A 115,343-nucleotide genomic window follows, 5' to 3' on the forward strand; every position below is an offset into this window, starting at 1 on the left:
CTGTGGTTTGAACATGCGCTCCTGGAGCCGGAAGTACTCCCACACCGGTCCGGTGATCGTGAAGCCCGTGCCGTCCGCCCGGCCCAGCACGTTGACGACGTCGGCGATGACGGCGCCGACGATCTGTACGTCGTAGGCCGTCATGTCGGGCGGTCTGCGCAGCCCGTACGCCGAGCAGAAGTCGGTGACGCCGAGCCGCAGCGCGAGCACGCGTTCGCGGTACTTGTCGACGGTGCGGGCTATTCCCCGCAGAGTTTCCCGGCGTGTCTCCAGGTGCAGCAGCTCGGGCGATTCGAGAACGGGCATCGCGAACAGTCGCCGCCCGCATGCCTTTTCGGCCTGGAATACGGCCTCCATGAAGGGCGTGCCACGCTCTTCCGTGAACTTCGGAAGTACAAATCCAGACAACAACCGGACGGCGCTGCCGAGCCGGCGCACCAGGTCGACGACCTGCCCCGGTTCCCGGACCCGGATGAAGAGCAGGGGCAGCTCGGCACCTCGCGCCTCGAGGTCGGCGAACTGCCTGACCAGGTTCTCCTCGGCACCGACGACCTCGGAGTCGTCGATCGAGTCCTCCAGGCAGAGCACCATCGACACGACCCCGCGCGCGACCTGCTTGATGATGTCGTCGGCGAGCCTCGGTCTGGTGGCGGGGCTGTACAGAGTCGCCCCGAGAGCGGCCGAAAGCACCTGGGCGGGCGAATCCGCCCCGAAGACACAGGGCTCCCGGAAGAACAGCCTCTCTCGGACCGCGGGCGCAACATGCCCGAAATGACGCATTTATTTCCCCCGTAGTGCCTGACCGACCAAAGAACACATGGCCGGTAATAGTACGTACGGACGAGTGTCAAGAGTTCCCCGTGGGCATGAACTCCGGGTAACTCGTCCATTTACCGACCACGCGGCGTACGGCGAACGGCCTGGTTCCGGGCCGCCCCGGAGACACCCGGTGCGACCCCCGCGTTGTCCGCGCGGGCAGCCAGAAGGCAGGATGACGGGCATGACGCACGCGATGGTGAAAGGCTCGAACGTCCCTCTGGACGCCATGGCCGTACGGGCCGTGCTGCGCTGGACACCGGGCACCGGGGTTCCGGACGTGGACGCCTCGGCCCTGCTGCTGGGAGCCGACGGACGCGTGCGCTCGGACGAGGACTTCGTCTTCTACAACCAGCCCCGCCACCCCTCCGGCCTGGTTCGACGGCTGCCGAAGCGCAGTGTGCCCGAGGGGCTCACGGACAGTATCGAGACCGATCTCACCGCGCTCGACCGCTCGGTGGACCAGGTGATCATCGCCGCGTCCTCCGACGGCGCCACCTTCGCCCAGGTGCGCGATCTGCGCATCCTGCTGTACGACACGGCGGGCACCGGCGAGGAGCCGCTCGCCGTCTTCGACGTGCGGCCTGAGACCGGCGAGGAGACGGCGATCATCTGCGGGGAGCTCTACCGGCGCGGCGATGGCTGGAAGTTCCGGGCCGTGGGGCAGGGCTATCCGACCGGACTGGTCGGCCTGGCGACCGCTTTCGGCATCTCGGTCGACGAGACGGAACCCGCCCCGGCCCCCTCCGTGTCCTCGGTGCCCGCGGTCACGTCCCCGGCGCCCTCCCCCATAGCAGCGGCCCCGCCCGCTCCCGCGTTCCCGCCGCCCGTGCCCGCGTTCCCGCCCGCCCCGGCGCCCGGCCCCGACGCTCAGGTCACGGTCCAGCACCAGCAGCCCGGATACGGCTACCCACAGCCCCCGATGGCCCACCCGGCGCCGCAGCCGGTCGTTCCTCCACCCTCCTACGGGTACCCGCAGGAGGGTGCGGCCCAGGCCGCCTACGGCTATCCGCAGCCCGCCCCGGCCGCGGCGCCCGCTCCCGACCCGCACTTCGTGCTGCCTCCGCAGGGACCGCAGTTCGTAAGGCAGTGACACGGCGCCGGAGCGCCGCGCGCCCGGCACCGGAACACCCGGCACCGGGACGTCCCGTCACGGACCGGTCGCGCCGCCCCGGTACGGACCGGCCACGGTCCGGCGTCCGCGCTCGGGGCCGGGACTTGTAGCCGCGCACGGCTCTCGGGCCCGGGGCCACGGGCGTGTGCCGCCCTCAGGTCCGCGACTTGTAGCCGCGCCCCCACTGCATGCCCCAGCCGTACATGCGGTCCAGCTCCGACTGGAAGCCGTACACGAACTTCACCTCGCGCCGCACGACGAACTCGTCCTTGGAGTTGTCGACCGTGAACACCGCGCAGGAGCGCGCCTCCGGGGCGTGCTCGTCGAGTTCGATCTCGATCTGCGGCCCGTTGCCGGGGTAGAGCGTCACCTTGGCGTGCGTGCGGTCGAAGGCCGGCGTCTGGTCGTAGATGTAGACGAAGAACAGCAGCCGCTTGAAGTGCTCGCGCTGGTCGAGATTGATGTAGACGGTCTCGCCGGACGGCGCCCCGAAGCGGTCGTCCCCGCTGAGCCGTATGTACGGCGGTGCGTTCAGGTCGCCCAGGAGGTTGCCCAGCGGCTGGACCACTCCCCTGGTGCCGTCCTTCAGCTCGTACATGCAGCCCAGGTCCAGGTCCACGTTGACCATCCCCTGGGTGTGCGCCTGGACGACATCGGGCTGGAACATCTTCAGGGGGCGCAGCAGCCTGCCGCTCTGCCGTGATCTGCCTTCTATGTCGGACGTGCGCATCCGCCAGGAGAGGTTGACCCGCAGATTGCCGTTCAGCGCGCCGTTCTTGGTCAGCGAGACCGTGGCGTTCCGCTTGGAAAGCACGATCGAGCTGGTCAGCGCGTTTCCCGACTCGAACTGCGGCTGCCGCCCCGGCCATAGATTGTCCAGGAACCCCATCCCCAACCCCCACGTCTCTCGGTTCTCTCGATCGGAAGTGACCCGGCCCGTGCCCCGGCCCGATGGCGATGGCCGTCCCATGCCGCGCACGGTCCCCGCATCACCGCGGGGCGGGCCGCCGGGCCGGTTCCGGATGTCTCCGGAGAACCGTCGCCACGCGGACCGCCCCGCTGAGAGCGTTCCTCATTCCCCACCGGGTCACACCCCGGACTTCCCCGCCGGATCACGCCCGGCCGGGAATTCCCCGCCGGATCGCACCCGGACTCCCCGGCAGATCGCACCGGAGCGGGGCTCCCCGCCCCGGTCGCACCGGAGCGGGGGCTTCCCTCGAGGTCACACGCCGGACGGGACTTCCGTCCTGGATCCCGCCTCGTCGTCCCCGCCCGCGGCCGCCAGCGCCTTGTTGCGCCGGACCGAGGACCAGAAGGACCAGCCGATCAGCAGGACACCGACCAGACCGGTGATGAGCTCGTGGATCTGGTACTGGATGGTGACGAGGAGGATGACGGCCAGCGCGCCGATGGCGTAGTGGGCGCCGTGCTCCAGGTAGACGTAGTCGTCGAGGGTGCCCTGACGGACGAGGTAGACCGTGAGCGAACGGACGTACATGGCGCCGATGCCGAGGCCCAGGGCCATCAGCACGATCTCGTTGGTGATGGCGAAGGCGCCGATGACACCGTCGAACGAGAAGGACGCGTCGAGCACCTCCAGGTAGAGGAACATGAAGAACGCGGCCTTGCCGGAGAGCGCGATCGCGGAGACCTTCTTCCCGCTCTTCCGCGCCTCCTCCTCGGCCTCGTGCTCCCGCTCCTCCTCTTCCTCCAGCCGGTTCTCGAAGAAGCCCGAGAGACCGCCGACGATGAGGTACGTGATCAGACCAGCGACCCCGGCGAGCAGAACGGTCTCCGCCTTGTCGGCGTGACCGCCGCCGTGCTGGTGCGCGTTGGTCGCGAAGGTCATGGCCGAGATCAACAGCACGATCAGCGCGATGCAGACCGACAGCATGTCGACCTTGCCCAGCTTCGCGAGCGGGCGCTCGATCCAGCGCAGCCACTGGATGTCACGCTCCTCGAAGATGAAGTCGAGGAAGATCATCAGCAGGAACATGCCACCGAACGCGGCGATCGCCGGGTGGGCGTCCGTGACCAGTTCCTGATAGCGCTCGGGCTGGTTGAACGAAAGGTCGACCGCCTCGATGGGACCCATCTTGGCGGTGACGGCCACGATCACGACGGGGAACACCAGTCGCATACCGAAGACGGCGATGAGCACACCGATCGTGAGGAAGATCTTTTGCCAGAAGGCATTCATCTTCTTCAGGATTCCCGCGTTGACCACCGCGTTGTCGAAGGACAGCGAGATCTCCAGGATGGACAGGATCGCCACCACGCCGAAGGCTTCCCACCCCCCGTAAAACACCGCTGCGACCAGGCCGAGCGCGGTAACCGCGAACGACCAGCCGAAGGTTTTCAGAAGCACTGGCTACCCCATCGTGTGTGAAACGGGTCTCCCCCGGCTTGAACGGGGCTCCCCCGCGCCGTGCGCGGCTTTACGAAACGTTGACCCCAAAGTCTAGAGCGATCCCGCGCAACCCGGACGCGTACCCCTGACCCACGGCGCGGAACTTCCATTCGCCGTTGTACCGGTACAGCTCGCCGAAGATCATCGCGGTTTCCGTCGACGCGTCCTCGGTGAGGTCGTAACGCGCGAGTTCCTGACCGTCCGCCTGGTTGACCACGCGGATGTACGCATTGCCGACCTGTCCGAAGGTCTGTCCCCGGCTGTCCGCCTCATGAATGGAGACCGGGAAAATGATCTTGTCGCAGTGCGCCGGGACCTGGGTGAGATTCACGATGACCGACTCGTCGTCGCCATCGCCCTCACCCGTGAGATTGTCGCCGGTGTGCTCCACGGAGCCGTCGGGGCTCTTGAGGTTGTTGTAGAACACGAACCATTCGTCGCCGAGCACCCGGCCCGACTGGCACAGCAGGGCGCTGGCGTCGAGGTCGAAGTCGGCGCCGGTGGTGGAACGCGCGTCCCAGCCGAGCCCGACCAGCACCTGGGTGAGGTTGGGTGCGGCCTTGGAGAGGGAGACGTTGCCTCCCTTGGCGAGCGTGACGCCCATGGTGTGGTCCTCCCCGAGTCGATGAGTCGATGAAACCGTCTGTTGAACCTGAATCGACTGCCGAGCCCGTCCGGCGCCGCACCGCGTGCGGCGCCGGACGGGCTGCGTGCCTGGGCGAACCGGGCCGCTTCCGGCGGACCGACCCGGTCTCGTACCTGTTCGACCGTCGGCGCCTCGAACGTCCGAGCCCTCACCTCGGACGCCGAGAACCCCGGGGCCGGACGTCGGCACCCCCGGTGTCCGGGGCCTCGGGCGACGAGACCCCGGATGCCGGGATCTCAGACGTTGACGCCGAAGTCCTGCGCGATGCCGCGCAGCCCCGAGGCGTACCCCTGGCCGATGGCGCGGAACTTCCACTCCGCCCCGTGGCGGTACAGCTCACCGAAGACCATGGCGGTCTCCGTGGACGCGTCCTCGCTCAGGTCGTAGCGCGCCAGCTCGCTGTTGTCGGCCTGGTTGACCACGCGGATGTACGCGTTGCGCACCTGGCCGAAGCTCTGCTGGCGGGTCTCGGCCTCGTAGATCGAGACCGGGAAGACGATCTTGTCGACGTCGGCCGGAACGGCGGACAGGTTGACCTTGATGACCTCGTCGTCGCCTTCGCCCTCACCGGTGAGGTTGTCACCGGTGTGCTCCACGGAGCCGTCGGGGCTCTTGAGGTTGTTGAAGAAGACGAAGTTGCTGTCGTTGCTGACCTTGCCCTGGGCATTCGTCAGCAGGGCGCTGGCGTCGAGGTCGAAGTCACCACCGGTGGTGGTGCGGGCATCCCAGCCCAGACCGACGATCACGGCGGTCAGGTTGGGCGCGGCCTTGGTCAGCGAGACGTTGCCGCCCTTGCTGAGGCTGACTCCCACGAGTCCTCCCATTGGTTTCCTGGGCGGCCGGCGGGCGCCGGCGCCTCCACGTTGCTTGGCATCCGATCAACGAGTGGATCCTAGTGACCGGTTCCCGGCCGGAGCAGCCATTTGGCCGGGTTGAAGCGGATCCACCGGTCGCCGGTCGGGCGGACCGGAGCGCTCCGGTGGATCGCGGTGGTGCGGTGCATCGGGGTGCTGCGGTGCACCGGGACGCCCCGGTGGCTCGGAGCACCCGTCGGATCAGAGCGCGTCGAGCGCCTTGATGTAGTCGTTGAGGTCACGCGCGTCGGGCAGGGCGTTGACCACGGTCCAGCGCACCACGCCCTCCTTGTCGATGACGAAGGTGCCGCGCACCGCGCAGCCCTTCTCCTCGTCGAAGACGCCGTACGCCCGCGAGGTCTCGCCGTGCGGCCAGAAGTCCGAGACCAGCGGGTATTCGAGGCCCTCCTGCTCGGCGAAGACCCGCAGGGTGTGGATGGAGTCGTTGGAGACGGCGAGCAGCTGCGTGTCGTCGTTCACGAACTTCGGCAGCTCGTCGCGGAGCGCGCAGAGCTCACCCGTGCAGACGCCGGTGAAGGCGAACGGGTAGAAGAGCAACACGACGTTCTTCTCGCCGCGGAAGTCGGAGAGCTTCACGGTCCGGCCGTGGTTGTCCTTCAGCTCGAAATCCGGGGCCTGGGTGCCGACCTCGATCGCCATGAGACGTGTCCCTTTCGCTACGTTCACCGGGCTGGGCTGTCCGGGTGGCCCCAGCCTACGCAGGCCTCGCGCCGCCGCGTACGCCGCCCGCACGGGCCTCCCGCGGTCCCGCACGGACCTCGGGACCGCGCGAGCGGCGGCGGCCACGCCGGTCGGGACCGGGCGACCGCCGTGCCGGCCGGAGCCCCGGGCGGGTGCCGCACGGCCGGAGACCGCGCAGGCGGCCCGGCAGCCGTAGGGCACGCCCGTGCACGGCCGGATACGCAGTCGTACGACGTGGCCGTACGACGAAGGTCCCCCCTGCGGCCGCTGCCGGTGGGGGGGACCTTCGTGGTTCGGGCGCGTCGAGCGCCGTTCAGCGCTTGCCGCGGGCCGCCTTCGGCGTGACCAGACGGCTGCCCGTCCAGTCCTTGCCCACGCTGATGCTCTTGGTCTGGGAGAGACCGGCGGTCTGCGCGGCCTCGTTGATGTCGCTCGGTTCGATGTAGCCGTCACGGCCGGTCTTCGGCGTCATCAGCCAGACCGTGCCGCCGTCCTCGATCAGACCAATGGCATCCACCAGCGCGTCCGTAAGGTCGCCGTCCTCGTCGCGGAACCACAGCAGAACGGCGTCGGCGACGTCGTCGTAGTCCTCGTCGACCAGATCCTGACCGATCGCGGCCTCAATGCCCTCACGGAGCTCCTGCTCGACGTCGTCGTCGTAGCCGATCTCCTGGACCACCTGTCCGGGCTCGAACCCCAGGCGTGCTGCCGGGTTGGTCCGCTCCTCCGCGTGGTCCGCGGTCGCGCTCACGGGTTGCCTCCTGATCATGTTTCGGAAAATGCTTCGGCCACGCGCGTGCGCGAGGCATTGGCCGTAGTCCACACGGGAGTGGCGGATCGCGCAAGTACCCAGCGTGCGAGACCGCCTAAACGAGGACGTTCCCTGCCACGTCCCCGCGGTGTCGGCGGCCTCCCTGCGGGGCCCGGCGCCACCGTCCACACCCTTTACGTCCTTCCACAGCTTATGCCGTTTCGGTCCGCCATTCGGATTCGAACATCCTTTGGGAACGCTTAGGCGGCTTGGGCGTATGGTTTCCGTTTGCGGCGACCCGTCCCCCCGCCATGGACGCGATGTCTCGTGAACACAGGGGTTACCCCTCGGTAGAGATGACGTTTGCGCCCTTGCGGTACACGATGGTGATGGCGTACTGGCACCACATCCCGGGGGCACGTTCTCCCGTGACCGGCCCCGTAGAGCAGCACCGAACAGCGAAGGAACAGCGTGGCTTCCGGATCCGATCGCAACCCGATCATCATTGGCGGCCTGCCGAGCCAGGTCCCGGACTTCGATCCCGAAGAGACCCAGGAGTGGCTCGACTCGCTCGACGCCGCCGTCGACGAGCGAGGCCGTGAGCGGGCCCGTTATCTGATGCTCCGGCTCATCGAGCGCGCGCGAGAGAAGCGTGTCGCCGTGCCGGAGATGCGCAGTACGGACTACGTGAACACGATCGCCACGAAGGACGAGCCGTTCTTCCCCGGCGACGAGGAGATCGAGCGCAAGATCCTCAACGCGACCCGCTGGAACGCGGCCGTGATGGTGTCGCGCGCCCAGCGCCCGGGCATCGGGGTCGGCGGCCACATCGCCACCTTCGCCTCCTCCGCCTCGCTCTACGACGTGGGCTTCAACCACTTCTTCCGGGGCAAGGACGACGGCCTGGGCGGCGACCAGATCTTCTTCCAGGGCCACGCGTCCCCGGGCATCTACGCCCGCGCCTTCCTGCTCGACCGACTGAACGAGGCGCAGCTCGACGCGTTCCGCCAGGAGAAGTCGAAGGCGCCCAACGGTCTGTCCAGCTACCCGCACCCGCGGCTGATGCCGGACTTCTGGGAGTTCCCGACCGTCTCGATGGGCCTCGGCCCCCTCGCCGCGATCTACCAGGCGCGGATGAACCGGTACATGGAGGCGCGCGGCATCGCCGACACCTCCCAGTCGCACGTGTGGGCGTACCTGGGCGACGGCGAGATGGACGAGCCGGAGTCGCTGGGCCAGCTCTCCCTCGCCGCCCGCGAGGGCCTGGACAACCTGACCTTCGTGGTCAACTGCAACCTGCAGCGGCTCGACGGCCCGGTGCGCGGCAACGGCAAGATCATCCAGGAGCTGGAGTCGCAGTTCCGCGGCGCCGGATGGAACGTCATCAAGCTGGTCTGGGACCGCTCCTGGGACCCGCTGCTCGCGCAGGACCGCACCGGCATCCTGGTCAACAAGCTGAACACCACGCCGGACGGGCAGTTCCAGACGTACGCCACCGAGTCCGGCGCGTACATCCGCGAGCACTTCTTCGGGGACGACCCGCGGCTGCGCGAGATGGTCAAGGACATGTCCGACGACCAGATCCTGCACCTGGGGCGCGGCGGTCACGACCACCGCAAGGTGTACGCGGCGTACGCGGCGGCCAAGGCCCACAAGGGCCAGCCGACGGTGATCCTGGCGCAGACGGTCAAGGGCTGGACGCTGGGGCCGAACTTCGAGGGCCGCAACGCCACCCACCAGATGAAGAAGCTCACGGTCGAGGACCTCAAGCGGTTCCGCGACCGGCTGCACCTCCCGATCAGCGACAAGCAGCTGGACGAGGGCTACCCGCCCTACTACCACCCGGGTCGCGACTCGGAGGAGATCCAGTACATGCACGACCGCCGCAGCAGTCTGGGCGGTTACGTCCCGACGCGTGTGGTGCGTGCGAAGCCGCTGGTCCTGCCCGAGGACAAGACGTACGCGACCGCGAAGAAGGGTTCGGGTCAGCAGTCGATCGCCTCGACCATGGCGTTCGTCCGCATCCTGAAGGACCTCATGCGGGACAAGGAGATCGGCAATCGTTTCGTGCTGATCGCGCCCGACGAGTACCGCACCTTCGGCATGGACGCCTTCTTCCCGAGCGCGAAGATCTACAACCCGCTGGGTCAGCAGTACGAGTCGGTGGACCGCGATCTGCTGCTCGCGTACAAGGAGTCGCCGCAGGGCCAGATGCTGCACGACGGCATCTCGGAGGCCGGCTGCACGGCGTCGCTGATCGCCGCCGGGTCGGCGTACGCCACGCACGGCGAGCCGCTGATCCCGGTGTACGTCTTCTACTCGATGTTCGGCTTCCAGCGCACCGGCGACCAGTTCTGGCAGATGGCCGACCAGCTCGCGCGCGGCTTCGTGCTGGGTGCGACCGCCGGTCGTACGACGCTGACCGGTGAGGGTCTCCAGCACGCCGACGGCCACTCCCAGCTGCTGGCCTCGACCAACCCGGCGTGCGTGGCGTACGACCCGGCGTTCGGCTACGAGATCGCGCACATCGTCAAGGACGGTCTGCGCCGGATGTACGGCGGGACCCCCGAGGAGAACGAGGACGTCTTCTACTACCTCACCGTCTACAACGAGCCGATCCAGCATCCGGCCGAGCCGGAGAACGTCGACGCGGAGGGCATCCTCAAGGGTGTCTACCGCTTCAAGGCCGCCGAGCGGGGCGAGATCCCGGCCCAGATCCTGGCGTCCGGCGTGGCCGTGCCGTGGGCGGTCGAGGCGCAGCGGATCCTCGCCGAGGAGTGGAACGTCCGGGCGGACGTCTGGTCGGCGACCTCCTGGAACGAGCTGCGCCGCGAGGCCGTGGAGACGGAGCGGTACAACCTGCTGCACCCGGAGGAGGAGCAGCGCGTCCCGTACGTGACGCGTAAGCTCTCCGGCTCCGAGGGACCGTTCGTGGCGGTCTCGGACTGGATGCGTTCGGTGCCGGACCAGATCGCGCGCTGGGTGCCCGGTGCGTACCAGTCGCTGGGCGCGGACGGCTTCGGCTTCGCGGACACGCGTGGTGCGGCCCGCCGGTTCTTCCACATCGACGCGCAGTCGATCGTGCTCGCGGTGCTGACCGAGCTGGCGAAGCAGGGCCGGATCGACCGGTCACTGCTGAAGCAGGCGATCGACCGGTACGACCTGCTGGACGTGACCGCGGCCGACCCGGGCGCGGCCGGCGGCGACGCGTAGGCGCGACGGAGGTCGGGCCGAGAACGACCGGGGGGCGGCGGGGACCGGACGGGTCCGCGCCGCCCCTAGTGCTGCATCGTGCCGCTGCCGCCCTTCGGGGCGCCCGGCCTCGTTGCTGCCGACGGGCAGGGCTCCAGCCGCTCGGCGCGTCCCGTGCCGCCCGGCCGCCCTCGGCATGTCCGGTGCCGCACCCGCCGCGCCGCCCCTCGGCGTGCCAGGTCGTGTCGGGTCGTGTCCGGTCAGTTCTCCCAGACCTTGAACGCCCGGACCTGGTACGGAGACCGAGGCACCCAGGTGCCGCCGCCCGGGTAGGTCTCGAACTCCCCGGTCTCGGCGCATTCCGCCGACTGGTACGTGGTGACCGGGCGGCCCGTGCGGTTGGCGAGCGCCTGGATCCTGGCACCCGCCCGCAGCGGGACGCAGCTCTCGATGTCGACGGTGGACAGCTCGTGGATCTGCCGGGCTCCGGTGAAGTCCGGTTTCTCCCAGAGGCAGAGCTGGCCGCTGTCGCAGGTCCCGAGCCGGACGGGCGCGGAGCGGGCGACGGGCCGTGAGTCCGGCGCGTGCGCGGCGGCGGCCTGCGGGATCAGGACGGCAGCGGCGAGAGCGGTGGCAAGAGCGGTCGTACGCATCGTGTGTGTCGTACGCATGAAAATCGACCCCCGTGGTCGTGCGAATCGGTTGTACGCACCCTGACCTGCGAGGCGCGCCCGGGAAAGGGGCCCCGGGGCACACCACCCGGATAGGCGACAGCCCCGCCGGAACGGTCCGACGGGGCTGTTGTACGCGGTGTGTTGACGGTGCCGGGTGGTGGGCCCGCCGACGCGTCGGGGGACGGTACGGGCGGTCAGATGTGGCCCACGCCCGCGCCCGCCTCGGCGTTCTGACCTCGCTTGGCGAGCGTGGCGACCAGCGCGGCGGCCACGGCGACGACGCCGGCGACCGTGAATGCCGTGCTCATGCCCGACACGAACGTGTCATGGGCGACGTCGGTGATCTTCTGCGCGATCTCCGGCGGCATGTTTCCGGACACCGGCGGGATGCCGACCTCGACGGCCGCGGACGCCTGGTCCAGCTGCTGCGGGCTGAGCGGCGGAAGCTGTGCGGCCTTCCAGTTGTCACCCAGGTTGGAGTCGACCTGGGAGGCCATGACCGCGCCCAGCACCGCCGTACCGAGGCTGCCGCCGACCTGCATGGCGGACTGCTGGAGACCACCGGCGACGCCGGACAGCTCCATCGGGGCGTTGCCCACGATGACCTCGGTGGCGCCCACCATCACCGGGGCGAGGCCGAGACCGAGCAGACCGAACCAGATCGACATGGTCAGGGTGCCGGTGCCGACCTCCAGGCGGGACATCCCGAACATGGCGACCGCCGTGCACACCATGCCGCCGACCAGCGGAACCCGCGGGCCGAACTTGGTGATCATCGCGCCCGCGACCGGAGAGGCGACGATCATCATGCCGGTCAGCGGCAGCAGGTGCAGACCGCTGTCGACGGGGCTCAGACCGTGCACGTTCTGGAGGTAGAACGTGACGAAGAACAGCCCGCCCATGAAGGCGAAGGCCATCAGCACCATCAGGACCGTGCCCGCGGACAGCGGAAGCGACCGGAACATCGCCAGCGGGATCAGCGGCTCCCTGACGTTCTTCTGGGAGATGGTGAAGACCACGAACAGAGCCACGGCACCGCCCAGGAAGCCGAGGGTCTTGTAGTCGCCCCAGCCCCACTCGGCGCCCTTGATGAGCGCCCAGATCAGGCAGAACATCGCCTGCGAGAGCAGCACGATGCCGCCGATGTCGAACGAGCGCGGGGCGTTCTCGGCGCGGTGGTCCTTGAGGATCACCAGGCCCAGCAGGAGCGCTATCACCCCGACCGGCACGTTGATGAAGAAGACGGACTGCCAGTTGACGTGCTCGACGAGCACGCCGCCGAGGATCGGACCGCCCGCGGTCGAGGCGCCGATCACCATGCCCCAGATGCCGATCGCCATGTTCAGCTTCTCGGCCGGGAAGGTGGCGCGCAGCAGACCGAGCGCGGCGGGCATCAGCAGGGCACCGAAGAGGCCCTGGAGCACCCGGAACACGATCACCAGGGCGACGCTGTCGGAGAGTCCGATAGCTCCCGATGCCGCGGCGAAGCCCACGACGCCGATCAGGAAGGTCTGGCGGTGACCGAACCGGTCACCGAGCTTGCCCGCGGTGATCAGGGACACCGCGAGGGCCAGCATGTAGCCGTTGGTGATCCACTGGACGTCGGCGAGCGAGGCTTTCAGGTCGTGCTGGATGGCCGGGTTGGCGATCGCGACGATCGTGCCGTCGAGCGCGACCATCATCACGCCGATGGCCACGGAGAAGAGCGTCAGCCAGGGGTGGCCGCGCAGCCCCTTGGCAGGTGCGGGTGCGGCGGTGTTCCGCGGCTCCCGCGACGCTTTTTCGACGGTGGTCTGACTAGTCATGCCGGGGACATTAGTGTCAGCTTCTGACAGTTGACAAACCATTTCACTAGTCGGTAACTGTCACGTAGCTCACAGGTAGGCTGAGCTGGCCAAAAGCAGGAGAAAGAGGACCACTTCAGTGACCGAGGGGCAGCGGGCGGCGCGCCCTGCCGAGCCGCGCGAGAGTCCGGCGCACGGGCCGCGCGAGCACCCGGCCGGGCGAAGCGGGACACCGGCCGGGCGGGAGCGGACTCAGGCCGGGCGGGAGCGGACTCAAGAAGGACAGGAGCGGACTCCGGAAGGACGGGGCGAGCGCCCGGCGGGGCTGCGCGAACGGAAGAAGCGCCGCACCCGGGACGCCCTGCTGCACGCCGCACTCGACCTCTTCACCACGCAGGGGTACGAGCAGACGACCGTCGACGAGATCGTCGATGCCGTGGAGGTCTCCCAGCGCACCTTCTTCCGGTACTTCGCCAGCAAGGAGGAGGTCGCCTTCGCCATCCAGGAGATGGTGGAGTCCCACTTCCTCTCGGAGCTGCGCCGGCGGCCCGCTTCGGAGGCACCGTTCGAGGCCATACGGCGCGCGGTCCTCTGCGCCTGGAACAGCCTCGGCGACACGATCGAGGCCATCATCACGGTCGAACTCCACATGCGCACGTACCGGATGATCGAGTCGACACCGTCGCTGCTCGCGGCCCACCTGCGGCGCAGCATCGATCTGGAGAACCAGATAGCGCTGCTGATCGCCGAGCGCGAGGGCCTCGACGTGGAGAAGGACCCTCGGCCCAGGGTGGCCGTCGCGGCGTTCTGCGGGGTCATACGAGTGACCGGCCAGCTCTGGGGCCGGGGACGGGACGCCAGCGTGGACTCGCTGCGCGTGCTGACGGAGCGGTACCTGGACCAGCTCGGTCCGGCGTTGGCGGGGAACTGGCGATCGGGTACGGGCGCGGGCACGCGCACGGGGGCAGAGGCGGGAACCGATACCGGCCCCACGTCCGGCTGACGGCACGTCCGTACGGGGTCCGGGCCCCGGCCCCGCTCCCGTCGACACCATGAGCCCCCGCCCGCTGTCCTGAGCCCTGATGTCCCGAGCCCTGACGGGCCGACGTCCTGACGGGCCGACGTCCTGGCGCGCCGACGTCCTGGCGCGCCGATGTGCCGTACGTCTCGGCGCACCGCATGACCGACTTCACAACGGCCCCGCCCCGGCGGTCACGTGCGACGCTCCGGATCCGCTTCCCGGGCCCCTCGCGCACCTGAGCGTGTGCGCCGCACCAACACAGCGTGAGGCGGGCGCACTTGAATTCCCGACAGTCGGGTGATGTGTGTCACCCTCTACGCGGGTGCCGTGGCGCTTCTCCTAATGTGGGCCGGAGTGACTTCCTTCGACTCCTCTCCCACCCTCGCCGCCTGGCGTGCGCTGCTCGCCGTCGCGGTGGTGTTCGTGATGCTGGCGACCACGGGCTGGACCGCCGTGCGCCACCAGAGCCCCGACGAGCCCCGCGCGGCCGCGCTCGCCGCCTGGGCTCGGGGCCGCCTCGCGGGACACCGCCTGCCGGACGCCGACGCACCGCCGCACCGCGTGGCCCGGTTCTTCGCCGCGCTCACGGCCGAGCAGCGCACCGCTCTCGCCGACAGGTACCCGCTGGTCGTGGGCAATCTGAACGGCGTCCCGGTCACCCTGCGCTACCACGCCAACCGGCGGGCCCTGACCGAGGCGCGAGCGGTCGAGGGCAAGCGCGTGCACGACGTCCGGCTCTCCCCCGACGGCCGGGCCGAGGCGCTCCGCCGGACGGACCGCTTCCGGTCGATGCTCGCGGGTGGCCGGCACATCCTCGCCTTCGACCCGTCCGGGAAGGGGCGTGCGGCGGAGGTCTTCGGCGACCTCGACCGGGCCGAGCGGATCTCCGTGGTCGTCCCCGGGGTCGACACCAACCTGCTGACGCTGGAACGGTCCGCGCCCAAGGTGAACGCCGCCCCGGTCGGCATGGCGAAGTCGCTGTACGCGGCGGAGCGCGCCGCCCGCCCCGGCACCCGTACCGCCGTCATCGCCTGGGCCGATTACACCGCGCCCGCGGGCATCGGCGTGGACGCGGCCCTGGGCAACCTCGCCGAACGCGGTGCGGTGCGTCTGAAGGCGCTGGTGGACGCGCTGCCCGGCGGGTCCCCCGTCTCGCTGTTCTGCCACAGCTACGGCTCGGTGCTGTGCGGTGTCGCGGCGCACGAACTGCCCGCCAGGGTCAAGGACATCGCCGTCGCCGGCAGCCCCGGCATGCGGGTGGAACGCGCCGCCCAGCTGCGTACCGGGGCCAGGGTGTGGGCGATGCGGGACCACGACGACTGGATCGAGGACGTGCCGAACCTGGAGTTCGGCGGGCTCGGCCACGGAGCCGACCCGGTCGAACCCTCGTTCGGCGCACGGGTCGTCGCAGCGGGCGACGCGGTCGGGCACAGCGGCTATTTCGAGCCGGGCACCAAGAGCCTGGACAACTTCGCGGCCATCGGCGTGGGCGCCTACGGCTCGGTGAGCTGCGCGGCTTCCGACCGCGCCTGCCGGGCCGGCGTCGCCCACGGCCGGGCGGCCTGACCGGGATCCCACGGGCGCATCGCACCGTATCCAGCCACATATCGGGGCTTGCTCCAGGGGGGACGTGGGGGCAAGTGCCGCATACGATGAGGCACATGGGTGATGTGCTGGCCGGAATTCATGCCACCTGGGAGTTCGACGACGACTCCGTGCTCATCCGCTTCGAACGGGGGATCCGCACACCGAAGCTCTTCCAGAGCCTGCGCGAGCGGCGTGTACCGCACGCGGCACTGTCTTCGGTGACGCTGGCCCCCGGCAAGCGGGGCACGGTGGTCCTGCGCGCGACGCCGCGACCGGGCGCCGACCCGCTGCTGGAGGCCGCCGCCGGGCAGCTGAAGGACAGCCACGACCCGTACCGGCTGGTGCTCCCCGCCGAGCGCGAGACGCTGGCCGAGTACTACGCGGACGCGCTGCGCGCCCTGCTCGGCCCGGACGCCTCGGAGCCCGCCGACCGGTTCATGGTCGCGGCCCCCGAGGCACCGATGCAGTTCAAGGCGTACGACGGCCGGGCCGGTTTCGACGGCGAGCGGGTCTCCTTCCGCTGGTTCTGGACGGGTGCCTCCACGGCGAAGTGGAAGGCCGGAGACCAGACGTTCCCGGTGACGGAGCTGAGCGGCGTCGAGTGGCGTTCGCCGGATGCCATCGACGGGTACCTGCGGTTGCTGCCGCGGGGGTCGAAGGGCGCGGTCGCGGTGCCCGGCCCCGCCCTGGGCACCCCCATGGACGCGGTCGCGGCCTCGGGCGCGGGTGCGGGTGCGGACGCCGAGCCGGTGGCCGGTCCGTGTACGGCGTCCGGCGGCGCCCTGCCGACGGCCGCCACCCGTCCCGCCCGCGCCGATCAGGACCCGGCCGCGGTGGTGTTCGGCCTCGGCTACGGCCCGGTGCACGAGTCGCTGCCGTTCGCCGCGGCGGTACTGGAGTCGGTACGCCGGACGCAGCCCGCGCACCCGGCCCCGGACCCCGTCCTGGTCGGCGTGGGCCGACGCGACCCGGCGGACATCGCGGAGCGGATCCGCCATCTCGGGGAGCTGCATCAGGCGGGTCTGGTGACGGACGACGAGTTCAGCGCGAAGAAGGCCCAACTGCTCGCGGAGCTCTAGTGCCGTGACCAGCAAGGTTCGCCCGGAAGGAGCGCCGTCCGGCACTTTCCCGAGCTCTCAGCTTCGTTCGATCGGGAGAGACCCCGTTGCTCGCGGCGACCCGCGCTTCGTGCGTCCCGCTCTCGGTGCATCCCGTTCTCCGTGCACCCCGCCCGTCATACCCTCGTACGAGATGGGGTGGCGGCGGATCGAAACCCCGGTATGACGCCATCGGGCGGGTCCGCTGCCTACGCTGATGCGGCCATGACCACTCCCCCGTCGCACGTCGAATCCGAAGCGCGACACGGCCTGTCCGAGGCCCCGCGCGTCCCCTCCGAAGCACCGCCCACCGTCGACGGCCTGGTGAGTACCGTGCGCCGCAATCTGCGGCGGCTCGCCCATGACCTCACCCACCCGTCCCACCTCCCGGCGCCCCTCCTGGCGAAGGCACCCAGGCGTTGGCAGCGGCTGCTGCCCCACGCGGTCGTCGTTCTCCTCTTCGCGACCTTCTTCTCGACCACGATCAGCGTGCTGAGCAACCAGTACGGGGTGGACGCCGGGATCTGGGGGTTCCTGGCCGTCGCCCAGGCGGCGCCGCTCCTGATGCTGGCGCACCGGCCGTTGCAGGCATGGTGGATCATCCTTCCCGCCGACATCCTGGGGGCGCTGATCCTGCTCCGGGAGCCGCCCGCCTCGTTCGACGTCTGGCCGTGGCCTCCACCCACCCTGCTCGGCCATCTCTTCCTGCTGCTGGCGGTGGCCCTGCGCGAACCCCTGCGCACCGTGGCCTCGGTCTGGTCGGTGACGTCGGTGGCGGGCCTGGTGCTGCATCTGATCGCCCCGGCGCGCGACAACGGCAGCACGGTGCTGCTGTCGATCCTCGGCGCGGTGTTCGCGGTGCTCGGCGCGGTGATTCGGGAACGGGGCGTCGCGCGGCAGCGGCTGGTCGAGCAGGAGAGCATCAGCGAGGCGGAACGGGCACGGCGGACCCTGCTGGAGGAACGCGCCCGGATCGCCCGCGAACTGCACGACGTGGTCGCGCACCACATGTCCGTGATCACGGTCCAGGCCGATTCCGCGCCCTACCGCATCCAGGGGCTGTCCGAGGAGGCGCGCGAGGAGTTCGGCGCGATCGCGGCGAGCGCACGGGAGTCGCTGACGGAGATGCGACGGCTGCTGGCGGTGCTGCGCAGTGACGGCACGGACGGCGAGCGGGCGCCGCAGCCGGGGCTCGACCGGGTGCAGCAGCTGGTCGAGGCGACGGTACGGGCAGGGCTTCCGGCCGAACTCTCATTGGCCGCCGACCTGCCGGAGCTGCCGCAGGCGGTGGATCTGTCGGCGTACCGGATCGTGCAGGAGGCCCTGGCCAATGTCGTGCGGCACGCGCCCGGCGCGCGGACCCGGGTGTCGGTCACGTCCGACGGCGGGCACCTGACCGTACTGGTGGTCAACGGCCCTGCGGGGCAGGCGGGTTCACCGCTGGAGACCAACGGCACCGGGCACGGGCTGGTCGGCATGCGCGAACGCGTACGGTTGACCGGCGGCTCGCTGGACACCGGTCCGCTGCCCGACGGCGGTTACCGGGTAGCCGCCCGCCTGCCCCTGAAGCACTCGGTGAGCTGACGCCCACCACGCCCCTGACGCCGCCCTCGGAGGAACCTTGACCATCCGCGTGATCATCGTCGACGACCAGGCCATGGTGCGAGCGGGGTTCGCGGCGCTGCTCGCGGCGCAGAGCGACATCGAGGTGGTCGGCGAGGCGCCGGACGGGCGCCGGGCCGTCCTCGTCAGCCGTGAGGTGCGTCCGGACGTGGTCCTGATGGACGTCCGGATGCCCGAGATGGACGGCCTGGCGGCGGCCCGCGAGCTGCTGAACCCGCCCGCGGGGGCGGAGCACCTGCCGAAGGTGCTGATGCTCACCACGTTCGACGTGGACGACTACGTGTACGAGGCGCTGCGCGCCGGGGCGTCCGGTTTCCTGTTGAAGGACGCGCCGCCCTCGGACCTGATCGCGGCGGTGCGGGTGGTGGCGTCCGGCGAGGCGCTGCTCGCGCCGTCCGTGACGCGGCGCCTGATCGCGGACTTCGCCCGGCAGGGCCCCTCCGGCGCGACCCGGAGCGGACAGGCACTGCGGCTGAAGGGGCTGACCCCGCGCGAGACGGAGGTGCTGGAGCTGATCGCGCGGGGGCTGTCCAACCAGGAGATCGCGGCACGGCTGGTGCTGGCCGAGCAGACGGTCAAGACCCACATCGGGCGCGTCCTGGCCAAGCTCGACCTGCGGGACCGCGCACAGGCGGTGATCTTCGCGTACGAGGCGGGGCTGGTGGTACCGGGCGAGGCATGAGAGCCCGGGTCCGGCGCGCCCGGCCCCCGGGCTCCGGGGCGCCCGGACCGGCTCCACGGCTGCCCGGACCGGCCCCGGGGTTCCCGGTCGCTACGGGTGCGTCCCGGAATCCCTGGGTGCCGTAGCTGTCGTCGTGCGCCCGCCAGGGATTGTCGTGCGCCGGCCAGGGATTACGGGACAGCCCTCAGCCCCAGGTGAGCGGGTCGAGGTGGAGGTAGAAGCGCAGGCGGTCGGGGTCGAGGGTGATTCCGTACCGCTCGGCGAACGCCGCGTCCGCGGCCCGCGCGTCCTCCTCGTCGGCCCAGGTCTCCCGCGCGTTGGCGAGCAGCAGCGACAGGTCGGCGTAGCGGTCGGCCAGGCCGAGGCGGCCCAGGTCGATGAAGCCCGACACGTCCAGGGTCCGAGGATCGAGAACGATGTTGGGCAGGCACAGGTCCCCGTGGCAGACGACCGTGTCGGCGGCCTCCTGCTCGCGCCGCCGGTCGGTCTGCGGGACGAGGCGGTCCAGCAACTCCACTGCGGGCGTGTGCTGTTGCTCGACGGGCAGGAACTCCGGGTGCACCGCGCCACGGGCCACCACGTCGCGTGCCCGGGCGATCATCGCGTCCAGGTCCCGGCGGAACGGGCACCGCCGTGCGGGCATCGCGTGCAGCGCGCGGACCGCGTCCGCGATGCGGTCCCAGGCGGCCCGCAGCTCGGCGGCGGACAGCTGGTCGGCGGGTACGCCGGGAACGGCGCTGGTCACCAGGCAGGCGCCCGCGTCGCCGGAGTGCCAGTCCAGCACCCGTGGCCCCGGAATTCCCTGGTCGCCCAGCCAGGCGATCCGGTCGCGCTCCGCCCCCAGGTCGGCCGCTTCGGCGGCGGCCACGCACTTGGCGTACCGGCCGCCGTCCGCGCTGCGGAAGACACCCGCTCCCGATTCTCCGGTGCCGACGGGAAGCCAGTCTTCCTCGCCGCCGCCCGGCCTCTTCGGCAACAGGCTTCGCGGGCCGGGGGCTTCGCTCATGTCGGCCACCCTATGCGGCGCCCCGGCCCGCCGGGCGCGGACCCGCCCCCGGATCCCTCCGCCCTCGCCCCAGGGCTGTCCCGTTGGTCGGATCCCTCAGCCCTTGCCCCCTGTCGCCGCGTAACTGGCCATGAGATTGCGGTAGTTCGGAATGTGCTCGGCGAGCAGCTTGCCCAGGCCCTCGGTGTCGCGCCGCCAGTCGCGCTGGAGCTCGCAGACGACGCTGAACCAGTTCGTCAGCTGGGCTCCCGCGTTCGCCATGCGGATCAGGGAAGCGTCGCGCACCTGCTCGGTGAAGGTCCCGGAGGCATCGGTCACCACGAAGACCTCGTAACCGGCTTCGAGCGCGGAGAGGACGGGGAAGGCCACGCAGACGTCCGTGACGACGCCGGAGACGATCAGCTGGCGGCGCCCGGTCTGCTCGACCGCCCGGACGAAGTCCTCGTTGTCCCAGGCGTTGATGTTTCCCGGCCGGGGGATGAACGCGGCGTCGGGCAGGATCTCGTGCAGCTCCGCGACCAGCGGGCCGTTGGGGCCGTCCTCGAAGCTCGTGGTCAGCACCGACGGCAGGTCGAAGTACTTGGCGCAGTCCGCGAGCGCGAGGACGTTGTTCTTGAACTGGTCCGGCCCGAAGTCCTGGACGAGGGAGATCAGGCCGGTCTGGTGGTCGATGAAGAGGGCGGCGGCATCGTCGATGGAGAGCCGCTTGTAGGTGGAGCCGTTCTGGGCCGACATGGGGGCATTCAACTCCTGGGGAGGTGGCCGTGCCGCACGACGGCACCGCGCGGCACGGCCACTCACGGTTCGAGGAGCCCGGTCCGGATCGGATCTGTCCCGGGCGCCTGGCGGTCTCGCTCGACGACCAGTAGAGGTCGCCGGTCGGCCCCCTGCAACCGGAGGACCAGCGCTCTCCGCCCCCGCCTGCGCCCACCGGGGCAGGCACCCGCGATCCGCCGTCCCACCTGGGTAAACGCCCCCGGAGCCACCCCGGACGACCGCCCCGAAGCCTCGCCGGACCGGCTACCGCTCGCGGGCCGTGGCCGTGTTGCTCATGTCCGGGTAGCGGTCGCCCGCCACCTGTCCGGCGATCGGTTCGAGCAACGCCAGTTCCTGGTCCGTCAGCGTGATCCGGGTGGCGGCCACGTTCTCCAGCAGACGGCTGCTCCTGCGGGTGCCGGGGATCGGGACGACGGTCAGGCCGTGCACCTGGGCACGCTGCTGCACCCAGGCGAGGGCGATCTGCGCGGGCGTGGCCCCGTGCACCTGGGCGATCTCGCGCACGGGCGCCAGCAGCGCGGCGTTCGCCTTCGCGTTGTTGCCGGTGAAGCGCGGCTGGTACCGGCGGAAGTCGCCGTCCGGCAGGTCCTTGGCCGCGTCCGTGAACGCCCCGGTGAGGAACCCGCGGCCGAGCGGCGAGTACGGCACGAGGGCCACCCCCAGCTCGACGGCGGCGGGCACGGCGCTGCGCTCCGCGTCCCGGCTGAACAGCGACCACTCCGACTGGAGTGCGGCGATCGGGTGCACCGCGTGCGCCTCGCGCAGCTCGGGCCCGGTCACCTCGCTCAGACCGAGGTGCTTGACCTTGCCCTGCCGGACCAGTTCCGCCATCGCTCCGACGGACTCGGCCAGTGGAACGAGGGGATCGCGGCGGTGCATGTAGTAGAGGTCGATGACGTCGGTGCCGAGCCTGCGCAGGCTGTTCTCGACGGCCTGCCGGATGTACACGGGGTCGTTGCGCACGCCCCGGTAGTTCGGGTCGTCGTCCCTCCGCTCGATGGCGAACTTCGTGGCGAGGGTGATCTCGTCCCGGTGCGCCGCGACGAACGGGGCCAGGAACTCCTCGTTGGCGCCGCTCCCGTAGATGTCGGCGGTGTCGAACAGCGTGACGCCCGCCCCCAGCGCCGTCTCCAGCGTCTCACGCGCTGCGACCAGGTCGGTGTCCCCGTAGAACTCACTCATCCCCATGCAGCCGAGTCCCTGCACGCCGACCCGCGGGCCGCCGTTGCCGAGCTCCACCGTGGCGATCTTGTCGTCAGTCATCAGGCACAGGGCCTTTCCGGCGCCCGTCGGGCACCCGCGTAGAAATCGATCTTGTGGTCGAGGACCGCGAGCGTGTCCTGGAGCTCCGCGATCCGCGCCTCCACGTCGCGGCGGGTCGCTTCCAGCAGCTCCTGCCGTTCCTCGAAGGTGTGCTCGCCCTCGCGCAGCAGCTCCGCGTACCGGACCATGTCGGCGACCGGCATCCCGGTCAGTCGCAGCTTGCCGACGAACGCCAGCCAGTCCAGGTCCCGGTTGGTGAACCGGCGCTGCCCGGTGTGCGACCGGTCGACGTGCGTCATCAGCCCGATCCGCTCGTACCAGCGCAGGGTGTGGGCGGTGAGCCCGGTGAAGGCGGCGACCTCGCCGATGGTGTAGCGGTCCTGCCCGTCGGGGCGCGGGTAGGCCTTGGGAGCCGACGCGCAGGCGTCCGTCCTCGTGGAAGTGGTCTCCATCACCGTCATGCCCTCCACGCTAAAACCCTGGAGTGCACTCGAAGCAAGCGCGGACGGGGACGGGTTGCGGCGGCGGTGCGGGCCTGCTCCGGGCCGCCGCGGCCTCCTCCCCGCGTCCCTCGCCGGCACCGGGGACCCACGGTCCCGCGGAGGGTCCGAACGCCTGCCCATTACGCTCGTAGGCATGCAGAGCCTGGCGATGATCGACAACTGGCCCGTCCCCACCGCGGCGGCTGCCGTCGTACGAGCGGACGGCACCGTCGTCGGTGCGCACGGCCCGACCGCGCGCCGCTTCCCGCTCGCCTCGGTCACCAAGCCGATCGCGGCGTACGCGGCGCTCGTGGCGTACGAGGAGGGCGCGGTCGAGCTGGACGAACCGGCCGGGCCCGAGGGGTCGACCGTACGGCACCTGCTCGCGCACACCAGCGGGCTCGCGTTCGACGAGCACCGGACCATGGCCGCGCCCGGCACCCGCCGGCTCTACTCCAACGCGGGCTTCGAGGTGCTGGGCGACCACATAGCCAAGGCCGCCGACATCCCGTTCCCGGACTACGTGCGCGAGGCGGTGCTGGAGCCGCTGGGGATGACGTCGACGACGGTGGGCGGCTCACCCGCGAAGGACGGCGTCTCGACCGTCGACGATCTCGTACGGTTCGCGGCGGAGCTCCAGGCGCCCCGGCTGCTCGACCCGCGCACGGTGCTGGACGCGCAGACCGTGCAGCACCCCGGCCTGAAGGGCGTACTGCCGGGTTACGGGCACCAAAACCCCAACGACTGGGGGCTCGGCTTCGAGATCCGGGCCCACAAGTCGCCGCACTGGACGGGTGGTTCGTCCTCGCCCGCGACCTTCGGGCACTTCGGTCAGTCCGGCACCTTCCTGTGGGTCGACCCGGTCGCGGGCGTGGCGTGCGTCGCCCTCACCGACCGGGCCTTCGGCCCGTGGGCGGTGGACGTGTGGCCGGCGTTCACGGACGCGGTGCTCGCGGAGCTGCGTGCCGGTCGCTGAGGGTCGGGCGGTCTCCGGTGGCGGCGGTCAGCCGGGCCTGCCCCCGCTCGACCCGCCGGGGACCGCGCGCCTCCTGCTCGGCCGGGTTGACGACGACCGTCCCCGCAGCAGGTGGCTGAAACGGCTCATCGGCAAGTCGGATCGCGGAGCACCGGAATAGTCGTGAACAGCTCCCGCTCGTCGATCAGATGACCGACTATCGGTCCATGCGCACACACGATCGACAGGGTGACGCCGCCCGTCCCGCCCGCACGACCACTGCCCCGGTACCGGCGACCGGTCCCGCAGTCGCCACCGCACCGGTCACGGCCGCCCCGTTCGCCGCGTACGGTGACGTACACGGTGTTGCCCACCCGGACTTACCCGGCCCGCCGACCGCCCTCCCGCTCCACGTGCTGCAACGTTCCCTCGGAAACGCCGCCGTGGCGCAGATGCTGGAGGTGCGGCGCCGTGCCCGGGAGGGAGCGGCCGGGGAACAGGAGCCCGCCGCGGTGCAGCGCTCATCGGTGCCGGACGTGCTGCGCTCGCCCGGGAAGCCGCTGGCCGGGGCGGTCCGCGCGGACATGGAGGCGCGGCTGGGCGCCGACTTCTCGGACGTACGGCTGCACACCGGCGCCGCCGCACAACGCTCCGCGGCGGAGGTCGGCGCCCGCGCGTACACCTCCGGCAGCCATGTCGTCCTCGGTGCCGGAGGCGCCGACCGGCACACCCTGGCCCATGAGCTGACCCATGTGATCCAGCAGCGCCAGGGGCCGGTCCTGGGCACCGACAACGGCTCCGGGCTCAGCGTCTCCGACCCGTCGGACCGCTTCGAGCGCGCCGCGGAGGCCAATGCCCGACGGGTCCTGTCCGGCCCCGCCCCCGCCGTGGAGACGGCCCCCGAGGAGACGGCTCACGTACAGACGGCGCCCGTGCAGACGGCGCCCGTGCAGCGGGTACCTGCCCGGCCGCACGCCCACGGGCAGGTCGCCGTGCAGCGCGCCGAGGGCGGCGAAGCCCTCTTCGACCACGCGCAGTACTACGCGAAGGCCGGATGGCAGGACTCGGCCGAGGAGTTCGAGAAGCGGCTCGGCGCGTACGCCTTCCGTGACGGTCGGGCGCTCGCCGCCGCCCGGGCGACCGTGGCACGGCTCAAGAAGCTGCTCATCGCCTACGCCCGCACGGCGCACAAGTCCACGGCCCTGGCCAACAAGTCGTTCTTCCTCAGCGACAAGACCAGTGGCGGCCAGGTGGGCGAGAGCATGACCACCGACCAGATCAACGCCTTCTTCTCCCATGACGGCAACGTCCGTGAGCTGATGACGGCCCTGTACAACGCCGCGTACTACAACACGACGGCCCCGGACGGGGGCGCGAGCAAGCTGTCGCTCAAGGAGATCCTGAACGGCATCATCGGGCCCACTCCGCAACTGGCGTCCACGCTCGGCATGAACGAGGAGGAGCTGAAGAAGCACTCGGCGTTCCTCAACAGCCCGACCCGGGCCCTGATGGAGGCGGCGGCGAACGTCAAGGGCAAGGGCTACAACTACGCCAAGGACCCGTACGCGTTGGGCAACATCCTGGCGCAGTCGGAGTCGGAGACCTTCGCCGGCGACACCCTGGAAATGATCAACAGCCAGGCTCCCCGGCAGAAGCGCGACGACGCCGACCGGGACGCCCACCGCAAGACCCCCCGCGACTACGAGGACCGGGGCGCACCGCTCAGCACCCGCGAGCTGGAGTTCGCGGGCAAGCCGGGACCGGACGACAAACTCCCCTGGATCGAGGGCACCGCCTACTACGAGATCAACCAGGCGTCGAGTTGGGCCAAGTCGAGCGCCGCGCGCGGCATCCCGGTCGTCGCGGGCATGTCGGGCACCACGACCCGGATGATCAAGACCTTCCAGTGGATGGATGTGCCCGGGGTGGACGCCTTCGACTACCGGATGGCCGTGATGGGCTGGATGCTGCCGTCCTGGGACCACTCGCTCTACGAGATCCTGCGCGGTTCCTGGGCGGCCGGGGTCAAGGGCCCCAAGGAGTCGGTGCTGCGGGCCGAGAAGGGCGCCGCGCTGATGTACCAGAACATCGCGCCGTTCACGGAGGAGGAGCTGCGCCAGCACGTGTGCGTCGGCGGACACTTCCCGCACGAGCTGATGTACGTCACCGAGGCCGGCAAGCCCCGGGAGGTGGACCCGGCGGCCGGCGGCTTCATGGAACCGGGCGTGAACGCGGCCCGGGACGCCCAGCAGAAGTACCGGACCTTCGACGAGGCCGACACCCACCCCGATCCGCGCATCGACCAGTGGAAGCTGGACAACGGCGTCACCTCCGTCAAGGACGTCACCAAGACGTTCAAGCCCGCCCACGCCACGGCCCTGATGACGTACACCGGCGGGGCGCACGCGATGATCAACGCGGCGGTGCGCAGCCGGCTGCTGCCCGAGGGGTACGCGCCCTACGGCACCGCCGGGCTGCTCGCGTCCGGCGCCGAGTCGTTCTCCCTCGCGCAGATCAAGAGCAAGCTGCGGTGGGCCGTCACGGATCCGGACGAGAACGTGCCGACGGTCACCGAGGACCCGGTGATCGCGCCGCAGCTCGCGGCGGCGCAGGGCACGGACGCGGCTGCCAAGAAGGCGGCGATGGCCGTCATCGACGCGCGGATCGATGTCATCGCGCCGCCGCTCTTCGAGGAGTTGAAGGCGCACGCCGACATGACGATGGAGGCCCTGAACCGGCTGCCGCCCGTCACCGGCACGGTCTACCGGGGCGACTGGAACATCGGCGGCGACGGAGCGGTCACCCAGCTCGGCAAGTACGCGGCGGTCAACTACCGTCCGGGAACCATCTTCACGACCTCCTTCGACAGCACCAGCAGGGAGGCGGACGTGGGGATGGACTTCATGCGCGACCAGCGGGTGGACGGTGCGGCGCGCCACCGGATCTTCCTCGAACTGACCCTCACCGGCAAGTACGGCCGCGACATCGACCCGTTCCATCAGTACCAGGGATCCGAGGCCGAGGTCCTGCTCATGCCGGGCGCGCGCTTCAAGGTCACCAGCAGCGAGTGGAAGCACGACCCCGGCCACCAGAGGGACCGGGGCGGCAGCGACTGGTACGAGCACGTCAAGGCGACGGAGGTGTGAGCACCGAAGCGGTCGCCTTCGCCGCACGCACGGAAAGGCACTCGAACCAGACCGTCTTCCCCGCGCCGTCGCGGCGCGATTCCGCGCCCCAGCGGTCGGTGACGGCGTCGACGAGGACCATCCCCCGCCCGTCCTCGGCAAGCGCCTCACCGACCGTCACGCACGGCAGTTCGGCGCAGCCGTCCGCGACCTCGACGCGCACGCCCCCGGCCGGGAGCAGGAAGAAGAACGTCTGGCAGCGGCGGCCGGGCACATGCCGTACGACGTTGGCGATCAGCTCGGTGAGCGCCAACTCCGCCGCGTCGGCCACATCGAGGAACCCCCAGTTGGTGAGGTACAGACGCAGGATGTGGCGCAGATGCCGGGCCGAGTGCTCGCTCATCGCGAACTCGGCACGGTAGGTCGGCTCCAGCGGGTCCCCGGTTCGGGGGTCAGTTGCGTGATTCACATCACCAGAGTGCAGTGGCGTGACTACGGTCGGCCACGTACCGAAACGAACGCCGCGAGGCGTTGAACGCCGGAGGTGCCGCTCGCCGTGGCGAACATCCAGAAACTCGACCCCTGCGCTTCCCCGTTGGACTACTACGGCTCGGAGTTGCGCCGCCTGAGAGAGGCCAACAACCTCAAGCAGGGACAGCTCGGCGACATCATCTTCTGTACGGGGTCGCTGATCGGCCAGATCGAGACGACGAAGAAGGTCCCCACCCGCGACTTCTCGGAGCGGGTGGACGCGGCCCTCGGCACGGACGGGGTGTTCTCCCGGCTGATCGGGCTGGTCCTGCGCAGCCAACTGCCCACCTGGTTCCAGCCGTACGCCGAGATGGAGTCGTGTGCCGCGTACATCTCCACCTACCAGGCGCAGTTGGTGTACGGGCTGTTGCAGACGGGCGACTACGCGCGGGCCGTCCTGGCCACCGGCATGCCGAACGACCTCGACAACCAGGTGGCGGCCCGACTGGAGCGCCAACGCATCCTGGAGCGTGAACGGCCGCCGCTCACCTGGGCCGTGCTCGACGAGGCCGTACTGCACCGGCCGATAGGAGGTCGTGAGGTGATGCGGAGGCAACTCCATCGGTTGTTGGAATTCAGCAGCCACCGCTGGATGCGGATTCAGGTGCTTCCCTTCGCGGCCGGTGAACACGCAAGCCTCGCTGGTTCGTTCACCACGATGCGGTTCGACGACAATCCCGACATCGTCTACACGGAGGACGTCATCTCCGGTCATATGACCGCCAGCCCGGACACCATCAGGGAGGCCGCGCTCCGTTACGCTCACTTGCAGGCCGCAGCCCTCTCCGTCGAGGATTCGGCGGCCCTGATCACCCGTGTGATGGAGGAGCGTTATGCAGACCCGGCCTGATCTGAAGAACGCGCGGTGGCGCAAGTCCAGCTACAGCGGAAACACCGGTGGCGAATGCGTCGAGTGCACCGTCGTGGGCGGCGCGTCCTGGCGCAAGTCCAGCTACAGCGGCACGAGCGGTGGTGACTGCGTGGAGGTGGCCGACGGCCTCCCCTGCGCCGTGCCCGTCCGCGACAGCAAGAACCCCGACGGCCCCGTCCTCACCATCGGGGCTGCTGCCTGGCAGCGCTTCGTCGACGGACTCCGCTGACCGCGTCGCAAGCGCTGGACGGAAGGGGGCTCGGGTGATCAATGGTCACCCGAGCCCCTTTTCTCGCAAGGGCAGTGAGTGCGTGAGCCTTTCCATCTTGATCACGTGGCGAGTTCGAGGGCGACGACGGCACGGACGACGACGGTGATCCGGGTGGTGCTGCAGGGCGCGGCCGGACAGATCGACACCGGACGGGAGGGCAAGCACGCGAAAGCTCCTGACTGACTGGTGATCTTGGTCGTGAACCGTCTACCAGGAGCTTTCTTGATGCCCGCTGCGGGGGCTCCAGTCCAACCACCCGTCAGCGTGGAAACAGATCAATGTTCGCCCGGCCGCGGCCATTACCAGGGGGCGCACCATGACATCTGTGGTCGTAAATGTCTCCGGCGAACATGAAAACGCCCCGGAAGGCGCGGCAATTATGGCACTTGGTTGCCCGCGTCCCGAGAGGCTGAAAACAGCTGGATACCTGAACCGTTCCCCGGACTCCTGTGGAGTCTGGCTCTACGATGGCGCCAAAGTCACGTTGAGGCAGGGAGATTGACGGTGAGTGAGGATCCTGGAACGGTCGCAGTGACAGCGGGCGTCAATGCTCTTGTCGCACTTGTCAGCGGCCTGCCTTGGTCGGAGATGGGCGGCCGCATCAGAGGAGTGCTCAGCCGTCGTGGACGTGACGTTCAACCTGCTCTCGCGCAGGCTCTGGACGAGGACCGGGACGGGGACGACCGGGCGCACCGGCTGGTCGGCGAACTGAGGCAGTTGCAGGCTGACGATCTGACCGCCGTGGTGGACGAGTTGGAATCCCTGAGGCATCAAACGACGATCAACGTCAGCGGTGGCAACAACGCCATCAACAGCGGTTCCGGTGACCAAAATGTCACGTTCGGCTGATCGCGAGAAGGGGGAGGACGCCCCGTCCCGGCATCGGACGCAGATTGAGGCGAAGAGCGGGAGTAACGCCTTCAATACTGGCTCAGGGGACCAGTATGTAAAATTCGGCGGCGTGTGGGCGCAGGCGGTGGCGCTGATAGCGGGGGTGGCCGGAGCCTCAGTCGCGATTGCCATGGCGCCTGAGGCGTCCGACACCCAGTACGCTCTGTACTGCGCGCTAGTGATCTTCTGCGCGACGACTTCCGTGGTATGTCTCTGGTTTTCCTGTGACGGGATCAGAAAGAAACTCACTACGTTTACCGCACTGGTGGCGATTGCTGTTGCAGGAACCGCGCTCGCAACAGGTTCGTACAAGCTGTTGGCCGACCACGGTGACGTAGCGTTGCACATCCCCATTCGGAGTGACGGCCCGATGGAGAACAAGGAAGAGGTCCTCGTGGCCTTCAAGGCTCCCTCTCCCCGGTCACACCTCAGGGTGAAGATGTTCATCGAGGATGAAATTCGCGGATTGACCTGCCACGCTCACTCGGCGGTCTCCCTTATGCCGGTGGTGAACGGTGAGGAGCTAAAAGGCGAAATGGTCACGTTGGTGGACGGGCAGACAGGTGAAATCCCTCTCCCCGGCAAGCCCAAAAGCGTCGAGCTGCGAGCTGTGGTCGATACGTCGGACGGTGGGGCGGGATGCCAGGTGAACCTACGTTTCGAATCTGCTGTGCTGCACGACGATGAATGGTGGTTGCTGTGACGAGCAAGCTGTCGCGGGTGACTCTGGCGTGCTGCGGGTCACTTCTCCTCGCAACATCGACCGGCTGCGGCTCGGACGAGTGGCCGCAGGGAAAGAAGGTCCGTGTCTCGGTGAAGGCGGATCAGCCTGGGACCGGCTATCAGGAAGGGAAGTATGGGGCGCGCACAGGCTTCGACATCGACATCGCGGGCGTAGCGGCCAAAGCGCTGGGCAAGGAACCCGACTTCAGTAATGTGGCGTCCGACAAGCGGGATGTGGTTATCGGTGAGGGTGACGCCGATCTGGTCGTTGCTACGTTCTCGATCAACGACGACCGCTTGTCGGGAAAGGATGGGCCCGCTGTTGATTTTGTGGGCCCCTATGCCAAGACCTCCTCGTCCATCCTTGTGCGCGAGGAGGACTACTCCAATGTCCAGAAAACGGCCGATTTGGAGGGGAGAAGGGTCTGTACGTGGCCTGGGACGACCTCGGGTGTCGTGGCATCCGAAAATCTTCCCAGACACGAATCGGTCGAGGGAACTGATGCCGGGGACTGTGTGAGCAAACTGGATCAAGGGGACGTGGATGCCGTATTTACGGACGCCTTGCTGCTCCACGGATTCACGAAGATGTATCCAAATCTGCACGTTGTAGATTTGGATTCTGGGAATTTCCAGTACTACGGAATTGCCATGCCTAAAGGGCACCGGGACGTATGTGAAAAAATCAAGACAGAGCTCGAGAAATATGTGGGATCGCACGATTGGGCTCAGGCATTCAGGGAATCACTGCCTGGCGACCCGGTGACTTATCAACCTGCTCCTGGGGACATCGATAAATATTCGTGCAGGGACAAGGTCGGGCGTTCATAGTGAGGCTTCTCCATCATCGGTCCGAACCGGCCAGATACAGGGCGGGGACGGCCTGGACGAGGGCGGTGACTCGGGTGGTGGAGCACCGTAGCTTGCGGAGGAGTCGCCAGGGCTGGGGGGGTGGCCATGGCCTGCCCGACGAGTGCGCGGATCTTCGCGTGGGACCGGTTCACCGCTTTTTGACCGGTGGAAGGGGGCTCCCACCGTCCCCAGCACGGGATGCGAACCGTGCCGCCGGCGCCCCGGTAGCCCTTGTCGGCCCGGCACTTGACATCGGCCTCGCCTCATACAGCCCCCGTTTTCTCGCGCATACACACGGGGGCCGGGCCGCTCAGGCCGGCAGCTCCCAGATCAGCACCTCGGCCGGTCCTTCCTCGGCCGGGCCCGTCGCCGTCAGTTCCAGACCCGTCTCGCCCGTGATCCGCGCCGCGTCGCCGGGGCGCAGCGTCTCGCCGCCGATCCGGACCGTGCCGTTCACCACGTGGACGTACACCCGTGGCGCGTCCGGGACCGGCGTGCGCTCGCCAGGGGCGGGTCGGCGCACGTGCAGCACGGCGCCCGCGGCCGGGAGGGCGTACGGGGTGTCGGCGGCGAGCTCCGGGACGGAGGTGTACGCGGGGTCGCCGCCCGGTTCCAGCGGGGTCAGCCACATCTGGATGAACGTCAGCGGTCCGGGGCCGTCGTTGCGTTCGACGTGGCGGACGCCCGCCGCGGCGCTCAGGTGCTGGAGGCCGCCGGGCCGTACCACCGTGGCGCGGCCGGTCGAGTCGCGGTGGGTCAGTTCGCCCTCGACGACCCAGGTGACGATCTCCGTATGGCTGTGCGGGTGTTCGTCGAAGCCCGCACCGGGGGCCAGCCGTTCCTCGTTGCAGGCCACGACCGGGCCGAAGCGCAGGTTGTCGGGGTCGTAGAAGGTGCCGAAGGAGAAGGCGTGCCGTGTGTCGATGCCGACCGCCTCGTCCCCGCCCCGGAACCGGTCCTCGGAACGCTGTACGGAGATCACCCGCCCACGGTAGCCCGCCGCTAGGGGATCGCGGACCGCGTCCGCCGCGCGGACCTGCGGCCCCCGCGGTCCCGCCGGTTCGACCCGCCGCCGCCCCGGCCCTCCGAGCACGTGGCCGGATAAGGCAGTCTTGTGTGCGTGTCCCGACCCGATCCTGAGCAGCCCGCTGCGCACGACGCCCACCTGCACGCCGCGACCCTGAAGCGGCTGGAGCAGTCCTCCGGCCGCCTGGCCGCCAACGCGATCGCCCGCATGGACGAGACGCTGCCGTGGTACCGGGCGATGCCCCCGGAGAACCGGTCCTGGATCGGCCTGGTGGCCCAGGCCGGGATCGCGGCGTTCACCGAGTGGTTCCGGCATCCGGAGACCCCGCAGGCGATCTCCACCGATGTGTTCGGCACCGCGCCGCGCGAGCTGACCCGGGCGATCACCCTGCGGCAGACCGTCGAGATGGTGCGCACCACGATCGAGGTCATGGAGGCCGCGATCGAGGAGGTCGCCGCGCCCGGTGACGAGTCGGCGCTGCGCGAGGCGCTGCTCGTGTACGCGCGGGAGATCGCCTTCGCCACCGCCCAGGTGTACGCGCAGGCCGCGGAGGCCCGGGGCGCCTGGGACGCGCGGCTGGAATCGCTCGTCGTGAACGCGGTGCTGTCCGGCGAGGCCGACGAGGGCGCCGTATCGCGTGCCGCGGCACTCGGCTGGAACTCGCCGGAGCACGTCTGCGTGGTCCTCGGCACGGCCCCGGACGGTGACAGCGAGCTGACCGTGGAGGCGATCCGGCGGGCCGCCCGGCACGCCAAGCTCCAGGTCCTGACCGGGGTGCTGGGCAACCGCCTGGTGGTCATCGCGGGCGGCAGCGACAACCCGTTGCAGGTCGCGAAGGCGCTGATCGGGCCGTACGCGGCGGGACCGGTCGTCGCCGGTCCGGTGGTCCCCGACCTGCTGGCGGCCACCCGGTCCGCGCAGGCGGCGGCGGCCGGTCTGAAGGCGTGCCGGGCCTGGCAGGACGCGCCGCGCCCGGTGCTCGCCGACGATCTGCTGCCGGAGCGCGCGATGGCGGGCGACCCCGCCGCGCGGGACCAACTGGTGGAGGAGATCTACAGACCGCTGGAGGAAGCGGGGTCCGCCCTGCTGGAGACGCTGAGTGTGTATCTGGAGCAGGCGAGCAGTCTGGAGGGCGCGGCACGCATGCTGTTCGTCCACCCCAACACCGTGCGCTACCGGCTCCGACGTGTGACTGACGTCACCGGATGGTCGCCGTCGGATGTCCGCTCGGCGTTCACTCTGCGAATCGCCCTGATCCTGGGGCGCCTGGCCGCTGGGGATACGCAGACCTAGACTTTTGTCGAACGTCAACAATTCCCCCTACGGTTCTTCGTCCCTGTCCTCACGGGCGCGGCGAACCGTTCACAAGAGAGAGTGTGAGGGTGCTCGTACTCGTCGCTCCCGGCCAAGGCGCTCAGACGCCCGGCTTCCTGACTCCCTGGCTCGATCTCCCCGGCGCCGCCGACCGCATCGCGGCCTGGTCCGAGGCCATCGGGCTCGACCTCGTCCACTACGGCACGAAGGCCGACGCGGAGGAGATCCGCGACACCGCGGTGGCGCAGCCGCTGCTGGTCGCCGCCGGTCTGCTCTCCGCCGCCGCGCTCGACGCCTCGCCCGACATCGTCGCTGGTCACAGCGTGGGTGAGATCACCGCCGCAGCCCTCGCCGGGGTCATCGGCGACGAGGCCGCGCTCCGTCTCGTACGGGCCCGCGGACTCGCCATGGCCGACGCCGCCGCGATCACCGAGACCGGTATGGCGGCGCTGCTCGGCGGCGAGCCGGAGGTCACGGTCCCGCACCTGGAGAAGCTCGGGCTGACCGCGGCGAACGTCAACGGGGGCGGCCAGATCGTCGCCGCCGGCACCGCGGAGCAGCTGGCCGCGCTGGCCGAGGACAAGCCGGAGGGGGTGCGCCGGGTGGTGCCGCTCAAGGTCGCCGGTGCCTTCCACACGCGCCACATGGCTCCCGCCGTGGAGCGGCTGCGCGAGGCGTCGCTGGAGCTGAAGATCAGCGATCCGACCGTGACGTACGTGTCGAACGCCGACGGCAGGTCCGTGGCGACCGGCGACGAGGTCGTCTCCCGACTGGTCGGCCAGGTCGCGAACCCGGTCCGCTGGGACCTGTGCATGGAGACCTTCAGGGAGATGGGCGTCACGGCGCTCATCGAGGCGTGCCCCGGCGGCACACTCACGGGTCTCGCCAAGCGCGCCCTGCCCGGTGTGCAGACGCTCGCGCTGAAGACCCCCGACGACCTCGAAGCGGCTCGCGCGCTCCTCATCGAGCACGCGGGCGCCTAAGGAGCCCGAGAGCATGTCGAAGATCAAGCCCGCCCAGGGCGCTCCGTACGCGCGGATCATGGGCGTCGGCGGCTACCGTCCGACCCGTGTCGTGCCCAACGAGGTGATCCTCGAGAAGATCGACTCGTCCGACGAGTGGATCCGCTCGCGTTCCGGCATCGTCACCCGCCACTGGGCGAACGACGAGGAGACCGTCTCCGCGATGTCCGTGGAGGCGGCCGGGAAGGCCCTCGCGGACGCCGGGATCAGCCCGGACCAGGTCGGTGCCGTGGTCGTCTCCACCGTCTCGCACTTCGCGCAGACGCCCGCGATCGCGACCGAGATCGCCGACAGGCTGGGCACCGACAAGGCTGCCGCGTTCGACATCTCGGCGGGCTGCGCCGGCTTCGGCTACGGCCTGACGCTCGCCAAGGGCATGGTCGTCGAGGGCTCGGCGGAGTACGTCGTCGTCATCGGCGTGGAGCGGCTGAGCGACCTGACCGACCTGGAGGACCGGGCGACGGCCTTCCTGTTCGGTGACGGCGCGGGCGCCGTCGTCGTCGGCCCGTCCGAGGAGCCCGCGATCGGCCCGACCGTGTGGGGCTCCGAGGGCGACAAGGCCGGTACGATCAAGCAGACCGTGCCGTGGGACAAGTTCCACGGCGGTGACGTCTCCCAGCTGCCGCTCGACTCCCAGGGCAACGTCAAGTTCCCGGCCATCACGCAGGAGGGCCAGGCGGTCTTCCGCTGGGCCGTCTTCGAGATGGCGAAGGTCGCCCAGCAGGCGCTGGACGCGGCCGGGATCAGCCCGGGAGACCTGGACGTCTTCATTCCGCACCAGGCCAACATGCGGATCATCGACTCGATGGTGAAGACCCTCAAACTGCCGGAGCACGTCACGGTCGCCCGTGACGTGGAGACCACCGGCAACACGTCCGCCGCCTCGATTCCGCTCGCGATGGAGCGGCTTCTGGCGACCGGTCAGGCCAAGAGCGGCGACACCGCGCTCATCATCGGCTTCGGGGCGGGTCTCGTGTACGCCGCGACGGTCGTTACCCTCCCCTAGACACACCAGGCCATTCGGCCCGGACGTCCGAACCCTGCAGAAACATGTGAAGGAGCGCCAACATGGCCGCCACCCAGGAAGAGATCGTCAAGGGTCTCGCCGAGATCGTCAACGAGATCGCCGGTATCCCGGTCGAGGACGTCCAGCTGGACAAGTCCTTCACCGATGACCTGGACGTCGACTCGCTGTCCATGGTCGAGGTCGTCGTCGCCGCCGAGGAGCGCTTCGACGTGAAGATCCCCGACGAGGACGTCAAGAACCTCAAGACGGTCGGTGACGCTGCCGACTACATCCTCAAGCACCAGGGCTGACAGCCCGGCACCTGTGTCGCCACCCGGCGGTGGCGCCGCTGATTCACGACCCTCTACACGTGGAGAAGATTTTCCAGTGAGCTCGACCAATCGCACCGTGGTCGTCACCGGTATCGGCGCAACCACTCCGCTGGGTGGCGACTCGGCGTCGACCTGGGAAGGTCTGATGGCCGGTCGTTCCGGCGTCAAGCCTCTTGAGGGCGAACGTTTCGCTGAACTGCCCGTCCGGATCGCGGCCGTCGCGGCCGTCGACCCGGGCGACGTCCTGCCCCGCCCGCTCGCCCGCAAGCTGGACCGCTCGGCGCAGTTCGCGCTGATCGCGGCCCGCGAGGCATGGGCGGACGCCGGCTTCACCGGCAAGGCCGGTGAGGACGGCTCGCTCCGGCCCGAACGGCTGGGCGCGGTCATCGCCTCCGGCATCGGCGGCGTGACCACCCTGCTCGACCAGTACGACGTGCTGAAGGACAAGGGCGTACGCCGCGTCTCCCCGCACACCGTGCCCATGCTCATGCCGAACGGCCCGGCGGCCAACGTCGGCCTGGAGATCAACGCCCAGGCCGGTGTGCACACGCCGGTCTCCGCCTGCGCCTCCGGCGCCGAGGCGGTCGGGTACGCCATCGAGATGATCCGTACCGGCCGTGCCGACGTGGTCGTCGCCGGTGGCACCGAGGCGGCGATCCACCCGCTGCCGATCGCCGCGTTCGCCAACATGATGGCGATGTCCAAGAACAACGACGAGCCGCAGAAGGCGTCGCGTCCGTACGACACCGGCCGTGACGGCTTCGTGCTCGGCGAGGGTGCCGGCGTCGTCGTCCTGGAGTCCGCGGAGCACGCCGCGGCGCGCGGCGCCAAGGTCTACTGCGAGGTGCTGGGCCAGGGCCTGTCCGCGGACGCCCACCACATCGCGCAGCCCGAGCCGAGCGGTCGCGGCATCGCCGCCGCGCTGCAGAACCTGCTGGACCAGTCGGACCTCAAGCCGTCCGAGGTCGTGCACCTCAACGCGCACGCCACGTCGACGCCGCAGGGCGACATCGCGGAGCTGAAGGCGCTGCGCAAGATCCTCGGCGACGACCTCGACCATGTCGCGATCTCCGCGACGAAGTCGATGACCGGTCACCTCCTCGGTGGCGCGGGCGGTGTCGAGACCGTGGCCACGGTCCTGGCGCTGCACCACCGCACGGCTCCCCCGACGATCAACGTGGACCACCTCGACGAGGAGGTGGAGGCGGACATCGTGCGCGACGAGCCGCGACCGCTGCCCGAGGGGTCCATCGCCGCGATCAACAACTCGTTCGGGTTCGGCGGCCACAACGTCGTCCTGGCGTTCCGCAGCGTCTGACCCGCGACGATGTCCGGCCCCGGCCGGGACATACGACGAAGCCCGCCTCCCTCTGTGGAAGGCGGGCTCTCGCGTTGTACGGGTGACCCGAGTTGTAAGGGTGCCGAGGGAACGCACCGTCACGGACTTCCGGAGGGGCCCCTCCACGGGTGTGCGGAGGGGCCGTCCTGTCAGGGGCGTCCGGAGCGGCCGTCCCGCCACGGGCGTCCGGAGGAACCGCCTCCGGATCGCCCGGCCGTCACACCACCTGGTGCAGCCACCGCACCGGTGCGCCCTCGCCCGCGTGCCGGAAGGGTTCCAGCTCGTCGTCCCACGGCTTGCCGAGCAGCTTGGCGATCTCCTCCCGCAGATCGCTCTCGCCCTGCATGGACCGCGCCAGCGCCGCGCGCAGCCGGTCCTCGGGCACCAGGATGTCGCCGTGCATGCCGGTGACGGCGTGGAAGATGCCCAGTTCGGGCGTGGAGCTGTAGCGCTCGCCCTCGGTCTTGGGGCTCGGCTCCGCCGTCACCTCGAAGCGCAGCATGTCCCAGCCGCGCAACGCGGAGGCCAGCTTCGACGCGGTGCCCGGCCGGGCCTGCCAGGAGAACTCGGACCGCCAGGTGCCGGGCGCGGCCGGTTGCCGGACCCAGTCCAGCTGCACGCGTACACCGAGGACACCGGCCACCGCCCATTCGACATGGGGACAGAGCGCGCGCGGTGCGGAGTGAACGTACAGGACTCCACGTGTCGTCACCGGGACCTCCAGTGTGGGACGAAGTTCGCCTTCCCCAGCGGCCTCGCGCCCGTACCGTCGCTTCTCGGCCGGATCCCGAGGTTGTCATCAGTAAACAGCATCGGGGTGAATCTCCTGAAAAGGGACAGTATGTGACGTGATGTGATTTACGGAAAGCCACCCGAGTGGAGCCGGGCGTGGGAACGCGCCGCTGGTTCGACGAGGAAAAGCTACCGCGACACGACGCCCGGGGTGTGACGTACGGTCGGTCCGGGCACATCATTCGCCCGGCCTTCGTCCCGCGGGGCACCCGGGCCCGCCACCCGGTGCCACCAGGGAATGCCGGGGGCACGACCGAGGGGACCACAGCATGCAGGACCGTTCCGCCCGTCGCCGCCCGCGGATCGCGACCGCCGTCCTGGCGGCGGTCGCGGTGCTGGGCTCCGCCGTGCTGTCGGGCTGCGACTCCGACGGGGACGGCACGGCGGAGGGGGCGGCGGCCGGGAAGCGGAAGCCGCCGGCGGCCGGTCCGGTCTGGGACCGCAGCCCGAAGTCGCTGGCCGCCGTCGGGGATTCCATCACGCGCGGCTTCGACGCCTGTTCGGTGCTGACGGACTGTCCGGAGGTCTCCTGGGCCACCGGCACGGACAACATGGTGCGCAGTCTCGCGGTGCGGCTGCTCGGTGAGCCGGAGGCCGCCGCGCGCAGTTGGAACCACGCCCGGACGGGGGCCAGGATCGCGGAGCTGCCGGAGCAGATGGCGCTGGCCGCGAAGGAGAAGCCGGAGCTGGTGACGGTGATGATCGGCGCCAACGACGCCTGCCGGGACTCGGTCCGGTACATGACGCCGGTGGCCGATTTTCGTTCTTCTTTCGAGACGGCGATGCGCCAGTTGCGCGCCGGGGCGCCCAAGGCGCAGGTGTATGTGTCGAGCGTGCCGGATCTCATGCGGCTCTGGTCGACGGGGCGGGACAAGGATCTGGTCAAGCGGATCTGGAGCCTGGGGGTCTGCCGGTCGATGCTGAGCGACCCGGACGACATGGGCGCGGAGGCCGTGGCCAGGCGGGCCTCGGTGCAGAAGCGCGTCGTGGCGTACAACGAGGTGCTGCGGGACGTCTGCGCGAAGGACACGCGGTGCCGCCACGACGGCGGGGCGGTCTTCGCGTACCCGTTCACCGGGGCGCAGCTGAGCCAGTGGGACTGGTTCCATCCCGGGCGCGACGGGCAGGCCCGGCTGGCGGAGATCGCGTACCGGAACGTCACGGCGGAGCGGCCCCCGGCCTGAGCCCGGCGGAGGGGGCGGGGCCGGACAGGTGCTCGGGAGGGTGTGCGGGACGGGCACGTGCGCCGGGCGGGCGCGCGGGCGGCGGTCCTCGCGCCGGGCCCTCTAAGAGCCTGTCGGGTGACCTTCGATCGGAAAGCGGACGCGGCATGGTGCGTGCGATTCCAAGGCGCCGGGATGTCTTCGGATGGGGTCTCCCCTGCTCCTTGAGAGCTTGGGGAAGGAGCTACGAGGGCATTCCGGCAACGCCGGAAGCGTGCGTGCCAGGGCGTGGCCGCCCGGTCAGAGGTCACCCGACAGGCTCTAAGGTTGGCGATCATGGACACGAGTTCGGGCACGGTGGTCCGTGCGGAGGAGTTCGGCACCTTGGCGGACGGCGCCGTCGTGCACCGCTGGACGCTGGAGCGGGACGGCACGCGGGTACGCGTGCTGACGTACGGCGGCATCGTGCAGTCGGTGGAGGTGCCCGACCGGGACGGGGTGCGGGCGGAGGTGGCGCTCGGGCTGCCGGATCCCGCCGGGTACGAGGCGTTCCCCGGTCCGTACATGGGCGCGCTGGTCGGGCGGTACGCGAACCGGATCGGCGGGGCGTGTTTCGAACTGGACGGGCGCACGCACCGGCTCACGCGCAACGAGGGGCGCAATCATGTGCACGGCGGCGCCAGGGGCTTCGACAAGCGCGTGTGGCGGGCGTGGGAGGTCTCCGAGGGTGTGGAGCTCTCCCTGGTCTCGGCGGACGGCGAGGAGGGCTTCCCGGGGCGCCTGACGGTCTCGGCGGCTTACACCCTGGACGAGGGCGGGGCGCTGCGGATCACGTACCGGGCGACGACGGACGCCCCGACCGTGCTGAACCTGACGAATCACACGTACTGGAACCTCGCGGGCGTCGGCCCGGCCGCGGTCGCGGAGGCGGGCACGGACGCCGAGGCCGGCGGCGCCGGGAGCGGCGACGCGCTGGGACAGGTGCTGCGGATCGCGGCCGGGCGGATCACGCCCGTGGACGGCGAGTCGCTGCCGACGGGCGAGTTCCTGCCGGTGGACGGGACGCGGTTCGACTTCCGCGAGCCGAAGACGCTCGGGCCCGGCTACGACCACAACTTCGTGCTGGACGAACCCGGCGCGGGTCCGGCGGCCGAGCTGTACGCCCCGGGGTCGGGCCGCTTCCTGACCGTCACCACGACGGAGCCGGGGCTCCAGCTGTACACGGCCGACCACTTCGACGGGCGGCCGTTCGGGCCGTGCGCCGGGATCGCGCTGGAGACGCAGCACTTCCCGGACTCCCCGAACCGGCCCGGGTTCCCGAGCACGGTGCTGCGGCCCGGCGAGGAGTTCGTGTCGACGACGGTGTACGGGTTCGGAGTGCGCTGAGAGCCTGTCGGCTGGCCCTGGGCCCCGCAGCGGGGCCGGGTACCGCTCCGGGGCCACTCCTCGCGCGGACGGGAGCGGTCCTGCGGGCCCGCGCACCGGGACCGCGGAGCGCGGGCGCGCCGGAACGGGTTCCGCTACGCGTCGATGTCCACGGCGGCCGTCAGGCGTACGTCGTCGAGGGAGTGGGCCGCCCGCACCTCGTACCTGCCGGGGACGAAGTGCCAGTCGTACGCCTCCTCGTCCCAGATCTCGTACGCGCGCCGGTCGACCGGGATCACCACCTCGACCGACTCGCCCGGCGCGGCCTCGGCGCGTGCGAAACCGGCGAGCCGGCGGGCGGGGCGGTCGGCGGTGCGGCGGTGCGGGGCGACGTAGACCTGGACGGTCTCGGCGCCGGGGCGGGTGCCGGTGTTGCGGAGGCGGACGGTGACGCGCTCCGGGGCGGCCGTCAGGCCCTCGTACTCCCAGGTGGTGTAGCCGAGCCCGTGGCCGAACGGGTACGCGGGCGCGGTCCCGGCCCGGTCCCAGGCCCGGTAGCCGACGAAGACGCCCTCGTCGTAGTGGAGTTCGCCGTCGGTGGGGGTGGTGTTCGAGACCGGGACGTCGGCGAGCGCGACGGGCCAGGTGGTGGGCAGGCGCCCGCCCGGCTCCTCGGCGCCGAGCAGCACGTCGGCCAGGGCGTGGCCGGCCTCCTGGCCGGGGAACCAGCCGAGCAGCACCGCGGCGACCTCGTCGCGCCACGGGAGCTCGACCGGGGAACCCGAGTTGACGATCACGACCGTGTGCGGGTTGACCGCGGCCAAGGCCCTGACCAGGTCGTCCTGGTGGCCGGGGAGCTTCAGGGAGGTGCGGTCGAAGCCCTCGGACTCGACGCGTTCGGTGGTGCCGACGACGACGACCGCCGCGTCCGCCGTTCGGGCCGCCTCGACGGCCTCGGCGATCAGTTCGGCCGGTTCGCGGCGCGGGCCGAGGTGGCAGAAGGAGAACGAGACGCCGGGGATGGCCGCGTCGTCGCCCAGGGTGTCGGGGACCTGCCGCAGCGAGACCTCGACGGGCTCGCCCGCGGTGAGGACGGTCCGGCCGCGCTCCAGCGGGTTGCCGAAGAACGCCTCGCCGGGGTCGGCGGAGCCGGTGACCCGGTGGACCTCGTCGTACAGGGTCTCGCCCGCGACGGTGAGGCGGAACGCCCCGGTGCCGCGGGTGCCGAAGACGTGCTCGCCGCTGTCGCGCGGGACGAAGGTGCCGGTGATCTCGACGCTGTGCAGCGTCTCGCGGGTGACGCCCCGGGGGAGGTCGTCGCCGATCCACTGCACGGTGCCGTCGTGCAGCGGGGCCGTGCCGAGGACGGTGCCGGAGGCGTCGTAGCACACGGCCCTGAGCTGGAAACCCTTCTCGGCGGGGACGAGTTCGTCGTTCGGGTCCGCGCCGACCCGGTAGTCGAGGACGCCCGCGGGAAGGGCGGCGGCGAGGCCGTCCAGCGGTGGGACGACATGGTGCGGGAAGACCTGGGCGGAGCCGCCGCCGAGGACCCGGGCGTCCCGGGCGAGCGCCCCGCTGAGCGCCACCTTGCGGACGGCCGCCGGGTCGAGGGGCAGCGCGGCGCGGCCGGTGCTCGCGACGGGCTCGTTGCGCACCAGGACGAAGGAGCGGCGGGCGATCTCGCGGGCCAGCGCGTCCCCGTCGACGGGCTCGGGCCGGTCGGCCGGGGCGACGGCGGGCGGCGCGCCGTCCAGGACGCCGACGCGGGCGGCGAGCCGCAGTACGTTGCGCACCGCCCCGTCGACGACGGACTCCTCGACCTCCCCGGCCCGTACGGCGTCGGCCAGCGCCTTGCCGTACACGGTCTTCGGCCCCGGCATGGCGACGTCGAGTCCGCCGCGGACGGCGGCGACGGTGGAGCGGGCGGCCAGCCAGTCGGAGACGATGTAGCCGTCGAAGCCCCATTCGCCGCGCAGCACCGCGTTCTGGAGGTAGCGGTGCTCGGTCATGGTGGAGCCGTTGACCTGGTTGTAGGCGGACATGATGCCCCACGGGTGGGCGTTCTTGACGATGCGTTCGAACGGGGCGAGGTAGATCTCGCGCAGGGCGCGCGGGGAGACGACGTTGTCGACGGTGAAGCGGTCGGTCTCGGCGTCGTTGGCGACGAAGTGCTTGACGGTGGTGCCGACGCCGCCGTCCTGCACGCCGCGCACGTAACCGGTGCCGATCTCGCCGGTGAGGTACGGGTCCTCGCTGTACGCCTCGAAGTGGCGCCCGCCGAGCGGGGACCGGTGGAGGTTCACGGTCGGGGCGAGGAGGACGTGCACCCCCTTGCGGTGGGCCTCCTGGGCGAGCAGCCGGCCGGCCCGGCGGGCGAGGTCCGGGTCCCAGGTCGCGGCGAGCGCGGTGGGCGAGGGCAGTGCGACGGACGGGTCGTCGGCGCTCCAGGCGACCCCCCGGACGCCGATGGGCCCGTCGGACATCACCAGGGAGCGCAGCCCGACGGCGGGGAGCGCGGGCAGCGACCACATGTCCTGTCCGGCCAGCAGCCGGGTCTTGTCGTCGAGGCCGAGGGCGGCCAGCGCCTTCTCGACCGCGGCCTCCCGGGCCGCGTCGGGGTGGATGGGGGCGGACGCGTCTGCCACGGCCGTACCTCTCGTCGATGTCCTGATAGTGCCGTTTTCCATCCTGACCCGCCGACCGGTTGAGCAGTAGGTTTCGTTACTTTTCCGTAATGTACGGGAATGGCGTACGGTCCTCGGGACGGGACCGGCGCGCCGGGGCGGACATATCGGCACGGATGTCCGCAACGGGTGCCGGGGACGGACGCAGTACCGAAAGGGGCCGGGGCGATGGCGCGGGCCAGGAGCGCGGGGCGGCGGGCGGAGATTCTCCGTGCCGCGTTCGAGGTGATCGCCCAGCGCGGATACCGCGGCGCCTCGCTGAACGCCGTCGCCGAGCGGGTCGGCCTCAGCCAGCAGGGGCTGCTGCACTACTTCCCGACCAAGGAGGCGCTGCTCATCGCCGTACTGGAGGAGCGCGACCAGTGGGACCCCGGCGGCACCACCCGCAGCAATGGCACCTGGCGGACCGAACTGCTGGACTCGCTCGTGGAGTACAACGCGATGCGACCCGGGATCGTCCAGACGTTCTCGGCACTGCTCGGCGAGAGCGTGACGGAGGGCCACCCGGCCCGGGAGTTCTTCACCGTCCGCTACACGCAGGCCCGCGCGACCATGGCGGCGATGCTGCGCGCGGAGTTCGGCGAGCGACTGCCGGGCGGGCTGACGCCCGAGCGCGCGGCGCCGCTGCTGTTGGCGGTGATGGACGGGCTCCAGTACCAGTGGCTGCTGGATCCGGACACCGTGGACATGCCCGCCGCGTTCCGGGACTTCCTGGCGCTGCTGCGTCCGAGGAGACCGGGCGGGAAGGAGGGCACCCGGCCGCCCCGCCCCTCCCCGCGCCAGCCCCCTTCCCCGCGCTAGCGCTGTGGCCGGAAAGGTTTGCCGGGAAGCTCGCGGCGTCCGGTGCGGTGCATCGCAAGGCGGAGTATCACCCGTGTACTGGACGTACTCGGGTGATGCGACAACGCGGCGAGGTGCCGTGCCGGGCGTCGCGAGCCGGTGAACCTCGCCGGGCGCAGCACTAGCACGAAGCTTCAAGTCGCCACTGTCACATGGGAGTTGAGCCACACCACCGAGTGATTTCCTGGGCGGTCTACGCGCGTCTGGACGAGGGTCGAACCGTGGACGGACCAGGGTGGGCGCATGACTTCCGAATCCACCGGTCCCTCCTCCGGCCTGCCCTCCGGGCGCGCCTGCGACCCGTCGTCCGAGCCGCCCTCCCGCCGCCGTGTGATCGCGGGTGCCGCGGCCGGCGCCGCCGCGCTCGCCGCGGCCGCCGGTCCCGCGAGTGCCGCCGCTCCCGCCGCCGTGGACGCCGCATCCGGCACCGCGCTCGCGCCCGCGGCGGCCGGATCGGACTGGGCCACCTGCCTGGACGTCGCCCGCGCCATCCTGGTGCGGGGCGAGGACGACCGGTCGCTGATCCCGCACTACAAGGACGTCCTGCTGTCCAAGGGTCTGCCGCGCGGCCGCAAGCCCCCCAAGAAGGTGCTGGTCGTCGGCGCGGGCCCGGCCGGGCTGACCGCCGCCCGGCTGCTCCGCGAGGCCGGGCACACCGTCACCGTGATCGAGGCGAACGGCAACCGCGTCGGCGGCCGTGTCAAAACGTTCCGCCGGGGCGGCCACGAGCACGCGAGGGCACCGTTCGCCGACCCGAAGCAGTACGCCGAGGCCGGCGCGATGCGGATCCCGGACAGCCACCCGCTGGTCACCGGGCTCATCGACGGGCTCGGGCTGAAGCGCCGCCGCTTCTATCTGGTCGACGTCGACGCCGGGGGCCGCCCGGTCAACCACACCTGGATCAGCGTCAACGGCATCCGGATGCGCAAGGCGGACTACGCGGCCCGGCCACGCGCGATCAACCGCTCGTTCGGCGTCCCGGCGCCCTTCGAGGACAAGCCCGCCGCCACGATCCTGCGGGAGGCGTTCGCGCCCGTACGGAAGGAGTTCGAGGGCAAGGAGGGCCGTGCCCTCGTCGAGGGCTGGGCGCGGGTCGTCCAGCGCTACGGGCACTGGTCGATGTTCCGCTTCCTGACCGAGGCGGCCAAGCTCGACGAGCGCACCGTCGACCTCGTCGGCACGGTCGAGAACCTCACCTCGCGCCTCCACCTCTCCTTCGTGCACAGCTTCATCGGGGCGTCGCTGATCAGCCCGGACACGGCGTTCTTCGAACTGCCGGGCGGCACCGGCACGCTCGCCGACGCGATGTACGAGAAGGTCAGGGACCTGGTGCGGCTGGACCGCCGGGCCACCCGGATCAGCCACGGGAAGAACGGTGTCCGGATCGAGACGATCTCCGAGGGCCGGGACGGCAGACCACTGGTGCGCGAGACGTTCACCGGCGACCGGGCCATCGTCACCGTGCCGTTCTCCGGGCTGCGCCACATCCCCGTCAGCCCCCTGCTGTCGTACGGGAAACGGCGCGCGATCACCGAGATCCACTACGACGCGGCGACCAAGGTGCTGCTCGAATTCAGCCGCCGCTGGTGGGAGTTCGAGGAGAAGGACTGGAAGAGGGAGCTGGACCGGATCAGGCCCGGTCTGTACGACGCCTACCGGCTGGGGAGGGCACCGGCCGACGGCTCGCTGCTGGGCGCCCACCCGTCGGTGCCCTCCGGCCACCTCCCGCCCAACCAGAAGGTGCACTACGCGGCGTACCGGGCCACCGCCCGCAACCAGCCCGAGGCGGCGCACGTCATCGGCGGCGGATCGGTCACCGACAACCCCAACCGCTTCGTCTTCCAGCCGTCGCACCCGGTCGAGGGCAGCGCGGGCGGCGTGGTCCTCGCCTCGTACAGCTGGGCCGACGACGCGCTGAAGTGGGACTCCCTGGACGACGACGAGCGCTACCCGCACGCGCTGGGCGGCGTCCAGGACGTGTACGGGCAGCGCGTCGAGGTCTTCTACACGGGCGTCGGCGCCACCCAGTCGTGGATGCGCGACCCGTACGCGTACGGCGAGGCGTCGGTGCTGCTCCCGGGCCAGCACACCGAACTGCTCTCCCACGTGCGGTCCGTCGAGGGCCCGCTGCACTTCGCGGGCTGCCACACCTCGGTGAAGCCCGCCTGGATCGAGGGGGCCCTGGAGTCGGCGGTCAGGACCGCGCTGGAGGTGCACACCGCCTGACCGGCCCGGGGTGGTGCCCCGGGCGGGTCCGGTCCGGCCGGCCGGACCGGAACGGCGGCCCGGGCGGCCCTCCCCCGTCAGCCCCGGCCGGGGGTGTACGGGGCGGGGGCCGCCCCCGCGGCTCCGGGGCCCGCGCCCCCGTCCGCGTTCCGCTCCCCGTCCGCGCCGCCCTCGCCGTCGCCGTCGTCCTCGGGCGCCACCAGGTCCCGCACCAGCAGGGTGGCCCCGGCGACGGCGCCCGGCATCAGGAACACGGCGACGAACGGGACGAGGAAGGCCAGCCCCAACGGCACGCCGAAGCCGAGGGCCAGCATGCGGCGGCCGCGCAGCAGGACGAGCCGGTCCTTCAGGACCATGCCGCGCCGCTGGAGCGCGACGGACGTGAGCTCCTCGGAGAGGAAGTAGCCGGTGACGCAGAAGCCGATCACCGGGACCACGGTCTGCCCGATCACCGGCACGAACCCGAAGGCGAACAGCAGCAGCGAGTACAGCCCCACCCGCACCAGGATCCGGACGCTGTCGACGGCGGAGATCCACAGGTCCCGCCACAGCGGCAGCCCGGACTCGGGGACGTCACCGCCCTCCGTGCGGTCGACCTCCTCGGACAGGGACTCGTAGAAGGGCTGGCCGACCAGCAGCGTCACGGCGGTGAACGTGATCACGGCGAGGAAGAGACCGAAGGCGAAGACCAGCACGGTCAGGGTGTTGCGGAGCAGCCCGAGCCACGGCGAGGACCAGTCGTCGGCGAACGGGGTCGCCCACGCCACCAGGTCGTCGGCGCCGTAGCCGAGACCGACCAGGGCCGCGGCGTACAGGACGAGGGTGATGAGTCCGGGCAGCAGTCCGAACCCGAACCAGCGGCCGTGCCGGCCGACCCATCGCTGCCCCGCCACCAAGTAACCGAAACCCGCCCCGAGATCACGCATGGCGTCAGCGTACTGGTGGACGGACGGGCCGCACCCCCGCCCGGGAGGGCGGCCCGCCCGTCGTACCGGCCGTCACGCACGGCCGTCCGGCGGGGTCAGGCGACCGACAGGTCCACCTTGATGTTGCCGCGCGTCGCGTTCGAGTACGGGCACACCTGGTGGGCCTTCTCGACGAGCGAACGCGCCGTCGCCGCGTCGACGTTGGGGATGGACGCGGTGATCGCGACCTCCAGGCCGAAGCCGCCCTCGTCGGTCTTGCCGATGGACACCGCGGCGGTCACCGTGGAGCCGGAGATGTCGGCCTTCTCCTGACGGGCCACGACGCCGAGCGCGCCCTGGAAGCAGGCGCTGTAGCCGGCGGCGAAGAGCTGCTCCGGGTTGGTGCCCGCGCCGCTCCCGCCCATGGACCTGGGCGGGTTGACGACGACGTCGAGGTTGCCGTCGTCGGACGAGACCCGGCCGTCGCGGCCGTTCTCGGCGGTGGCGACGGCGGTGTAGAGAACGTTGATGTCGTGCATGGTCATTCCGAGGATTCCTCCTGCTGTGCGCCGCGACTCGCGCCCACGATCGCGGCGGTCCGGATCGAGCCCGATGCCCTCATGGCATGGCCCGTGCCTGCCGGGTGCGCCGGAGCGCCCGTCAGACGAGGGAAACGATCATCTTTCCGGTGTTCTCGCCGCGCAGCAGGCCGAGAAAGGCGTCGAAGCCGTTCTCGATGCCCTCGACGACGGTCTCGCGGTACTTCAGTTCGCCCGAGGCCAGCCATCCGGCGACGTCCTCGACGAACCGCGGCTGGAGCTCGTCGTGGTCGCGCACGAGCATGCCCTGGATGCGCAGCCGCTTGCCGATGATCAGGGCGAGGTTGCGCGGGGCGGGGGTCGGCTCGGTGGCGTTGTACTGGGCGATCATGCCGCAGGCGGTGACCCGGCCGTGCACGTGGAGGGAGGCGATCGCCGCCTCCAGGTGCTCGCCGCCGACGTTGTCGAAGTAGACGTCGATGCCGTCGGGAGCGGCCCGGCGCAGCTGTTCGTCGACCGGGCCGTCCTTGTAGTTGAAGGCCACGTCGAAGCCGTACTCCTCCACGAGGAGCCGCACCTTCTCGGCGGAACCGGCCGAGCCGATGACCCGCGAGGCGCCCTTGATCCGCGCCATCTGCCCGACCTGGCTGCCCACCGCGCCGGCCGCGCCGGACACGAACACGGCGTCGCCCGGCTTGAACGAGGCGACCTCGAAGAGTCCCGCGTACGCGGTGAGGCCGGGCATGCCGAGCACGCCCAGGTAGGCGGAGAGCGGGGCGAGCGACGGGTCGACCTTCACCGCGTGCTTCGCCGGGACCTCCGCGTACTCCCGCCAGCCGAGGCCGTGCAGCACGTGGTCGCCGACCGCGAAGCCCGGCGCGTCCGAGGCGATGACCTCGCCGACCGCGCCGCCGTCCATGGGGCGGTCGAGCGCGAAGGGCGGGGTGTACGACTTCACGTCGTTCATCCGGCCCCTCATGTACGGGTCGACCGAGAAGTACAGATTGCGGACGAGGACGCGGCCCTCGCCGGGAGCGGCGACCGGGGCCTCCCGCAGCGCGAGGTCCTCGGCCTTCGGCCAGCCGTGCGGACGGGCGACGAGGTGCCATTCACGGCCGGTCGTGGGAAGTGCTGCGGACATGGGCTCGGGTTCTCCTCAATGCCTCACGGGATGGGGAAGGCTTCGTCCCGGGGCCGGTGGGCCACGGGAGCGAAATTACTTCAGAACGTGAAACAACGATGCTCCTAAATATTTCAGGTTGTCAAGTAACCGGCTATCCTGGACCCCATGGCCACCACCCGTTCAGACCCTCTGACCCTCGAAGTCGTCGAGCTCATCGGCACCGTCGTGGCGCGCTACTACGAGGAGTACGGCGAGGCCGCGGCCGCCCACTCGCTCACCGGGGCCCAGGCGCGCGTCCTCGGGCTGCTCGCCCTGGAGCCGATGCCGATGCGCCGGATCGCCCAGAAGCTGAAGTGCGAGCCGTCGAACGTCACCGGGATCGTCGACCGGCTGGAGTCGCGCGGTCTGGTGGAGCGCCGCCCTGATCCGGCCGACCGCCGGGTGAAGCTGGCCGCCCCGACGGAGCGGGGCACGCGCACGGCACGGGAGCTGCGCGGCTCGCTCACCTTCGCGCGGGAGCCGCTGGCCGAGCTGTCGGACGCGGACCGGACGATGCTGCGGGACCTGCTGCGGCGGATGCTGGGCGAGGCGGGCCCCGTGACCGTGGCATCGTCGACCCCATGAACACGCCGATCCCGTTCGGTCCCCGTGAGTTCCAGCTCGTCCTGTTGCGCCGGATGGCCGACCATCAGCCCGATCTCGTCGAGGAGGCACGGCGGGAGCTTGGCGCCTCGACCGCCGAGATGCGGGAGGCGAACCGCCGTTGGCAGGCCATGGTGCGGGCGCCCCGGGGACGGGGCGCGCTGCGCCGCTACCGTTCGGTGCTGGGCGAGCCCGAGTCGGCGGCGCGCCGTCGGCTCGGCGATCTGGAGTGCGACGCGCTGCGGTGGCCGGTGCCGCTCTGGCCGGAGCTGCGGTTCGAGGTGATGGTCGCTCCGAACGGGGCCGTGTGGAACGAGTGGCTGGTCAGGGCGGCGGGGGCGGCGGGCCCCGAGCTGCGCGCGGTCGAGGATCTGCGTCCCTGGTCGGCCACGGTGGACGAGGTGGCGCGGGCCTTCCCGCCGGCTCGTCCGATGGAGGGCGGTGCGCCGACCCGGTGGGCGCTCGCGATCACCGCGCCGGGGACGGGCGAACGCCGTGTCGCCGAATTCACCTGGGGGCTGTTCCAGCGGCTGCTGCCCGGGTGAGCCCGGTCCGGGGGCGCCCGGGAGGGGGCGGGCCCACCCCGGCGCACGGCGCTCTCCCGCCGCCCCGCGCCGTCACTCCACCGGCCCCGTACCCCCTACGGCCCACCCGGCGCGCGGCATGACTCCGAACGGCGCACGATGCGAGGAGGGCCGGCCGCCGCCGGCACCCCCACACCGTGCTCCCGGGAGAAGCCGCCGTGACCGTCAGTCTTGAGCAGTTGCGCCGTTGCCATGTCGCCGTCGACCTCGGAGCCGCACGGACCCGCGTGTACGTCAAGGGGCTGGGGCTCGTCGTCGACGAACCGAGTGCCGCCGCCGTGAACACCCGTACCGGCTCGCTCATCGCGGTCGGCGAGCTCGCCGAGCAGATGACGGGCCGCACCCCCGACTACATCCGGGTGGCCCGTCCGGTCACCGGCGGCACCGTCATCGACATCGAGATGGCCCAGCGGATGCTCCGTCAGCTGCTCGGCGAGAAGCTCCGCCGCCAGTTGCGCCGCAAGCCCCGGCTGCGGGCCGCCGCCTGCACCCCGCACGACAGCGATCCGCTCGCCCAGCGGGCCGCCGTGGAGACCCTGGTCGGGCTGGGCGCGCGGCGGGTGGAGCTGGTCGACACCCTGATCGCGGCGGCCGTCGGCTGCGGGCTCCCCGTCGAGCAGCCGACCGCCACCATGATCATGGTGTGCGGGGCGGCGACCACCCAGATCGCGGTGCTCTCGCTCGGGTCGATCGTGACCGCCGTACGCGTACCGATCGGCGGCGACGCCATCGATCACGCGGTGATCCAGCACCTGCGGCAGCACCACGAGCTGATGCTGCCGAGCCAGTCCGTACGACCGCTCCAACTGGCGCTCAGCGGCACCGGACTGGCCGCGCGGGGCTCCTCGGTGACCGAGATCCACGGCCGGGACGTGGCGACCGGGCTGGCCCGTACGGTACGGGTGGACACGGCCTCGATCCGGCAGGCGATCCACGCCCCGCTGACCTCCGTGATCGACGGTCTCGGCAAGGTGCTGCGCGAGTGCCCGCCCGATCTGGTGGCCGACCTCACCGAGTGCGGGATCATGATGGTCGGCGGCAGCGCGCTGCTGCCCGGTCTCGACCAGATGCTGCGGCAGGCGACGGGCGTGCCCGTGCACATCGCGGAGCGGCCCGACGTGTGCTCCGTCCTGGGGCTGGGTGCGATGCTGGACGGGAAGATCGAACCGTTGGTTCTCGACCCGATCGCCTGCTGATCACCGCAGGGGGGTGCACGCATGACCGAGAAATCAGCGAAACCGGAGTACGCGACCGGCCCGGGAGCCGTGGACCCGACGGGCCCGTCCGCGACCGGTCCGGACGCGGGAGCGCCGGGCGAGGGGCCGGACGCGGCCTCGCCCGGCCCGGGGCCGGGGGCGGCGGACGGCCCGTCGGACGGTGCGCCGTCCCCTTTGCCGACGCTCCTGGAAGCGGTGCTGAGCGTCGGCGACGACCTCGAACTGCGCGCCACCCTCCAGCAGATCGTGGACACGGCGACCGCCCTGACGGGCGCCCGGTACGGCGCGCTCGGTGTGCTCGACCCCGGATCCGGCAACATCAGCGAGCTGTTCACCTCGGGCATCGACGACGCCGGGCGCCGCCGCATCGGCGCCTTCCCGGACGGTCACTCGGGGATGCTCGGCGCCCTCGTCGCCGACCCGCGTCCGCTGCGCTCCGACGACCTGCCCGCCGACTCGCGCTCCGGCGGCGTACCGCCCGGCCATCCGGTGATGCGCACCTTCCTCGGGGCGCCGCTGCGCGTCCAGGACCGGGTCTTCGGCAATCTCTACCTCGCCGAGAAGCGCGCCGGCCGCTTCACCGACACGGACATGGCGCTGCTGCGGGTGCTGGCCTCGCGCGCCGGGACCGCGATCGGCAACGCGCGGCTGTACGAGGAGGCCCGGCAGCGGGAACGCTGGATCGAGGGGGCGGCCGCCGTCACCACCACCCTGCTGACCGGAGGCAACGCGTCCGACGCGCTGATGACCGTCGCCGAGGCGGCCCGGACGCTCGCCGACGCCAACGCCGGGGTGATCCTCCAGCCGACCGACGAGGGCGGCATGGAGATCGTCACCGCGTCCACGCGCGACGACCCGGCCGGGATCGTCGGCGCGACCATCGAGCCCGGCTCCCCCGTACTGGTCCAACTGCTGGGCGGCGAGCCGGTGTTCATCGACGACTCGGCGACCGACCCGCGGATGACGACGCATGTGCGGTCGCGGTTCGGGCCCAGCATGATGCTGCCGTTGCAGAGCGGCGGGCGGCTGATCGGCACCCTCGCCCTGCCCCGGCGGCGCGGCGGCCCCCCGTACACGCCCCTGGACCGCCAGCTTGCCACGCAGTTCGCCTCGCAGGCCGCGCTCGCCCTGGTCCTGGCGGACGCGCAGCACAACCGGGAACAGCTCGCGGTGTACGAGGACCGGGACCGGATCGCCCGCGATCTGCACGACCTCGTCGTCCAGCGGCTGTTCGCGACCGAGATGATGCTGGAGTCGACCCGCCGCAGGGCTCCCGCGCCGGAGACGGACGAACTGCTCGACCGGGCCGTGGACGAGCTGGACTCCACCATCCAGGAGGTGCGGACGGCGATCTTCGCACTCCAGCAGCCACCGGCGGTGGCCCCCACCACCTTCCGCGGCCGGGTGCTGCGGGAGACCGGGGGCGCCGCCGCCGTCCTCGGCTTCCAGCCGTCGGTGCACTTCGACGGTGCCGTCGACGCGCTCGTGCGGGAGCCGGCGGAACGCGAGCTGCTCGCCGCGCTGCGGAGCGCGCTCGCCGCCGCGCACCGGCGTACGGGGGTGTCGACGATCGAGGTCGAGGTGGACGCGACGGTCGTGGGAGCGGACGGGCGGCCTGCGGTGCGGCTGGTGGTGGCCGACGACGGCCGCGAGGAGGACGGCTCGCGCTCGTCGACCGTCACCTGGCAGGCACCGCTCTGAGGGGAACCGTCACCGGGCGGTAACCGCTCCGAGCGGACCGTCACCGGGCGGGCGCCGGCCCGGGCAGCCGCACCGGCCGGCGGACGGGACCCGGACGGCGACCTCAGCGGGCGGGCGCCGCCCTGAGCGCGACCCGGGTGTTGGAGTGCGCGACGCCGGCCTCCCGCTTGAGCCTGCGCAGCAGACCGTCCAGGGCGGCGGTGTCGGCGACGGTGGCCCGGACGAGGTAGTCGTGGCCGCCGGTCACGTGCACGACCTCGGTGATGCCGGGAAGGGCGAGCACGGCCCGTTCGAACGTCTCGTTCGTCGTGTCGATGCGCAGCGTCACGTCGATGAACACGACCAGGCCCGTGCGGGTGTCGGCGGCCGGATCGATGATCACGGTGAATCCGCGGATCACGCCGTCGCGGCGCAGCCTGCGCACCCGGTCCGCGGCGGCGTTGGCGCTGAGCCCGACCCGTACGCCCAGATCGCGGTACGAGATCCGGGCGTCCTCCTGGAGGATGCCGAGGATTTCCCTGTCCAGACGGTCCATACCGCGATTGTCCCAGGATTCGGCCCGTTTGAGCCCTTGCAGATGATTTCGGATGGCTCAGGGCTTCCGCGGGCCGCTCCGATCGCCCGGCGCTCCCGGTCGCCGTTCCGGAGCGTCGTCGGGGAGTGCCGTTACGCGGTGCCTTCGCGGGGCACCGTCGGGGGGCGGAGTGCCCCGCATGGCGCATCCCGGCGGGCCCGCCGGGATGCCGCGCTCTTGACTGGGGTGGTGGACACCGCTGTCGAACGGGCCCCCACGCCGACCGGCGCGGCGTCCGGCGCCACCTACCGCAACCTGCCGATGGCCACCGTCGGCTTCGGGCTGACCTTCTGGGCCTGGAATCTGTTCTCCCCGCTGTCCGGGGACTTCAAGGAGCGGCTGGGGCCGACCTCGTTCGAGCAGTCGTTGCTGGTCGCCGTGCCGGTGCTGGTCGGTTCGCTGGGCCGGATCCCGGTGGGTGCGCTCACCGACAGGGGTGGGTGCGCTCACCGACAGGTACGGGGCACGGCTGATGTTCCCGCTGGTCTCGGCGCTCACGGTGGTCCCCGTCCTGCTGCTGATCCCGGCGAAGGACTCGTACGGCGCGATGCTCGTCGTGGGGTTTCTGCTGGGCCTGGGCGGCACGACGTTCGCGATCGGCATCCCGCTGGTCAACTCGTGGTTCCCGGCCGCCGAGCGGGGGCTCGCGCTCGGGGTGTTCGGCATGGGGATGGGCGGGGTCGCCCTTTCCGGGTACTTCACCCCGCGGATCGCCGCACACGGCGCCGACCTGCCGTTCCCGCCCCGCGCCCCGGGGCGGCGACAGCGCCTACGGGCCTGGGGGGCGACAGCTAGTGCCGTGACCGGCGAGGTCTGCCCGGAAGGAGCGTCGTCCGGTGCGTGCGATCGCAAGGCGGCCGGAAGCCCCCGAATGGGGTCTCCCCTGCTCGAACGAAGCTGAGAGGTCGGGGAAGTGCCGGACGACGCGACGGGGCAAACATTGCCGGGAGCGGCACTAGCCCGCCCCGTGCCGCCCTCCAGGTCGTTAGGGTCGGCCGGATGACGCCTCTTCTGCCGCTGCCCGCCGACGCCTCCGCACGGGAGGCCGTCCGGTTCGGCGCACATTCGCTGACGTACGAACGGCTGGACGCCGCCTCCGCCCGGCTCGCCGCGCGGCTCGCCGGAGCCGGGCGGGTCGCCGTCTGGGCCACCCCCACGCCACGGACCGTGGTCGCCGTCGTGGCGGCGCTGCGGGCCGGGGTGCCCGCCGTGCCGCTCAACCCGAGGACCGGGACGCGCGAACTCGGGCACATCGTGGCCGACAGCGAGCCCGGCGCGGTACTGGCCGGGGCGGACGACACGCTGCCGCCCGTCCTGGACGCGCCGGTCCGTATCGACGTCGGCATCGAGCCGTACGGCGACGACGGCGCGGCACCCGGCGGCCAGGGCGGCGCCGCGACCCCGTTGCCGGAACCGTCCCCCGAGTCCCCCGCGCTGATCGTCTACACCTCCGGCACCACGGGCCCGCCCAAGGGCGCGGTCCTGCCCCGGCGGGCGATCGCCGCCTCGCTGGACGCGCTGGCGGACGCCTGGCAGTGGACCGGCGACGACGTGCTCGTCCACGCCCTGCCGCTGTTCCATGTCCACGGGCTGATCCTGGGCGTGCTCGGGCCGCTGCGCCGGGGCGGATCGGTGCGGCACCTGGGGAGGTTCTCCACCGACGGGGTGGCCCGGGAACTGTCGTCCGGCGGCACGATGCTGTTCGGCGTGCCGACGATGTACCACCGGCTGGCCGAGGCCCTGGAGGGCTCCGGCCCGGAGGCGGCCGGGCTGGCGAAGGCACTGGCCGGGGCCCGGCTGCTGGTGTCCGGTTCGGCGGCGCTGCCGGTGCACGACCACGAGCGGATCGCGGCGGCGACCGGCCGCCGGGTGATCGAGCGCTACGGCATGACGGAGACCCTGATGAACACCGGGGTCCGGGCCGACGGCGAGCCGCGCCCCGGCACGGTCGGCGCGCCCCTGGCCGGTGTCGGGCTGCGCCTGGTCGACGAGGACGGCGCCGTCCTCACCGGCAGCGGCCCGGAGACCATCGGCGAGATCCAGGTGCGCGGCCCGAACCTCTTCACCGGCTACCTCAACCGCCCCGACGCCACGGCCGCCGCGCTCACCGCCGACGGCTGGTTCCGCACCGGTGACATGGCCACCCGGGACGCCGACGGCTATGTGCGGATCGTCGGCCGCAAGGCCACCGACCTGATCAAGAGCGGCGGCTACAAGATCGGCGCGGGCGAGATCGAGAACGCGCTCCTGGACCACCCCGGCGTCCGCGAGGCCGCCGTCACCGGGGAGCCGGACCCGGATCTGGGCGAGCGGATCGTCGCGTGGGTGGTGCCGGCCGATCCCGCCGCTCCCCCGGCGCAGGGCGAGCTCGCGGACCATGTCGCCGCGCAGCTGGCCCCGCACAAGCGCCCGCGCACGGTCCGCTATCTGGAGGCGCTGCCCCGCAATGACCTGGGCAAGATCATGAAGCGGTCGCTGCGTCCCTGACCGGTGGCCGGCGGGGGCCGTGCCCGTTCATGCGCGGGCCGGGCCCGCCCGTGCGAGGGCCGCGTCCGACGGTCCCTGCCGACGGCCGGGGCCGTGCCCGCCCATCCGCGCGCCGGGCCCGCCCATGCGCGGGCCGCGTCCGACGGTCTCCGCCGACGTGCCGGGGCCGTGCCCGCGGCCCGCGTCCCGGCCCGCCGCACCGGCGCCCGGTGTCACGGCCGGGGGTCCTTCGCGTCGTACCGGGCGAATCCGCGCCACCGCAGCCCCAGCAGCGACACGGCGAGGACACAGGCGATCCCGCCCCCGGTCACGGCCACTCCGGGCGAGGCCAGGTCGGAGACCGAACCGGCCAGGAAGTCGCCGAGCCGGGGACCGCCCGCGACGACGACGATGAACACGCCCTGGAGCCGTCCGCGCATCTCGTCCGGCACCGCCGCCTGGAGCATGGTGTTCCGGAAGACCATCGAGGTGGTGTCCGCGCATCCGGCGAGCGCCAGGAAGAGCAGCCCGAGCCAGAGCTGACGGGTCAGCCCGAACAGCGCGATCGCCGTGCCCCAGGAGCCGACGGCGAGGAGCACGGCGAGGCCGTGGCGGCGGATGTGTCCCAGCCACCCCGAGAACACCCCGCCGAGCAGGGCCCCCAGCGCCGGGGCCGCGACCAGCAGGCCGGTGGTCCGCGCGTCGCCGCCGTACCAGGCCACGGCGACGACGGGGAACAGCGCCCGGGGATGGGCCAGCACCATGGCGCACAGGTCGGTGAGGAACGTCATCCGCAGATTGGGCCTGGCCCCCAGGAACCGCAGCCCGTCCGCGACGGAGGCCCTGCCCGGTCCCTCCTCCCCGTTCCGCGTGACCGAGCGGTCCGGCAGCATCGAGGGCAGCCGCCACATCGCGTACAGCGAGGCGGTGAAGGTGACGGCGTCGACGGTGTACGCGGCCCGGTAGCCCCACCAGCCGACGAGGAGCCCGCCGAGCATCGGCCCGACCAGGGTGCCGGTGGTGCTGGTGATGGAGCTGAGGGCGTTGGCGGCGGGCAGCTGCTCGGCCGGCAGCAGCCGGGCGATCATCGAGCTGCGGGCCGGTGAGTTGATCGCGAAGCAGGCCGCCTGGAGCGCGACGACCGCGTACAGCAGCCCCACCTGCTCCACCCCCGCGACGGCGGCGCCGACCAGCACGAGGGAGAGCACGAACGACCCCGCCGCGCCGGCCAGCCCCAGCTTGCGCCGGTCGAGGGTGTCGGCGACGGCGCCTCCGTACAGTCCGAAGACCACCAGCGGCAGGAACGAGCAGAAGCCGATGAGTCCGACCGAGAAGGCGGACCCGGTGATGTCGTAGACCTGGAGCGACACGGCGAGCGCCGTCATCCCCTGCCCGATCCAGGAGACCGTGTTGCCGAACCAGAGCCGCCGGTAGTCGGGAGAGGTGCGCAGGGGCGTGAGGTCGGCGAGTATGCGGCGGCGGGCGGGCTCGTCGGCCGCTTCCTCGTCCTTCGGGGCTGTTTCGGTCACACAGGATGGTAGCGACTGTCATGCACCCGTCGATCGGGGTTTCTCCTCGTGCGGGTGTGCGTGGTGCCGGAAGAGCGTGGTGTAGAGCCCGTCGTGGCCGAGGAGCTGGGGGTGGGTGCCCGATTCGACCAGGCGCCCCTCGTCGAGGACGAGGATGCGGTCGGCGTCGGGGGCGAGGGCGAGGTCGTGGGTGATGACGAGGGTGGTGCGGCCGTGGGCGAGGCGTTTGAGGGGGGTGATGATGCGTCGCGCGGCGAGGGTGTCGAGGCCGGTGGTGGGTTCGTCGAGGAGGAGGACGGGGGCGTCGCGGAGCATGGCGCGGGCGATGGCGATGCGCTGGAGCTGGCCGCCGGAGAGGCGGGAGGTGCCGGGCGAGATGACGGTGTCGTAGCCGTCGGGCAGGGCGCGGATGAACCGGTCGGCGTCGGCGGCTCGCGCGGCCGCGACGACGTCGTCGTGGTGGGGCGCGCGGTCGCGCCCGCAGGCGATGTTCCTCTCGATGGTGTCGTGCAGGACCAGGGTTTCCTGGGGCAGCAGGGTGACATTGGCGCGCAGCCGGGTCAGGGGCATGAGGTCGACGGGGACGCCGTCGAGGCGGATGGTGCCGGCGTCGGGGTCGTAGAAGCGCAGGAGGAGCGCGGCGAGGGTCGATTTGCCCGCGCCGCTGGGGCCGGTGATGACGACGAGTTCGCCGGGGCTCGCGGTGAACGAGAGGTCCCGCAGCACGGGTTCGCTGCCCCCGGGGTAGCGGAACCGGACCCGGGACACCTCCACCTCGCCCCGCGCCCGGCCCGGGGGCACGGCGGGCAGGGGGCGGTCGGGGCCGGCGACGGGGTCGGTGACGGTGGGCCGGGTGTCGAGGATCTCCAGGAGACGTTCGGCCCCGGCGGTCGCGGCGGTGGCGGTCAGACCGAGCTGCCCCAGGGAGCGGATGGGCGGGTAGAGGTAGCCGATGAACGCGGCGAACGCCAGCAGTTGTCCCAGGGTCATCCGCCCCTCGGAGATCTCCCACGCGCCCAGGCCGATGATGGTCAGGACGCACAACGTCTCCAGGACCTCGACGAGTTGTTCGTAGAACTCGGTCAGCCGCACCGCCCGCACGGACGTCCGCAGCCGGATGAGCGCCCTGCCGAGCAGCCGGTCCTCCTCGGCGCGCTGCCGGTTGTACGCCTGTGTCATGACGACGTTGACCAGGGTCTCCTCGACCACCGCGGTGATCGCCCCGTCCGCCGCGCGTCCGCGCCGCGACACCGCGCGCAGCGGCCCGGCGAACCGGCGGGTGGTGAACCAGAACAGCGGGACCATGAGGAAGGTGGCCAGGGCCAGGTCCCAGCGCAGCCACAACGCGGCCGCCGCGTAGAAGACGGTACTGAAGAGGGCCGAGGCCGCCCCCACGATCCCGGTCACCACCAGCGCCTCGATCGCCTCGACATCGCCCGTCAGCCGTTCGACCAGGTCACCGCGCCGGTTCGCCTGGTAGAAGTGGGGCGGCAGCGTCTGCAGATGGCCGAAGACCCGTGCCCTCAGCCGGAGTACGAAGCGCTCCGCGGTCCACGCCGCCAGCGAATTGCCCAGATACCCCGTCACGGCTCCCGCGACCGCCACCGCCAGCCACAGCCCCGCGGGGCGCCAGAACGCGCTGACCGATCCCTGTCCCAGCGCCGTATCGGTCAGTTCCGCGAACAGCAGCACCGTCACCGTCTCCGCGACGGCGGACAGCACCGCGCACACGAAGACCAGCACCAGCCACCAGCGATCCCTCCGCGTCAGCGGCCAGAATCGCCGGAACGCCCTCCAGACACCGATCGGATCGGTACGGACCGGCACGTCCGACACCGCGTCCCCGAGGCCGCCCCCGCCCGCGCGGAGGCCGTCGTCGGGGGGAGGCCCGTCGTCGGGCACCGAACGGCCCGCGGAACCACGCAGCAGCATGAGCGTCACGTCTCACGAACACCGGGGCTATGGACCGGCTCCATAGACGCGGACCCATAAAAAACGAGAGGCCGACCCGCGCCGGAGCACGAGCCGCCTCGAATCGGGGATGGAGTCAGGGATGAGGGTCAGTAACCCCAGTCGCGTCCGCGATGCCTGTCGTGGCCGCCGTGGTCACGATGTCCGTGATCACGACCTCGTCCGCGTCCATGGTCACGGTCATGACCGTGGTCCCTGTCCCTGTGGTCGAAGATGCTACGAACCTTCATCTTCGCCTCCTTCGGAGGACTTGTCGCACCGCTCCTTGCTTCTGCAGCGGCACTACCGACACTACGACGCCCCCCTGGGACCAACAACTCATAGAGGGCATTATTCGACCAAAGGCGCTAAATACCGCACACCGCATGAATATTGCCCCAGGTCGCGGCCCGCCAACACTCCGGACCCGCGCGCCGACGGCCTTTCAGACGCTTCACCTTCACCCAGGGCAACGCTCACCTTTGCCCAGGACAACGTTCCGGCCGACCCCTCTCGATCACACCCGCCCCGCGCGGACCCCCCGATCACCGGAATACCCCCTCCCCGTACCATGGGGACGGGTCCGGCAGCCGCAGAGCCGGACGGGGAACGGAGACCGACGTGACAGCGCGCCGAAGGCCCGCGACATGGCTGGGCCGGTGCGTGCTCGCCGTCGCGCTGCTCTTCGGCATCGTGTTGATGCACGCGCTCGGCCATCCCGGCGAACACGCGGTCACGAAACTCTCCGACGGTCACATCACGACCGCGTCCCACGTCTCCGCCGGGCCGGCGCACCGCCCGGTCGTCGCCGAGCCCCTCCGCACCACGGATCCCGCGCCCGCACACGGGGCCGGGGTCACCACCGCGGTGTGCCTCGCCGTCCTCGGTGCGGGCATCGGTGCCCTGCTGGTCGCACGCGCCGTTCTCGGCCGGCCCGCCCGCGCCGTCGGAACGGCGGTGACGCGGCGGTTCGGGAACGCACTCCTCGCGATCCCGCCGCCCGCCCCGCCCGGATCCCTCCTGAGCCGACTGTCGCTGCTGCGCATATAGGAAGCCCGGCCGCTCCTCGCCATGAGCGGAACACCGTCTTCCTGATGTTCTTCACGCAACGACTCCTCAAGGGGTTTCACAGACATGACCGGACTCACCCGTCGTACCGTCCTCGGCGCCGGATTCGCCGCCGCCGGTACCGGCCTGCTGACCGCCTGCTCGGATTCGATGAGCGGCATGGACCACTCCTCCGGCGCGAACGGCGCGTCACCGACCGCCGACTACCTCGCCCCTGACGGCAAGGAGGTCGCGGCGGCCGAGGCCCGTCGCACGCCCGGCCCCGACCGGAAGGTGAGGCTCACCGCCGCCGAGACCCGGCTGGACCTCGGCGGCGGACGCACGGTCCGCTCCTGGGCGTACGGGGACGACCTCCCCGGCAAGGAGATCCGGGTCACCGCGGGCGACACCCTCGCGCTCACCCTCGCCAACAACCTGCCCGAGGCCACGAGCGTCCACTGGCACGGGCTCGCCCTGCGCAACGACATGGACGGGGTGCCGGGCCTCACCCAGCGCGGCATCGCGGCCGGCTCCTCCTTCGACTACCGCTTCGCCGTCCCCCACCCCGGCACCTACTGGCTCCACCCCCACTCCGGCGTCCAGCAGGACCGCGGCCTGTACGCCCCGCTCGTCGTCGAGGACCCCAAGGAGCCGCTGGCGTACGACAAGGAGTGGGTGATCGTCCTCGACGACTGGGTCGACGGCGTCGACGGCTCCACCCCCGACGCCGTGCTCGCCGAACTCGCCAAGGGCATGGGCGACATGGACCACGGCGGTTCGGGAGGCATGGACCACGGTGGTTCGGGAGGCGTGGAGGGCCACGACATGTCACACATGTCGCACACCTCGATGACGACGAGGAAGACGAAGACCACACCGTCCCCGGCCCCCTCCGGCCCCTCCCGGATGCTGATGGGCGCGAGCAGCGATCTGCTGGGCGGTGACGCCGGGGACGTCGGCTATCCGCACTACCTGATCAACGGCCGTACCCCGGAAGCCCCTTCGACCTTCACCGCGAAGCCGGGCGACCGGATCAGGCTCCGCATCATCAACGCCGGCGGCGACACCGCGTTCCGGATCGCGCTCGGCGGACACCGGTTCACCGTCACCCACGCCGACGGCTTCCCCGTCCGCCACACGCGGACCGACGCACTGCTGCTCGGCATGGGCGAGCGGATCGACGCCCTCGTCACCGCCGGGAACGGCGCCTTCCCGCTCACGGCACTCGCCGAGGGCAAGAACCGCACCGCCCTCGCCGTCCTGCGCACCGGCGGCGGCGCCGCGCCCACCGCCTCCGTACGCCCCGCGGAACTGAAGCGCCGGGTCCTCCACGGCGGTCAGCTGAAGGCGGACGACTCCGTACGGCTGGACGCCGAGCGCCCCGACCGCACGATCGAGTTCAGGCTCACCGGCTCGATGGCGAAGTACGACTGGGCCATCAACGGCAGGAAGTACGACCCCGCGCGGCGCCATCCGGTCCGCTCCGGCGAACGCGTCCGGCTGTCGTTCGTGAACGGCACGACGATGTGGCACCCCATGCACCTGCACGGCCACACCTTCGCGCTCGCCGACGGCGGCGCCCGCAAGGACACCTCGATCGTGCTGCCGGGCAAACGGCTCGACGTCGACTTCGACGCCGACAACCCCGGGCTGTGGATGGTCCACTGCCACAACGTGTACCACGCCGAGTCCGGGATGATGACCGTCCTCGGCTACCTGAAGAAGTAGCCGGGGCCCGGAGCCGACGAACCGCCGCAGGGCGGGTGTGTCCCGGCCGGGGATCCCCGGCCGGGACACACCCTTCGACCGGCGGTGCGGGTCAGGCGGTCAGTGGCCGCGCACCGGCCCCGGCCGGTGGCGCGGCGAGGCGGCCCGCCCTGTGCAGTCGGCGCAGTGCGGCGGCGCACACGAGGCCGAGCGCGGTGAGCGCGGCCCAGGGCAGGGCCGGCACCCCCGCCTCGCGGGCGGCGTCGAGCGCCGCTCCGGTCAGGAGGTTGCCGACGGTGATGCCGACCCCGCAGACGGTGTTGTAGAGGCCGTAGTGCGTGGCGACGAGGTGGTCGCCCGAGAGCCGCACGACGGTGTCCATCTCGAAGGGGTAGGCGATCATCGTGCCGACGGCGAGGAGCAGCGCGGACAGGGTCGGGGGCACCGCGGCCAGGAGCCACAGGCCGATCCCTCCGGCCGGTACGGGAACGGTCGTGGCGGCGAGGAGCGGCAGGAACGCCGCAGCCATCGTGAGCAGGCCCCGGACGAGGGCGCGGCCCGGTTCCATGCGGGCCCTGCACCAGGCGGTCACCCTGGTCTGGTACAGGATCGTGCCGAGTCCCGAGACGGCGAACAGGGCGGCCACGGCCGCCGTGCCGAAGGCGCCCTCCCCGCCGAGCCGCCGCACCTCCAGCGGAAGTGCCAGGTAGACCTGGAACGACATCACGTACGAGCCGGTCATGGCCACGGAGAACAGCAGGAACGGGCGGTTCGCGAGCATGCCCCGCCACTCGGCGAGGACGCTCCGTCCGGCCGTCCCCCCGGCCTCCGCCGCCCGGCGGGCCGGCAGGGCGCGGATCTGCACCGCGCCCAGCACGGCGAAGGTGACCGCCGCGGCGAGGCAGGTGACCCGGAAGCCGACGCCGGTCAGCACCATGCCCACCAGGGGGCCGAGCAGTACCCCCGCCTGGTAGAAGACGTTGAACAGGGCGAACGCCTCCACCCGGCGCTCCCCCGCGTCGAGGGCGAGATACGCGCGGGTGGCCGGGTTGAACAGGGCTCCGGCCAGCCCCGTCGCCGCGGAGGCGGCGATCAGCGCGGGCACGGAGTCCACCAGGCCCAGGGTCGCGAAGCCCGCGGTGCGCAGCACGAGTCCGGTGATGATCATGGGCTTGTAGCCGAGCCGGTCCGCGAGCGTGCCGCCGACGAGGAACATGCCCTGCTGGCTGAAGTTGCGGACGCCGAGGATGAGTCCGACCAGCCAGCCCGCGAGTCCGAGGGACCCGGCGAGGTGGGACGCGAGATAGGGCATCAGCATGTAGAAGCCGAGGTTGATGGTGAACTGATTCACCATCAACAGCCGCACGCCGCTCTCGTACGAGCGGAACCGGGCGAGGGTCCCCCTCATCGGACCCGCTCCTCGGACGCGTCGGCGGATCCAGCGGCGTCGGACGCGTCGGCGGGGTCGGTGCCCTCGGAGGGTCCAGCGGGTCCGGCGCCCTCGACCGTGCCCGCGGGACGGACGCCGGCCGCCGGTTCCTTCCCGGTGAGCGTGAGCGGGTCGACCACGGAGGCGCACCGCGTCCAGCGGGTGACCTCCTTCTCGCCCAGCCGTCCGATCACGTCCGGTTCGGGTGCGGGAGGACCGGCGAGGAGGCCGTGGGCGGCGCAGTAGTCGTCGTCGTACACCGTGCCGAGGTAGCGCTGCGGTCCGTCGGGGAAGACGGCCGCGATCCTGGCCTCCCCGGGGAGCGTGCGGGCGAGCCAGCCCGCGACCAGGGCGACGGCGCCGACGCTCCAGCCGCCGGTGGCGTAGTGGGAGGAGGCGAGCCGGCGGCAGGTCCACACCGCCTCGCCCGGGGCCACCCAGTGCACCTCGTCGAACTGGTCGTATGCGACGTTGCGGGGGTGGATGCTCGATCCGAGGCCTCGCATGAGGCGGGTGCGGGCGGGCTGGCCGAAGATCGTCGAGCCGATGGTGTCGACTCCGACCAGGGTCAGGCCGGGGTACAGCCGGCGCAGGAGACGGGAGACGCCGGCCGAGTGCCCGCCGGTGCCCACGCTGCACACCAGGACGTCGATGTGCCCCAGCTCGGTGGCGAGTTCGAGGGCGAGCGGCGTGTACGCGGCGGTGTTGTCCGGGTTGTTGTACTGGTCCGGACACCAGGAACCGGGGTGCCGCGCGAGGAGCCGTGCGACCCGGTCGCGGCGGGCCTGCTGCCAGCCGCCGCTCGGGTGCGGTTCGGCGACCACGTCGACCTGGGCCCCGTACGCGGACAGCAGCCGCGTCATGGACGGTTCCAGTCCGGGATCGGTGACCAGGGTGACGGGGTGGCCGTACACCATGCCGGCGAGGGCGAGACCGAGGCCGAGCGTGCCGCTGGTGGACTCGATGATGCGGGCGCCGGGGCGCAGCTCGCCGCGGACACGGGCCCGTTCGACCATGTGCAGGGCGGGGCGGTCCTTGATGCCGCCGGGGTTGAAGCCTTCCAGTTTGGCCCAGAAACCGTGGCCCGTCGGGGCGAGCGGCTCCGGGACCCGGAGCAGAGGGGTGTTGCCCACCAGCCCGGACAGGGCGGAGCGGACGGTGCCGGCGGATCGGACGGTGCCGGTGAGAGGGGTGATGTCGGTGGTCGAGGAATGCATGGTCGGTTCTCGTTTCGGTGATGCGCGTCAGAGGGTCGTCCGTAGGCAGCCGGAAGGCACACGGCTGCGGGCGGACGGCCTAGATGCGCCACCGACAGACCTTGGTCCGCGTCGAACGGCCGGAACCGGCTATGTCTCCGCACGCCCCGGCCGGGGCGGGGAGCCGGAGGACGGCGTACGGTGCCGGAGTCTCGACGCGGGACACGACCGGTGCGGCGGAGTCGGCCACGTGCCGGGCCGCGAGGCCGAGTTCGGAACCGAGACGGGGCGACGCGCACCCGGCCCTGTGTTCGTGGTGGGGGTGGCCGGGGGCCTGGTCCTCGGCGTGATCGAGGCCGGTCGTCATGGCCGCCGGGCCCGTCGGGGCTGCTCCGGCGATGTGCCGGTGCGCGGTGTCGCCGAGCGGCGGGAAGCAGTGGGCCACCGCCAGCAGGACGACGCCGACGACGGCGACGAGTAAGCGGCTGTGGGAGTGGCGGGGCACAGGTCCTCCGGGCGGGCTGTCCTGTTTCGGCCGCATCTCGGGAGTCCAGGGGCGGAGCTCGTCCGCCTCGCCCACACCCGGGGAGTGCGCCGACCGGCCGCTTTCACGCGGAAAGGCGGGCTGCGCGGGCGTGACGGAGCCGTGATCGCGCGATCATCTTAAGCGCATATTCGCGTAGGGCCGGAATATCGCGGCACAGGGCGCGAAGAGTCGCACGAAGAATCGATCAGCCGCTCGAATCAAATGTTCGACCGCGCACCCTTGTCGGGGAATCAACAAAGACATCCATGATGTGACCACGTCTCAACTGCCTGGTCCGAGCCGCGCCGAGCGAGGGACGGCGCCCTAGGTGTTCTGTCCCGTGACCCCTGGCGGGCCCACGACGACAGCTACGGCACCTCGCCGCGTTGTCGGGACGTCCGCATACGTCCAGGATGCGGACGTCCCTCCGCCTCGCGATGCACATCCGACGCCGTGCGCCGATCCACCAGGGATTACGGGACAGTCCTTTGGAAGGGCATCGGTGCGCGTCGCGTCTCCGCCACGTGCGCCGCACCGACTCCCCTCCTCTCGAATGCCGGGCGGAGAATTCCCGGCGGAAAGGAAATTCCCGCCCCGGCACTCGCGGAATCGTCCACGGAATTCCGAATGAGCCCGGCCGGGCGTCGCGCCGACACGGCGGTCCGGCCGTACGACGGGGGCGTTCACCGCTGGTCCGGCCGCTCGTGCGGAGGACCGGAGGGGGTGGCCGGCTCCCGCCCCGGTTTCCCACCGGCGACGGCCCCCCGGTCGTGGGACCGCCACGGCCAGCGACCCTCGATCTCGACGATGAGTGCCGTGCTCAGGAACGTTCTGATGAGCACGATGAGCGCCAGGACGCCGACGCCCGCGAACGTGGGCGACACGGCGACCGACCGGATGATGTCCCCGGCGACGAGGAACTCCAGGCCGAGCAGGATCGTGCGGCCCAGCCGCTGCCGTACGAGCCGGTAGTCGTCGAGGGAGTTCCTCCTTCTGACGGTGCCCACCAGGTACGGCACCAGCGCGGCGAAGCTCCCGACGGCGATGACGGCCACTCCGATGCCCTCGGCAGCACGAGCCCCGAGCCGACCGAGACCCGGCCCGCCAGGCGGGAGAAGGCCGCCTGGCTGGTGGCACCGGTGACGAAGATCAGGAACGACACGGCCCCGATGACCGCGAGGTCGTGGATGCCGAGGGTGCCGCGCAGGAAGCTCGGGACCAGGCTGCTGAACAGGCCCAGCGGGCTGAACGCCGCGAAGATCGCCAGGGCCGCACCCGCCAGGACGCGCCGCACGGAGGCGGGGACGCTCACGTTCGGACGCAGGCTCACCCCCCGTCGCGCCGCGCCGCCGTCTCAGGGATCGGGGACAGGCCGACCAGGGCGGCGGCGGTGATGCCCAGGTAGACCCAGAAGACGGTGTGAGGGGCGCCGGGGCGTACTGGGCCAGCACGCCCGCGAGCAGCGGCCCGAGGCCCAGGCCGATCATGTTGACGCCGGACGCGACGACGGCCGCGGCACGGTGGTCGCCGCGCGGGTGCAGTTCGGCGATGGCCGCGGTGGCGGTGCCCGTGGCGAGACCGGCCGCGAAGCCACTGAGCACCCGGGCCACCACGAGCGTCGGCACGTCGGCGGCGACGAGGAAGACACCGGTGCTCGCGGCGGCCAGCGCGATCGCCCCGCACCAGCACCCGCTTGCGACCGATGTGATCGCTGAGCCCGCCGAAGAACAGCAGGGCGAACAGGGTCCCGATCACGTAGAGGGCGAAGACGACGGTGACGGTCAGGTGCCCGAAGCCCATCCGCGCCCGGTAGAGCACGTAGAGCGGGATGGGGATGGTGCCGCCGAGCATCATCGCGGACAGCAGGCCCGCCATGAGCGCACAACCGGTCCTGCTGCGGGCCGCACCGCCGTCGGCGGGGTGCGAAGGTTTGCGGTCGGACATGGAACACCTCGACTCTCTCGTAGCGGTCGTTCGGTCGTACTCGGCACTGCGGCAGGTACGGGCGGATGCCGAAGGCGCCGGACGGGGCGTGGCGGCACCGACGGCTCGCCCACGCCCCCAGACATCGAGAGTCACGCCCTCGACCGACCGTGCACGCCGCGCGCCCGCCGGGGCAACAGCCAGCAGCGCGAACCGACCTGACCGAACGAGAGGTTCCGGCGCCCACGACACCACCGGCGGCCGACGCGCTCTCGCCCGCGGGGATGGATCCGCCCTCGACCTCCGACCGCCGCGCATCCGGACGGCCCAATACGCGCGCCTGTGCGAGTGAGCCGCCCGCGTGCCCCACCGGCGAGGCCGGCGCGTCGGGCGAGCATGGGGCGAGCACTCGGGCCGAGGAACACGAAAAGGCCCCCGCATCAACGGGGGCCTCCACGTTTCGCCAGTTCAGGAGTGGAAGGTTTCTCCAGACACCTGTGGGGCGGGTGGGACTCGAACCCACGGCCGACGGATTATGAGTCCGCTGCTCTAACCGGCTGAGCTACCGCCCCTCTTCGGCGTGGCGCGTACAAGTGTGCGCGCCGTCTGCCGCAGCATAGCCGGTCATACGATCTCTCGCTCCGGATGGTCGGCTTCGCGTGACCAGGAAGACTCCCCCGCCTCCCCGCCCGGTTCCGGATGGGACGAAGTACACGCGAAAGAGTCACGTACGTCCCAGCCGCATCACCGGAACCAGCGACACGCCCGGACTCGGGCGACCGCCGACACGAACGGCCGTCGACACGGACGGGCCGCCCACGCGCACGAGCAGCCACCGGCGCGGACGGGCGCGCGGTCCGGGACGTGCGGTCGCGTGACGCGACCAAGGAAACACGAAAAAGGACCCCTCAGGGTCCTCCTCCGATCTGCTCCCCCGACTGGACTCGAACCAGTAACCCTCCGGTTAACAGCCGAATGCTCTGCCAATTGAGCTACAGGGGATCGCGCTCCCCCGACTGGACTCGAACCAGTAACCTGCCGGTTAACAGCCGGCTGCTCTGCCAATTGAGCTACAGGGGATTGCTGCGTCTGCACCGGGCCCTGCCCACCTGGCTGCTGCCGGGCGGCGCGTGCTCGCTGCGACACATACATTAGCGCAAGCAGGGGGGTGCTTTGCCAATCGGTATCGCCCGGGGTGATCTCGGGTGCCTACGGGTAGGCGGGCAGCACACGTCGCGCCGAGCGGCGCGCTGAGCCAGGAAGGTGGCAGCCATGCGGTACCGGCTCACGTTCATCGCCGGACTCGCCATCGGATACGTGATCGGGACACGGGCCGGGCGCGAGCGTTACGAGCAGATGAAGAAGTCCGCACGCCAGTTCGCCCAGAACCCCGCCGTGCGCAATACCGCCGAGTCCGCGGCGCAGACCGGCCGCGATCTGGCGGGCCGGGCCTACCACTCGGTGAGCGACAAGGTCGGCGAGAAGGTGCCCGCTTCGGTGACCGCCCGGGTGCGCTCGCTGCGGGACCGGAACGGGGAACGGAACGGCGAGGACGACTGGGGCACCTCCAACACGTGATCGGGCCCTTCAACGCGTGATCGGGCCCGTCGACACGTGATCGGGCGGGTCAGCACGTGACCGCCGTCGGCGGCGCGCGGCCGGGCCCGCCCGGCAACCCTCGCGCGCCTGCCCGGCATCCCGTACGCCCGGCCCGCTCCGCGTGGCCGGGCCGCCCGTGTGCCGCCGCTCCGTACGGTACGGAAACGCTCCGGCGGTGCGGCAGAATCTTGGGCATGGGGATAGTCGCCGGCTTGGACAGCTCTTCCGCCTTCACTCACATCGTCGTCTGCGACACGGACACGGGCGCCGTGCTGCGCCGGGGTTACGCCGCTCACCCCGTCGAACCGAAGGCCACCGAGGTCGACCCGCAGGCATGGCTGCTCTCGCTGGGCGAGGCGGCCGGCGGGGGCCTGCTCGAAGGCGTACAGGCCATCGGCGTCTCCGCGCAGCAGCACGCCCTGGTGCCGCTGGACCACCAGGGCGGCGTCGTACGCCCGGCGCTGCTCGGCAACGACAAGCGGGCGCAGGCCGCCGCGGCCGACCTGATCGACGGGCTGGGCGGGCGCCAGGCATGGGCCGAGGCGGTCGGGTCGGTCCCGCAGGCCGCGCAGCCGGTGGCGAAGCTGCGCTGGCTGGCCCGCAACGAGCCGGAGGCGGCCCAGCGGGTGGCCGAGGTGCTCCAGCCGCACGACTGGCTGGTGTGGCAGCTGCTGGGCCGGCCGGCCCGGCGGACCACCGACCGGGGCGCCGCGTCCGGCACCGGCTACTGGTCGGCGGGCACCGGTGCGTACCGGCCCGATCTGGTGGAGCTCGCGCTGGGGCATCCGGTGGCGCTGCCCGAGGTGCTCGGCCCCTGCGACACGGCCGGGGCGACGCCCGAGGGGCTGCTGATCTCCGCGGGGACGGGCGAGACGATGGCGGCGGCGTTCGGGCTCGGGCTCGGGGCCGGTGACGCGGTGGTGTCGCTGGGCGCCTCGGGTTCGGTGATGGCGGTGCACCACGAGGCGCTGTCCGACCCGAGCGGGACGATCACGTCGCTCGCGGACGCGACCGGCATGCATCTGCCGGTGGTGTACACGTCGAACGCGGTACGGGCCTTGCGCGGGACCGCCGAGATGCTGGCCGCGGAGAACCTGGAGGAGCTGTCCGCGCTGGCGCTGAAGTCGACGCCGGGCGCCTCCGGGCTGGTGCTCCTGCCGTACCTGGAGGGCGAGCGCACCCCGCACCTGCCGCACACGGCGGGGACGCTGTGCGGGCTGCGGCGCGAGTCGATGAAGCCGGAGCACCTGGCGCGGGCCGCGTTCGAGGGGATGCTGTGCTCGCTGGCCGACGCGCTCGACGTGCTGCGCGGCCGGGGCGTCGAGGTGCGGCGGGTGTTCCTGCTGGGCGCGGCGGCCGAGCTGCCGGCCGTGCAGGCGATCGCGCCCGCGCTGTTCGGCACGCAGGTGGTCGTCCCGCAGCCGGCCGAGTACGCGGCCCTGGGCGCGGCCCGGCAGGCGGCCTGGGCGCTGGGCGTCTCGCAGGGGACGGCCGATCCGCACACTCCCCCGGCCTGGCAGGGCGCGGCGGCGCAGGTGCTGGAGCCCGGCGAGGAGCTGGCGGTCGGTCAGGCGATCCGCCAGCAGTACGTGGCGACGCGGGACCAGATCCACCCGGGGGCGTTCACCCCGGCGCTCTGATCCGGTCCGCGCGGCGCACGACGGCGCGCGGTCGGGGCACGGACGGCGCGGCCGGGTGCATGCGACGGAGGCAACCCTCCACCACATGTACTCGGTCTGTTTTTTTACCCGGTCTTGAGTAAAAACGTTCGCGACCCTCGCACGGGGTACCGGAAAATGGGTCGCCTCCCGACCTCCGCCGACTCCGAGAGACACGCGTGCTCATAAAACTCCTGCGGGCCCATCTCGGTCCGTACAAGAAACCCATCCTGCTGCTGGTCCTGCTCCAGTTCCTGCAGACCTGCGCCACCCTCTATCTGCCGACCCTGAACGCCGACATCATCGACAACGGTGTCGTGAAGGGGGACACGGGCTACATCCTGGAGTTCGGCGGCATCATGATCGCCGTCAGCATCGCCCAGGTCGCCTGCAACATCGGTGCCGTCCACCACGGTTCCCGCACCGCGTCCGCGCTCGGCCGCGACGTCCGGGCGGCGGTCTTCGACCGGGTCCAGTCGTTCTCCGCGCGGGAGGTCGGGCGGTTCGGCGCGCCCTCGCTGATCACGCGCACGACCAATGACGTCCAGCAGATCCAGATGCTGGTGCTGATGACGTTCACGCTGATGGTGTCGGCGCCGATCATGTGCGTCGGCGGCATCGTCCTGGCGCTCGGCCAGGACGTCCCGCTGTCGTCGGTGCTGCTCGCGGTGGTGCCGGTCCTGGGCATCGCGGTGGGCCTGATCGTGAAGCGGATGCGCCCGCTGTTCCGCACCATGCAGGAGCGGGTCGACACCGTGAACCGGGTGCTGCGGGAGCAGATCACCGGCAACCGGGTCATCCGCGCGTTCGTCCGCGACGGCTACGAGACGAAACGCTTCGGCGTCGCCAACGACGAGCTGACCGACGTCTCGCTGTCCACCGGGCGGCTGATGGCGCTGATGTTCCCGACCGTGATGACGGTGGTGAACGTGTCGTCGATCGCCGTGGTCTGGTTCGGTGCCCACCGCATCGACAGCGGAGGCATGGAGATCGGCGCGCTGACCGCGTTCCTCGCCTACCTCATGCAGATCGTCATGTCGGTGATGATGGCCACCTTCATGTTCATGATGGTGCCGCGCGCCGAGGTGTGCGCCGAGCGCATCCAGGAGGTCCTGGAGACCGAGTCCAGCGTGGTCCCGCCCGTCGCCCCGGTCCGGGAGCTGCGTGCCCACGGCCACCTGGAGATCCGGGGCGCGGACTTCCGCTACCCGGGCGCCGAGGAACCGGTGCTGCGGTCGGTGGACCTGGTGGCCCGCCCCGGCGAGACCACCGCGATCATCGGGTCGACGGGCAGCGGGAAGTCGACGCTGCTCGGACTCGTACCGCGCCTGTTCGACGTGACGGACGGCCAGGTGCTGGTCGACGGCACGGACGTGCGGACGCTGGCCCCGGAGCTGCTGGCGAGGACAGTGAGTCTCGTCCCGCAGAAGCCGTACCTGTTCTCCGGAACGGTCGCGAGCAACCTGAGGTACGGGAACCCGGACGCGACGGACGAGGAGCTGTGGCACGCGCTGGAGGTCGCGCAGGCCAAGGAGTTCGTCGAGGCGCTGGAGCACGGCCTGGAGGCCCCGATCGCGCAGGGCGGCACCAATGTCTCGGGCGGGCAGCGGCAGCGGCTGGCGATCGCCAGGACGCTGGTGCGACAGCCGGAGATCTACCTGTTCGACGACTCGTTCTCCGCTCTCGACTACGCCACCGACGCCGCCCTGCGCGCGGCGCTGACGCGGGAGACGGCCGGGGCGACCGTGGTGATCGTGGCGCAGCGGGTGTCCACCATCCGCGACGCGGACCGGATCCTGGTGCTCGACGAGGGCCGGGTCGTGGGCCGCGGCACCCACCACGAACTGATGGACGGCAATGAGACGTACCGGGAGATCGTGCTCTCCCAGCTGACGGAAGCGGAGGCCGCGTAATGGCCGGGCCTGGCGGACGGATGATGGCGGGCGGCGCGCCGACCGACCGGTCCATGGACTTCAAGGGGTCGTCGAAGCGGCTGCTGAAGCGCTTCGGGACGGAGAAGTCCTCGCTGTACGCGATGCTGGCGGCCGGAGCGCTGAGCGTCGGCCTGTCGGTGGTGGGACCGAAGATCCTCGGCCGCGCGACGGACCTGGTGTTCGCCGGGGTCGTCGGCCGGCGGATGCCCGAGGGCGCCACGAAGGAGCAGGTCGTCGAGAACCTGCACAAGTCCGACAGCGGGCTGGCCGACATGCTGTCCGGGGTGGACTTCGTCCCCGGTCACGGCATCGACTTCGGCGCCGTCGGCGACGTACTGCTGCTCGCGCTGACGGTCTATGTCGCGGCCGGACTGCTGATGCTCGTGTCGTCCCGGCTGTCGATCCGGATCATCAACCGGGTCGTGTTCCGGCTGCGCGAGGACATCCAGGCGAAGCTGTCCCGGCTGCCGTTGTCGTACTTCGACCAGGCCAAGCGCGGCGAGGTGCTCAGCCGGGCGACGAACGACATCGACAACATCTCGCAGACGATGCAGCAGACGCTGGGACAGCTCGTCAACTCCCTGCTCACCATCGTCGGCGTGCTGATCATGATGTTCTGGATCTCGCCGCTGCTGGCACTGGTCGCGCTGGTGACGGTGCCGCTCTCGGTGGTCGTGGCGACGAAGGTCGGCAAGCGCTCGCAACCGCAGTTCGTCCAGCAGTGGAAGGTGACCGGCAAGCTCAACGCCCACATCGAGGAGATGTACACCGGGCACACCCTGGTGAAGGTCTTCGGGCGGCAGGAGGAGTCCGCGAAGGACTTCGCCGAGCAGAACGAGGCCCTGTACGAGGCGGGGTTCAAGGCGCAGTTCAACAGCGGGATCATGCAGCCGCTGATGATGTTCGTGTCGAACCTGAACTATGTGCTGATCGCCGTCGTCGGCGGTCTGCGGGTCGCCTCGGGTTCGCTGTCGATCGGTGACGTGCAGGCGTTCATCCAGTACTCGCGGCAGTTCTCGATGCCGCTGACCCAGGTCGCCTCGATGGCGAACCTGGTGCAGTCGGGCGTCGCGTCGGCCGAGCGGATCTTCGAGCTGCTGGACGCCGAGGAGCAGGGCGCGGATCCGGCGCCCGGCGAGGCCGAGCGGCCGAAGGAGCTGCGCGGCAGCGTCGCGCTGGAGAAGGTGTCGTTCCGCTACGACCCGGACAAGCCGCTCATCGAGGACCTGTCGCTGACCGTCGAGCCGGGGCACACGGTCGCCATCGTCGGCCCCACCGGCGCCGGCAAGACCACCCTCGTCAATCTGCTGATGCGGTTCTACGAGGTGACCGGCGGACGAATCACCCTCGACGGCGTGGACGTGGTGAAGATGTCGCGCGACGAGCTGCGCGCGGGCATCGGCATGGTCCTCCAGGACACCTGGCTGTTCGGCGGCACGATCGCGGACAACATCGCGTACGGCGCTTCGCGCGAGGTCACCCGGGAGGAGATCGAGGAGGCGGCCCGGGCGGCCCACGCCGACCGCTTCATCCGTACCCTGCCGGACGGTTACGACACGGTGATCGACGACGAGGGCTCCGGCGTCAGCGCGGGCGAGAAGCAGCTGATCACCATCGCGCGGGCGTTCCTGTCCGACCCGGTGATCCTGGTGCTCGACGAGGCGACGAGCTCCGTCGACACCCGTACCGAGGTGCTGATCCAGAAGGCGATGGCGCGCCTGGCGCACGGGCGCACCAGCTTCGTGATCGCGCACCGGCTCTCCACCATCCGGGACGCCGACGTCATCCTGGTGATGGAGAACGGCTCGATCGTCGAACAGGGCACGCACGAGGAGCTGTTGGCCGCCGGTGGGGCGTACGCCCGGCTGTACTCGGCGCAGTTCGCGCAGGCGGTGGCCGAGGTCGACTAGGGCCAATACCGGTGACTTAGTGCGCCATTGACGGCTCTGACGCGCGAAAACGTCGTGCACAGAGGCTCTGTCGGGCGCCAAGGTCACCGGTATTGCGACCAGGGCGTGTGATGGAGCCGGTCGGTCCACGGGGGGACCGACCGGCTCCGCCGTTCCTCGCCGGTGCCGTCGGTGCCGTCGGTCAGTCGAGATAGCCGCGGAGCTGGTCGGCGAAGGTGTGGTCGCGCAGTTTGCCGAGGGTCTTGGACTCGATCTGCCGGATGCGTTCGCGCGTCACACCGAAGATCCGGCCGATCTCCTCGAGCGTGCGGGGCCGCCCGTCGACCAGCCCGTAGCGCAGCTGGACCACTTTCCGCTCGCGCTCCCCGAGCGTGGACAGCACCGCCTCCAGGTGCTCGCGCAGCAGCAGGAAGGCGGCGGACTCGACGGGGGACGCGGCGTCCCCGTCCTCGATCAGATCGCCGAGGGCGAGGTCCTCCTCCTCGCCGACGGGGGCGTGCAGCGAGACGGGTTCCTGGGCCAGCCGCAGGATCTCGCCGACCCGTTCCGGGGTGAGGTCGAGCTGGTCGGCGACCTCCTCGGGCGTCGGCTCCTGGCCGTGCTCCTGGAGCATCCGCCGCTGGACGCGTACGACCCGGTTGATCAGTTCGACGACGTGGACCGGGACCCGGATGGTCCGCGCCTGGTCGGCGAGGGCGCGGGACATGGCCTGGCGGATCCACCAGGTGGCGTACGTGGAGAACTTGTAGCCGCGGGTGTAGTCGAACTTCTCGACCGCCCTGATCAGTCCGAGGTTCCCCTCCTGGACCAGGTCGAGCATGGTCAGCCCGCGACCGATGTAGCGCTTGGCGACGGAGACGACGAGGCGGAGGTTGGCCTCGATGAGGCGGCGCTTCGCCACCCGTCCCATGACCACCAGCCGGTCGAGGTCGACGGCCAGCCGGGTGTCCGGGTCCGGGGTGCTCGCAAGCCGTTCCTCCGCGAAGAGCCCGGCCTCGATCCGGCGGGCCAGCTCCACCTCGTCGGCGGCGGTGAGCAGCGGGATGCGGCCGATCTCCCTCAGGTACTGGCGGAAGAGGTCGGCGGACGGCCCGCCGGCCTCCGGGCGGCCGCGCGGCCCCGGGGCCTCGGGAACCGCCCGCGACAGCTCCTCCACTGACCCCTCGGACGGGCCGGCCGCCTCGGGCCCCTCGGGTGGCCCGGCCGTGCCGGGGGGTTCGCGCGAGCCGGGCGCCTCGGGCGGAATCTGCGGCTCCACCGCGCCCTCGGGGTGGCGTACGGCCCGGTTCTGCGCGGGGATGGCCGAGACGGGCTCGGGTTGGGTCACGGTCCGGGTCTGCACGGGGGCGACCTCCAGGTGATCGCTGCCGGACCGCAGGGACGGAACCACCACAGGGTGGACCGGCCGCGCTCCGATGACTCAGGAACCGCTCCCAGTGTGGGGGAAGACACATCACTGTCACGAGGGGCGTGCGAGGACTTTCTGAGTCCGTTCCGTGACCGGCCGGCTACGCGGACGGACGGGCCCGGGCGGATGCGCGCCCGCGTGAACCGCGCGCGCCCCGGCGCCGCCGCAGGGGCGGCCGGCCCGGGTCAGAGCGCGTCGGCGCCGTGGTTGCGCAGGGACTCGGCGTACTGCTGGAGGACCCAGACCTCGTTCTGCGCCGCCGCCAGCTGCTCCGGGGGCACGTGGCTGCCGAGGCGGGCCAGGCTTCCCTGGACCTCGCCGATCCGGCGGTCGACGGCGCGCAGCCGGACCTGGACGAGCTGCACCCCGGCGTAGGTCTCGTCGATGGTCTTGCCGTGGAAGACCTCCACCGCCAGCTCGGTCACGAGGTTGCGCACCGTGTCGTCGGGGGCCGCGTCCAGCACCCGGGCCAGGTAGTCGCGAGGCTCCGGGAGGCCCGTCTCGGCACCGCCCGCGTCCGCGACGCACTGCCGGACCGCGGCGTACGGCGGGGCGGTGAACTCGTCGACCCCGTAGGCGTCGAAGGCCGGTGAGACCAGGGCGGGCTTCTGGAGGGCGAGCTTCAGCAGTTCGCGTTCGGTGCGGTGGGCGGGGCTGCGCAGGTGGAGGGCGGGACCCGCGGGGGCGGCGGGTGCCCGGACCTGCTCGTGCCGGGAGCCGCCGGGAGCACCGGGGCCGCCGCGGGAGGAGGCCGGGGCGGGACCGCGCCGGTCGCCCCGCTCGCGGGCCCAGCGGGCGAGCTGGGCGACCCGCTTGACCACGAACTGGGTGTCCAGGATGCCGAGCATCCCGGCCAGTTGGACGGCGACCTCGTGCTGCGAGGAGCTGTTCTTGATCCGGGCGACGACGGGGGCCGCCTCGTCGAGCGCGGCGCCGCGCCCCGCCGGGGTCTCCAGGTCGTACCGCCCCACGATCTGGCGCAGCGCGAACTCGAAGAGCGGGGTGCGCGGGTCGACCAGGTCGCGGACGGCCTCGTCGCCCTTGGCCAGGCGCAGATCGCAGGGGTCCATGTTGTCCGGCGCGATCGCGATGTACGTCTCGGCGGCGAACTTCTGGTCGTCCTCGAAGGCGCGCAGCGCGGCCTTCTGCCCGGCGGCGTCGCCGTCGAAGGTGAAGATCACCCGGGCGCTGCCGTTGTCCATCAGCAGGCGGCGCAGGATCTTGATGTGGTCCCCGCCGAAGGCCGTGCCGCAGGTGGCGATGGCGGTGGTGACCCCGGCGAGATGGCAGGCCATGACGTCGGTGTAGCCCTCGACGACGACGGCGCGGCTGCTCTTCGCGATCTCCTTCTTCGCCAGGTCGATGCCGTAGAGCACCTGGGACTTCTTGTAGATCGCGGTCTCGGGGGTGTTGAGGTACTTCGGTCCGTTGTCGTCGTCGCGGAGCTTGCGGGCGCCGAAGCCGACGACGTCGCCGGAGGTATCGCTGATCGGCCACATGAGACGGCCGCGGAAGCGGTCGATGGGGCCGCGCCTGCCGTCCTGGGAGAGGCCGGAGGCGATCAGCTCCCTGTCGCTGAAGCCCTTGCCGCGCAGATAGCGGGTGAGGTGGTCCCAGCCCGCGGGGCTGTAACCGATGCCGAAGTGGACGGCGGCTTCCTGGTCGAAGCCGCGCTCGGCGAGGAACTTGCGGCCGATCTCGGCCTCGGGACCGTTCAGCTGCTCGCGGTAGAAGTCGGCGGCCACCTTGTGCGCCTCGACCAGCCGGATGCGCTCACCGCGCTGGTGGGAGGGGTTGTACCCGCCCTCCTCGTACCGCAGGGTGATGCCCGCCTTGGCGGCGAGCCGTTCGACCGTCTCGGAGAACGAGAGATGGTCGATCTTCATCACGAAGGCGATCGTGTCGCCGCCCTCCTGGCAGCCGAAGCAGTGGAACAGGCCCTTGCTCGGGCTGACCTGGAAGGAGGGGGACTTCTCGTCGTGGAACGGGCAGAGACCCTTGAGGTTGCCGCCGCCCGCGTTGCGCAGCTGGAGATACTCGGAAACGACGGCGTCGATCGGGACCGCGTCCCGTACCGCCTTCACGTCCTCGTCATTGATCCTGCCTGCCACGGGTGAATTCTACGGGCGGGGTACGACACCCCTGTCGACCCGCCACTGTGATCCCGGGTACCCGGGCCGTGCCCCGCTCGTGCCCCGGCCGGGCACCCCGGCCGTCCCGGCCCGGAGAGGTCCGCGCCTCGGCCCGAGAAGGCGCTCGCCCCGGCTCGGGAACGGTCCGCTCCTCAGCTCAGCGAGGTCAGCGGCACCGACGGATCGGCCAGTGCGTCCGGGTCGATCTGCCGGCCGGACCGGACCAGCTCCTGCACGCTCTCGGTGACGTCCCACACGTTGACGTTCATCCCGGCCAGCACCCGCTGGTCCTTCAACCAGAAGGAGATGAACTCGCGCTTGCCCGCGTCGCCCCGGATGACCACCTGGTCGTAGCTGCCCGGCGGCGCCCACCCCGAGTATTCGAGGCCGAGGTCGTACTGGTCGGAGAAGAAGTACGGCACCCGGTCGTAGCTCACGTCCTGGCCGAGCATGGCCCGGGCCGCGGCCGGGCCGCTGTTCAGCGCGTTCGCCCAGTGCTCCACGCGCAGCCGGGCGCCGAGCAGCGGATGGGCCACGTTGGCCACGTCCCCCGCCGCGAAGATGTGCGGATCGCTGGTGCGCAGGGAGGCGTCGACGGCGATGCCGCCGCCGTCCTTGCGCGCGGCCATGGCGAGCCCGGCGGTCTCGGCGAGGGCGGTGCGCGGGGCGGCGCCGATCGCGGCGAGCACGTCGTGGGCGGGGTGCTCCTCGCCGTCGTCGGTGCGCACGGCGAGGACGACGCCGTCCTGACCGACGATCTCGGTGAGACGGACGCCGAAGTGGAAACGCACCCCGTGGTCCTGGTGCAGCTGGGTGAAGATCTGCCCGAGCTCGGGGCCGACCACATGGTGCAACGGCGTCGGTTCCGGCTCGATGATGGTGACCTCGGCCCCGTATCCGCGTGCCGCCGCCGCGACCTCCAGACCGATCCAGCCGGCCCCGGCGATCACCAGATGGCCGTTGTCGCGGCCGAGGGAGCTCAGCACCTTGCGCAGCCGGTCGGCGTGGGCGAGGCGGCGCAGGTGGTGGACGCCGGCCAGGTCCGTGCCCGGGACGGGCAGGCGGCGCGGCTCGGCCCCGGTGGCGAGCAGCAGCCTGTCGTAGTGCACGACGGTGCCGTCGCCGAGCCGTACGGAGCGGTCCACCCGGTCGAGGGCGGTGACGGGCTGGCCCAGGTGGAGTTCGATCTCGGCACCCGCGTACCAGGCGGTCTCATGGACGAAGACGCTGTCCCGCTCCTCCTTGCCGGTCAGATAGCCCTTGGACAGCGGAGGCCGTTCGTAGGGATGGTCGCGTTCGTCGCCGAGAAGGATCACCCGGCCGCTGAAACCCTCCGCCCGGAGCGTCTCGGCCGCCTTCGCTCCTGCCAGTCCCCCGCCGACGATGACGAAGGTCTGATGTGCGTCGACCACTTGTTGCCTCCTCGATGCTCGCTGCGCGGGGCCCGACTGCGAGCGTCCCGCACGCGGCGTGATGGCGAAAGGGGGTGTACCCCGATCAGGTAATGCCCGTGTCGGACCAGGGTGCATACGGACGGGGCGCGCGGGCGGGGTACACGGGCGGGGCCGGTCAGCGGCCCGGTGCGGTGAGCGCCGCGTGCAGGGAGCGCGCCGAGGCGTCGGTCAGGGCGGCGATCTGGTCGACGAGGACCCGCTTGCGGGCCCGGTCGTCGGGGGCGGCGTCGAACAGGGCCCGGAACTGCGGCTCCAGCCCCTCGGGGGCGCGCGCGGTGAGCGCGGCGGCCAGTTCGGCGATGACGATGCGCTGGTCGGCGCGGATCGCCTCCTGCTCGGCGCGCTGCATGACGTAACGGTCCGCGACCGCCTTGAGCACGGCGCACTCGTTGCGCGCCTCGCGGGGGACGACGAGCGCGGCCGCGTACCGGCCGAGCCGGCCGGTGCCGTACGCCCGCCGGGTGGCGCTCTCGGCGGCCAGGCAGAACCGGCCGATCAGCTGGCTCGTCGCGTCCTTCAGCCGGGCCTGGGCGACGGCGGACCCGTCGTAGCCGTGCGGCCACCAGTCCTGGGCGATGAGCCGGTCCAGGGCCTCGGCCAGTTCGTCCGGAGGGGTGTCCGCCGGGACGTAGCGGCCGATGGCGACCGCCCAGATCTCGTCGCGCTCGGGCTCGGCGTACAGGCAGTTGGGGTCGATGTGCCCGGCGTGCAGCCCGTCCTCGAAGTCGTGCACCGAGTACGCGACGTCGTCGGACCAGTCCATGACCTGGGCCTCGAAGCAGGTGCGGTTCGCCGGGGCGTCGCGGCGCACCCACTCGAACACCGGCAGGTCGTCCGCGTACACCCCGAACTTCGGCGTGTCGGGGTCGCCGGGCCGGCCGCCGCGCGGCCACGGGTACTTGGTGGCGGCGTCCAGGGAGGCACGGGTCAGATTGAGTCCGACGCTGACCAGCGCCCCGGTCCGGGTGTCGGGCACGAACCGCTTCGGTTCCAGCCTGGTGAGCAGGCGCAGCGACTGGGCGTTGCCCTCGAAGCCGCCGCAGTCCGAGGCGAAGTCGTTGAGCGCCTGCTCGCCGTTGTGGCCGAACGGCGGGTGGCCGAGGTCATGGGCGAGGCAGGCCGTCTCGACCAGATCGGGGTCGCAGCCGAGGGCCGCCCCGAGCTCGCGGCCGACCTGGGCGCATTCCAGGGAGTGCGTGAGCCGGGTCCGGGGGCTGGCGTCCCAGGCCCGGCTGCGGGTGCCTGGGGTGACGACCTGGGTCTTCCCGGCGAGCCTGCGCAGCGCGGCGGAGTGCAGCACCCGGGCGCGGTCGCGCTGGAAGGCGGTGCGGCCGGGGCGTTTGTCCGGCTCGGCGTCCCAGCGCTCGGCGTCGGCCGCGCGGTACGGGGTCGGGCCCCGGCCGTGTGCGCCCGTGCCGGTGCCCGGGGTCTCCCACGCGCTTTCCGGGCAGTCGGGGCAGTCCGCGTCGGCCTCGCGCTCCGTACGGTTCTCGGCGTCCGCACGGTCCGAGGCATCCGTATGGTCCGCGTCCGTACGGTCCGGGCCGTCTTCACGGTCCGGGCCGTCTTCACGGTCCGGGCCGTCCGTGCCGGGCGTGCTCTCCGTACGGTCCATGCCGTCCATGCCGTCCATGTGTCCGACAGTAGACGGCCGGGCCGACACGTTCGGAAACAGTGACGAAGGCGGCTGAACCGGGCAGTGCTGAACCGTTCCTCCTCGTCTCTCGTCCGATCATGCGAGACATCAGCGACGGGGCACGGACTTGAGGAGACACCGATGGGGGAACGACGACCGGGACGGCCGGCGCGGTGGCTCGGGCGCGTGCGGCCCGTCCGGTTCGGCCGGCCGTGGCCGCGCACCCGGCGGGGGCAGCGGCGCCTCGTCCAGGCGGTGATGCTCACGTGCGTGGCCGCGCTGGCCCCCGCGACCTGGATGCACACCGCCGCCGACGACCGGGTGAGGACCACCGCGGACGTGCCCGCGCGGCAGGTCGCCGTGGTCTTCGGGGCCGGGCTGTGGGAGGGCAGACCGACGCCGTACCTGGCGCACCGGCTGGACGCCGCCATCGAGCTGTACCGGGCCGGAAAGGTGAAGGTCGTGCTCGTGACCGGCGACAACAGCCGCGAGGAGTACGACGAGCCGGACGCCATGCGCACGTACCTCCGCGCGCACGGGGTGCCGGACGGACGGATCGTGAGCGACTTCGCCGGTTTCGACACCTGGGACTCCTGCGTACGGGCCAAGAAGATCTTCGGGGTCGACCGTGCGGTGCTGGTGACCCAGGGGTTCCACATCCGCCGGGCGATCACGCTGTGCCGGAGCGCCGGCATCGACGCGTACGGGGTCGGCGTCGACGCCGTGCACGACGCGACCTGGTACTACGGCGGGGCACGAGAGGTGTTCGCGGCGGGGAAGGCGGCGCTGGAAGCCGCCTTCAAGCCGCACCCGCGCTTCCTGGGCCCGCAGGAGCCCGGGGTCGCGCGGGCGCTGGCGGCGGACGACTGGTAGGACGTCAGGTCCCGTACGGGCGAACGGCCCTGGCGTCGCGCAGGGCGCGCCCCCACCAGACCAGCTGGTCGAGCAGCGCCGTGGCCGCGGCGTCGACCCCGGCGGGGTCCCGGTGCCTGCCCTCGTCGTCGAACTGGGCGCCCGCAAAGGCCAACGACACCGTTTCGCGGATGCCGACGGCGTGCAGTTCCGCGAAGACCTGCCGCAGGTGCTCGACGGCCCGCAGCCCGCCGGACACCCCGCCGTACGAGACGAATCCGACGGGCTTGGCCTGCCACTCGTCGCGGTACCAGTCGATGAGGTTCTTCAGCGGAGCCGGGTACGAGTGGTTGTACTCGGGGGTGATGACGACGAAGGCGTCGGCCGCCGCGAGCCTGGCGGAAACGGCCGCCAGACGGGCCTGCGCATCGACGTCGGGCCGGTACGAGAGGGCGACGGGGAGATCGAGTTCCGCGACGTCGATCAGGTCCGTCCCGATGTCCGGATGCCCGGCGGCGCGTGAGAGGAACCAGTCGGCGACGACGGGGGCGAACCGCCCCTCCCGGTTGCTGGCGAGGAGGACGGCGGCCTTGAGCGGCTCGGTGGCGGTGGTCGCGGACGCCGTGGACGAGGGTGCGGTGGTGAGATCCATGCGACGAGGCTCGTAGATCAACCAAGGTTGAGGTCAAGCCGCGCGCCCTCGTCGGTCCTCGGCGGCTCGGCAGTGGTTCTTCTTCGACGGATTCCCGACGCTTTTCAGCGGTCTTCCGGCGACCTTTCGGCGGTCGTTCGGCGACCTTTCGGTGGTCGTTCGGCGACTTCCCGGCGGCTCTTCGTCGCCCCCCTCGGCATACGGTGAACGCATGACGACTCCCGCTCCCTTCCCCTACGCCGAGTTCGACGGGCATCCGGCGACCGAGGCGGATCTGCGGATTCCGGCTTTCCTCGACTACGGGCACTTCACGGCCATGCAGGTCAGGGACGGGAAGGTCCGCGGTCTCGCGCTGCACCTGGCCCGGCTGGACTCCGCAAACCGGGAGCTGTTCGAGCGCCCGCTGGACGGGGACCGGGTCCGCGGGCTGATCCGGCACGCGCTGGACGGCGCCGGGGTACGGGACGCGTCCGTCCGGGTGCAGGGCTTCCTGCCGACGGGGGGCGAGGAGACGACCGTCATGGTCACGGTGCGCGGACCGGCCCGGAAGCCGACGGAACCGCACCGACTGATGTCCGTTCCGTACGCCCGGACCGTGCCGCACATCAAGCGGCCCGGCGAGTTCGGCCAGACGTACTACGCGAGGCTCGCCGCACGCTCCGGTTGCGACGAGGCGCTGCTGACCACCCCGGACGGCACGGTGACGGAGGCGGCGATACACAACATCGGCTTCTGGGACGGGACTTCGGTCGTCTGGCCCGACGCCCCCGCCCTGCTCGGCATCACCATGGCCCTGCTGGAACGGGACCTGCCCGGCGCGGGGCTGGAGTCCGTACGACGTCCGGTGACGCTGGACGGGCTGGGCGCGTTCCGGTCCGCGTTCCTCACCAACTCGCAGGGCATCGCACCGGTCCGGCGCATCGACGACGTCGCGTTCACGGTGGACGAGGACCTGATGGAACGGATCGGGCGGGTGTACGACGCCGTGCCCTGGGACAGCGTCCGAGACGTCCGAGATTCCGAGGCGTCTGAGATCCGAGAGGTCTGAGACCCGAGACGTCCGAGACCGGACGGGTACGGGCCCGGCCCCTGCGTCGGCCCGATCCCGGGCCGGGGGTCTGGCGGGGGGTCCGGGCCGAGGCGAGGGCCTGACGCGGGGCCCCGGCCCCGTTCACCGGCTCGGCGCGGACACGGAACCGCCCCGCCTGCCCGGAGGGACGAGCCCGGCGGACCGGCGGGGCGGGGGGCGGTCGTATGCGCCGTCCCGTGGGGGGTGACTGACGTGTGCCCGGCACCCACGAGGTCATGCGTGTGATGTGCGCCACTTCCTCGACGGCGGCGTCACCCATTCGGCACCGATTTCCGCGAAACCGCTGCCATCCTGCCCGATCACCCCCGCGACCTGCGCGGATGTGGTTTGGCAAGGGGGCCACGCCGTGCCGTTCGGGTGGAAGCTGACTTGGTGTCAGCAGGCATGGGAGCCGCTCCCCCCGTTAGCTCGGAGTCGGAACACAGCCGCTCGCGAAACAGCTGCTCAGCCGCCCGGCTGTTCGGCCGTTCGCGGGACGGCCGCTCGCGCACATCGCCGGAGGAACCCACATGCGTCCTGCTCGCCCAGTGACCGCTGCCGCCACCGTCACCATTCCCATAGCCGCGCTCGCCCTCTTCGCCACAGGGCAGCCCGCGTACGCGGGTGCCACCGCTACGGCACGAACCGGCTCGGCCGCCACGGCGCCCGTCGACGGTGCCCTGCGGGAGCGCGGGGTCCTCCTGGAACGCGGGATCCCCCAAGAACACGGCGTCCTCCTGGAAGGCGGCACGCCTCAAAAGGGCGGCGTCCTCCTGGAAGGCGGTGTCCCCCGGGAACAGGGCGGCGGGGACGGATCGACGGGGACCGGACGCGACACCCCCTTCGGGGGTGTCAACGTCCCCTCGCTGCTCGACTCCGTCGGCGGGCTCAACGCCGTCTCCGGGCTCGGGACCGCCAGGAAGAACGAGGGCTCGAACGAGGGCGGCGACCGGAACTCTTCCGAGGGCGGCGGCTCGTCCCGCCGCGAGGACTCGTCCGGACGCGACGGCTCGTCGTCCGGTCGCGACGATTCCTCAGGGCGCGACAACGGGTCCGGACGCGGCGACTCGTCGGGGTCCGACGCTCCGCGCGGGGGCGTCAGAACTGGTGTCGGCGGCAGTGTCCGTTCCGACACCACCCAGATCGCGGCGGGAGCCGGCGTACTCGCCGGAGCCGCCGCCGGCGGAGCCTGGCTCCTGCGTCGTCGGGCGAGCGGCACGCAGGGAGCCGGCTGACGGAGACGGATTCACGTCTCCGTACCCGCCTGGTTCCCGTCCCGGTGGTCGCGCGCCACCGGGACGGGACCGTACCTGTTTCCGCGCCCGTCCCCTGGACGTGCCGGAACCGGTATCCGGGCCGGGATCCGTACGGGCCCCGCCCGTACCGGAGCCCTTGTTCATGCCGGAGTCGCATCCGTGCCGGCCCCGGCTACGTGCCGGTACCCGTATCCGTACCGGCGCCCCTCCCCCGTACCCGTCTTCGTTCCGTCACCCGGAGGACGACCGTGTCCCAGAAGGGCAAGGGCTGGCTGCTGGCCATCGCCGCGCTGGCAGGTGTCTGGCTGATCCGCCATGGCGCCGACGCACAGCTGATGCCACCCCAGCCGACCACCGCGCAGGCATTCGCCGGTGCCCCGGCGCCGCTGCCCGGATCACCCGTCGCCGAACCGTTGAAGCCCTCGGCCCCCGTCCGCATCCGGATCCCGAGCATCCGCGTCGACGCCCCGATGATGCGGCTCGGGCTCGGCGCCGACGGAAGTCTCGACGTACCACCGGCCGAGGACCGCAACGTCGTGGGCTGGTACCGGGCCGGCACTCCCCCGGGTTCCAAGGGCAGCGCGATCGTCGCCGGTCACGTCGACAACGCGCAGGGACGCTCGGTCTTCTACGACCTGGGCGCCCTGCAGAGGGGAAGCACGGTTGAGGTGGTCCGCCGGGACGGCCGCACCGCCGTCTTCTCGCTCGACGCGATCGAGGTCTACGGCAGTGACGACTTTCCCGACGAAAGGGTGTACGGCGACTCGCCCTACGCCTCGCTCCGGCTGATCACCTGCGGCGGCGGGTTCTCGAAGAAGACCGGCTATCAGGGCAACGTGGTGGCGTACGCGCACCTCACCGAAGTGCGCTGAGAGCACTCTCACGAAAGGCCGCCCGCCGACGGTCGTTCACGCCCGGCCGCCCGCGAACGACCGCCCACGATCGAGCGCTCACGCCACCCACTGGTCGAACGCCAGCTTCGCGACCAGCGAGAACACGACGACCAGCAGCACTCCGCGGACGAAGCCGCTGCCTCTGCTGAGCGCCATCCGCGCGCCGACGAGGCCGCCCACCAGGTTGAACACCGCCATCAGCGCACCCAGTTGCCACATGACGTTGCCCTGGTACGCGAACATCGCCAGCGCCCCGCCGTTGGTGCAGACATTGACGATCTTGGCGTTGGCGGACGCCGTCACCAGGTCGAGGTGGAGCACCGCGGTCAGGGCCAGCACCAGAAACGTTCCGGTGCCGGGGCCGAACAGTCCGTCGTAGAAGCCGATGCCGCCGCCGACCAGCAGGATCGCGGCGACCATACGGGCGCGGGTGGCCTCCGGCCGCGCGCCGCCGTCCTCCGCCGCCCTTCCGAACGAGGGCCGCAGCATCACGAACGCCGCGACCGCCAGCAGCACCACCATGATCACGGGGCGCAGCACATCGCTGCTGATGCCCGCGGCGAAGAACGCGCCGGCCATCGATCCGGCCAGGGCCGCGAGCCCGATCCGCAGGGCCGTCCAGAGCCTGACCGGCGCCTTGCGCAGGTAGGTCACGGCGGCACCCGTCGTACCGACGATCGCGACCGCCTTGTTGGTGCCGAGGATCTGCGCGGCGGGGACCTGCGGGAGCCCCAGCAACAGGGCGGGCAGCAGGAGCAGTCCGCCGCCGCCGACCACCGCGTCGATCCAGCCCGCAGCGGCTGCGGCGAGACAGAGGACGACCAGTGCGGTGAGTGCTATGTCGGACATGGCCACGACACTAAGGACGCGATCACACGCCCGTCCAACCGCTCGGGCCGGTTCGCGGAAAAGCTGAGCAGAATCTGAGCTTCCCCGCCCCCGGGCCCCGGACCGGGGCTCCCCGGCCCGGGGCCTCCCCGCGGACTCCCCGGTATCCGGTATCCGGCCCCGGCTTCCCGGCGGGTGGCCGGGGCTCAGCCCTGCTGCTCCGCGACGGCGGCCGGGTCCATCCAGATGACCTCCCAGATGTGACCGTCCGGGTCCTGGAAGGAACGGCCGTACATGTGGCCGAAGTCCATCGTCTCGCCGGCGGGCGATCCACCGGAGGCGAGGGCGGTGTCGGCCATCTCGTCGACCTTCTCGCGGCTCTCCGCGCTCAGCGCGAGGATCACCTCGGTGGTCCTGGAGGTGTCCGCGATCTCCTTCTTGGTGAAGTCCTTGAACCGGGACTCCGTGAGGAGCATGGCGAAAATGGTGTCGCTGATGACGAGGCAGGCGGCGTTCTCGTCGCTGAACTGCGGGTTGCAGGAGTAGCCGAGCTTGCCGAAGAACGCCTTGGCCGCTTCGAGGTTCTTGACCGGCAGGTTCACGAAGATCATCTGAGACATGTTCGTTCCGCTCCATCTGATGTTCGAACGCTTTACGACAGGTAGACCGCGCGACCGCGCGGAACTCATCGGTGACCGCGAAAAAAGTTCTATCCCCGTCGCGAGGCCCGATGAACGGTTCCCCGCGAGGCTCGGCGAGTCGCCGTCGGAGCCATGGCGCGGCGGGAGCCCTGGCGCGGCCGGGCAGGCCGGTGGCCGAGCAGGCGGGCGAGGCGGCGGTCAGGACATGGCGAGCGGCGCGCCGCCCCGGAGCAGCGATCCGCCCAGTGGGGTCAGCGTGTGCAGGACCGAGCTGCCGTGCCGCAGTGTGTGGATCAGACCGGCCTCGCGCAGCACACAGGCGTGCTGGCTCGCGGAGGCGAGCGATATGCCCGCACGGAGGGCGAGTTCGCTGGTCGTGCAGCCGTTGCCGATGGCCCGCAGCACGGTCGAGCGGGTGTTCCCGAGGAGCCGGCCGAGCCAGGGGCCCGGTTCGGCGAAGACCGGGGCGCGGGAGTGCGTGACCGGGTAGACGAGGACGGGCGGGAGTCGCTGGTCCCGGTGGACGACCGGGGTGACCCGGCAGAAATAGGACGGCTGGAGCAGCAGTCCCCTGTCGTTCAGACGGATCTCGCGGTCGAAGGGATAGTCGGCCTCCAGCACGGGCGGGCGCCAGCGGATCATGGGCGGGAGGGAGGCGAGCAACTCCTCGGTCCCGCCGTCCAGGAGGGCGCGGCCACGAACGGCGCGGTCGGCCTCGACGCTGGACCGGATGTGCGGCCAGTAGGGTTCGATCGCGGCGCGGTGATAGGCGCGCAGGGCGTCGGCGAGTCGGCCGAGCGGCTCGACCCGCTCGTCCGGGACCCGGCCCGGCATGCGACGTCCGGCATCCAGCAGGGCCAGTTCGTCGCGTATCCGGCCGGGCGGGGTGTCGCGCAGCGCCTCTATTCCGGTGTCGATGGTGTACGGATCGCCGCTTTCCTGAGAAGGTGTCAGGAAGTCCGGGAAATAGCCACGCGGTGGAATCACGGCGGCCAACAGGCGTACTTCATTGTTCAACCGTGGCCGGGTTTCTTTACGCCATTCCCCGAACACCGTCGAACCGCGCCGGTCCCGCAGCCGGTGGAAACTCAAAATGGTTTCCCACAGCGCGTCCGGCCGAGTGGCCATCCGAACCTTGGACAGGTCCACTCCGGACATGTGGATACGCAGCACCGGGCCCCCACCTGTTGCACGTGCAATTACCCCCACCCAAGGGTATGCGACCCATAACAGCACGTCACCACGGGGTTTCGGCCAGAGGTGAAACGTCTCGCCTCCGCGCGTCGCCACCGGAAAGCTGTACGGCGTCGGGTGCGTATCCGAAGCCACCGGAAGAGCGAGTGAAGGCCGTGGGGGGTTTTGCTCGTTCGGCGGCGGTCGGCGACGGTGCGGCTCCGCACCCGACGGGGGTAAGCCGGGGTGCGGTCCGTGGGTGGGGATCCACGGGCCGTATCCCGGTCCGTTACGGGTGCCCCGCTCACCGCGGCACCGTGGCCCTTTCGGCCCTACCGCCGCGTTACCGCATCGTTTACGGGATCCCGATCCGATACCGGCCCACATCTTTCTGCATTGAACAAACTTCTTGCATTGAAGAACAAAGAAATGGCACAGAATCGCACAGCCATTTCGCCACCCCCGGCCGGAGCGACCGCTCAGGCGCGCGAGCACACCAGGCACGCAGGCGGGCAGGGCACAGCCACACGGGCACACGGGCACACGGGCACACGGGCACACGGATGGAAGCAGCCGGAACGGCTCCGCGCACAGCCGGAAGGCGGCACACGGCCGGGGCAGAACGAGGCGGCGGCCCGCACAGGGGCCGCCGCCTCGGGATTTCACCTCAAGGGCTGTCCCGGCTCCGCAGGTCCGGTGCCGGAATTCCCGGTACCGGAAGTTCCGGGGCCGCCGCCGGGCCGCTGAGGGGTACGAACCGGCGGGCGGCGGCCCCGGAAGTCGGGGGACGGACCGCGTCAGCGGCTGTCGCTGCCGACGGACTCCGCCGCCGCCCGGCCCGCTTCGAGGCGGGCGACGGGGATGCGGAACGGGGAGCAGGACACGTAGTCCAGGCCCACCTCGTGGAAGAAGTGCACCGAATCCGGGTCGCCGCCGTGCTCGCCGCAGACGCCCAGCTTCAGGTCCGGGCGGGTGGCCCGGCCGGCCTCGACGGCGCTGCGGACCAGCGAGCCGACACCGTCCTTGTCGATCGTCTCGAACGGCGACACCCCGAAGATGCCCTTCTCCAGGTACGCGGTGAAGAACGATGCCTCCACGTCGTCGCGGGAGAAGCCCCACACCGTCTGGGTCAGGTCGTTCGTGCCGAAGGAGAAGAACTGTGCGGCCTCGGCGATCTGACCGGCGGTCAGCGCGGCACGCGGCAGCTCGATCATGGTGCCGATGGACAGCTTCAGCTGGGTGCCGGTGGCCGCCTCGACCTCGGCGATGACCTGGTCGGCCTCGTCGCGGACGATCTCCAGCTCCTGCACCGTGCCGACGAGCGGGATCATGATCTCGGCGCGCGGGTCGCCCTTGGCGTTCTTGCGCTCGGCCGCGGCCTCGGCGATCGCCCGTACCTGCATGGCGAACAGTCCGGGGATGACGAGACCGAGACGGACGCCGCGCAGACCGAGCATGGGGTTCTGCTCGTGCAGCTTGTGCACCGCCTGGAGCAGACGCAGGTCGTTCTCGTTGGCGTCCTGGCGGGCCTCGGCGAGCGCGACCCGCACCGAGAGCTCGGTGATGTCGGGCAGGAACTCGTGCAGCGGCGGGTCCAGCAGCCGCACGGTGACGGGCAGTCCGTCCATCGCCTCGAACAGCTCGATGAAGTCGGCCTTCTGGAGCGGGAGCAGCTCCGCCAGCGCGGCTTCGCGCTCGTCGTCGGTGTCCGCCAGGATCAGCTTCTCGACCATCCCGCGCCGCTCGCCGAGGAACATGTGCTCGGTGCGGCACAGGCCGATGCCCTGGGCGCCGAAGCGGCGGGCCCGCAGCGCGTCCTCGGCGTTGTCGGCGTTGGCGCGCACCCGCAGCCGGCGCACCCGGTCCGCGTACGCCATGATCCGGTGCACGGCGGAGACCAGCTCGTCGGCGTCGTCGGCGCCCGCGTGCATCCGGCCCTCGAAGTACTCGACCACCGGGGACGGCACGACGGGCACCTCGCCCAGGTACACCTTGCCGGTGGAGCCGTCGATGGAGACGACGTCCCCTTCCTCGACGACCCGGCCGCCCACTGTCATCCGGCGGCGCTTGGTGTCGACCTCCAGCTCCTCGGCACCGCAGACGCAGGTCTTGCCCATGCCGCGGGCGACGACGGCGGCGTGCGAGGTCTTGCCGCCGCGCGAGGTCAGGATGCCCTCGGCCGCGATCATGCCGTCGAGGTCGTCGGGGTTGGTCTCACGGCGGATCAGGATGACCTTCTCGCCGGACCGGGACCACTTCACCGCGGTGTACGAGTCGAACACGGCCTTGCCGACCGCGGCGCCGGGCGAGGCCGCGATGCCCCGGCCGAGCAGCTCGGTGTCCGCCTCCTCGTCGAAGCGCGGGAACATCAGCTGCGCGAGCTGGGCCCCGTTGACCCGCTGGAGTGCCTCGGCCTCGTCGATCAGGCCCTGGTCGACGAGCTGGGTCGCGATCCGGAAGGCGGCACCTGCGGTGCGCTTGCCGACCCGGGTCTGCAGCATCCACAGCCGACCGCGCTCGATGGTGAACTCGATGTCGCACAGGTCCTTGTAGTGCGTTTCGAGCTTTTCCATGATCTGCATCAGCTGGTCGTACGACTTCTTGTCGATCGACTCCAGATCGGCGAGCGGCACCGTGTTCCGGATACCGGCGACCACGTCCTCGCCCTGCGCGTTCTGCAGGTAGTCGCCGTAGACGCCCTGGTGGCCACTGGCCGGGTCGCGGGTGAACGCGACGCCCGTGCCGGAGTCGGGGCCGAGGTTGCCGAAGACCATCGAGCAGACGTTGACGGCGGTGCCGAGGTCGCCGGGGATGCGCTCCTGGCGGCGGTACAGCTTGGCCCGGTCGGTGTTCCACGAGTCGAAGACCGCCTTTATGGCCAGGTCCATCTGCTCGCGCGGGTCCTGCGGGAAGTCGCGTCCGGCCTCGCTCGAAACGATCTTCTTGAACTGCTTGACCAGCTTCTTCAGGTCGGCCGCGTCGAGATCCACGTCGACCGTGACGCCCTTGGTCTCCTTCGCCGCCTCCAGCGCCGCCTCGAAGAGGTCGCCGTCGACGCCGAGCACGGTCTTGCCGAACATCTGGATGAGGCGCCGGTAGGAGTCCCACGCGAACCGCTCGTCGCCCGCCTGCGTGGCGAGACCGGCCACGGACTTGTCGGACAGACCGATGTTGAGGACCGTGTCCATCATTCCGGGCATCGAGAACTTCGCGCCGGAGCGGACCGAGACCAGCAGCGGGTCGTCCACCTGGCCGAGCTTCTTGCCCATCCGCGCCTCAAGGGCGTCGAGGTGGGCGCTGACCTCGTCGCGCAGCTCCGCCGGCTCCGCGCCGCTCTCCAGGTAGACCTTGCACGCGTCGGTGGTGATGGTGAACCCCGGGGGAACGGGGAGACCGAGGTTGGTCATCTCGGCGAGGTTCGCGCCCTTCCCACCGAGGAGGTCCTTCAGATCCTTGTTGCCCTCGGTGAAGTCGTAGACGAACTTCTGCCCCTGGGACGCCGGGGATTCCGGGTTGGATACGTGGGGATCTTTGTTTTCCGACACGGGTCTCGACTCCTCGAAGACGCGGTGGCTGCCCTGACGGCGAGGAACATACCCAGATCGAAGGTGTCTGGGTACGTCTGCTTGCGCGTCATGGGGGCTCAGCCACTCGTCCGCCAGCAGATCGAAAGTGACGCAGCCCGTCCTCCCACCGAAGATAAGTGTTCACTTCTTGAACACACCACCACTCGCCGCAATCAATGCTGCCCCGAACGGCCACTCTCCGCAACGGAAGCGTCGATCGATCAAAATACGAGCTACTGGCACCGAGTGTCATCATTTGAGAAATGCACCCCTCAGAATTGCGCTCATCTGAGCGGGGTAACTCTCAGGGTGGCGAGAATCACTCTATGGGCGGCGCTCAGATGTCACCATCTGGACACGTGAAAAGCACTCGAAGGTCACACGTTGATCAATGAGTGGTAGCTCAGCGTGAGCGCACCCCGCTTCGCGGCATGCGTAACGAGCGCACCCGGACGCCCGCCTGGCCAAATATCACCGAATCTGGCCGGATCCGGCGCTCAGATGAGTACGCCATCTGCAGCGGCACGCGGTGCCTCATGTGCGGGAGGGGCACAGGCGCCGGGAGGGGCGCGGGGCGCCGGGCCGCGGAAAGGCCGAGGGCCCGCCGGGGAGTACGTCCCCGGCGGGCCCTCGGCGCCGTCGCCGGCCCTTGGAGGCCGGCCGCGACCAGCACTCAGCCGCCCGATGTGTCCAGTTCCGCGTCCGCGCTCACGCCCGCGCGGTCGTAGGGGTCCTTCAGCCAGCCGTCCGGCAGCACCACGCGGTTGTTGCCCGAGGTGCGCCCGCGCGGCCCGTCGGCTCCGTCCGGCCACGGCTGGTCCAGGTCGAGCTCGTTCAGCTGCGCGCCCAGCTCGTCCAGCGAGGAGGTGACCGCCAGCTTCTTGCGCATCTCCGAGCCGACCGAGAAGCCCTTGAGGTACCAGGCGACGTGCTTGCGGAAGTCGATCACGCCCCGCGCCTCGTCGCCGAGCCACTCCCCCAGCAGCGTCGCGTGCCGCAGCATCACGTCGGCGACCTCGCGCAGCCGGGGCTCCCGCCTCGTCCCGGTGCCCTCGAACGCGCTCACCAGGTCGCCGAACAGCCAGGGACGGCCCAGGCAGCCACGCCCGACGACCACGCCGTCGCAGCCGGTCTCGCGCATCATCCGCTGCGCGTCGTCCGCGCACCAGATGTCGCCGTTGCCGAGCACCGGGATCTCCGGGACGTGGTCCTTGAGCCGGGCGATGGCGTCCCAGTCGGCGGTGCCGCCGTAGTGCTGGGCGGTCGTCCTGCCGTGCAGGGCGACCGCCCTGACGCCCTCCTCGACGGCTATCCGGCCGGCGTCGAGGTAGGTGAGGTGGTCGTCGTCGATGCCCTTGCGCATCTTGATGGTGACCGGCAGATCGCCCGCGTTGGAGACCGCCTGGTTGAGGATCGCGCGCAGCAGCGGCCGCTTGTACGGGAGCGCGGAGCCGCCGCCCTTGCGGGTCACCTTGGGCACCGGGCAGCCGAAGTTCAGATCGATGTGATCGGCGAGGCCCTCGTCGACGATCATGCGGACGGCCTTGCCGACGGTGACCGGGTCCACCCCGTACAGCTGGATCGAGCGCGGGATCTCGCTCGCGTCGAAGTGGATCAGCTGCATGGTCTTCTCGTTGCGCTCGACCAGCGCCCGGGTGGTGATCATCTCGCTGACGAACAGCCCCTTGCCCCCGGAGAACTCCCGGCACAGGGTGCGGAACGGGGCGTTGGTGATGCCGGCCATGGGGGCGAGCACCACCGGCGGCTGCACCGTGTGCGGGCCGATCCGGAGCTGCGGGAGCGAGGGGGCGAGCGTGGTCATTGCTCCATTGTCGCGTATGGCGCGGAGCGGTCCGCCGCCGTCCGTGGCGTGAAGTACCCCGTCCGGCGCCGCCCGGTCGGCGCGATTCATTAGTTAACCGTACTATCGATGTATGCCCGAGCTCAGCCACCGCCGACAGCAACTGGTGCTGGCGATCTGCTGCATGAGTCTGCTGATCGTCAGTCTCGACAACACCGTCCTGAACGTCGCCCTTCCCTCCATCCAGAAGGAACTGCACGCCACCGTCGCGGGCATGCAATGGACGATCGACGCCTACACCCTGGTGCTGGCCTCGCTGCTGATGCTCGCGGGGTCCACCGCCGACCGGATCGGGCGTCGCCGGGTGTTCCGGACCGGGCTGGTCCTCTTCACCCTCGGCTCGCTGCTCTGCTCCCTGGCGCCGAACCTGGAGTCGCTGGTGGCGTTCCGGATGGTGCAGGCGGTGGGCGGTTCGATGCTGAACCCGGTCGCGATGTCGATCATCACCAACACCTTCACCGACCCACGCGAACGGGCCCGCGCCATCGGGGTGTGGGGCGGCGTGGTCGGCATCTCGATGGCGGCGGGTCCGCTGGTCGGCGGACTGCTGGTGGACTCGGTCGGCTGGCGCTCGATCTTCTGGGTCAATCTGCCCGTCGGCCTCCTCGCGCTGCTGCTCACCTGGCGCTACGTCCCCGAGTCCCGCGCCCCCGAACCGCGCCGCCCTGACCCGGTGGGGCAGCTCCTGGTGATGGCGCTGCTCGGCTCGCTGACGTACGTGATCATCGAGACGCCGACGGTGGGCTGGACCGCGCCGCATGTCCTGGGACTCGCCGTGCTCGCCGTCGCAGCCCTCGCCGGGCTGTTGCTGTACGAGCCGCGGCGCGCCGAACCCCTCATCGATCTGCGGTTCTTCCGCAGCGCCCCGTTCAGCGGGGCCACCGCCATAGCGGTCTGCGCGTTCGCCGCGCTGAGCGGGTTCCTGTTCCTCAACACGCTCTACCTGCAGAACGTGCGCGGACTGAGCGCGCTGCACGCCGGTCTGTACATGCTGCCGATGGCGGCCCTGACCTTCGTCTGCGCCCCGCTGTCCGGACGGCTCGTCGGTGGCCGGGGGCCGCGGCTGCCACTGCTCGTGGCCGGGACGGCCATGACGGCGTGCGGGCTGATGTTCGCCGCGTTCGAGGCAGAGACGGACAACGTCCTGCTGTTCACCGGGTACGTGCTGTTCGGCATCGGCTTCGGCATGGTGAACGCGCCGATCACCAACACGGCCGTGTCCGGGATGCCCCGCGCCCAGGCCGGGGTGGCCGCGGCCGTCGCCTCGACCAGCCGGCAGGTCGGCGGGACGCTCGGGGTCGCCGTGATCGGCGCGGTGCTCGCGGCGGGCGTGGCCGGGACCGGGTCGCCGCGCGGCTCCGCGTACGCGGCCGCCTTCGTGGACGCGGGCAGGCCCGCGTGGTGGATCATCACCGGATGCGGGCTGTGCGTCCTGCTGGTGGGGGCGCTGACGAGCGGGCGCTGGGCGCGGGAGACGGCGCGCCGGACCGCCGTACGCCTGGAGGCCCGGACGGCCGCCCGCGTCGGGAAGCAGCCCACGGCGAGCTCCCGGGCCTGAAGCCGCTCCAGCCCCGCTCCGGCCGCCGGGCGGGGCGGCACCTCCAAGTGACACCGCTTGGCGCCACTTGGCGCCACTTGGCGCCATCCCGCACGACCGCAGATACATGAGCAGGCGTGACGCCACCACGACTCAGCCCACCTCCACCACGTTTCCGCAGGTCAGAGCGGACACCCTCGCATCACCCCCGCGCGAGGCGCCACCGGGGCTTGCGACGGGGCTTGCGCATGGCGCCACAATGATGCCACCATGGCGTCATGGACCTCACCCCGTATGTCGACACCCTGCGCCGCGAACTCGCGGTGGCCGCCGAAGCCGGCGGGGAAGACGCCCGCGAGCTGGCCGAGCGGCTCACCGCTCCTCTGGAGTCGGCGACCCGTCTGACCATGCTCAATGTCCTCTCCGCCGCGATGGACGAGATCACCCGCGAGCTCGCCCCCGGCTCGGTCGACGTACGGCTGCGCGGGCTGGACCCCGACTTCGTGGTGACGCCACCGCCCGGCGGCAGCGTCACGGAAGCGGCCGTCGTCCCCGTCGAACCGGTCAGGGCGCAGACGCCCGCCGACAGCGACGAAGGCGGCACCGCCCGCGTCAATCTGCGGCTGCCGGCACACCTCAAGGCGCGCGCCGAGGAGGCCGCGAGCCGCGAGGGCCTGTCGGTCAACGCATGGCTGGTGCGGGCCGTGTCAGCCGCGGTCGACGGCGGCGCGCGAGCGCGTACCCCGGAGAAGTCCCGTACCACCGGACAGAGCTTCACGGGCTGGGTGCGCTAGTGCTGTGGCCGGAAAGGTTTGCCGGGAAGCTCGCGGCGTCCGGTGCGGTGCATCGCAAGGCGGAGGATCGCCCTCGTACCGGACGTACTCGGGTGATGCGACAACGCGGCGAGGTGCCGTGCCGGGCGTCGCGAGCCGGTAGACGTTTCCGGTCGCAGCACCAGCCGCGCCCGCGCCCGCTCCACTTCACCCCCACCACGTCCCACCAGCGGGGACGCCCCAAGGACTCATGAGGACGGTACAGCCATGCCTTCTTTCGACACTCCCGAACCGATTTCGGTCACCGCACACATCGGCGCAGGCTCGATCCGGTTCACCGCGAGCGACCGCCTCGACACGGTCGTCGAGGTGCGGCCCGCCAGCCCGAAGCAGAACAAGGACGTGCGGGCCGCCGAGCAGACCGAGGTGGTGTACGCGAGCGGCGTCCTGACCATCAGGACGAAGCAGCGCTACCTGATCGGCCCCACCGGCGCCGTCGACGTGTCGGTCGAGCTGCCCGCGGGCTCGCGCGTCGACCTGACCGGCTCCTGGACCCAGGTGGTCGGCGAGGGCCGGCTGGGCGAGGTCCAGGTGAAGACCTCGGGCGGAAACGTCCGCTTCGACGTGACCGGGCCGCTCCGGCTGAACGCCTCCCACAGCTCGGTCTTCATCGACCGGATCGAGGGTACGGCGGGGATCACCACCAGCTCCGGCAGCCTGCGCGTCGGCATCGTCGACGGTTCCGCCGTCCTGAAGAACTCGCACGGCAACACGACCGTCGCCGCCGTGACCGGCGACCTCCGGGTGAGCGGCGCCCACGGCGACATCGACATCGAGCGTGCCGAGGGCTCGGTCACCGCCACCACCGCCCACGGGGCCCTGCGCGTCGCCGAAGTCGCCGGTGGGGTCGTCCACCTGGAGACCGCCTACGGCGGCATCGAAGTCGGCGTCCGCGAGGGCACCGCCGCGTGGCTCGACGTCAGCTCCGAGCGCGGGCAGGTGCACAACGCACTCGCCGACTCCGCCCCGCCGGCGGAGACCGAGAACACCGTCAAGGTCCGTGCCCGGACCCGCTGGGGCAACATCGACATCCGCCGCGCCAAGGCCTGAGCACCGGCCCGCCGACTCGCCCGCTCCCCAGTCACCTCAGCCCTCGAACGGGAGGACCCCATGCGCTCTTCTGTCATGCCCACACCAAGGTCGGCCGGTTCGCGACCGTCCGCCGCCGTCTCCACCGTCGGTCTGCGCAAGTCGTACGGCGACAAGACCGTGCTCGACGGCATCGATCTGCACATCCCGGCCGGGTCCGTGTTCGCACTGCTCGGACCGAACGGCGCCGGCAAGACCACCACCGTGCAGATCCTCTCCACGCTCGTCGCCGTCGACGGCGGGCAGGCCCTGGTCGCGGGCCACGACGTCGCCACGTCACCGGACAAGGTGCGCGCCGCGATCGGCGTCACCGGGCAGTTCGCCGCGCTCGACGACCTGCTCACCGCCGAGGAGAACCTGCTCCTCATGGCCGACCTGCTGCGCCTCGGCAAGCACGAAGGCCGCTCCCGTACCCGGGAGCTGCTTCAGCGGTTCGACATCGCGGACGTCGCGCACAAGCGGGCCGCGACCTTCTCCGGCGGTATGCGGCGTCGGCTCGACATCGCCATGACACTGGTCGGCGACCCCCGGGTGATCTTCCTGGACGAGCCTACGACCGGGCTCGACCCGCGCAGCCGCCGCACCATGTGGGACACGGTGCGCTCGCTGGTCGCGGGCGGCACCACCGTCTTCCTCACCACCCAGTACCTGGAGGAGGCCGACCACCTCGCCGACCGGATCGCCGTGCTCGACGGCGGCCGGATCATCGCCGAGGGCACCGCGGACGAGCTCAAGGCGCGGATCCCCGGCAGCCACGTACGGCTGCGGTTCACCGACCCCGCCGAGTACGAGCGCGCGGGCGCCGCCTTCCCCTGCGCGGCCCGCGACGACGAGAACCTCGCCCTGCGCGTGGCGGGCGACGGCGGCATCGGCGCGCTGCGCGCCCTGCTCGACCGGCTCGACGCCGCCGGCATCCGGGCCGCCGACTTCTCCGTGCACACCCCCGACCTCGACGACGTGTTCCTCGCCCTGACCGGCGACGGCACCACCAGCACCGGCACCACCTCCGCGCTTCACATCAGGGAGACCCTGCGATGAGCACCCTCGCCTACGCCGTGCACGATTCGATGACGATGCTGCGGCGCAACCTCAAGCACGCGATCCGCTATCCGAGCGTGGGGTTCGGCAGCGCCATGACGCCGATCCTGATGCTGCTGCTGTTCGTGTACGCCTTCGGTGACTCGATCGGCGCCGGCATGGGGGGCGGCCGGGACGCGTATCTGAACTACCTGACCCCGGGCATCATCGTCATGGGTGTGGCCGCCGGCTCGATGTCGACCTCGATCGCGGTCTGCTCCGACATGACCGAGGGCATCATCAACCGCTTCCGCACCATGAGCATCACGCGCTCGTCGTTCATGACGGGCCATGTCATCGGCAGCGTCATCCAGACGATGGTGTGCACCGTGCTGGTCGTGGGCGTGGCGCTCGCCGTCGGCTTCCGCTCGGGGGCGAGCCCGCTGGAGTGGCTGGCCGCGGCCGGTCTGCTCGCGGCGATCGCGTTCGCCGTCACCTGGCTGTCGGTGGCACTCGGCCTGATCTCCAAGACCGTCGAGTCCGCGAGCAACAAGCCGCTGCTGATCCAGTTCCTGCCGTTCCTCGGCTCCGCCTTCGTGCCGGCCGACTCGATGTCACCGGGCCTGCGCTGGTTCGCCGAGCACCAGCCGTTCACACCGATGACCGAGACCCTGCGCGGCCTGCTCTCCGGCTCGGAGATCGGGAACAACGCCTGGATCTCGCTCGCCTGGTGCGTCGGCATCGCCCTGGTCGGCTACGTCTGGTCGCGCTCGCTGTTCAACAGCACCACCAAGCGCTGAGAGCCCTTCTCGCCACTTCGATCGAGCCCGGAAACGCGCCACGGCAAAGGCCCCGATCCACTCGGGTCCTCCGCCGTGGCGGTCCGGCTTCCGTTCCCGGACGCCCGGTCGGCCGACGGGGCGTCCTCACGCGTCCCGGCCGATGCGGTCGGCGAACGGTGCGCGTTCGTACGGGGATCGGGGAGCGGTCAGCTCTGCGCCGGGCCGTCCTGCTCGGTCATGTCCGGCTGCGACGAGCCGTCCGACGACGACTCATCCCGCGCCAGGTCCGGAGCCGACTGCGTACGCTCGCGCATCCGGCGCAGCAGTTCCTGCTTCTGGTCGGCGGCCGCCTTGCGGTCGGCCTGGCGTGCGGGGCCCATGCCCTGCTGGTCGGCGCGGGACAGCTTCTTGCGCTGTCCGCCCACGCCGAGAAGGCTGTTGCGGCTCTTGGCCACGGTGTTCTCCCATTCATGGTGAAGGGCGAGAGGGGGGAAGGAGGCCCGAGTCGGCCTCTGATCGATCCGGTGGGCGGCGGGTGCTCGGACCCGCCGCGCTCTCACTCGTAGATCTGGAAGAACGAAGAAGACATGGCGGCACCGTACTGCGCCCCCGTCCGCCACCGCATCCGCTTTTCCCGCGCGTCGGCCCGGAACCGCGCACGGCGGCATACGACGGAGCCCCCGGCTCCTCCGCACGGGGTGCGGGGAACCGGGGGCTCCGGCCGATGCGACGGACCGGGCCGCCGCTACGGACCGGGCGGTGCGAGCGGGCGTCAGCAGCCGAGCAGGCGGGCGCCGAGGTAGGCCTGGATCTGGTCCAGGGAGACGCGCTCCTGCTTCATGGTGTCGCGCTCGCGCACGGTCACCGCGTTGTCGTCCAGGGTGTCGAAGTCGACGGTGACGCAGAACGGCGTACCGATCTCGTCCTGGCGGCGGTAGCGGCGGCCGATGGCGCCCGCGTCGTCGAACTCGATGTTCCAGTTCTGCCGCAGGTCGGCGGCGAGACCCTTGGCCTTCGGCGACAGCTGCGGGTTGCGGGACAGCGGCAGCACGGCGACCTTGACCGGCGCGAGGCGCGGGTCGAGGCGCATCACGGTGCGCTTCTCCATGACGCCCTTCGCGTTGGGCGCCTCGTCCTCGATGTAGGCGTCGAGGAGGAAGGCGAGCATCGCGCGGCCGACACCGGCTGCCGGCTCGATGACGAACGGGGTCCAGCGCTCGCCGGCCTCCTGGTCGAAGAACGACAGGTCGGTGCCGGACGCCTTGGAGTGCGCCTTGAGGTCGTAGTCCGTACGGTTGGCGACGCCCTCCAGCTCACCCCACTCGCTGCCGCCGAAGCGGAAGCGGTACTCGATGTCGGCGGTGCGCTTGGAGTAGTGCGAGAGCTTCTCCTGCGGGTGCTCGAACCACCGCATGTTCTCCTCGCGCAGGCCCAGGCCGGTGTACCAGTTCCAGCGCTGCTCCATCCAGTACTCGTGCCACTTCTCGTCCTCGCCCGGCTTGACGAAGAACTCCATCTCCATCTGCTCGAACTCACGGGTGCGGAAGATGAAGTTGCCGGGCGTGATCTCGTTGCGGAAGGACTTGCCCATCTGGGCGATGCCGAACGGCGGCTTCCGGCGCGAGGTCTGCTGGACCTGGGCGAAGTTGGTGAAGATGCCCTGGGCGGTCTCGGGGCGCAGGTAGGCGACCGAGCCGGAGTCCTGGGTCGGGCCGAGGTGGGTGGAGAGCAGACCGGAGAACTGCTTGGGCTCGGTGAACGTGCCCTTGTTGCCGCAGTTGGGGCAGTTGAGGTCGGTCAGGCCGTTCGCGGGGAGGTGGCCGTGCTTCTCCTCGTACGCCTCCTCCAGGTGATCGGCGCGGAAGCGCTTGTGGCAGGAGGTGCACTCGGTCAGCGGGTCGGTGAACGTGGCGATGTGGCCGGAGGCGGCCCACACCTCGGAGGCCAGGATGACCGACGAGTCGATTCCGACCACGTCCTCGCGCGAGGTGACCATGTAGCGCCACCACTGGCGCTTGAGGTTCTCCTTCAGCTCGACGCCCAGCGGCCCGTAGTCCCAGGCGGCCCGCTGACCACCGTAGATCTCACTGCAGGGATAGACGAAGCCACGGCGCTTGCTCAGGCTGACGATGGAGTCGATCTTGTCGGCGGCCACGGTGCTCTCTTCATTACGAGGACGAACGTCGAATGCTACAGATTACCGGCGGGCCCGCCCCTCGGATCAAATCGGTGGCGGTCCGGTCGGCCGCGTGACCATCTCATCATCCTTGTTGACAATCGTTTCCAATTTCATTGAAAATGAGTGTCATGAACGTCAGCCGCCTCATACCCACCATCACCCTCGCCGGAGCGGTCACCCTTGGCCTCACCGCCCTCACGGCCTGCTCCGCCTCGGACGCCGCCGATCACAAGAACGGCGACAAGCTCGACGTGGTGGCCTCGTTCTATCCGATGCAGTACCTGGCCGAGCAGATCGGCGGAGAGCACGTCTCGGTCACCACACTGACCAAGCCGGGCGTCGAGCCGCACGACCTGGAGCTCAGCCCGAGGCAGATCGGCGGGCTGAGCGACGCCGACTACGTCCTCTACCTCAAGGGCATCCAGCCCGCCGTCGACGACGCCATCAAGCAGTCCGGCGTCAAGAACGTCGTCGACGCCTCCGAGCTCACGAAGCTGGAGGAACACGGCACCGAGGCGGGCGACGACCACGACCACGCCGGGAGCGACGACCACGGCCACGAGCACCACGGCGACGAGGCCGGGGCAGACCCCCACATCTGGCTGAACCCGGTGAAGTACGCCGAGGTCGCCAAGGGCGTCGGGAAGTCGCTGGAGAAGGCCGACCCCGACCATGCCGCCGACTACCGCAAGAACACGGAAGCCCTGGTCGGCAAGATCGACGAGCTGAACACGGCGTACGAGACGGGCCTGAAGTCCACCGCGACCAGGACCTTCATCACCACCCACTCCGCCTTCGGCTACCTCGCCGAGCGCTACGGCCTCACCCAGGAGGGCATCGCCGGCGTCGACCCCGAGGCCGAGCCCAGCCCCGCCCGGATCAGCGAGATCCACGCCATCGCGCGGAAGAACAAGGTCACCACCGTGTTCTTCGAGACCCTCGCCAGCGACCGGACCGCGAAGACCCTCGCCCGGGACACCGGTCTGAAGACGGACGTCCTGGACCCGCTGGAGGGAATCACGGACAAGTCCAAGGGCGACGACTACATCGAGGTCATGCGGTCCAACCTCGCCGCACTGCAGAAGGCACTCGGCGCGAAGTGACCCACACGACCCCCACGGCCGATGCGCCCCGCACGGCGGACGCCGCCCACACGACAGAAGCGGCGACCGCGTCCCCCGAGACCCACGCGACAACCGCCACAGCAGCATCGGAGGCGCTCATGCCCGAGTACGGGAGCACCACAGACCCCGTGATAGCCCTCAGGGGCGCCACGGCCACGCTCGGCGCGCGTGCGGTGCTGCGCGGCATCGACCTGACGGTCCACCGCGGCGAGGTCGTCGCGCTGCTCGGCGCCAACGGCTCGGGCAAGTCGACCGCCGTGCGCTCCGTCATCGGCCAGGTCCCGCTCACCGGCGGCTCCGTCGAACTGTTCGGCACCCCGCTGCGCCGCTTCCGCGCCTGGTCCCGCGTCGGCTACGTGCCCCAGCGCACCACCGCCTCGGGCGGCGTGCCCGCCACGATCCGCGAGGTCGTCTCGTCCGGGCGGCTCTCCCGTACGCGGTTGGGCCCGCTCCGCAGGGCGGACCGGGCCGCCGTCGACCGGGCCATCGAGCTGGTCGGCCTGAGCGACCGGGCCGGGGACTCGGTGAACGCGCTCTCCGGCGGACAGCACCAGCGCGTGCTGATCGCCCGGGCGCTGGCCGCCGAACCGGAGCTGCTGATCATGGACGAGCCGATGGCCGGCGTCGACCTGGGCAGCCAGGAGATCCTGGCCACGACGCTCCGCGAACAGGTCGCCACCGGCGCCACCGTGCTGCTGGTGCTGCACGAACTCGGCCCGCTGGAGCCGCTGATCGACCGCGCGGTCGTGCTGCGCGACGGCTGCGTGACGCACGACGGGGCGCCCCCGAAGGCGGTGGGCCAGCACGCCCTGCCGGGACACGACCATGTACACCCCCACGCGGCCACCGAGCCCGTCCGGACCGGACTGCTGAGCTGATCATGGAATTCCTCGATCCCCCCTTCATGCAGCGGGCCCTGCTCGCCGCCGTCCTGGTCGGCGTCATCGCCCCCTCGGTCGGCGTCTACCTCGTCCAGCGCCGCCAGGCCCTGATGGGCGACGGCATCGGTCACATCGCGATGACCGGCGTCGGCCTCGGCTTCCTGCTGTCCACCAGCCCGGTGTGGATGGCCACGGCGGTCGCCGTCGCCGGCTCCATGGTGATGGAGCTGATCCGCTGGTACGGACGCACCCGCGGCGACATCGCCCTGGCCATGCTGTTCTACGGCGGCATGGCGGGCGGCGTCCTGCTGATCAACCTCTCCGACACCGGCTCCAACGCCAACCTCACCTCGTACCTCTTCGGCTCGCTCGCCACCGTCTCCACCGAGGACATCACCGCGATCTGCCTGCTGGCCGCCTTCGTCCTGCTGGTGACGCTGGGGCTGCGGCGACAGCTGTTCGCGGTCAGCCAGGACGAGGAGTTCGCCCGCGTCACCGGGCTGCCGGTGCGCGCGCTGAACCTGCTGGTCGCCGTGACCGCGGCGGTGACCGTCACCGTGGCGATGCGGGTCGTCGGGCTGCTGCTGGTCAGCGCCCTGATGGTGGTGCCTGTCGCGGCGGCGCAGCAGATCTCCCGGTCGTTCCGGCTGACGTTCGTGCTGTCGGTCGTCATCGGTACGGCGGTGACCCTGGCCGGCACCGTCACCTCGTACTACCAGGACGTACCGCCCGGTGCCACGATCGTGCTGCTGGCCATCGTGGTCTTCGTCGCCCTGACGCTGCTCGCGACCCCGCTGGCCCGGCGGCGGGCCCGCCGGAGCGAGGAGGCGTCCGGCGAGTGCACCCTTGAAGCAGGGGCCGGCAGTCCCGTGGAGGACGAGCTCCGGGTGTGACCACGAGAACCGGGCGGACTGGCACAATGGCCCGACACAGGTACGGGCGACACGAGGAGGCGGCTGTGGCGACGGCGCCGATCAGTGGAACGAACGCGGCCCCGGTACGTGGCCGGTCGACCCGGCAGCGGGCGGCGGTGGCGGCGGCGCTCGACGAGGTGGACGAGTTCCGCAGTGCCCAGGAGCTGCACGACGTGCTCAAGCACCGCGGCGACTCGGTCGGGCTGACCACCGTCTACCGCACCCTCCAGTCCCTCGCCGACGCGGGCGAGGTGGACGTGCTGCGCACCACGGACGGCGAGTCCGTGTACCGCCGCTGCTCGACCGGCGAACACCACCACCACCTGGTGTGCCGGATGTGCGGCAAGGCCGTCGAGGTCGAGGGTCCCGCCGTGGAGCAGTGGGCGGAGTCGATCGCCACGCAGCACGGATACGTGAACGTGGCACACACGGTGGAGATCTTCGGCACCTGCGCGGAGTGCGCCGGGCGCGCCGACGAGAAGGAGTGAGGTCCCGGGCGGCGGGGGCCGGCGGTGTGCGCCGGCCCCCGCCGTCCGCTCAGCCCTTCGGCGCGGGGGCCGTCTCCACGGCGCCGCCGAACCGCCGGTCCCGCTGGGCGTACTCCAGACAGGCCCGCCACAGGTCGCGGCGGTCGAAGTCCGGCCACAGCACGTCCTGGAAGACCATCTCGGCGTAGGCGCTCTGCCAGATCAGGTAGTTGGACGTGCGCTGCTCACCGCTGGGGCGGACGAACAGGTCGACGTCCGGCATGTCCGGGTAGTAGATGTACTTCGCGAACGTCTTCTCGTTGACCTTGGACGGGTCCAGCCTCCCGGCCGCGACGTCCTGTGCGATGCGCTGCGCGGCGTCGGCGATCTCGGCCCGGCCGCCGTAGTTGACGCAGAAGTACAGCGTCATCCGGTCGTTGTCCTTCGTCTGCTCCTGGGCGACCTGGAGCTCCTGGACCACGGACTTCCACAGCTTCGGCATGCGCCCCACCCAGCGGATGCGGATGCCCAGCTCGTCCATCTCGTCGCGGCGGCGGCGGATCACGTCCCGGTTGAAGTTCATCAGGAACTTCACCTCCTCCGGGGACCGCTTCCAGTTCTCCGTGGAGAACGCGTACAGCGAGAGGTTCTTGACGCCCATCTCGATGCAGCCCTTGAGGACGTCCATGACGACGCCCTCGCCGACCTTGTGCCCCTCGGTGCGCGGCAGGCCGCGCTCCTTGGCCCAGCGGCCGTTGCCGTCCATCACGATGGCCACGTGCTTGGGCACCAGCTCGCCGGGGATCCTCGGGGGCGTGGCACCGGAGGGGTGCGGCTCCGGGGTCTTGTAGTCGCGTCGGTTACGGCCGCCCAGCATCCCGCGTACTGCCATGAACTGTCTCGCTCCCTGTGCCTGATCCATGCCGGATCCGTGCCTGATCCGCCTGTGTCACTTCTCTACGTACCGCAGTGAGCGCAGCCCGCGCTCCAGATGCCAGTGCAGATAGGCGGACACCAGTCCGCTCCCCTCCCTGACATGACGCGCCTCGCACGCGTCCGCCGTCTCCCAGTCGCCGGTGAGCAGCGCGCTCAGCAGGCCGACGGCCTCGGTCGAGGGTACGACGCTGCCGGGCACCCGGCAGTCGCCGCATATGATGCCGCCCGCCGCGACGGAGAAGAACCGGTTCGGCCCGGGCATGCCGCACTTCGCGCAGTCCTCGAAGCTGGGCGCGTAGCCGTTGACGGCGAGCGAGCGCAGCAGGAAGGCGTCGAGGACGAGGTGTGGTTCGTGCTCGCCGCGGGCGAGGGTGCGCAGCCCTCCGACGAGCAGCAGGTACTGCTGGACCGCGGGCTCGCCCTCGTGGTCGGTGAACCGCTCGGCGGTCTCCAGCATCGCGGTGCCGGCGGTGTAGCGGGCGTAGTCGGTGACGATGCCGCCACCGTACGGGGCGATCGTCTCGCTCTGCGTGCAGAGCGGCAGCCCCCGGCCGACCAGCTCGCTGCCCCGGGCGAAGAACTGCACGTCGACGTGGGAGAAGGGTTCCAGCCGGGCGCCGAACTTGGACTTCGTGCGCCGCACCCCGCGCGCGACGGCCCGCACCCGGCCGTGGCCGCGGGTGAGGATCGTGATGATCCGGTCGGCCTCGCCCAGCTTCTGCGTGCGCAGCACCACGCCGTCGTCCCGGAACAAGCTCATGCGTCCATTGTCCGGTACGGGGACGGGGCCTCTCACCCGCACTCCCGGGCGGGGCTCCCGGAGGGGCGTGCGGGCAGGAGCGGTCAGGAGGGGGTGCGGCCCGCCGCGGCCAGCAGCCGGGCGGTGTCCTCGGCGCAGATCCGCAGCGCCCCGCCCACCGTGGTCAGCACCTCGCGCTCGGACGGGCCGTAGGGGCCGTCGGCGAGGGCGATCCTGGCGCCCTGGAGGAGGATCGCCTCGCGTCCGGCGGGGGCCAGGTGCGGGGCGAGGGGCTCCAGCGCCTCGTGCAGTTCGATGGCGAGGGCGGCGCCGCACGCCTCGGCCGCCGGGTCGAAGGCGGAACCGTGGCCGATGTCGGCGGAGAGGACCTCGACGACGGTGGAGAGCTGTTCCTCCGTGCAGTCGTCGAAACCGGCCCCGCGCACGGTGGCGGCGGCGGTCCGCAGGACCGTGCGGGAGGTGGTGCCGCCGGCCGCGAGGACGCCGAGGGCGACCGTGTGGACGGCGTCCCGGAGCATCGCGGAGAGCCGGGTGGTGGTGGGGTGGTCGAGCACATCGGTGTCGAAGTGACTCCGGCAGGCGGCGCATTCGACGACGGGTCCAATGGTGCCGCGGCGCAGCATCGGCACGCCGAGCACGGCGAAGCGGCGGCGTCCGGTGAGCCTGCGGTAGTTGCGGTCGCCGCCGCAGCCGGGGCAGAAGAACTCGCCGTCACCGACGGCGTCCCAGACGGTGCGGATGCCGCAGATGCGCAGCTTCATGGCGCGTTGTCCCAGGGCTGACCGCACGTCGCACACCTCCGTAACTCCCCCGTGGCCCCAAGGGCACGGGAGGTGCCCCCTCCGGCAACATTGCCGCGTGGACGTGATGTTAACCACAGTCGTGAGGTGTCGTCAGTACCCCGATCGTCACAACCCCGGAGATGGCCGAACCCCGCCCCCGGCCGGAGCGGGGGCGGGGTCCTGGGCCGTGCGGTCGTGGAGGCCGTCGGGCGGGCCGGTCAGCGGCCGGCGCGGTTGACCGCGGAGACGACCGCCTTCAGCGAGGCTCGCGTGGTGTTGGCGTCGATGCCGATGCCCCACAGCACCCGTCCGTCGATGGCGCACTCGATGTACGAGGCGGCCTGGGAGCTGGCGCCCTCGCTCATGGTGTGCTCGGTGTAGTCGAGGAGGCGGGCATCGATGCCGATGGCCTGCAGCGCTTCGAAGAACGCGGAGATCGGACCGTTGCCGGTGCCGGTCAGCACGGTGTCGGTGCCGTCCACCGTCGCCTCGACGGTGATGGTGTCCCGGCCGTCGGAGCCGGTCGTGGACTGGCCGGAGCGGATCTGTACGCGACCCCATTGGGCCGCGGCGTTCTCGGGGTTGGGCAGGTACTCGTCCTGGAACACGGACCAGATCTGCGCCGGGGTGACCTCGCCGCCCTCGGCGTCGGTCTTGGCCTGAATGATCCGGGAGAACTCGATCTGCATCCGGCGCGGCAGGTCGAGCTTGTGGTCGTTCTTCAGGACGTAGGCGATGCCGCCCTTGCCTGACTGCGAGTTGACCCGGATGACGGCCTCGTAGCTGCGGCCGACGTCCTTCGGGTCGATCGGCAGGTACGGCACGGCCCACTCGATCTCGTCGACGGTCGTGCCCCGGGCGGCCGCGTCGGCCTCCATGGCGTCGAAGCCCTTCTTGATGGCGTCCTGGTGGGAGCCGGAGAAGGCGGTGTAGACGAGGTCGCCCGCGTAGGGGTGGCGCGGGTGGACCTCCATCTGGTTGCAGTACTCGCTGGTGCGGCGGATCTCGTCGATCTGCGAGAAGTCGATCTGCGGGTCGACCCCCTGCGAGAAGAGGTTCATGCCCAGGGTGACCAGGTCGACGTTGCCGGTGCGCTCGCCCTGGCCGAACAGGCAGCCCTCGATCCGGTCCGCGCCGGCCATGAGGGCCAGTTCGGCGGCGGCGACGGCGGTGCCGCGGTCGTTGTGCGGGTGGACGGACAGGCAGATGTGCTCGCGACGGGTCAGGTTCCGCGACATCCACTCGAAGCGGTCCGCGTGCGTGGACGGGGTCGACCGCTCCACGGTGGCGGGCAGGTTGAGGATGATCTCGCGCCCCTCCTCCGGCTGCCAGACGTCGCAGACCGCCTCGCAGACCTCCAGGGCGAAGTCCAGCTCGGTGTCGGTGAAGATCTCCGGGCTGTACTGGTAGCCGAAGATCGTCTCCGGGCCCAGCAGCTTCTCCGCGTACTCCATGACCAGCCGGGTGCCGTCGACGGCGATCTGCTTGATGTCGTCCTTGGAGCCGCGGAAGACGACCCGGCGGAAGGTGGGGGCCGTGGCGTTGTACAGGTGCACGGTGGCACGTCGGGCGCCGACCAGGGACTCGATGGTCCGCTCGATCAGGTCCTCACGGGCCTGCGTCAGGACGGAGATCGTCACGTCCTCGGGGATCGCGCCCTCCTCGATGATCGAGCGGACGAACGCGAAGTCGGTCTCTCCGGAGGACGGGAAGCCGACCTCGATCTCCTTGTAGCCCATGCGGACGAGCAGGTCGAACATCTCGCGCTTGCGGGCCGGCGACATCGGGTCGATCAGGGCCTGGTTGCCGTCGCGCAGGTCGGTGGAGAGCCAGCGCGGCGCGACGGTGATCCGCTTGTCCGGCCAGGTGCGGTCGGGGATGTCGACGGCCTCGTACCGGCCGTACTTGTGGATCGGCATCCCGGACGGCTTCTGCATCCCGGTGGCGTTGGTGATCGGCGTCGGACGTCCGACGGCGGTCGTGGCAGGCATCGGGGCGGGGCGATCGGTGGTCATGGCGTGCGGCTCCTCGGGGTCCAACCAATGGGACGGCCGACGTGTCGCTGCACCACCAGACTCCGCGGGGAGGGGGTCGGCCTACGACTACAGGCCCTCGCCGCGGCAGCTAAGAAGAAGCAGCCCGAAACGCATGATGCGTCGACAGTAGCCGAGATACGCCTGATGCGTCCGACCCGTATCACTATGCGGAATCGCGACCGCCGTACGGGATCGGGATCACCGTGCGGCAACGGGGCCGTACGGGCCGGAACCTCTTTGCGCGGTCGGGCACTCGAAACACCCGGCGCGGCCGATCACTCCATCTGACCAACCACCGTCGCAACCAGCGACAAGCCGATTACGTGCTGCCACAGTCGGATGTATGCAGCCTCACTCCCAGAACGGGTTCCGCCCCGTCTTCTGCACCATCGTGCCGCCCCATGTCCTCGACAAGCTCTCCCGCTCGGACAACCCCGATCTCGCCGGGCGCGCCCGGCGGACGCTGGAGAGCGACGCCGCCCGCCGCACCCGCCGCCATCTGGCGACGGTCACCGCCCCGTCCGCGACCCGCGCGGCCGGGGCCGAGCCGTCCGACACGCCCGACCGGACGCTGTACGACTGCCGGAACGGCACCGCGCTGCCCGGCACCAAGGTCCGCGCCGAGGGCGAGGAGCCGACGCAGGACGCGAGCGTCAACCGCGCGTACGCGGGGCTCGGCGCCACCTTCGACCTCCTGTTCAAGGTGTACGGCCGCCGTTCGATCGACGACAGCGGACTGCCGCTGATCGGTTCCGTGCACTACGACGAGAAGTACAACAACGCCTTCTTCGACGGCGAGCAGATGGTGTTCGGCGACGGCGACGGCGAGATCTTCCTGGACTTCACCCTCCCGATCGACGTGATCGCCCACGAGCTGACGCACGGCCTGACCCAGTACACCGCCAATCTGAGCTACTACGGCCAGTCCGGCGCGCTCAACGAGTCGGTGTCCGACGTCTTCGGCTCGCTGGTGAAGCAGTACACGCTGGGCCAGAGCGCGGACCGGGCGGACTGGCTGATCGGCGCGGGCCTGCTGGCCCCCGAGGTCCAGGGCGTCGCGCTGCGCTCGATGAAGGAACCGGGCACGGCGTACGACGACGACGTGCTCGGCAAGGACCCGCAGCCGGGGAAGATGGAGGACTACGTCCACACCGGTCAGGACAACGGCGGGGTGCACCTCAACTCCGGCATTCCGAACCGCGCGTTCTACGTGCTGGCGACGGCGCTCGGCGGCAACGCGTGGGAACGGGCCGGGCAGATCTGGTTCGATGTGCTCACGGGCGGCCGACTGGCCGTGGACGCGGACTTCGCGGACTTCGCCCGCCTGACGGTGGGCGCCGCCCGTGACCGCTTCGGGGAGGGCGACGAGACCGAAGCGGTGCTGAAGGCGTGGTCGGAGGTGGGCGTTCCGACCACCTAGGAGGATCGGGCCGGCCGCGCAGGACGATCGGAACCGGGCTCCGGCCCGTCCGGCGATGACGACAGGGCCCGTGCCCCGGCCCGTCCGGCGATGGAGGACAACCGCATGCGGATTCAGGTCAGCAGGACCGGCGGCTTCGCCGGTATCGCACGCAACGGCGAGGTCGACACCTCCGGACGGGCCGATGCCGCGGAGTGGGAGGCCCTGGCCGAATCCGCGCTCGCCGCGGGCCGGGGTTCCCCGCCCCGGGGCGTGCCGGACGGTTTCCAGTACCGGATCACGGTGGACGGCCGTTCGGTGCACTGCGCGGACCCCCGGCTGACCGACGCGCAGCGCGCCCTGGTCTCACGCGTCCTGAAGGAGGGCGCGTGAGGCGGCCGGGAGGGGACCGGGCCCACGTCTGACCGGGCGCCCGGCCGACGGCTCGTGCGGCGTCGGCCCCGGGCCCTCGGCGCACCGGGTCAGAAGCCCAGCTTCCGCAGCTGCTTGGGGTCGCGCTGCCAGTCCTTGGCGACCTTCACGTGCAGGTCCAGGAAGACGGGTGTGCCGAGCAGCGCCTCGATGTGCTTGCGGGACTTCGTACCGACTTCCTTCAGCCGCCTGCCCTTCGGGCCGATGATGATGCCCTTCTGGCTGGGACGTTCGATGTAGACGTTGGCGTGGATGTCGAGCAGCGGCCGGTCCGCCGGGCGGCCCTCGCGGGGCAGCATCTCCTCGACGACGACGGCGATGGAGTGCGGCAGCTCGTCGCGCACGCCTTCGAGCGCGGCCTCCCGGATCAGCTCCGCGACCATGACCATCTCGGGCTCGTCGGTGAGGTCGCCCTCCGGGTAGAGCGGGGGGCTCTCCGGGAGCAGCGGGGCGATCAGATCGGCCAGCAGACCGACCTGGTTGTCCTTGACCGCCGAGACCGGGACGATCTCGGCCCATTCGAAGCCGAGTTCCTCGGCGAGGCGGGAGACGGCGAGGAGCTGTTCGGCGAGCTGCTTGGAGTCGACGAGGTCGGTCTTGGTGACGATCGCGATCTTCGGGGTCTTCTTGATGCCCGCGAGTTCCTTGGCGATGAACCGGTCGCCGGGGCCGAGCTTCTGATCGGCGGGCAGGCAGAAGCCGATGACGTCGACCTCGGCCCAGGTGGTCCGCACGACGTCGTTGAGCCGCTCGCCCAGCAGCGTGCGCGGCTTGTGGAGGCCGGGCGTGTCGACCAGGACCAGCTGCGCGTCCTCGCGGTGCACGATGCCGCGCACGGTGTGCCGGGTGGTCTGGGGCCGGTTGGAGGTGATCGCCACCTTCCGGCCGACCAGAGCGTTCGTGAGGGTGGACTTGCCCGCGTTGGGGCGGCCCACGAAGCAGGCGAAGCCGGCCCGGTGGGGTGCGTGGTCCGCGCCCTGCTGTACGGCGGCTTCTGTGTCAGGTCGAACGCTCATGGCGCCCATTGTCCCCGATCCCGGCGGTCCCGCCGTACCGAGGGCCGCGGCGCGCCCTCCGGGGGCCGGCTCAGGTGCTTCGCGCGCGCCTCCGGCGGATCCGCAGCCGGATCCCCGCGCTCCCGGCGGCGACGACCGCCAGCAGGACCCCGGCCATCAGCCAGGGCAGCGCGATGTACGGGACGGAGGCGGACTCGCGGGTGCCTCGGGCGCTCGCGGTCAGCTCGATCTCGCCCCATTCCAGCTGGGGCGCGTCGGCCCACCGCTCGGTCAGCCGGACCCGCTGGCGGGGCAGCAGTTCGGACGGGATCCGCTTCAGGTCGCGGGCGAGCAGGGTGCGGCCGAAGAGTCCCTCGGCCCGGAGGGCGACCTTGGGATCGAGGGTGACGTTGCCCCGGTTGTGGAGGGTGTACGAGATGACGGCGCTGCTCCGGCCGGTGCCCGGGACCAGCGGCCGGGTGTGCTCGACCTCGATGTCGTCCACGGAGAGCGCGGGCAGCGTCGGCCCGTTCACCCGCAGGTAGATCCGGGCGCCGACCGCTTGCCGGATGCCGACGGCGACGGCTCCCCCTGCGGCGGGTTCGACGCGGTCGTCGAGGGCGACGAGGGCCCCGGGGTGGTCCCCCGGCTCGGCGTCGCGGGGAACGGTGATGGTGACCGGCACACCGACCGACCCGTGCGGGGGCACGGTGACCAGGTCGCGGCCGGGTCTCGCCCAGGCGCCGACCGAACGTTGCCGCTCGTCCCGCGAGCGGACGGCGAACCCGCCGTCGCGGGCGGTGTTGTAGGCGTCGGCGGCGTACAGCCGGAAGGTTCGCGGCCGGTCCGACTTGTTGGCGACGGTGACCGTGTCGTGGAGAGTGGCCCCGGGGTCGGCGGAGAGGTAGAAGTACGGGCGCCGGCCGCTCTGCGCGGCGGCCGGGTAGACCGACCAGCTGCCGTTGTCCGCGGCGTGGGCGGCGGGGGCGCCGGTGAGCAGGAGGGCGCAGGCCAGGAGGGGGACGTACAGCTTGCGCACGGTGCGGAGCCTCCGGATGAGTCGGGGGGCGGGTGCCGGGGCGGTGGGTGCCGGACCGGTCGGGGACCGGCTGACCGGGCAGGGGGCGGGCCGGAGCCGGTGGGCCCGGACGGGTGCGCGCCCCGGTCCCACCGGCCGGGCCCTCTCAGGTGAGGGTGAGGGTGAGCACGCCGGAGTACGCGCCGGGTGCGGTGTACGCCGGTACGTCCAGGGCGAGCCGCGCGTCGACGGTGAACTCGCCGCCGGTGGCCGTCCCGTTCGGTGTGGACGCCAGGGTGGCGCCCGCGCCGCCGACCGGTCCCGCCGAACCCGCCGCGCAGGTGCTGGGGCTGCCGGGCTTCGTCGCGCAGGCCGGGGTCCAGCGCAGCGCGGACGCGCCGATGGCCGCGCCGCCGGGGCCGGTGAAGTCGGTGACCTTTCCGGTCAGGGACCAGCCGGCGGGCCCGCCGCGGTAGTCCTCGACCGTCACCGTGCGCAGCGAGCCCCGGGCCGCGCCGCCGCGCCCGAAGTCGACCGCCGACAGACCGACGGTGTCCCCGTCCTGGACCATGGACAGGGTGCCCGCCCTGACGGAGGTGGTGAGCCGCTGGCTGCCGTCCGGGACCTCGCCGCCCCCGGTGACGGTGTACGCCTGCGGGCCCGCACCCCTGGCCGCGTCCCAGGCATCGCCCTCGTAGGCGACGATCCCGGTGGTCGCCGGGTCGTCGACGGTGATCCGGCCGCTGAAGCCGCCGGTGGTGTCCGCCGTGACGGTGGCGGTGTCGGCGGTCTGGCGGTCGCCCGCCCGGCCCGCGAGCGTGACGGCCGCGCCCGGGGTGAACTTCGCCCCGGTCACGGTGACCGCGTCGCCCGCCGCGCCGGACGCGGCCCCGAGCCGGATGGAGCGCTCGTTGACCTGTCCGCCACCGTCCGTCGCGATGATCGTCTCGGAGACGGGAGCGGGCGGATCCGTCACCGTGCACGGGGTGTCCAGCTCCATGATGTAGCTGGTGTGGATGTTGTAGTCGCCGGGGGACAGGGTGATCCGGCCGGGCGCGGTGACCGTGAAGGTGCCGGTCATCGAGAACGACGGGAAGGCGCCCTTGCCGGGCACCGGCGCGTTCTTCTTCGGCCCGGTGACGGTGACGCTCGCGCTCTGGGCTCCGCCGACGGCGACCCGTCCGGTGGGCGTCATGATGTCGGCGGGCAGCGGCAGGTCGACCGGGTTGCCCGCGGCCGGCTGGACGACGGTGTACGTGACCGTTACCGTGTCGCCCACCTCCGGCACGGCGTTGTCGACGGTGATCTCGGCCTTCGTCGTCCCGTCGATCGGCGGGATGCCCGCGATGTCCGGCGGGATGCAGTGGGTGGGGAAGTCGACCGGCACGGAGGCCGTCACCGTGGCCTGCGCGGGCGTCGCGAGCCCGCCTCCCCCGGCGACGACGAGCGCGCCCACGCCCAGCGCGGCGGCTAGGCGACGTCCGCGGCCGGAGCGTCTTCGAGCGGCGGATCTTCGGATGGTCGGATGCGTGATCGGACGCATGGGCCCCCTCCTGCGGGACGCGGCGCAGCGGCTCCTCCGCGCCGACGGGGGCTCATTGACGGCTCCGGCCGAGAAGAAGTCAAGGGTGACGGAACACCTCGACTGATGGGCCATCAGATGCTGTCGAGGTCCCTGCCCCGCAGGGACCTCGACCGGCCCCGGCGTCAGCCCGCCGTCACGCTGAGCCGCAGTGTGCCGTCGGGTCCGGCGAGCAGTACCGGGGTCTCCGGGCCGCCCAGGTCCCGCACCGCGGCCCGGTCCTCGTCCGACGGGGTCTCGGCCTCGGAGACGACCGCCGCCGCCTCCAGCGAGGTGGCGCCGCTGGCCACGGCCATGGCCACGGCGGTCCGGAGCGCGCTGAGCCTCAGCGACTCCAGCCGTACGGTGCCCGCGACATACGTGCGCCCGGTCTCGTCCCGGACGGCCGCGCCCTCCGGCACGCCGTTGCGGGCGCGGGCGCTGCGCGCCAGCGTGACGATCTTGCGGTCCTCGGGGCCGAGTTCGGTGCTCTCAGTCATGTGCCGAGCATACGAGCCCCGGCGCACGCCCCTCCCCCGCGATCCCCGGTGCTGTGAGCCGGAGGGTCTGCCGGGAGCTCGCGGCGTCCGGTGCGGTGCAGCGCGAGGCGGAGGAGCGCCCGCACGCTGGGCGCATGCGGGCGTTCCGACGACGCGGCGAGGTGCGGCGGCTGTCGTCGTGCGCCCGCCAGGGACGGCGGGACGGCGGGACGGCCCTCAGGCCCGGTCCAGCCGCAGCCGCTGGGTCCTGGGCAGCCCCGCCGCCACCAGGTCGTAGGAGTCCTCGATCAGTTCGCGGAGCAGCCGGTCCGGCACCCCGGAGACCGTCACGGTGTTCCAGTGGCGCTTGTTCATGTGCCAGCCCGGCACCACCGCCTCGTACTCCTCCCGCAGCCGCACCGCGTCGTCGGGGTCGCACTTGAGGTTCACCGTCAGCGGGCGCGCTTCCAGTGTGCTGAGCGCGAACATCTTGCCGAGCACCTTGAAGACGGAGATCTCCGGACCGAAGGGGAACTCCTCCACGCTCGCGTTGAACTCCAGGCAGAAATCCCTCAGCTGCTGCGGAGTCATTCCTCTTCCTCCCCCTCCGGATCCACGGGCTCCACCAGCACCGTGACGATCTTGTTGCGGCGGCCCGCCATGGACTCGGCGGTCAGCCGGATCCGCCGCCCGTCGGGCAGGTCGACCACCGCGGAGGCACCGGCGATCGGC

The 115,343-nt window shown here is 71.2% G+C and carries 98 protein-coding genes, 3 tRNA genes and 3 pseudogenes (2 of these 104 only partly in view); 51 read left to right on the forward strand and 53 right to left on the reverse strand.

Annotated elements, in window-relative coordinates:
* Positions 1-780 carry the 5' portion of an HpcH/HpaI aldolase/citrate lyase family protein gene (locus AB0E67_RS08815; RefSeq protein ID WP_362022834.1) on the reverse strand. The gene continues 384 nt to the left of window position 1, outside the view, so the window shows 780 of its 1,164 coding nt (coding positions 1-780); its start codon is at positions 778-780; the stop codon falls past the left edge of the window.
* Between the two features lie 220 nt (positions 781-1,000).
* Between AB0E67_RS08815 and AB0E67_RS08820 the strand changes: the two genes are divergently transcribed.
* Complete coding sequence (locus AB0E67_RS08820; RefSeq protein ID WP_362022837.1) at positions 1,001-1,909, forward strand: TerD family protein; 909 nt, start codon at positions 1,001-1,003, stop codon at positions 1,907-1,909.
* A 175-nt stretch (positions 1,910-2,084) separates the two neighbouring features.
* Here AB0E67_RS08820 and AB0E67_RS08825 read toward each other — a convergent pair whose 3' ends face one another.
* From AB0E67_RS08825 to AB0E67_RS08850, 6 genes are all read right to left on the reverse strand, one after another.
* Complete coding sequence (locus AB0E67_RS08825) at positions 2,085-2,819, reverse strand: Tellurium resistance (protein ID WP_360112345.1); 735 nt, start codon at positions 2,817-2,819, stop codon at positions 2,085-2,087.
* Positions 2,820-3,152: 333 nt separating this feature from the next.
* Complete coding sequence (locus AB0E67_RS08830; RefSeq protein ID WP_362022840.1) at positions 3,153-4,298, reverse strand: DUF475 domain-containing protein; 1,146 nt, start codon at positions 4,296-4,298, stop codon at positions 3,153-3,155.
* A 70-nt stretch (positions 4,299-4,368) separates the two neighbouring features.
* On the reverse strand, positions 4,369-4,944 hold the full coding sequence (locus AB0E67_RS08835; RefSeq protein ID WP_073787316.1) for a TerD family protein: 576 nt from the start codon (positions 4,942-4,944) through the stop codon (positions 4,369-4,371).
* Positions 4,945-5,222: 278 nt separating this feature from the next.
* Complete coding sequence (locus tag AB0E67_RS08840) at positions 5,223-5,798, reverse strand: TerD family protein (RefSeq protein WP_073787518.1); 576 nt, start codon at positions 5,796-5,798, stop codon at positions 5,223-5,225.
* Positions 5,799-6,041: 243 nt separating this feature from the next.
* On the reverse strand, positions 6,042-6,500 hold the full coding sequence (locus tag AB0E67_RS08845; RefSeq protein ID WP_351523916.1) for a peroxiredoxin: 459 nt from the start codon (positions 6,498-6,500) through the stop codon (positions 6,042-6,044).
* A 355-nt stretch (positions 6,501-6,855) separates the two neighbouring features.
* Positions 6,856-7,293, reverse strand: a complete 438-nt coding sequence (locus AB0E67_RS08850) for a DUF3052 domain-containing protein (protein WP_073787320.1) — start codon at positions 7,291-7,293, stop codon at positions 6,856-6,858.
* 471 nt (positions 7,294-7,764) lie between these two features.
* Here AB0E67_RS08850 and aceE point away from each other — a divergent pair, with 471 nt between their 5' ends.
* Positions 7,765-10,506 carry a pyruvate dehydrogenase (acetyl-transferring), homodimeric type gene (gene aceE / locus AB0E67_RS08855; RefSeq protein WP_362022844.1) on the forward strand — a complete coding sequence of 914 codons (2,742 nt, stop codon included), beginning with the start codon at positions 7,765-7,767 and terminating at the stop codon, positions 10,504-10,506.
* 239 nt (positions 10,507-10,745) lie between these two features.
* Here aceE and AB0E67_RS08860 read toward each other — a convergent pair whose 3' ends face one another.
* Entirely contained in the window at positions 10,746-11,138 is a 393-nt protein-coding gene (locus tag AB0E67_RS08860; RefSeq protein ID WP_362022847.1) for a peptidase inhibitor family I36 protein, read from the reverse strand.
* Positions 11,139-11,353: 215 nt separating this feature from the next.
* Positions 11,354-12,964: an MFS transporter gene (locus tag AB0E67_RS08865; protein WP_362022850.1), complete on the reverse strand. Its 1,611-nt coding sequence runs from the start codon at positions 12,962-12,964 to the stop codon at positions 11,354-11,356.
* Between the two features lie 304 nt (positions 12,965-13,268).
* On the opposite strand from AB0E67_RS08865, the gene AB0E67_RS08870 reads away from it, so the two are divergent.
* The 5 genes from AB0E67_RS08870 (at position 13,269) to AB0E67_RS08890 (ending at position 18,953) form a co-directional block, all read left to right on the forward strand.
* Positions 13,269-13,946, forward strand: coding sequence for a TetR family transcriptional regulator (locus tag AB0E67_RS08870; protein ID WP_362023587.1), 678 nt, complete (start codon positions 13,269-13,271; stop codon positions 13,944-13,946).
* A gap of 372 nt (positions 13,947-14,318) precedes the next feature.
* Positions 14,319-15,530 carry an alpha/beta hydrolase gene (locus AB0E67_RS08875; RefSeq protein WP_362023590.1) on the forward strand — a complete coding sequence of 404 codons (1,212 nt, stop codon included), beginning with the start codon at positions 14,319-14,321 and terminating at the stop codon, positions 15,528-15,530.
* A gap of 95 nt (positions 15,531-15,625) precedes the next feature.
* Positions 15,626-16,630: a DUF4429 domain-containing protein gene (locus tag AB0E67_RS08880; protein ID WP_362022852.1), complete on the forward strand. Its 1,005-nt coding sequence runs from the start codon at positions 15,626-15,628 to the stop codon at positions 16,628-16,630.
* A 243-nt stretch (positions 16,631-16,873) separates the two neighbouring features.
* A complete protein-coding gene (locus AB0E67_RS08885) occupies positions 16,874-18,232 on the forward strand; it encodes a sensor histidine kinase (protein ID WP_362022855.1) in 1,359 nt (452 codons plus the stop codon).
* Between the two features lie 37 nt (positions 18,233-18,269).
* Positions 18,270-18,953 carry a response regulator transcription factor gene (locus AB0E67_RS08890; RefSeq protein ID WP_362022857.1) on the forward strand — a complete coding sequence of 228 codons (684 nt, stop codon included), beginning with the start codon at positions 18,270-18,272 and terminating at the stop codon, positions 18,951-18,953.
* 184 nt (positions 18,954-19,137) lie between these two features.
* Here AB0E67_RS08890 and AB0E67_RS08895 read toward each other — a convergent pair whose 3' ends face one another.
* From AB0E67_RS08895 to AB0E67_RS08910, 4 genes are all read right to left on the reverse strand, one after another.
* Positions 19,138-19,959, reverse strand: coding sequence for an APH(3'') family aminoglycoside O-phosphotransferase (locus tag AB0E67_RS08895; RefSeq protein WP_362022859.1), 822 nt, complete (start codon positions 19,957-19,959; stop codon positions 19,138-19,140).
* Positions 19,960-20,055: 96 nt separating this feature from the next.
* Positions 20,056-20,694, reverse strand: a complete 639-nt coding sequence (gene ycaC, locus AB0E67_RS08900; protein WP_362022861.1) for an isochorismate family cysteine hydrolase YcaC — start codon at positions 20,692-20,694, stop codon at positions 20,056-20,058.
* 285 nt (positions 20,695-20,979) lie between these two features.
* The gene (locus AB0E67_RS08905; RefSeq protein WP_362022864.1) at positions 20,980-21,999 is read right to left on the reverse strand and encodes an aldo/keto reductase; all 1,020 of its coding nucleotides are present in this window, start codon (positions 21,997-21,999) and stop codon (positions 20,980-20,982) included.
* Entirely contained in the window at positions 21,999-22,460 is a 462-nt protein-coding gene (locus tag AB0E67_RS08910; RefSeq protein ID WP_362022867.1) for a MerR family transcriptional regulator, read from the reverse strand. Before AB0E67_RS08910 ends, AB0E67_RS08905 begins: the two co-directional genes overlap by 1 nt.
* Before the next feature lie 175 nt (positions 22,461-22,635).
* Between AB0E67_RS08910 and AB0E67_RS08915 the strand changes: the two genes are divergently transcribed.
* Both AB0E67_RS08915 and AB0E67_RS08920 read left to right on the forward strand, forming a co-directional pair.
* Complete coding sequence (locus AB0E67_RS08915; protein WP_362022870.1) at positions 22,636-23,457, forward strand: serine hydrolase domain-containing protein; 822 nt, start codon at positions 22,636-22,638, stop codon at positions 23,455-23,457.
* A 206-nt stretch (positions 23,458-23,663) separates the two neighbouring features.
* A complete protein-coding gene (locus AB0E67_RS08920) occupies positions 23,664-26,582 on the forward strand; it encodes a DUF4157 domain-containing protein (RefSeq protein ID WP_362022873.1) in 2,919 nt (972 codons plus the stop codon).
* Here the strand turns inward: AB0E67_RS08920 and AB0E67_RS08925 are convergent.
* The gene (locus AB0E67_RS08925) at positions 26,563-27,030 is read right to left on the reverse strand and encodes an ATP-binding protein (protein WP_362022876.1); all 468 of its coding nucleotides are present in this window, start codon (positions 27,028-27,030) and stop codon (positions 26,563-26,565) included. The genes AB0E67_RS08920 and AB0E67_RS08925 overlap by 20 nt on opposite strands.
* An 87-nt stretch (positions 27,031-27,117) precedes the next feature.
* Between AB0E67_RS08925 and AB0E67_RS08930 the strand changes: the two genes are divergently transcribed.
* From AB0E67_RS08930 to AB0E67_RS08950, 5 genes are all read left to right on the forward strand, one after another.
* Positions 27,118-27,942, forward strand: coding sequence for a helix-turn-helix transcriptional regulator (locus tag AB0E67_RS08930; RefSeq protein WP_362022879.1), 825 nt, complete (start codon positions 27,118-27,120; stop codon positions 27,940-27,942).
* The gene (locus tag AB0E67_RS08935; protein WP_362022882.1) at positions 27,926-28,192 is read left to right on the forward strand and encodes a DUF397 domain-containing protein; all 267 of its coding nucleotides are present in this window, start codon (positions 27,926-27,928) and stop codon (positions 28,190-28,192) included. The genes AB0E67_RS08930 and AB0E67_RS08935 overlap by 17 nt, the downstream gene beginning before the upstream one ends.
* A gap of 546 nt (positions 28,193-28,738) precedes the next feature.
* The gene (locus AB0E67_RS08940) at positions 28,739-29,083 is read left to right on the forward strand and encodes a hypothetical protein (RefSeq protein WP_362022884.1); all 345 of its coding nucleotides are present in this window, start codon (positions 28,739-28,741) and stop codon (positions 29,081-29,083) included.
* Entirely contained in the window at positions 29,058-29,828 is a 771-nt protein-coding gene (locus AB0E67_RS08945) for a hypothetical protein (RefSeq protein ID WP_362022887.1), read from the forward strand. The genes AB0E67_RS08940 and AB0E67_RS08945 overlap by 26 nt, the downstream gene beginning before the upstream one ends.
* Entirely contained in the window at positions 29,825-30,679 is an 855-nt protein-coding gene (locus AB0E67_RS08950; protein ID WP_362022890.1) for a transporter substrate-binding domain-containing protein, read from the forward strand. The genes AB0E67_RS08945 and AB0E67_RS08950 overlap by 4 nt, the downstream gene beginning before the upstream one ends.
* Before the next feature lie 13 nt (positions 30,680-30,692).
* Here AB0E67_RS08950 and AB0E67_RS08955 read toward each other — a convergent pair.
* Positions 30,693-30,986, reverse strand: a pseudogene (locus AB0E67_RS08955) (IS5/IS1182 family transposase); the annotation flags it as partial.
* 24 nt (positions 30,987-31,010) lie between these two features.
* On the reverse strand, positions 31,011-31,682 hold the full coding sequence (locus tag AB0E67_RS08960) for a pirin family protein (protein WP_362022893.1): 672 nt from the start codon (positions 31,680-31,682) through the stop codon (positions 31,011-31,013).
* Between the two features lie 138 nt (positions 31,683-31,820).
* Between AB0E67_RS08960 and AB0E67_RS08965 the strand changes: the two genes are divergently transcribed.
* The 5 genes from AB0E67_RS08965 to fabF all read left to right on the forward strand — a co-directional run bounded on the left by AB0E67_RS08965 (position 31,821) and on the right by fabF (position 36,719).
* Entirely contained in the window at positions 31,821-33,020 is a 1,200-nt protein-coding gene (locus AB0E67_RS08965; protein WP_351519913.1) for a helix-turn-helix domain-containing protein, read from the forward strand.
* Positions 33,021-33,109: 89 nt separating this feature from the next.
* Positions 33,110-34,024, forward strand: a complete 915-nt coding sequence (locus AB0E67_RS08970; RefSeq protein ID WP_073787357.1) for an ACP S-malonyltransferase — start codon at positions 33,110-33,112, stop codon at positions 34,022-34,024.
* Between the two features lie 13 nt (positions 34,025-34,037).
* Positions 34,038-35,069 carry a ketoacyl-ACP synthase III gene (locus AB0E67_RS08975; RefSeq protein ID WP_362022896.1) on the forward strand — a complete coding sequence of 344 codons (1,032 nt, stop codon included), beginning with the start codon at positions 34,038-34,040 and terminating at the stop codon, positions 35,067-35,069.
* Positions 35,070-35,131: 62 nt separating this feature from the next.
* Positions 35,132-35,380 (forward strand): acyl carrier protein, encoded by a 249-nt coding sequence (locus AB0E67_RS08980; protein WP_072483507.1) that lies wholly within the window; start codon positions 35,132-35,134, stop codon positions 35,378-35,380.
* 76 nt (positions 35,381-35,456) lie between these two features.
* Positions 35,457-36,719, forward strand: a complete 1,263-nt coding sequence (fabF, locus tag AB0E67_RS08985) for a beta-ketoacyl-ACP synthase II (protein ID WP_362022898.1) — start codon at positions 35,457-35,459, stop codon at positions 36,717-36,719.
* A 238-nt stretch (positions 36,720-36,957) separates the two neighbouring features.
* Here fabF and AB0E67_RS08990 read toward each other — a convergent pair whose 3' ends face one another.
* Positions 36,958-37,452: a DUF3145 domain-containing protein gene (locus AB0E67_RS08990; RefSeq protein ID WP_362022901.1), complete on the reverse strand. Its 495-nt coding sequence runs from the start codon at positions 37,450-37,452 to the stop codon at positions 36,958-36,960.
* Between the two features lie 349 nt (positions 37,453-37,801).
* Between AB0E67_RS08990 and AB0E67_RS08995 the strand changes: the two genes are divergently transcribed.
* Positions 37,802-38,716 (forward strand): SGNH/GDSL hydrolase family protein, encoded by a 915-nt coding sequence (locus tag AB0E67_RS08995; RefSeq protein WP_362022904.1) that lies wholly within the window; start codon positions 37,802-37,804, stop codon positions 38,714-38,716.
* 315 nt (positions 38,717-39,031) lie between these two features.
* Positions 39,032-40,081, forward strand: a complete 1,050-nt coding sequence (locus tag AB0E67_RS09000; RefSeq protein WP_362022907.1) for an aldose epimerase family protein — start codon at positions 39,032-39,034, stop codon at positions 40,079-40,081.
* A 134-nt stretch (positions 40,082-40,215) separates the two neighbouring features.
* Here the strand turns inward: AB0E67_RS09000 and AB0E67_RS09005 are convergent, their stop codons facing one another.
* Complete coding sequence (locus AB0E67_RS09005; protein WP_362022910.1) at positions 40,216-42,705, reverse strand: glycoside hydrolase family 3 C-terminal domain-containing protein; 2,490 nt, start codon at positions 42,703-42,705, stop codon at positions 40,216-40,218.
* Between the two features lie 207 nt (positions 42,706-42,912).
* Between AB0E67_RS09005 and AB0E67_RS09010 the strand changes: the two genes are divergently transcribed.
* Together AB0E67_RS09010 and AB0E67_RS09015 are read left to right on the forward strand one after the other, a co-directional pair.
* Positions 42,913-43,545, forward strand: coding sequence for a TetR/AcrR family transcriptional regulator (locus tag AB0E67_RS09010; RefSeq protein ID WP_362022913.1), 633 nt, complete (start codon positions 42,913-42,915; stop codon positions 43,543-43,545).
* Positions 43,546-43,827: 282 nt separating this feature from the next.
* A complete protein-coding gene (locus AB0E67_RS09015; protein ID WP_362022916.1) occupies positions 43,828-45,810 on the forward strand; it encodes an FAD-dependent oxidoreductase in 1,983 nt (660 codons plus the stop codon).
* A gap of 77 nt (positions 45,811-45,887) precedes the next feature.
* Here the strand turns inward: AB0E67_RS09015 and AB0E67_RS09020 are convergent, their stop codons facing one another.
* The 3 genes from AB0E67_RS09020 to AB0E67_RS09030 form a co-directional block, all read right to left on the reverse strand.
* Positions 45,888-46,736, reverse strand: coding sequence for an EI24 domain-containing protein (locus AB0E67_RS09020; RefSeq protein ID WP_362022918.1), 849 nt, complete (start codon positions 46,734-46,736; stop codon positions 45,888-45,890).
* Positions 46,737-46,831: 95 nt separating this feature from the next.
* Complete coding sequence (locus AB0E67_RS09025) at positions 46,832-47,260, reverse strand: organic hydroperoxide resistance protein (RefSeq protein ID WP_362022921.1); 429 nt, start codon at positions 47,258-47,260, stop codon at positions 46,832-46,834.
* A gap of 115 nt (positions 47,261-47,375) precedes the next feature.
* On the reverse strand, positions 47,376-48,395 hold the full coding sequence (locus tag AB0E67_RS09030; RefSeq protein WP_362022924.1) for an NADP-dependent oxidoreductase: 1,020 nt from the start codon (positions 48,393-48,395) through the stop codon (positions 47,376-47,378).
* Positions 48,396-48,542: 147 nt separating this feature from the next.
* Between AB0E67_RS09030 and AB0E67_RS09035 the strand changes: the two genes are divergently transcribed.
* From AB0E67_RS09035 to AB0E67_RS09050, 4 genes are all read left to right on the forward strand, one after another.
* Positions 48,543-49,001: a MarR family transcriptional regulator gene (locus AB0E67_RS09035; protein WP_362022927.1), complete on the forward strand. Its 459-nt coding sequence runs from the start codon at positions 48,543-48,545 to the stop codon at positions 48,999-49,001.
* Positions 48,998-49,564: a hypothetical protein gene (locus AB0E67_RS09040; RefSeq protein ID WP_362022930.1), complete on the forward strand. Its 567-nt coding sequence runs from the start codon at positions 48,998-49,000 to the stop codon at positions 49,562-49,564. The genes AB0E67_RS09035 and AB0E67_RS09040 overlap by 4 nt, the downstream gene beginning before the upstream one ends.
* 197 nt (positions 49,565-49,761) lie before the next feature.
* Positions 49,762-50,799, forward strand: coding sequence for a rod shape-determining protein (locus tag AB0E67_RS09045; protein ID WP_362022933.1), 1,038 nt, complete (start codon positions 49,762-49,764; stop codon positions 50,797-50,799).
* A gap of 21 nt (positions 50,800-50,820) precedes the next feature.
* On the forward strand, positions 50,821-52,521 hold the full coding sequence (locus tag AB0E67_RS09050; protein WP_362022936.1) for a GAF domain-containing protein: 1,701 nt from the start codon (positions 50,821-50,823) through the stop codon (positions 52,519-52,521).
* Positions 52,522-52,624: 103 nt separating this feature from the next.
* Here AB0E67_RS09050 and AB0E67_RS09055 read toward each other — a convergent pair whose 3' ends face one another.
* Positions 52,625-53,056, reverse strand: a complete 432-nt coding sequence (locus tag AB0E67_RS09055) for an Lrp/AsnC family transcriptional regulator (RefSeq protein WP_073787381.1) — start codon at positions 53,054-53,056, stop codon at positions 52,625-52,627.
* A gap of 228 nt (positions 53,057-53,284) precedes the next feature.
* On the opposite strand from AB0E67_RS09055, the pseudogene AB0E67_RS09060 reads away from it, so the two are divergent.
* Both AB0E67_RS09060 and AB0E67_RS09065 read left to right on the forward strand, forming a co-directional pair.
* Positions 53,285-53,834: pseudogene (locus AB0E67_RS09060) on the forward strand (MFS transporter); the annotation flags it as partial.
* A 260-nt stretch (positions 53,835-54,094) separates the two neighbouring features.
* Complete coding sequence (locus AB0E67_RS09065; RefSeq protein ID WP_362022939.1) at positions 54,095-55,582, forward strand: AMP-binding protein; 1,488 nt, start codon at positions 54,095-54,097, stop codon at positions 55,580-55,582.
* Positions 55,583-55,794: 212 nt separating this feature from the next.
* Here the strand turns inward: AB0E67_RS09065 and AB0E67_RS09070 are convergent, their stop codons facing one another.
* Complete coding sequence (locus AB0E67_RS09070) at positions 55,795-57,090, reverse strand: MFS transporter (protein WP_362022942.1); 1,296 nt, start codon at positions 57,088-57,090, stop codon at positions 55,795-55,797.
* A gap of 18 nt (positions 57,091-57,108) precedes the next feature.
* Complete coding sequence (locus AB0E67_RS09075) at positions 57,109-59,022, reverse strand: ABC transporter ATP-binding protein (protein ID WP_362023593.1); 1,914 nt, start codon at positions 59,020-59,022, stop codon at positions 57,109-57,111.
* A 639-nt stretch (positions 59,023-59,661) separates the two neighbouring features.
* Here AB0E67_RS09075 and AB0E67_RS09080 point away from each other — a divergent pair.
* Positions 59,662-60,090, forward strand: a complete 429-nt coding sequence (locus tag AB0E67_RS09080; protein WP_362022944.1) for a DUF6153 family protein — start codon at positions 59,662-59,664, stop codon at positions 60,088-60,090.
* Positions 60,091-60,174: 84 nt separating this feature from the next.
* A complete protein-coding gene (locus AB0E67_RS09085) occupies positions 60,175-61,815 on the forward strand; it encodes a multicopper oxidase family protein (RefSeq protein ID WP_362022945.1) in 1,641 nt (546 codons plus the stop codon).
* 91 nt (positions 61,816-61,906) lie between these two features.
* Here the strand turns inward: AB0E67_RS09085 and AB0E67_RS09090 are convergent, their stop codons facing one another.
* Entirely contained in the window at positions 61,907-63,202 is a 1,296-nt protein-coding gene (locus AB0E67_RS09090; protein ID WP_362022948.1) for an MFS transporter, read from the reverse strand.
* Entirely contained in the window at positions 63,199-64,440 is a 1,242-nt protein-coding gene (locus AB0E67_RS09095; protein ID WP_362022951.1) for a PLP-dependent cysteine synthase family protein, read from the reverse strand. The genes AB0E67_RS09090 and AB0E67_RS09095 overlap by 4 nt, the downstream gene beginning before the upstream one ends.
* 229 nt (positions 64,441-64,669) lie before the next feature.
* Here AB0E67_RS09095 and AB0E67_RS09100 point away from each other — a divergent pair, with 229 nt between their 5' ends.
* Complete coding sequence (locus tag AB0E67_RS09100; RefSeq protein WP_362022953.1) at positions 64,670-64,900, forward strand: hypothetical protein; 231 nt, start codon at positions 64,670-64,672, stop codon at positions 64,898-64,900.
* A gap of 728 nt (positions 64,901-65,628) precedes the next feature.
* Here AB0E67_RS09100 and AB0E67_RS09105 read toward each other — a convergent pair.
* The 5 genes and pseudogenes from AB0E67_RS09105 to AB0E67_RS09125 form a co-directional block, all read right to left on the reverse strand.
* Positions 65,629-66,000, reverse strand: a complete 372-nt coding sequence (locus tag AB0E67_RS09105; protein WP_362022955.1) for a DUF1622 domain-containing protein — start codon at positions 65,998-66,000, stop codon at positions 65,629-65,631.
* A gap of 390 nt (positions 66,001-66,390) precedes the next feature.
* Positions 66,391-66,654: pseudogene (locus AB0E67_RS09110) on the reverse strand (MFS transporter); the annotation flags it as partial.
* A 712-nt stretch (positions 66,655-67,366) separates the two neighbouring features.
* Positions 67,367-67,440: transfer RNA gene (locus AB0E67_RS09115), tRNA-Ile, on the reverse strand.
* A 357-nt stretch (positions 67,441-67,797) separates the two neighbouring features.
* Positions 67,798-67,870: transfer RNA gene (locus AB0E67_RS09120), tRNA-Asn, on the reverse strand.
* A 5-nt stretch (positions 67,871-67,875) separates the two neighbouring features.
* Positions 67,876-67,948: transfer RNA gene (locus AB0E67_RS09125), tRNA-Asn, on the reverse strand.
* A gap of 192 nt (positions 67,949-68,140) precedes the next feature.
* Between AB0E67_RS09125 and AB0E67_RS09130 the strand changes: the two genes are divergently transcribed.
* From AB0E67_RS09130 to AB0E67_RS09145, 4 genes are all read left to right on the forward strand, one after another.
* Positions 68,141-68,446: a YtxH domain-containing protein gene (locus tag AB0E67_RS09130; protein WP_360107357.1), complete on the forward strand. Its 306-nt coding sequence runs from the start codon at positions 68,141-68,143 to the stop codon at positions 68,444-68,446.
* Positions 68,447-68,661: 215 nt separating this feature from the next.
* A complete protein-coding gene (locus AB0E67_RS09135) occupies positions 68,662-70,107 on the forward strand; it encodes an FGGY family carbohydrate kinase (RefSeq protein WP_362022958.1) in 1,446 nt (481 codons plus the stop codon).
* Positions 70,108-70,304: 197 nt separating this feature from the next.
* The gene (locus AB0E67_RS09140) at positions 70,305-72,038 is read left to right on the forward strand and encodes an ABC transporter ATP-binding protein (RefSeq protein WP_362022961.1); all 1,734 of its coding nucleotides are present in this window, start codon (positions 70,305-70,307) and stop codon (positions 72,036-72,038) included.
* Positions 72,038-73,969 (forward strand): ABC transporter ATP-binding protein, encoded by a 1,932-nt coding sequence (locus AB0E67_RS09145; protein WP_362022964.1) that lies wholly within the window; start codon positions 72,038-72,040, stop codon positions 73,967-73,969. The genes AB0E67_RS09140 and AB0E67_RS09145 overlap by 1 nt, the downstream gene beginning before the upstream one ends.
* Before the next feature lie 181 nt (positions 73,970-74,150).
* Here AB0E67_RS09145 and AB0E67_RS09150 read toward each other — a convergent pair whose 3' ends face one another.
* The 4 genes from AB0E67_RS09150 to AB0E67_RS09165 form a co-directional block, all read right to left on the reverse strand.
* Positions 74,151-75,311, reverse strand: coding sequence for a sigma-70 family RNA polymerase sigma factor (locus AB0E67_RS09150; protein ID WP_362023596.1), 1,161 nt, complete (start codon positions 75,309-75,311; stop codon positions 74,151-74,153).
* A gap of 251 nt (positions 75,312-75,562) precedes the next feature.
* Entirely contained in the window at positions 75,563-77,488 is a 1,926-nt protein-coding gene (gene dnaG, locus AB0E67_RS09155) for a DNA primase (protein WP_362022967.1), read from the reverse strand.
* 173 nt (positions 77,489-77,661) lie between these two features.
* Positions 77,662-78,921 (reverse strand): FAD-dependent oxidoreductase, encoded by a 1,260-nt coding sequence (locus tag AB0E67_RS09160; RefSeq protein ID WP_362022970.1) that lies wholly within the window; start codon positions 78,919-78,921, stop codon positions 77,662-77,664.
* Positions 78,922-79,078: 157 nt separating this feature from the next.
* Positions 79,079-80,596 (reverse strand): deoxyguanosinetriphosphate triphosphohydrolase, encoded by a 1,518-nt coding sequence (locus tag AB0E67_RS09165; protein ID WP_362022973.1) that lies wholly within the window; start codon positions 80,594-80,596, stop codon positions 79,079-79,081.
* Between the two features lie 144 nt (positions 80,597-80,740).
* On the opposite strand from AB0E67_RS09165, the gene AB0E67_RS09170 reads away from it, so the two are divergent.
* On the forward strand, positions 80,741-81,472 hold the full coding sequence (locus AB0E67_RS09170) for an ElyC/SanA/YdcF family protein (protein ID WP_362022976.1): 732 nt from the start codon (positions 80,741-80,743) through the stop codon (positions 81,470-81,472).
* A gap of 4 nt (positions 81,473-81,476) precedes the next feature.
* Here AB0E67_RS09170 and AB0E67_RS09175 read toward each other — a convergent pair whose 3' ends face one another.
* Positions 81,477-82,103, reverse strand: coding sequence for an NAD(P)H-dependent oxidoreductase (locus tag AB0E67_RS09175; RefSeq protein ID WP_362022979.1), 627 nt, complete (start codon positions 82,101-82,103; stop codon positions 81,477-81,479).
* Positions 82,104-82,314: 211 nt separating this feature from the next.
* On the opposite strand from AB0E67_RS09175, the gene AB0E67_RS09180 reads away from it, so the two are divergent.
* From AB0E67_RS09180 to AB0E67_RS09190, 3 genes are all read left to right on the forward strand, one after another.
* A complete protein-coding gene (locus AB0E67_RS09180) occupies positions 82,315-83,151 on the forward strand; it encodes an aminotransferase class IV family protein (protein ID WP_362022982.1) in 837 nt (278 codons plus the stop codon).
* A gap of 551 nt (positions 83,152-83,702) precedes the next feature.
* The gene (locus tag AB0E67_RS09185) at positions 83,703-84,407 is read left to right on the forward strand and encodes a hypothetical protein (protein ID WP_362022985.1); all 705 of its coding nucleotides are present in this window, start codon (positions 83,703-83,705) and stop codon (positions 84,405-84,407) included.
* A gap of 269 nt (positions 84,408-84,676) precedes the next feature.
* Positions 84,677-85,300 carry a class F sortase gene (locus AB0E67_RS09190; protein ID WP_362022988.1) on the forward strand — a complete coding sequence of 208 codons (624 nt, stop codon included), beginning with the start codon at positions 84,677-84,679 and terminating at the stop codon, positions 85,298-85,300.
* Between the two features lie 78 nt (positions 85,301-85,378).
* Here AB0E67_RS09190 and AB0E67_RS09195 read toward each other — a convergent pair whose 3' ends face one another.
* The 5 genes from AB0E67_RS09195 to dusB form a co-directional block, all read right to left on the reverse strand.
* On the reverse strand, positions 85,379-86,170 hold the full coding sequence (locus tag AB0E67_RS09195) for a TSUP family transporter (RefSeq protein ID WP_362022991.1): 792 nt from the start codon (positions 86,168-86,170) through the stop codon (positions 85,379-85,381).
* A 185-nt stretch (positions 86,171-86,355) separates the two neighbouring features.
* On the reverse strand, positions 86,356-86,769 hold the full coding sequence (locus AB0E67_RS09200) for a VOC family protein (protein ID WP_362022993.1): 414 nt from the start codon (positions 86,767-86,769) through the stop codon (positions 86,356-86,358).
* 219 nt (positions 86,770-86,988) lie between these two features.
* On the reverse strand, positions 86,989-87,963 hold the full coding sequence (locus AB0E67_RS09205; RefSeq protein WP_362022996.1) for a helix-turn-helix domain-containing protein: 975 nt from the start codon (positions 87,961-87,963) through the stop codon (positions 86,989-86,991).
* Between the two features lie 797 nt (positions 87,964-88,760).
* Complete coding sequence (ppdK, locus tag AB0E67_RS09210) at positions 88,761-91,508, reverse strand: pyruvate, phosphate dikinase (protein ID WP_362022999.1); 2,748 nt, start codon at positions 91,506-91,508, stop codon at positions 88,761-88,763.
* A 694-nt stretch (positions 91,509-92,202) separates the two neighbouring features.
* Positions 92,203-93,351 carry a tRNA dihydrouridine synthase DusB gene (gene dusB / locus AB0E67_RS09215; protein WP_362023002.1) on the reverse strand — a complete coding sequence of 383 codons (1,149 nt, stop codon included), beginning with the start codon at positions 93,349-93,351 and terminating at the stop codon, positions 92,203-92,205.
* A 112-nt stretch (positions 93,352-93,463) separates the two neighbouring features.
* Here dusB and AB0E67_RS09220 point away from each other — a divergent pair, with 112 nt between their 5' ends.
* From AB0E67_RS09220 to AB0E67_RS09240, 5 genes are all read left to right on the forward strand, one after another.
* Entirely contained in the window at positions 93,464-94,948 is a 1,485-nt protein-coding gene (locus AB0E67_RS09220) for an MFS transporter (RefSeq protein ID WP_362023004.1), read from the forward strand.
* 257 nt (positions 94,949-95,205) lie between these two features.
* The gene (locus AB0E67_RS09225) at positions 95,206-95,721 is read left to right on the forward strand and encodes a toxin-antitoxin system HicB family antitoxin (protein ID WP_362023007.1); all 516 of its coding nucleotides are present in this window, start codon (positions 95,206-95,208) and stop codon (positions 95,719-95,721) included.
* A 246-nt stretch (positions 95,722-95,967) separates the two neighbouring features.
* The gene (locus tag AB0E67_RS09230) at positions 95,968-96,810 is read left to right on the forward strand and encodes a DUF4097 family beta strand repeat-containing protein (RefSeq protein ID WP_362023010.1); all 843 of its coding nucleotides are present in this window, start codon (positions 95,968-95,970) and stop codon (positions 96,808-96,810) included.
* Between the two features lie 75 nt (positions 96,811-96,885).
* Positions 96,886-97,887: an ATP-binding cassette domain-containing protein gene (locus AB0E67_RS09235; RefSeq protein WP_362023012.1), complete on the forward strand. Its 1,002-nt coding sequence runs from the start codon at positions 96,886-96,888 to the stop codon at positions 97,885-97,887.
* Entirely contained in the window at positions 97,884-98,666 is a 783-nt protein-coding gene (locus AB0E67_RS09240) for an ABC transporter permease (protein WP_362023015.1), read from the forward strand. Before AB0E67_RS09235 ends, AB0E67_RS09240 begins: the two co-directional genes overlap by 4 nt.
* A gap of 188 nt (positions 98,667-98,854) precedes the next feature.
* On the opposite strand, the gene AB0E67_RS09245 is transcribed toward AB0E67_RS09240, so the two are convergent.
* Both AB0E67_RS09245 and AB0E67_RS09250 read right to left on the reverse strand, forming a co-directional pair.
* Positions 98,855-99,103, reverse strand: coding sequence for a DUF6243 family protein (locus AB0E67_RS09245; protein WP_362023018.1), 249 nt, complete (start codon positions 99,101-99,103; stop codon positions 98,855-98,857).
* 317 nt (positions 99,104-99,420) lie between these two features.
* Complete coding sequence (locus tag AB0E67_RS09250) at positions 99,421-100,803, reverse strand: glycine--tRNA ligase (RefSeq protein WP_362023021.1); 1,383 nt, start codon at positions 100,801-100,803, stop codon at positions 99,421-99,423.
* Positions 100,804-100,955: 152 nt separating this feature from the next.
* On the opposite strand from AB0E67_RS09250, the gene AB0E67_RS09255 reads away from it, so the two are divergent.
* The 4 genes from AB0E67_RS09255 to AB0E67_RS09270 all read left to right on the forward strand — a co-directional run bounded on the left by AB0E67_RS09255 (position 100,956) and on the right by AB0E67_RS09270 (position 104,234).
* Positions 100,956-101,930, forward strand: a complete 975-nt coding sequence (locus tag AB0E67_RS09255) for a metal ABC transporter substrate-binding protein (RefSeq protein ID WP_362023024.1) — start codon at positions 100,956-100,958, stop codon at positions 101,928-101,930.
* Between the two features lie 119 nt (positions 101,931-102,049).
* A complete protein-coding gene (locus AB0E67_RS09260; RefSeq protein WP_362023598.1) occupies positions 102,050-102,829 on the forward strand; it encodes a metal ABC transporter ATP-binding protein in 780 nt (259 codons plus the stop codon).
* 2 nt (positions 102,830-102,831) lie between these two features.
* Positions 102,832-103,725: a metal ABC transporter permease gene (locus AB0E67_RS09265; protein WP_362023027.1), complete on the forward strand. Its 894-nt coding sequence runs from the start codon at positions 102,832-102,834 to the stop codon at positions 103,723-103,725.
* Positions 103,726-103,790: 65 nt separating this feature from the next.
* Positions 103,791-104,234 carry a Fur family transcriptional regulator gene (locus AB0E67_RS09270; RefSeq protein WP_073787454.1) on the forward strand — a complete coding sequence of 148 codons (444 nt, stop codon included), beginning with the start codon at positions 103,791-103,793 and terminating at the stop codon, positions 104,232-104,234.
* 49 nt (positions 104,235-104,283) lie between these two features.
* Here the strand turns inward: AB0E67_RS09270 and AB0E67_RS09275 are convergent, their stop codons facing one another.
* The 4 genes from AB0E67_RS09275 to leuA form a co-directional block, all read right to left on the reverse strand.
* Positions 104,284-105,105, reverse strand: coding sequence for an isoprenyl transferase (locus AB0E67_RS09275; protein ID WP_362023030.1), 822 nt, complete (start codon positions 105,103-105,105; stop codon positions 104,284-104,286).
* 57 nt (positions 105,106-105,162) lie between these two features.
* A complete protein-coding gene (gene recO, locus AB0E67_RS09280) occupies positions 105,163-105,909 on the reverse strand; it encodes a DNA repair protein RecO (protein ID WP_362023033.1) in 747 nt (248 codons plus the stop codon).
* Between the two features lie 83 nt (positions 105,910-105,992).
* Entirely contained in the window at positions 105,993-106,670 is a 678-nt protein-coding gene (locus tag AB0E67_RS09285; RefSeq protein WP_362023601.1) for a TerB family tellurite resistance protein, read from the reverse strand.
* A gap of 239 nt (positions 106,671-106,909) precedes the next feature.
* Positions 106,910-108,706 (reverse strand): 2-isopropylmalate synthase, encoded by a 1,797-nt coding sequence (leuA, locus tag AB0E67_RS09290; RefSeq protein WP_362023037.1) that lies wholly within the window; start codon positions 108,704-108,706, stop codon positions 106,910-106,912.
* A 364-nt stretch (positions 108,707-109,070) separates the two neighbouring features.
* Between leuA and AB0E67_RS09295 the strand changes: the two genes are divergently transcribed.
* Both AB0E67_RS09295 and AB0E67_RS09300 read left to right on the forward strand, forming a co-directional pair.
* Complete coding sequence (locus tag AB0E67_RS09295) at positions 109,071-110,147, forward strand: M4 family metallopeptidase (RefSeq protein WP_362023040.1); 1,077 nt, start codon at positions 109,071-109,073, stop codon at positions 110,145-110,147.
* Between the two features lie 105 nt (positions 110,148-110,252).
* A complete protein-coding gene (locus tag AB0E67_RS09300; protein WP_362023043.1) occupies positions 110,253-110,519 on the forward strand; it encodes a protealysin inhibitor emfourin in 267 nt (88 codons plus the stop codon).
* 89 nt (positions 110,520-110,608) lie between these two features.
* On the opposite strand, the gene era is transcribed toward AB0E67_RS09300, so the two are convergent.
* From era to AB0E67_RS09330, 6 genes are all read right to left on the reverse strand, one after another.
* Entirely contained in the window at positions 110,609-111,583 is a 975-nt protein-coding gene (gene era / locus AB0E67_RS09305) for a GTPase Era (RefSeq protein WP_362023046.1), read from the reverse strand.
* A gap of 61 nt (positions 111,584-111,644) precedes the next feature.
* The gene (locus tag AB0E67_RS09310) at positions 111,645-112,592 is read right to left on the reverse strand and encodes a DUF916 domain-containing protein (RefSeq protein WP_362023049.1); all 948 of its coding nucleotides are present in this window, start codon (positions 112,590-112,592) and stop codon (positions 111,645-111,647) included.
* Between the two features lie 145 nt (positions 112,593-112,737).
* Entirely contained in the window at positions 112,738-114,027 is a 1,290-nt protein-coding gene (locus AB0E67_RS09315) for a beta-xylosidase (protein ID WP_362023604.1), read from the reverse strand.
* Positions 114,028-114,278: 251 nt separating this feature from the next.
* A complete protein-coding gene (locus tag AB0E67_RS09320) occupies positions 114,279-114,632 on the reverse strand; it encodes a cytidine deaminase (protein ID WP_362023052.1) in 354 nt (117 codons plus the stop codon).
* Positions 114,633-114,848: 216 nt separating this feature from the next.
* On the reverse strand, positions 114,849-115,202 hold the full coding sequence (locus AB0E67_RS09325) for an MmcQ/YjbR family DNA-binding protein (RefSeq protein WP_362023055.1): 354 nt from the start codon (positions 115,200-115,202) through the stop codon (positions 114,849-114,851).
* Positions 115,199-115,343, reverse strand: partial view of a hemolysin family protein gene (locus AB0E67_RS09330; protein ID WP_362023058.1) — the final stretch only. The gene runs 1,148 nt beyond the window's last position; only the last 145 of its 1,293 coding nucleotides appear in the window; its start codon lies beyond the right edge, outside the window; it ends in the stop codon at positions 115,199-115,201. The genes AB0E67_RS09325 and AB0E67_RS09330 overlap by 4 nt, the downstream gene beginning before the upstream one ends.

This window comes from Streptomyces sp. NPDC032161 (genome assembly GCF_040636995.1).
Taxonomy (GTDB): domain Bacteria; phylum Actinomycetota; class Actinomycetes; order Streptomycetales; family Streptomycetaceae; genus Streptomyces.

Coding starts and splice junctions, on each gene's coding strand:
- AB0E67_RS09165 (WP_362022973.1), bottom strand. CDS start 80,596: ATGGACGGCATGGACGGCATGGACCGTACGGAGAGCACGCCCGGCACG.
- AB0E67_RS08860 (WP_362022847.1), bottom strand. CDS start 11,138: ATGCGTACGACCGCTCTTGCCACCGCTCTCGCCGCTGCCGTCCTGATC.
- AB0E67_RS08880 (WP_362022852.1), top strand. CDS start 15,626: ATGGGTGATGTGCTGGCCGGAATTCATGCCACCTGGGAGTTCGACGAC.
- AB0E67_RS09320 (WP_362023052.1), bottom strand. CDS start 114,632: ATGACTGAGAGCACCGAACTCGGCCCCGAGGACCGCAAGATCGTCACG.
- AB0E67_RS08915 (WP_362022870.1), top strand. CDS start 22,636: ATGCAGAGCCTGGCGATGATCGACAACTGGCCCGTCCCCACCGCGGCG.
- AB0E67_RS09275 (WP_362023030.1), bottom strand. CDS start 105,105: ATGGCAGTACGCGGGATGCTGGGCGGCCGTAACCGACGCGACTACAAG.
- AB0E67_RS09260 (WP_362023598.1), top strand. CDS start 102,050: ATGCCCGAGTACGGGAGCACCACAGACCCCGTGATAGCCCTCAGGGGC.
- AB0E67_RS09015 (WP_362022916.1), top strand. CDS start 43,828: ATGACTTCCGAATCCACCGGTCCCTCCTCCGGCCTGCCCTCCGGGCGC.
- AB0E67_RS09020 (WP_362022918.1), bottom strand. CDS start 46,736: ATGCGTGATCTCGGGGCGGGTTTCGGTTACTTGGTGGCGGGGCAGCGA.
- AB0E67_RS09285 (WP_362023601.1), bottom strand. CDS start 106,670: ATGAAGCTGCGCATCTGCGGCATCCGCACCGTCTGGGACGCCGTCGGT.
- AB0E67_RS09040 (WP_362022930.1), top strand. CDS start 48,998: ATGAACACGCCGATCCCGTTCGGTCCCCGTGAGTTCCAGCTCGTCCTG.
- AB0E67_RS09055 (WP_073787381.1), bottom strand. CDS start 53,056: ATGGACCGTCTGGACAGGGAAATCCTCGGCATCCTCCAGGAGGACGCC.
- AB0E67_RS09235 (WP_362023012.1), top strand. CDS start 96,886: ATGCCCACACCAAGGTCGGCCGGTTCGCGACCGTCCGCCGCCGTCTCC.
- AB0E67_RS09295 (WP_362023040.1), top strand. CDS start 109,071: ATGCAGCCTCACTCCCAGAACGGGTTCCGCCCCGTCTTCTGCACCATC.
- AB0E67_RS08885 (WP_362022855.1), top strand. CDS start 16,874: ATGACCACTCCCCCGTCGCACGTCGAATCCGAAGCGCGACACGGCCTG.
- AB0E67_RS09075 (WP_362023593.1), bottom strand. CDS start 59,022: ATGCTGCTGCGTGGTTCCGCGGGCCGTTCGGTGCCCGACGACGGGCCT.
- AB0E67_RS09255 (WP_362023024.1), top strand. CDS start 100,956: ATGAACGTCAGCCGCCTCATACCCACCATCACCCTCGCCGGAGCGGTC.
- AB0E67_RS09035 (WP_362022927.1), top strand. CDS start 48,543: ATGGCCACCACCCGTTCAGACCCTCTGACCCTCGAAGTCGTCGAGCTC.
- AB0E67_RS08980 (WP_072483507.1), top strand. CDS start 35,132: ATGGCCGCCACCCAGGAAGAGATCGTCAAGGGTCTCGCCGAGATCGTC.
- AB0E67_RS08825 (WP_360112345.1), bottom strand. CDS start 2,819: ATGGGGTTCCTGGACAATCTATGGCCGGGGCGGCAGCCGCAGTTCGAG.
- AB0E67_RS09325 (WP_362023055.1), bottom strand. CDS start 115,202: ATGACTCCGCAGCAGCTGAGGGATTTCTGCCTGGAGTTCAACGCGAGC.
- AB0E67_RS09000 (WP_362022907.1), top strand. CDS start 39,032: ATGGACACGAGTTCGGGCACGGTGGTCCGTGCGGAGGAGTTCGGCACC.
- AB0E67_RS09200 (WP_362022993.1), bottom strand. CDS start 86,769: ATGTCTCAGATGATCTTCGTGAACCTGCCGGTCAAGAACCTCGAAGCG.
- AB0E67_RS09195 (WP_362022991.1), bottom strand. CDS start 86,170: ATGTCCGACATAGCACTCACCGCACTGGTCGTCCTCTGTCTCGCCGCA.
- AB0E67_RS09230 (WP_362023010.1), top strand. CDS start 95,968: ATGCCTTCTTTCGACACTCCCGAACCGATTTCGGTCACCGCACACATC.
- AB0E67_RS09300 (WP_362023043.1), top strand. CDS start 110,253: ATGCGGATTCAGGTCAGCAGGACCGGCGGCTTCGCCGGTATCGCACGC.
- AB0E67_RS09145 (WP_362022964.1), top strand. CDS start 72,038: ATGGCCGGGCCTGGCGGACGGATGATGGCGGGCGGCGCGCCGACCGAC.
- AB0E67_RS08865 (WP_362022850.1), bottom strand. CDS start 12,964: ATGACTAGTCAGACCACCGTCGAAAAAGCGTCGCGGGAGCCGCGGAAC.
- AB0E67_RS09025 (WP_362022921.1), bottom strand. CDS start 47,260: ATGACCATGCACGACATCAACGTTCTCTACACCGCCGTCGCCACCGCC.
- AB0E67_RS08845 (WP_351523916.1), bottom strand. CDS start 6,500: ATGGCGATCGAGGTCGGCACCCAGGCCCCGGATTTCGAGCTGAAGGAC.
- AB0E67_RS09030 (WP_362022924.1), bottom strand. CDS start 48,395: ATGTCCGCAGCACTTCCCACGACCGGCCGTGAATGGCACCTCGTCGCC.
- AB0E67_RS09180 (WP_362022982.1), top strand. CDS start 82,315: ATGACGACTCCCGCTCCCTTCCCCTACGCCGAGTTCGACGGGCATCCG.
- AB0E67_RS09090 (WP_362022948.1), bottom strand. CDS start 63,202: ATGAGGGGGACCCTCGCCCGGTTCCGCTCGTACGAGAGCGGCGTGCGG.
- AB0E67_RS08895 (WP_362022859.1), bottom strand. CDS start 19,959: ATGAGCGAAGCCCCCGGCCCGCGAAGCCTGTTGCCGAAGAGGCCGGGC.
- AB0E67_RS09085 (WP_362022945.1), top strand. CDS start 60,175: ATGACCGGACTCACCCGTCGTACCGTCCTCGGCGCCGGATTCGCCGCC.
- AB0E67_RS09265 (WP_362023027.1), top strand. CDS start 102,832: ATGGAATTCCTCGATCCCCCCTTCATGCAGCGGGCCCTGCTCGCCGCC.
- AB0E67_RS09095 (WP_362022951.1), bottom strand. CDS start 64,440: ATGCATTCCTCGACCACCGACATCACCCCTCTCACCGGCACCGTCCGA.
- AB0E67_RS09065 (WP_362022939.1), top strand. CDS start 54,095: ATGACGCCTCTTCTGCCGCTGCCCGCCGACGCCTCCGCACGGGAGGCC.
- leuA (WP_362023037.1), bottom strand. CDS start 108,706: ATGACCACCGATCGCCCCGCCCCGATGCCTGCCACGACCGCCGTCGGA.
- AB0E67_RS09135 (WP_362022958.1), top strand. CDS start 68,662: ATGGGGATAGTCGCCGGCTTGGACAGCTCTTCCGCCTTCACTCACATC.
- AB0E67_RS08995 (WP_362022904.1), top strand. CDS start 37,802: ATGCAGGACCGTTCCGCCCGTCGCCGCCCGCGGATCGCGACCGCCGTC.
- dusB (WP_362023002.1), bottom strand. CDS start 93,351: ATGACCACGCTCGCCCCCTCGCTCCCGCAGCTCCGGATCGGCCCGCAC.
- ycaC (WP_362022861.1), bottom strand. CDS start 20,694: ATGTCGGCCCAGAACGGCTCCACCTACAAGCGGCTCTCCATCGACGAT.
- AB0E67_RS09175 (WP_362022979.1), bottom strand. CDS start 82,103: ATGGATCTCACCACCGCACCCTCGTCCACGGCGTCCGCGACCACCGCC.
- AB0E67_RS08835 (WP_073787316.1), bottom strand. CDS start 4,944: ATGGGCGTCACGCTCGCCAAGGGAGGCAACGTCTCCCTCTCCAAGGCC.
- AB0E67_RS09050 (WP_362022936.1), top strand. CDS start 50,821: ATGACCGAGAAATCAGCGAAACCGGAGTACGCGACCGGCCCGGGAGCC.
- AB0E67_RS08905 (WP_362022864.1), bottom strand. CDS start 21,999: ATGACTGACGACAAGATCGCCACGGTGGAGCTCGGCAACGGCGGCCCG.
- AB0E67_RS09010 (WP_362022913.1), top strand. CDS start 42,913: ATGGCGCGGGCCAGGAGCGCGGGGCGGCGGGCGGAGATTCTCCGTGCC.
- AB0E67_RS08910 (WP_362022867.1), bottom strand. CDS start 22,460: ATGACGGTGATGGAGACCACTTCCACGAGGACGGACGCCTGCGCGTCG.
- recO (WP_362023033.1), bottom strand. CDS start 105,909: ATGAGCTTGTTCCGGGACGACGGCGTGGTGCTGCGCACGCAGAAGCTG.
- AB0E67_RS09130 (WP_360107357.1), top strand. CDS start 68,141: ATGCGGTACCGGCTCACGTTCATCGCCGGACTCGCCATCGGATACGTG.
- AB0E67_RS08820 (WP_362022837.1), top strand. CDS start 1,001: ATGACGCACGCGATGGTGAAAGGCTCGAACGTCCCTCTGGACGCCATG.
- AB0E67_RS08920 (WP_362022873.1), top strand. CDS start 23,664: ATGCGCACACACGATCGACAGGGTGACGCCGCCCGTCCCGCCCGCACG.
- AB0E67_RS09220 (WP_362023004.1), top strand. CDS start 93,464: ATGCCCGAGCTCAGCCACCGCCGACAGCAACTGGTGCTGGCGATCTGC.
- AB0E67_RS09225 (WP_362023007.1), top strand. CDS start 95,206: ATGGACCTCACCCCGTATGTCGACACCCTGCGCCGCGAACTCGCGGTG.
- era (WP_362023046.1), bottom strand. CDS start 111,583: ATGGGCGCCATGAGCGTTCGACCTGACACAGAAGCCGCCGTACAGCAG.
- AB0E67_RS09240 (WP_362023015.1), top strand. CDS start 97,884: ATGAGCACCCTCGCCTACGCCGTGCACGATTCGATGACGATGCTGCGG.
- AB0E67_RS08935 (WP_362022882.1), top strand. CDS start 27,926: ATGCAGACCCGGCCTGATCTGAAGAACGCGCGGTGGCGCAAGTCCAGC.
- AB0E67_RS08975 (WP_362022896.1), top strand. CDS start 34,038: ATGTCGAAGATCAAGCCCGCCCAGGGCGCTCCGTACGCGCGGATCATG.
- AB0E67_RS09185 (WP_362022985.1), top strand. CDS start 83,703: ATGCGTCCTGCTCGCCCAGTGACCGCTGCCGCCACCGTCACCATTCCC.
- AB0E67_RS09170 (WP_362022976.1), top strand. CDS start 80,741: ATGGGGGAACGACGACCGGGACGGCCGGCGCGGTGGCTCGGGCGCGTG.